General features: G+C 67.4%; 83 protein-coding genes, 1 tRNA gene, 1 pseudogene and 1 riboswitch. Of the genes and pseudogenes, 50 read left to right on the top strand and 35 right to left on the bottom strand.

Features of this window, described 5'->3' with window-relative positions; all coding sequences use genetic code 11:
• Positions 1-112: 112 nt before the first annotated feature.
• The 8 genes from fliL to fliR all read right to left on the bottom strand — a co-directional run bounded on the left by fliL (position 113) and on the right by fliR (position 8686).
• Positions 113-898, bottom strand: coding sequence for a flagellar basal body-associated protein FliL (fliL, locus tag K6142_RS15210; RefSeq protein WP_190245327.1), 786 nt, complete (start codon positions 896-898; stop codon positions 113-115).
• Positions 899-1140: 242 nt separating this feature from the next.
• Complete coding sequence (locus tag K6142_RS15205) at positions 1141-1521, bottom strand: chemotaxis response regulator CheY (protein WP_012613126.1); 381 nt, start codon at positions 1519-1521, stop codon at positions 1141-1143.
• 30 nt (positions 1522-1551) lie between these two features.
• Entirely contained in the window at positions 1552-2349 is a 798-nt protein-coding gene (locus tag K6142_RS15200; protein ID WP_190245326.1) for a FliA/WhiG family RNA polymerase sigma factor, read from the bottom strand.
• Positions 2303-3118, bottom strand: a complete 816-nt coding sequence (locus tag K6142_RS15195) for a MinD/ParA family protein (protein WP_190245325.1) — start codon at positions 3116-3118, stop codon at positions 2303-2305. The genes K6142_RS15200 and K6142_RS15195 overlap by 47 nt, the downstream gene beginning before the upstream one ends.
• A 104-nt stretch (positions 3119-3222) precedes the next feature.
• A complete protein-coding gene (locus tag K6142_RS15190) occupies positions 3223-4503 on the bottom strand; it encodes a flagellar biosynthesis protein FlhF (protein ID WP_190245324.1) in 1281 nt (426 codons plus the stop codon).
• Between the two features lie 69 nt (positions 4504-4572).
• Positions 4573-6684: a flagellar biosynthesis protein FlhA gene (flhA, locus tag K6142_RS15185; protein ID WP_190245323.1), complete on the bottom strand. Its 2112-nt coding sequence runs from the start codon at positions 6682-6684 to the stop codon at positions 4573-4575.
• 56 nt (positions 6685-6740) lie between these two features.
• On the bottom strand, positions 6741-7811 hold the full coding sequence (gene flhB, locus K6142_RS15180; RefSeq protein ID WP_190245322.1) for a flagellar biosynthesis protein FlhB: 1071 nt from the start codon (positions 7809-7811) through the stop codon (positions 6741-6743).
• A gap of 80 nt (positions 7812-7891) precedes the next feature.
• Positions 7892-8686, bottom strand: a complete 795-nt coding sequence (gene fliR, locus K6142_RS15175; protein ID WP_190245321.1) for a flagellar biosynthetic protein FliR — start codon at positions 8684-8686, stop codon at positions 7892-7894.
• Positions 8687-8982: 296 nt separating this feature from the next.
• Here fliR and K6142_RS15170 point away from each other — a divergent pair, with 296 nt between their 5' ends.
• From K6142_RS15170 to K6142_RS15145, 6 genes are all read left to right on the top strand, one after another.
• Positions 8983-11064, top strand: a complete 2082-nt coding sequence (locus K6142_RS15170) for a SulP family inorganic anion transporter (protein ID WP_223290395.1) — start codon at positions 8983-8985, stop codon at positions 11062-11064.
• Positions 11061-12215: a hypothetical protein gene (locus tag K6142_RS15165; protein WP_190245319.1), complete on the top strand. Its 1155-nt coding sequence runs from the start codon at positions 11061-11063 to the stop codon at positions 12213-12215. Before K6142_RS15170 ends, K6142_RS15165 begins: the two co-directional genes overlap by 4 nt.
• 401 nt (positions 12216-12616) lie before the next feature.
• Positions 12617-13672, top strand: coding sequence for a tRNA dihydrouridine synthase (locus K6142_RS15160; protein ID WP_190245318.1), 1056 nt, complete (start codon positions 12617-12619; stop codon positions 13670-13672).
• The gene (gene ispH, locus K6142_RS15155; protein WP_190245317.1) at positions 13669-14514 is read left to right on the top strand and encodes a 4-hydroxy-3-methylbut-2-enyl diphosphate reductase; all 846 of its coding nucleotides are present in this window, start codon (positions 13669-13671) and stop codon (positions 14512-14514) included. The genes K6142_RS15160 and ispH overlap by 4 nt, the downstream gene beginning before the upstream one ends.
• A gap of 139 nt (positions 14515-14653) precedes the next feature.
• Positions 14654-15604 (top strand): chemotaxis protein, encoded by a 951-nt coding sequence (locus tag K6142_RS15150; RefSeq protein ID WP_190245316.1) that lies wholly within the window; start codon positions 14654-14656, stop codon positions 15602-15604.
• Between the two features lie 410 nt (positions 15605-16014).
• Positions 16015-17838: a PLP-dependent aminotransferase family protein gene (locus K6142_RS15145; protein WP_190245315.1), complete on the top strand. Its 1824-nt coding sequence runs from the start codon at positions 16015-16017 to the stop codon at positions 17836-17838.
• 136 nt (positions 17839-17974) lie between these two features.
• Here K6142_RS15145 and K6142_RS15140 read toward each other — a convergent pair whose 3' ends face one another.
• The 3 genes from K6142_RS15140 to K6142_RS15130 all read right to left on the bottom strand — a co-directional run bounded on the left by K6142_RS15140 (position 17975) and on the right by K6142_RS15130 (position 21763).
• Positions 17975-18343, bottom strand: coding sequence for a pyridoxamine 5'-phosphate oxidase family protein (locus tag K6142_RS15140; RefSeq protein ID WP_190245314.1), 369 nt, complete (start codon positions 18341-18343; stop codon positions 17975-17977).
• Positions 18344-18610: 267 nt separating this feature from the next.
• Positions 18611-19792, bottom strand: coding sequence for an RluA family pseudouridine synthase (locus tag K6142_RS15135; RefSeq protein WP_190245313.1), 1182 nt, complete (start codon positions 19790-19792; stop codon positions 18611-18613).
• A 306-nt stretch (positions 19793-20098) separates the two neighbouring features.
• The gene (locus K6142_RS15130) at positions 20099-21763 is read right to left on the bottom strand and encodes an FG-GAP repeat domain-containing protein (protein WP_190245312.1); all 1665 of its coding nucleotides are present in this window, start codon (positions 21761-21763) and stop codon (positions 20099-20101) included.
• A gap of 522 nt (positions 21764-22285) precedes the next feature.
• Between K6142_RS15130 and K6142_RS15125 the strand changes: the two genes are divergently transcribed.
• The gene (locus K6142_RS15125) at positions 22286-23629 is read left to right on the top strand and encodes an RsmB/NOP family class I SAM-dependent RNA methyltransferase (RefSeq protein ID WP_190246077.1); all 1344 of its coding nucleotides are present in this window, start codon (positions 22286-22288) and stop codon (positions 23627-23629) included.
• 202 nt (positions 23630-23831) lie between these two features.
• Here the strand turns inward: K6142_RS15125 and K6142_RS15120 are convergent, their stop codons facing one another.
• A complete protein-coding gene (locus tag K6142_RS15120; protein ID WP_223380926.1) occupies positions 23832-24830 on the bottom strand; it encodes a 3'(2'),5'-bisphosphate nucleotidase CysQ in 999 nt (332 codons plus the stop codon).
• A gap of 159 nt (positions 24831-24989) precedes the next feature.
• Between K6142_RS15120 and K6142_RS15115 the strand changes: the two genes are divergently transcribed.
• Entirely contained in the window at positions 24990-25691 is a 702-nt protein-coding gene (locus K6142_RS15115; RefSeq protein ID WP_223380925.1) for a C40 family peptidase, read from the top strand.
• Between the two features lie 289 nt (positions 25692-25980).
• Here K6142_RS15115 and K6142_RS15110 read toward each other — a convergent pair whose 3' ends face one another.
• Positions 25981-26268, bottom strand: coding sequence for an HU family DNA-binding protein (locus K6142_RS15110; RefSeq protein WP_012613145.1), 288 nt, complete (start codon positions 26266-26268; stop codon positions 25981-25983).
• Positions 26269-26533: 265 nt separating this feature from the next.
• Between K6142_RS15110 and K6142_RS15105 the strand changes: the two genes are divergently transcribed.
• The 13 genes and pseudogenes from K6142_RS15105 to K6142_RS15045 all read left to right on the top strand — a co-directional run bounded on the left by K6142_RS15105 (position 26534) and on the right by K6142_RS15045 (position 46785).
• Positions 26534-27253: a MerR family transcriptional regulator gene (locus K6142_RS15105; RefSeq protein ID WP_190245860.1), complete on the top strand. Its 720-nt coding sequence runs from the start codon at positions 26534-26536 to the stop codon at positions 27251-27253.
• A 571-nt stretch (positions 27254-27824) separates the two neighbouring features.
• Complete coding sequence (locus K6142_RS15100) at positions 27825-30137, top strand: vitamin B12-dependent ribonucleotide reductase (RefSeq protein ID WP_223290460.1); 2313 nt, start codon at positions 27825-27827, stop codon at positions 30135-30137.
• 335 nt (positions 30138-30472) lie between these two features.
• Positions 30473-31162, top strand: a pseudogene (gene ftsE / locus K6142_RS15095) (cell division ATP-binding protein FtsE); the annotation flags it as partial.
• Between the two features lie 152 nt (positions 31163-31314).
• Positions 31315-32217 (top strand): cell division protein FtsX, encoded by a 903-nt coding sequence (locus K6142_RS15090; RefSeq protein ID WP_012613149.1) that lies wholly within the window; start codon positions 31315-31317, stop codon positions 32215-32217.
• 359 nt (positions 32218-32576) lie between these two features.
• Positions 32577-34244 (top strand): dihydroxy-acid dehydratase, encoded by a 1668-nt coding sequence (gene ilvD, locus K6142_RS15085; protein WP_223380924.1) that lies wholly within the window; start codon positions 32577-32579, stop codon positions 34242-34244.
• Between the two features lie 387 nt (positions 34245-34631).
• A riboswitch (cobalamin riboswitch) is annotated at positions 34632-34859 on the top strand.
• 114 nt (positions 34860-34973) lie between these two features.
• Positions 34974-37316: a 5-methyltetrahydropteroyltriglutamate--homocysteine S-methyltransferase gene (gene metE, locus K6142_RS15080; RefSeq protein WP_223380923.1), complete on the top strand. Its 2343-nt coding sequence runs from the start codon at positions 34974-34976 to the stop codon at positions 37314-37316.
• Between the two features lie 324 nt (positions 37317-37640).
• The gene (locus K6142_RS15075) at positions 37641-38447 is read left to right on the top strand and encodes a class I SAM-dependent methyltransferase (protein ID WP_190244976.1); all 807 of its coding nucleotides are present in this window, start codon (positions 37641-37643) and stop codon (positions 38445-38447) included.
• Between the two features lie 309 nt (positions 38448-38756).
• Positions 38757-40037, top strand: coding sequence for a histidine--tRNA ligase (gene hisS / locus K6142_RS15070; protein ID WP_190244977.1), 1281 nt, complete (start codon positions 38757-38759; stop codon positions 40035-40037).
• Between the two features lie 211 nt (positions 40038-40248).
• Positions 40249-42093, top strand: coding sequence for an aspartate--tRNA ligase (gene aspS, locus K6142_RS15065; RefSeq protein WP_190244978.1), 1845 nt, complete (start codon positions 40249-40251; stop codon positions 42091-42093).
• Between the two features lie 150 nt (positions 42094-42243).
• Entirely contained in the window at positions 42244-42798 is a 555-nt protein-coding gene (gene def / locus K6142_RS15060) for a peptide deformylase (RefSeq protein WP_190244979.1), read from the top strand.
• Positions 42799-42835: 37 nt separating this feature from the next.
• On the top strand, positions 42836-43909 hold the full coding sequence (fmt, locus tag K6142_RS15055) for a methionyl-tRNA formyltransferase (protein ID WP_411722712.1): 1074 nt from the start codon (positions 42836-42838) through the stop codon (positions 43907-43909).
• A gap of 216 nt (positions 43910-44125) precedes the next feature.
• Positions 44126-45214 (top strand): DUF116 domain-containing protein, encoded by a 1089-nt coding sequence (locus K6142_RS15050; protein WP_190244980.1) that lies wholly within the window; start codon positions 44126-44128, stop codon positions 45212-45214.
• Complete coding sequence (locus K6142_RS15045; protein WP_190244981.1) at positions 45211-46785, top strand: transcription antitermination factor NusB; 1575 nt, start codon at positions 45211-45213, stop codon at positions 46783-46785. The genes K6142_RS15050 and K6142_RS15045 overlap by 4 nt, the downstream gene beginning before the upstream one ends.
• A gap of 106 nt (positions 46786-46891) precedes the next feature.
• Here the strand turns inward: K6142_RS15045 and K6142_RS15040 are convergent, their stop codons facing one another.
• From K6142_RS15040 to K6142_RS15030, 3 genes are all read right to left on the bottom strand, one after another.
• Positions 46892-47296 (bottom strand): DnaJ family domain-containing protein, encoded by a 405-nt coding sequence (locus K6142_RS15040; RefSeq protein ID WP_190244982.1) that lies wholly within the window; start codon positions 47294-47296, stop codon positions 46892-46894.
• A gap of 342 nt (positions 47297-47638) precedes the next feature.
• On the bottom strand, positions 47639-48664 hold the full coding sequence (locus tag K6142_RS15035; protein WP_190244983.1) for a bifunctional heptose 7-phosphate kinase/heptose 1-phosphate adenyltransferase: 1026 nt from the start codon (positions 48662-48664) through the stop codon (positions 47639-47641).
• 61 nt (positions 48665-48725) lie between these two features.
• Complete coding sequence (locus K6142_RS15030) at positions 48726-49658, bottom strand: ParB/RepB/Spo0J family partition protein (RefSeq protein ID WP_190244984.1); 933 nt, start codon at positions 49656-49658, stop codon at positions 48726-48728.
• 91 nt (positions 49659-49749) lie between these two features.
• Between K6142_RS15030 and K6142_RS15025 the strand changes: the two genes are divergently transcribed.
• The gene (locus tag K6142_RS15025; protein WP_012613162.1) at positions 49750-50160 is read left to right on the top strand and encodes a hypothetical protein; all 411 of its coding nucleotides are present in this window, start codon (positions 49750-49752) and stop codon (positions 50158-50160) included.
• 43 nt (positions 50161-50203) lie between these two features.
• Here the strand turns inward: K6142_RS15025 and K6142_RS15020 are convergent, their stop codons facing one another.
• Positions 50204-50992 (bottom strand): ParA family protein, encoded by a 789-nt coding sequence (locus K6142_RS15020; protein WP_012613163.1) that lies wholly within the window; start codon positions 50990-50992, stop codon positions 50204-50206.
• A 206-nt stretch (positions 50993-51198) separates the two neighbouring features.
• Here K6142_RS15020 and K6142_RS15015 point away from each other — a divergent pair, with 206 nt between their 5' ends.
• Complete coding sequence (locus K6142_RS15015) at positions 51199-51492, top strand: hypothetical protein (protein ID WP_190244985.1); 294 nt, start codon at positions 51199-51201, stop codon at positions 51490-51492.
• Between the two features lie 140 nt (positions 51493-51632).
• On the opposite strand, the gene K6142_RS15010 is transcribed toward K6142_RS15015, so the two are convergent.
• The 5 genes from K6142_RS15010 to K6142_RS14990 form a co-directional block, all read right to left on the bottom strand.
• On the bottom strand, positions 51633-52640 hold the full coding sequence (locus K6142_RS15010; RefSeq protein WP_190244986.1) for an NAD-dependent epimerase: 1008 nt from the start codon (positions 52638-52640) through the stop codon (positions 51633-51635).
• Positions 52641-53049: 409 nt separating this feature from the next.
• Entirely contained in the window at positions 53050-53799 is a 750-nt protein-coding gene (locus tag K6142_RS15005; RefSeq protein ID WP_190244987.1) for a slipin family protein, read from the bottom strand.
• Positions 53800-54356: 557 nt separating this feature from the next.
• Positions 54357-55433 (bottom strand): hypothetical protein, encoded by a 1077-nt coding sequence (locus tag K6142_RS15000; protein ID WP_190244988.1) that lies wholly within the window; start codon positions 55431-55433, stop codon positions 54357-54359.
• Positions 55415-56662 (bottom strand): bifunctional phosphopantothenoylcysteine decarboxylase/phosphopantothenate--cysteine ligase CoaBC, encoded by a 1248-nt coding sequence (gene coaBC, locus K6142_RS14995; protein WP_190244989.1) that lies wholly within the window; start codon positions 56660-56662, stop codon positions 55415-55417. The genes K6142_RS15000 and coaBC overlap by 19 nt, the downstream gene beginning before the upstream one ends.
• 242 nt (positions 56663-56904) lie before the next feature.
• Complete coding sequence (locus K6142_RS14990; protein ID WP_190244990.1) at positions 56905-57465, bottom strand: hypothetical protein; 561 nt, start codon at positions 57463-57465, stop codon at positions 56905-56907.
• A gap of 251 nt (positions 57466-57716) precedes the next feature.
• On the opposite strand from K6142_RS14990, the gene queA reads away from it, so the two are divergent.
• From queA to K6142_RS14950, 8 genes are all read left to right on the top strand, one after another.
• Positions 57717-58928, top strand: a complete 1212-nt coding sequence (gene queA / locus K6142_RS14985) for a tRNA preQ1(34) S-adenosylmethionine ribosyltransferase-isomerase QueA (RefSeq protein ID WP_411722711.1) — start codon at positions 57717-57719, stop codon at positions 58926-58928.
• Between the two features lie 362 nt (positions 58929-59290).
• Positions 59291-59530 carry a 4Fe-4S binding protein gene (locus K6142_RS14980; protein WP_007525344.1) on the top strand — a complete coding sequence of 80 codons (240 nt, stop codon included), beginning with the start codon at positions 59291-59293 and terminating at the stop codon, positions 59528-59530.
• A gap of 4 nt (positions 59531-59534) precedes the next feature.
• Positions 59535-60620 carry a 3-methyl-2-oxobutanoate dehydrogenase subunit VorB gene (locus K6142_RS14975; protein WP_012613170.1) on the top strand — a complete coding sequence of 362 codons (1086 nt, stop codon included), beginning with the start codon at positions 59535-59537 and terminating at the stop codon, positions 60618-60620.
• Complete coding sequence (locus K6142_RS14970) at positions 60620-61411, top strand: thiamine pyrophosphate-dependent enzyme (protein ID WP_190244991.1); 792 nt, start codon at positions 60620-60622, stop codon at positions 61409-61411. The genes K6142_RS14975 and K6142_RS14970 overlap by 1 nt, the downstream gene beginning before the upstream one ends.
• The gene (locus tag K6142_RS14965; RefSeq protein WP_190244992.1) at positions 61411-61953 is read left to right on the top strand and encodes a 2-oxoacid:acceptor oxidoreductase family protein; all 543 of its coding nucleotides are present in this window, start codon (positions 61411-61413) and stop codon (positions 61951-61953) included. Before K6142_RS14970 ends, K6142_RS14965 begins: the two co-directional genes overlap by 1 nt.
• A gap of 384 nt (positions 61954-62337) precedes the next feature.
• On the top strand, positions 62338-62628 hold the full coding sequence (locus tag K6142_RS14960; RefSeq protein WP_012613174.1) for a hypothetical protein: 291 nt from the start codon (positions 62338-62340) through the stop codon (positions 62626-62628).
• Positions 62629-63005: 377 nt separating this feature from the next.
• Entirely contained in the window at positions 63006-63413 is a 408-nt protein-coding gene (locus K6142_RS14955) for a DMT family transporter (RefSeq protein ID WP_190244993.1), read from the top strand.
• Complete coding sequence (locus K6142_RS14950; protein WP_190244994.1) at positions 63410-63739, top strand: SMR family transporter; 330 nt, start codon at positions 63410-63412, stop codon at positions 63737-63739. The genes K6142_RS14955 and K6142_RS14950 overlap by 4 nt, the downstream gene beginning before the upstream one ends.
• A gap of 269 nt (positions 63740-64008) precedes the next feature.
• On the opposite strand, the gene K6142_RS14945 is transcribed toward K6142_RS14950, so the two are convergent.
• The 3 genes from K6142_RS14945 to K6142_RS14935 form a co-directional block, all read right to left on the bottom strand.
• Positions 64009-64722, bottom strand: coding sequence for an ABC transporter ATP-binding protein (locus K6142_RS14945; protein WP_190244995.1), 714 nt, complete (start codon positions 64720-64722; stop codon positions 64009-64011).
• A gap of 267 nt (positions 64723-64989) precedes the next feature.
• A complete protein-coding gene (locus K6142_RS14940) occupies positions 64990-66183 on the bottom strand; it encodes an ABC transporter permease (protein ID WP_190244996.1) in 1194 nt (397 codons plus the stop codon).
• 74 nt (positions 66184-66257) lie between these two features.
• Entirely contained in the window at positions 66258-66722 is a 465-nt protein-coding gene (locus K6142_RS14935) for a DUF2318 domain-containing protein (protein ID WP_190244997.1), read from the bottom strand.
• A gap of 198 nt (positions 66723-66920) precedes the next feature.
• Here K6142_RS14935 and ybaK point away from each other — a divergent pair, with 198 nt between their 5' ends.
• On the top strand, positions 66921-67385 hold the full coding sequence (gene ybaK / locus K6142_RS14930) for a Cys-tRNA(Pro) deacylase (RefSeq protein ID WP_190244998.1): 465 nt from the start codon (positions 66921-66923) through the stop codon (positions 67383-67385).
• Positions 67386-67781: 396 nt separating this feature from the next.
• On the opposite strand, the gene K6142_RS14925 is transcribed toward ybaK, so the two are convergent.
• From K6142_RS14925 to K6142_RS14915, 3 genes are all read right to left on the bottom strand, one after another.
• Positions 67782-70319 carry a heavy metal translocating P-type ATPase gene (locus tag K6142_RS14925; RefSeq protein ID WP_190244999.1) on the bottom strand — a complete coding sequence of 846 codons (2538 nt, stop codon included), beginning with the start codon at positions 70317-70319 and terminating at the stop codon, positions 67782-67784.
• 531 nt (positions 70320-70850) lie between these two features.
• On the bottom strand, positions 70851-72161 hold the full coding sequence (locus tag K6142_RS14920; RefSeq protein WP_190245000.1) for a hypothetical protein: 1311 nt from the start codon (positions 72159-72161) through the stop codon (positions 70851-70853).
• Positions 72162-72621: 460 nt separating this feature from the next.
• Positions 72622-73584, bottom strand: coding sequence for a M48 family metallopeptidase (locus K6142_RS14915; protein WP_190244084.1), 963 nt, complete (start codon positions 73582-73584; stop codon positions 72622-72624).
• Positions 73585-73767: 183 nt separating this feature from the next.
• Between K6142_RS14915 and topA the strand changes: the two genes are divergently transcribed.
• The 3 genes from topA (at position 73768) to K6142_RS14900 (ending at position 79065) form a co-directional block, all read left to right on the top strand.
• Complete coding sequence (topA, locus tag K6142_RS14910; RefSeq protein ID WP_190244085.1) at positions 73768-76044, top strand: type I DNA topoisomerase; 2277 nt, start codon at positions 73768-73770, stop codon at positions 76042-76044.
• Positions 76045-76663: 619 nt separating this feature from the next.
• Entirely contained in the window at positions 76664-78214 is a 1551-nt protein-coding gene (locus tag K6142_RS14905) for a pesticin C-terminus-like muramidase (protein WP_190244086.1), read from the top strand.
• A gap of 74 nt (positions 78215-78288) precedes the next feature.
• Positions 78289-79065, top strand: coding sequence for a hypothetical protein (locus K6142_RS14900; RefSeq protein WP_190244087.1), 777 nt, complete (start codon positions 78289-78291; stop codon positions 79063-79065).
• A 227-nt stretch (positions 79066-79292) separates the two neighbouring features.
• On the opposite strand, the gene K6142_RS14895 is transcribed toward K6142_RS14900, so the two are convergent.
• Positions 79293-80504 (bottom strand): hypothetical protein, encoded by a 1212-nt coding sequence (locus tag K6142_RS14895; RefSeq protein ID WP_190244088.1) that lies wholly within the window; start codon positions 80502-80504, stop codon positions 79293-79295.
• Between the two features lie 195 nt (positions 80505-80699).
• Positions 80700-81800: a glycosyltransferase gene (locus tag K6142_RS14890; protein ID WP_190244089.1), complete on the bottom strand. Its 1101-nt coding sequence runs from the start codon at positions 81798-81800 to the stop codon at positions 80700-80702.
• Between the two features lie 688 nt (positions 81801-82488).
• On the opposite strand from K6142_RS14890, the gene K6142_RS14885 reads away from it, so the two are divergent.
• The gene (locus K6142_RS14885; RefSeq protein WP_190244090.1) at positions 82489-84111 is read left to right on the top strand and encodes a class II fumarate hydratase; all 1623 of its coding nucleotides are present in this window, start codon (positions 82489-82491) and stop codon (positions 84109-84111) included.
• A 571-nt stretch (positions 84112-84682) separates the two neighbouring features.
• Positions 84683-85234, top strand: a complete 552-nt coding sequence (locus tag K6142_RS14880; protein ID WP_190244091.1) for an acetate uptake transporter — start codon at positions 84683-84685, stop codon at positions 85232-85234.
• Between the two features lie 1387 nt (positions 85235-86621).
• Here the strand turns inward: K6142_RS14880 and K6142_RS14875 are convergent.
• Positions 86622-88430, bottom strand: a complete 1809-nt coding sequence (locus K6142_RS14875; protein WP_190244092.1) for an FAD-dependent oxidoreductase — start codon at positions 88428-88430, stop codon at positions 86622-86624.
• A gap of 344 nt (positions 88431-88774) precedes the next feature.
• On the opposite strand from K6142_RS14875, the gene K6142_RS14870 reads away from it, so the two are divergent.
• Together K6142_RS14870 and K6142_RS14865 are read left to right on the top strand one after the other, a co-directional pair.
• Positions 88775-89281 (top strand): peptidylprolyl isomerase, encoded by a 507-nt coding sequence (locus K6142_RS14870; RefSeq protein WP_190244093.1) that lies wholly within the window; start codon positions 88775-88777, stop codon positions 89279-89281.
• Between the two features lie 380 nt (positions 89282-89661).
• Positions 89662-91479: an SDR family oxidoreductase gene (locus K6142_RS14865; protein ID WP_190244094.1), complete on the top strand. Its 1818-nt coding sequence runs from the start codon at positions 89662-89664 to the stop codon at positions 91477-91479.
• A gap of 552 nt (positions 91480-92031) precedes the next feature.
• Here the strand turns inward: K6142_RS14865 and K6142_RS14860 are convergent.
• Complete coding sequence (locus tag K6142_RS14860; protein WP_190244095.1) at positions 92032-93357, bottom strand: M23 family metallopeptidase; 1326 nt, start codon at positions 93355-93357, stop codon at positions 92032-92034.
• 1122 nt (positions 93358-94479) lie between these two features.
• Here K6142_RS14860 and K6142_RS14855 point away from each other — a divergent pair.
• The 5 genes from K6142_RS14855 (at position 94480) to K6142_RS14835 (ending at position 103582) form a co-directional block, all read left to right on the top strand.
• The gene (locus K6142_RS14855; protein ID WP_190244096.1) at positions 94480-95814 is read left to right on the top strand and encodes a DnaA ATPase domain-containing protein; all 1335 of its coding nucleotides are present in this window, start codon (positions 94480-94482) and stop codon (positions 95812-95814) included.
• Between the two features lie 139 nt (positions 95815-95953).
• Positions 95954-97120 (top strand): DNA polymerase III subunit beta, encoded by a 1167-nt coding sequence (gene dnaN, locus K6142_RS14850; RefSeq protein WP_190244097.1) that lies wholly within the window; start codon positions 95954-95956, stop codon positions 97118-97120.
• 417 nt (positions 97121-97537) lie between these two features.
• Positions 97538-99934, top strand: a complete 2397-nt coding sequence (gyrB, locus tag K6142_RS14845) for a DNA topoisomerase (ATP-hydrolyzing) subunit B (protein ID WP_190244098.1) — start codon at positions 97538-97540, stop codon at positions 99932-99934.
• Between the two features lie 181 nt (positions 99935-100115).
• The gene (gene gyrA, locus K6142_RS14840) at positions 100116-102554 is read left to right on the top strand and encodes a DNA gyrase subunit A (RefSeq protein ID WP_190244099.1); all 2439 of its coding nucleotides are present in this window, start codon (positions 100116-100118) and stop codon (positions 102552-102554) included.
• 326 nt (positions 102555-102880) lie between these two features.
• Entirely contained in the window at positions 102881-103582 is a 702-nt protein-coding gene (locus tag K6142_RS14835) for a tetratricopeptide repeat protein (protein ID WP_223290258.1), read from the top strand.
• A gap of 244 nt (positions 103583-103826) precedes the next feature.
• Here the strand turns inward: K6142_RS14835 and K6142_RS14830 are convergent, their stop codons facing one another.
• Both K6142_RS14830 and asnS read right to left on the bottom strand, forming a co-directional pair.
• Positions 103827-104288, bottom strand: a complete 462-nt coding sequence (locus tag K6142_RS14830) for a universal stress protein (RefSeq protein WP_190244101.1) — start codon at positions 104286-104288, stop codon at positions 103827-103829.
• A gap of 252 nt (positions 104289-104540) precedes the next feature.
• Positions 104541-105935 carry an asparagine--tRNA ligase gene (asnS, locus tag K6142_RS14825; RefSeq protein WP_190244117.1) on the bottom strand — a complete coding sequence of 465 codons (1395 nt, stop codon included), beginning with the start codon at positions 105933-105935 and terminating at the stop codon, positions 104541-104543.
• An 808-nt stretch (positions 105936-106743) separates the two neighbouring features.
• On the opposite strand from asnS, the gene K6142_RS14820 reads away from it, so the two are divergent.
• Together K6142_RS14820 and K6142_RS14815 are read left to right on the top strand one after the other, a co-directional pair.
• Positions 106744-106917 (top strand): MarR family transcriptional regulator, encoded by a 174-nt coding sequence (locus tag K6142_RS14820; protein ID WP_007525427.1) that lies wholly within the window; start codon positions 106744-106746, stop codon positions 106915-106917.
• A 586-nt stretch (positions 106918-107503) separates the two neighbouring features.
• A tRNA-Ala gene (locus K6142_RS14815) sits at positions 107504-107579 on the top strand.
• Positions 107580-107721: 142 nt separating this feature from the next.
• On the opposite strand, the gene ngr is transcribed toward K6142_RS14815, so the two are convergent.
• Positions 107722-108330 (bottom strand): nigerythrin, encoded by a 609-nt coding sequence (ngr, locus tag K6142_RS14810; RefSeq protein WP_190244102.1) that lies wholly within the window; start codon positions 108328-108330, stop codon positions 107722-107724.
• Positions 108331-108653: 323 nt separating this feature from the next.
• On the opposite strand from ngr, the gene K6142_RS14805 reads away from it, so the two are divergent.
• From K6142_RS14805 to K6142_RS14790, 4 genes are all read left to right on the top strand, one after another.
• Positions 108654-109808: a lysozyme inhibitor LprI family protein gene (locus K6142_RS14805; RefSeq protein ID WP_223290259.1), complete on the top strand. Its 1155-nt coding sequence runs from the start codon at positions 108654-108656 to the stop codon at positions 109806-109808.
• 496 nt (positions 109809-110304) lie between these two features.
• Entirely contained in the window at positions 110305-113058 is a 2754-nt protein-coding gene (locus tag K6142_RS14800; RefSeq protein WP_190244103.1) for an MGH1-like glycoside hydrolase domain-containing protein, read from the top strand.
• 487 nt (positions 113059-113545) lie between these two features.
• Positions 113546-114985, top strand: coding sequence for a putative sulfate exporter family transporter (locus K6142_RS14795; RefSeq protein WP_012613206.1), 1440 nt, complete (start codon positions 113546-113548; stop codon positions 114983-114985).
• 96 nt (positions 114986-115081) lie between these two features.
• Positions 115082-115255 carry a hypothetical protein gene (locus K6142_RS14790; protein ID WP_012613207.1) on the top strand — a complete coding sequence of 58 codons (174 nt, stop codon included), beginning with the start codon at positions 115082-115084 and terminating at the stop codon, positions 115253-115255.
• The last annotated feature ends 88 nt before the right edge of the window (positions 115256-115343 follow it).

The following is a 115343-nucleotide window of genomic DNA, read 5'->3' as shown; positions in this document are numbered from 1 at the left end:
GGCGGGGGCGGCGGGCTCTGGCGCGTCCGGTCGGCAGACCGGTGATGTCCGCCGAATTGGCGGGGGGCCGGTATGGCCGGGCGGGCGCGCCGGGGGGTGCCTTGCGGCGCCCTTATTTGACCAGGTAATTCTCTATCAGCAAATCCTCCAGCTTACCGATGCTGAGGTATTCGTTCATGATGGCCAGGATGTCCTTTTTCAGCGTTTCCGCATTGGCCGCATCGGTGAGGTAGGTCAGGGACTTGTTCTTCAGATAGTAGTACACGGCGTCGCGGATGACCACCTTCTTGGCCTGTGCCTCGAAAACCAGCTTCTGGTTTTCCGTGGGTGCCGAGAATTTGACGACCAGGAAGCGGATGGCGCCCTTGGCGTCCTTCTGCTCCACCCAGAACGGTTCCCAGCTCAGGATGGTCTGGGCGGGCCTGGCTGGCTCCGCCGGGGACGGCGCGGCCTGCTGGGGCACCACGATCTTCTGGACGGCGGCCTCGGGCGGCGGTGGCGGCGCCTCTTTCTTGCGCAGCAGGAACCACGCGGCGCCGCCGCCCACCAGCAGCACCAGCACGGCCACCACGATGATCAGCAGCTTCTTGTTGGCCAGCAGCCCGGAAAGGTCGAGGCTGAATTTCTTCTTCTTGGGGGCGTCGCCATCGGGCGACAGCGCAAGGGACTGGGCGGCGGGGGGCGGCGGGGGGGGCGCCTTCTCCTCTTCCGGCAGCAGGAAGGGGGCGTCCTCGAGGTCCAGTTCGACCTTGTCTTCCACCGGGGGCCCCAGCGCATCGACATCCAGTTGCCCGGCGTCCAGCTCCGCCTTGCCCGCCTCGTCGGACAACAGACCAGTCGCCCCCGGGGCATCGGGGGTATCGGGAACGGCGGCGGTGACGATGGGCATGAGCAGCATGGTCTGGTCCTTCGCACGGGCCGCGCCGGGGCGGCGGGGTAACGGGCGTCCGGATCAGACCCGACCGGGGAACACCGGCATGGGAAGACGCCGTGTCGGCTGCCACCGAAGGCTCCGGGAGGTTCCGGAGCGGATGGCCAGCCGGTGGGAAGGGGGGCGGCATGCGGCGCGGTGGCGGCCCTGCACGGCAAACGGGCGCAAGCCCGCCCCATGGCGGCCCCGCGCCCGCAGGAAGTGACGGTCTACGGGAAGATCTTGTCGATCTTCTGCTTCATGGTCTCTGCGGTGAAGGGCTTGACGATGTAGTTGGACACCCTGGCCTGCACCGCTTCGATGACGTTTTCCTGCTGGGCTTCGGCGGTCACCATCAGGAAGGGCATGTCGGCGAATTCCTCGCTGGCGCGCACCTTGCGCAGCAGTTCGATGCCGGTCATCTGGGGCATGTTCCAGTCGGAGATCACGAACTCGATGCGGTCCTTGTTCAGGATCTCCCACGCGGTGGTGCCGTCGTCGGCCTCGACCACGTTGGTGAAGCCCAACTGGCGCAGGATGTTCTTGATGATGCGACGCATGGTGGAAAAGTCGTCCACCACGAGGACACGCATATTGGTGTCGTAGGGCATTTGCGTACTCCTGGCCAACGGACGCCGCAATCAGACGGTGCCGTGTTCTCCGTAGTGGTTCCTGAATTCCTTGCGCAGCCTGTTGAGCGCCTGGGAGTGCAGTTGCGAGACGCGCCCCTCGGTGATGCCCATGACCTCGGCTGTTTCGCGCATGTTCAGCTCGTCGCTATAATACAATGACAATACCAGCTTCTCTCGGGGTGTCAATTCGTCTATCAGCCCCGCCACCCGCTCTATGAGCTCCTGCGTTGCCGTGGTCTGGAACGGTTCACCCTCTCCCTGCACGCCCGCATCGGGGGCCAGCGAGTCCTGTATGGCGTCGAGCGAGAGACACAACTGGTTCTGCAACGCCTCCAGCCCCAGCCGTACATCCTTCTGGTCCAGTCCCGTGGCGTCCTGCAATTCCGCCTCGGTGGGGTGGCGTCCCTTTTCATGCTCGATGCGTTGGATTGCCTCGTCCAGTTGCCGCACCCGTTGCCGCAGGCTGCGCGGAAACCAGTCCAGCCGTCGCAACTCGTCCAGCATGGCGCCCCGGATGCGGCTTTCGGCATACGTCTCGAAGCGGATGCCAAGCTGCGGACGGAACTTGCCCAGCGCCTCCATGAGGCCCAGGGTGCCCGCGCTGATCAGTTCGTTCAGCTCCACGTTGCGGGGCAGCTTGGCCTTCAGGCGCAAGGCCAGAAACCGCACCTTGGGCGCGTAGTGCCGGACTATCCGTTCCTGGTCGCCGCGCGGGAAGTCGCCCCAGGCGACGGCTCCCGATTCCAGCGCGTCCCAGGGGTTAGTGCCGGAAGAGGAGCTTTTTCCAGAAGAACTTGATGTTTCCATCGAGGCTCGCCGCCACGTCCCACGTTTGTACCGTCCGGGCCACCTCGCGCACCGCCGCGCAGGCCGGACTGTCCGGCGCCATGACGCAGAAGGGTCGCTGGTTCACCACTGCCTTGCGCACCGCCGGGTCGCGCGGGACAAAGCCCGCCAGGTCCAGCGACACGCCGGAAAGAAAATGGTCGCAGGCCTTGTACAGCCGGGTGAACATGTCGCGCGCGGTCTGCGCGTCGGGCACCATGTTCACCAGCACCTTGAAATGCTCCACCCCGTGGTTGAGCTTCATCACCTTGATCAGGGCGTAGGCGTCGGTGAGCGACGTGGGCTCGGGGGTGAGCACCACCAGCCGCTCCTGAACCGCCAGGTTGAAATACAGCACGTTGTCGTTGATGCCCGCGCCGGTGTCCACGATAAGGTAGTCCACCGCGCCTTCCAGCGCGTCCATGGCCTCCAGCAGTTCCAGCTTCTGGCCGGTGGAAAGCGACAGCATTTCGCTCATGCCGGACGAGGCGGGCAGGATGCGGAAGCCGTAGGGCGTTTCGCAGAGTATCTCGGAAAGGTCGACGCCTTCGTGGAACAGGTGGAACAGGTTCAGTTGCGGGGTCATGCCCAGCACCACATCCACGTTGGCAAGGCCGAGGTCCGCGTCCAGCAGGACCACGCGCTTGCCTTCCTGCGCAAGGCAGCAGGCCAGGTTGGCGGCGATGTTGGTCTTGCCGACGCCACCCTTGCCGGAGGTGACGGAGAATACCAGGGGAAGATCGGGGCTCATTCGATGCAAGCTCCAGTGGGTGCGTGCGGTGCCGGGCGCGCCTGGCGCGGTCGCCCGTGGATGCCGTGTGCCGCCGGGTATGCCGTCGGCACCGGGACCATGGTTCAGGGCCTTGCGCCGACAGAGGACCGGATGTCCGCCGAAATTCCGTCAGGCCGGATTCCTTCCGACCGGAGACCGCCGGGCCTGATGCCCGTCTGGCCGACAGCCTGGCCGCCGGTCTGGACCCCGGTTTGGGCTCCGGTTTGGGCCGCCACCCTGGCCGCGGGCCGGGGCTCGGCCTGCGTCGGAGCCTCGCCGGGCAGTTGCCGCTTGAACAGCAGGCGCCACAACGCCGCATCGCTTGCGGCAACCAGCGAATTGCGCATGCCGGGGCCGTAGGAAAGGGCCGACACGGGCAGACCGCACGCCGCCGCCACGTTCACCAATGCCCCGAAGGTACAGGCTTCGTCCAGCTTCGTCCAGACAAGGCTGCCCGTCCCCTCGAAGGCGTAGCGCGCCAGCAGCGCGGTCATCTGGGCCGGGCCGTGGTGCGGCGGCAGCACCAGGTGCACGGCAACGCCGTTGCCCGCTCCCGCGCCCGACAGGCCCAGGATCGCCAGTTGGCGGGCCAGGCTGCCGTCGCGCGCAACGCCGGGCAGGTCCACCAGAATGCGGCCCGCATCCGGGCATTCGCGCAGGATGGCCGCGAATTCGGCGGCGGTGGAGGCCTCGCGGTACACAAGGCTGGAAAGTTCGGCGTAGTGCTTCAGCAACAGGCGGCCATGGCCGCGCCCGCAATCGGCGTTGACCAGCACGATCTTCAGATCCGGCTTTTCACGGCGCAGGGTCAGCGCCATGCGCAGCATGGCCGTGGTCTTGCCCGCGCCGAACGGCCCGGCGAACACGTGGGCACGTTGCGGCCATGCCGCAAGGCCCCAGCCGCGCACGGGCACGATGTCGGCCAGGGCTTCCAGCACCGAGGCGCCGGAATCCGCCGCCAGCCTGCGATGCAGGGTCATGGCCACGCCGTCGTCCACGCCTTCGCGCGTCAGGTATTCCAGGGCCACGCGCTGGCGGGGGGTAAGGTCTTCCATGCGCAGGGCGGGTTTCATCAGCGCGAACAGGTGCTCCTTCATCTGGCTCCATTCGCGGTGCCATTCCTCCCAGCCGGGGGGGACGGGACCGCCAGGGCCGCCAGACGCGCCAGTCGTGCCAATTGCGCCGGACGCGGAGGCCACGCCGGGCGCCGCCGCATGCTCGATGCCCACGCTCATCTCGTGCCACGTGCGGCCCCCCTCGCGGCATTCGCGCGAGGACAGGATCACCGCGTCCGGGCCGAGTTCGGCCTTGATCTTCGCCAGCACCGCCGTCGCGTTCCGGCCTGTGTACGTCTTGATCTGCATCAGAGCATTTCGACCTTGAAGTTGTAACCGTTGCAGAAAAATGCTCTCGGTGCTGACGGCACCGCCCACCTAGTCAAAGGCCACGCTGCCCACTGCCTGCAACCGGATGTCCGAAGGAATCTCGGCCTGCGAAATGACGGGAACGTTGGGAAGAAAGCGCATCAGCAGCTGGGCCAGATGAGGCCGGGCCACGGGCGAGGCCAGGATGACCGGCTGCCCGTCGGTGTTCACGGCGCGCTCCACCGCGTTGTTCACCCGCTGGATGAGCCGCTGGGCAATGCCGGGGTTGAGCGCCAGGTAGTTGCCGCCGTCGGTCTGGCGGATGGCTTCCTGCACGGTCTTTTCCACGGCCTGGTCCAGTGTGACGATGGGCAGGCCGCCCTCGCTGTCCATGTACTGCTTGACGATGGCGCGGGCCAGGCGTTCGCGCACGTATTCGGTCAGGGTGTCGGCGTTCTTCACCGCCGGGCCGTAGTCGGCCAGGGTTTCCGCGATGGTCAGCAGATCGCGGATGGAAACGTTTTCGCGCACCAGGTTCTGCAGCACCTTCTGCACCGTGCCCAGGGGCAGGATGCCGGGCACCAGCTCTTCCACGGCCTTGGGGGCGTGCTTGGCCAGGTTGTCCAGCAGGCCCTGCACTTCCTGGCGGCCCAGGAAGTCGCCCAGATGGCGCTTGAACACCTCGGTGAGGTGGGTGGCGATGACCGTGGACGGGTCGACCACGGTGTAGCCCGCCAGCATGGCTTCTTCCTTCTGCGATTCGGGTATCCACAGCGCGGGCAGGTTGAAGGCCGGTTCGCGCGTTTCGATGCCCCGGATGCGGTGCTTGGCGTTGCCCGGGTCCATGGCCAGGTAGTGGTCCACCAGGATTTCCGCCGAGGCCACCTGATTGCCCTTTACCAGCACGCAGTACTGGCCGGGCTTCAGTTGCAGGTTGTCGCGCAGGTGCAGCGAGGGCACCACCACGCCCATGTCCAGGGCGAACTGGCGGCGGATGGAGCGGATGCGCGACAGCAGGTTGCCGTTCTGGTCCTCGTCCACCAGGGGAATCAGGCCGTAGCCCACTTCCAGCTCCAGGGTGTCGAGGGGCAGCAGGGACTGCACTTCTTCCGGCGTATCCAGCGAATCGCCCTTCTTCTTGCCCTTGGCGCCCTTGCCTCCCTTGGCTTCGGCGGCGGCCTCCGCGTCCTGCTTTTCGCTCACCAGGCGCGACACGCCGTACAGGCCCGCGCCAAAGGTAAGGAAGGGCAGCGTGGGCAGGCCGGGCACCAGGGCGAACAGCACCAGCACGCCGGACACCAGCTTGAGCGCGCGCGAGTTGTACGACAGCTGGCCCACGAATTCCTCGCCCATCTTCGCTTCCGCTGCCGCGCGCGACACGATGAGGCCCGCCGCCGTGGAGACGATGATGGAGGGAATGGTGGCCACCAGGCCGTCGCCGATGGTCAGCAGGGTGTAGGTGGTCAGCGCGTCGCGCCACTCCATGTCCTTCTGGAACACGCCAAGCAGGATGCCGCCCACCACGTTGATGATGGTGATGAACATGCCCGCGTTCACGTCCCCCTGCACGAACTTGCCCGCACCGTCCATGGCGCCGTAGAAGTCGGCTTCCTTGCGGATGTTGGTGCGGCGTGCGGTGGCTTCTTCCTCGTCGATGAGCCCGGCGTTCAGGTCGGCCTCGATGGCCATCTGCTTGCCGGGCATGGCGTCCAGGGTGAAGCGCGCGGCCACTTCGGCGATGCGCGTGGTGCCCGCGGTGATGACGATCTTGTTCAGGATGAACAGGATCATGAAGATGACCGCGCCGATGACGTAGTTGCCGCCCACCACGAATTCGCCGAAGGCCTGGATGACCTGGCCCGCCGCGTCGGTGCCTTCGTCGCCGTGCAGCAGGATGAGGCGGGTGGAGGCCACGTTGAGCGCGAGGCGCAGCAGGGTGGTGACCAGCAGCAGGGAAGGGAAGATGGAAAATTCCAGCGGCGAAAGCATGAACATGGAGGTGACCAGGATCACCAGCGAAAGCGAGATGCTGAGCGAGAGCAGCATGTCCAGGAAGAACGTGGGCAGCGGCACCAGCATCACGAACAGGATCGTGACGACACCGCCCGCCAGCAGCAGGTCGCCCTGCTTGGCGAAGCGCTGGTAGTCGATCTTGGGGGCGTATCCTGGTTTGGCAGCCATGTTCTTGACACCTTCCGGAGTTATCCGGGTTTCGCTTCAGGTTCGCTGCGCGGGGGCTACGATGCGCGCCCCGCCTTGAATTTCCACAGGCTGGCCAGCACGGTGGCCACGGCCTGGAACAGTTCGGCGGGAATCATGTCGCCGACTTCCACCGCTTTATACAAAGCCTGTGCCAGCGGCTTGTTCTCGCGGATGGGCACGCCGTGCTCGCGGGCCACTTCCTTGATCTTCTGGGCCAGGTTGTCCGCGCCCTTGGCCAGCACGATGGGCGCCGGGGCCTCGGTGGCGTCGTAGCGCAGGGCGATGGCGAAGTGGGTGGGGTTGGTGATGACCACGTCGGCCTTGGGCACGTCCTGCAACATGCGCTTGGCCATCATCTGCATCATCTTGCGGCGCTGCTGGGCGCGCACCACCGGGTCGCCCTCGGCCTGCTTGCGCTCGTCCTTGGTTTCGTCCTTGGTCATCTTCAGGTTTTCCTCATAGCTCCAGCGGGTATACCAGAAGTCCGCAATGGCTATGATGAACATGGGCACCAGGGCGTAGCGCACCATGTCCCATCCCGTTTTCAGCATGTACGCGCTGACCCCCTGGGCATCGGCGTAGTACAGGGGCAGAAAGTTGTGCATCTCGCGCCGGATGATGAGGTACGGCGCAACACCGATGAACAGGGCCTGCAACAGGCTCTTGCCCAGACGCATGAACGTTTCGGGAGAAACGAACATGCGCTTCAGCGCCGCAAGAATGTTGAAGCGCGACCAGTTGAACTTGAAGACCTCGGTGGTCCACAGCTTGCCCACCTGCAACCGCAGCACCAGCCACGCCGTGAACCCGATGAACAGCATGATGGGCAGCAGCATGGCCGCCAGTTCTCCGGCCAGCCACATGAGCAGCTTGATGATGTTCTGCTGGTTGGGGACGAACCCGAAGGCGTTGCCCAGGAAATGCCGGAACAGGGTCTGCATGTCCTTGGCCAGGAAGTCGATGTAGGACAAAAGGCCCACCGAGCCCGCCAGAATGGTCAGGGCCTTGGTGAGCTCTTGCGATTTCGGTACGTTGCCCTTGTTTCGGGCCTTGTTGCGACGTTTTGGCGTCGCTTTTTCGGTCTTGCTCGGATCGCGCTGCGCCATGGCAGCCCTCCGTCAGGGTTCCGTCCGCGCCCTTCCCTGCGTGCGGGGGTGGCGCGGCGCCCGGTCAACGGTTCAGAGGCTCAGCGGTTCAGCAGGGGGCTGGCGGCCTGCAACAGGTGCATCATCATGGGGTCCATGCCCACGATGAATTCGCGGATCTTGTCGGCCATGATGGTGAACAGCATGCCGATGAAGAAGAAGCCCACGGCGATCTTGAGCGGAAAGCCGATCATCAGCAGGTTCATCTGCGGGGCGGCGCGGGCCATGAGCGCCAGCGCCAGCTCCACCAGAAACAGCGAAACCAGCACCGGCGCGGCGATCTTGACGGCCAGCACGAACATGGAGCCGGACAGGGCCAGGACTTCCTTCACCAGCATGGGTGTAAGCAGCAGGCCCCCGGCGGGCACCAGTTCGAAGGTGCGCACGAAGGCCCGCAGCATGTACAGGTGCCCGTCCAGCACCAGAAAGCTGAGCATGGCCACCATGTACAGGAAATGCGAGGTGATGCTGACGTTGGCCCCCGTCAGCGGGTCGGCCAGGGTAATCATGGTGAAGCCCATCTGGGTGGCCAGCAGCTGGCCGCCGGTCTGGATGCCCGCGAACAGGAAATGCACGGTCATGCCCAGCATCAGGCCCATGATCAGCTCGCCCGCCAGCAGCACGATGAGCGAAAAGGGGTGCGTGGGCATCTGCCCGCCCGGCAGGGACACGTGCGGCCACAGCGCCAGGGTGAACACCAGGCACAACGCCGCCTTGACCTGCGTGGGCGCCGCCTCGCCCCCGAAGAAGGGCAGCAGGAACAGCACCAGGCTCACCCGCATGAAGGTGAGCAGGAAGCTGAGCATGGAGGCGACGTCGAAGGCGAAGATATCCATGCGCGCGGCACAGCAAGATGCGGGCCATGCAGCCGGGCCTGACGGGCAGCCGCCTTGGGCCGCAAGGCCCCGGCGGTTGCGGAAGGGGCTGGCGGGCAACGCGGCGATGCCCACGGCACGGGCACGGGAAGGTCCGGAAGCGGGCCATGGCCAAAAATCCGTCGCGGCGGGCCCGCCGCGCCACGCCCCGTTTCCGGCAACCGTGCTGGACACACGGACCCTTCGAAGGCATCCTGTGGGCATGCTCGGCACCCCCATGCGTTCCGGCGGGGTGCCCCAAGCCCTACGGTGAGACCATGCCCGACACACCAACGCCAGAGACATCAGCTACTTCCCGCTCCACCGGCAACTCCGCAGGTGCGGGCGATTCCGGCTCCCCTGTCCCGCCAGGCCGGTCCGGCCCGCCCGCCCAACCCGGCGGCGCGGCCTGCCCGGTGCCCCCGCGCGGCCTTGGCGACAAGCTGCTGTGCGCCGCCCTGCCCTTCGTGGAAAGCCTGCGCGGCTATTCCATGCAGGCGCTGCGGGCCGACGTGCTGGCCGCGCTGACCGTGGCCGTGGTGGCCCTGCCGCAGTCCATGGCCTATGCGGTCATTGCCGGGGTGCATCCCAAATACGGGCTGTACGCGGCCATCGTGCCGGTGATCGTGGCCGCGCTGTGGGGGGCATCGCGCTACCTCGTCGCGGGCCCCACCAACGCCATCGCCATGCTGCTCTTCGCCACCATGGCCGAAACCGTGGTCAACGGCGTGCCCCTGTCCGCCCTGCCGGAAGAGACGCGCATGGCCTACGTGTTCGGCGTGGCCATCCTGGCCGGGCTGTTGCAGGTGCTCATGGGCCTCGCCCGGCTGGGCGAACTGGTGCACTTCATCTCCCATTCGGTGATGGTGGGCTTTACCGCCGGGGCCGCCGTGCTCATTGCCGTGGGGCAACTCAAGAACCTGCTGGGCGTCAGCATCGGCAACGCACCCACGTTCGTGGAACTGGTGCTGTCCACCCTGCGCCACCTGCCCCAGACCAACCCGTGGGCGCTGGGCACGGGGCTGTTCGCCATGGCCGTGGCGTTGGGCATCGCGCGGGTGCACCGCCGCCTGCCCGCCGCGTTCCTGGCCGTGGCCGCATCGGGCGTGGCCGCGTGGGCGCTGGACCTTGGCGCGCACGGGGTGAAGGTGGTGGGGGCCATCCCCGCCGGGTTGCCGCCCTTTTCGCTGCCGCCCGCGCCCGACGCGCAGGTGATGCGCGACCTGTTCATGCCCGCCCTGGCCATTGCCCTGCTGGGCGTGGTGGAGGCGCTGTCCATCGCCAAGACCCTGGCGGGCGCGCGGGGCGAGCAGGTGGACGGCAGCCGCGAATTCGTGGCCCAGGGGCTGGCCAACATTGCCGCCGGGTTCTTTTCGGGCATTCCGGGCAGCGGCTCGTTCACCCGCAGCGCCGTCAATTTCGTGGCCGGGGCGCGCACCCGCTTCGCCGGGGCGCTTTCCGGGGTGATCACCCTGCTGGCGGTGCTGTTGCTGGCCCCGCTGGCCGCGTACATCCCCATTGCCGCGCTGGCGGGCATCCTGATGATCATCGCCTGGGGCATGGTCGACAAGCACGGCATTGCCCTGGCGCTGAAGGCCACCCGCGCCGACCGCACGGTGCTGCTGGCCACCTTTGCCGCCACCCTGTTGCTGGACCTGGAAAAGGCCGTGTTCGTGGGGGTGCTGCTTTCGCTGGTGCTGTTCCTGCGCAAGGTGTCGCACCCGCTGGTGACCCGCATGGACACCTGCGACAGCCCGGAATTGCAGGGCCTGCCCGCCGGGCCGTGCTGCCCCAACCTGGCCGTGTACTCCATTGAAGGCACGCTGTTCTTCGGTGCCGTGGACGAGTTGGAGCAGCGGCTGTACGAATACGAGGATTTCGGCCACCGCGCGGTGATCCTGCACCTGCGCCAGGTGCACTGGGTGGACGCCACCGGGGTGCACGCCTTCCAGCAGTTCCTGCGCAAGTGCCAGCGGCGCGGGGTGGCCCTGGTGCTGAGCGGGGTGAAGCCCGCCGTGCGCGCGGTGTTCGAGCGGTCCGGCCTTGTGCCGCAACTGGGCGCGGACAACATGGCGGAAACCCTGACCGATGCGCTGGCCCTGTGCTACCGCCGCTACCTCAAGGGGGCGGTGTGTGACGCCTGCAAGCAGTCCAACGAAGGGCGCTGCCGCCGCGAGCATCACGCCGGGGACAGTGGCAACGCCGATGCGGCGCGCGACCCGGACAACGGCGCGAAGGGCGCCACGGTTCCCGCCACCCTGCCGGATGCCCGCACGAACGCCCATGCGAGTCCGGGCCGTCCCGGCGGGGATGCCCGGACCAGTGAAGATGCCCGGACCAGTGGAGATGCCCGGAAATGAGCGAGCGCATCCGCCACGCTTCCGGCACTGCATCCACGGGACTGTCCGGCGGCCCGGGCGACCGTCAGGGAACCGGGCACGACCCGGAACGCGCGGCGCGCTTCCGACGGGCCCATCGGCCCGGCGACACGGTGCGCGGCACGTTCCTGCGCCCGGCGGCGCAGTCGGCGGCCTTTGCCGGGCCGGGAGCCAGCGCTGGCGGATTGGGCTGGGCCGACATCGAGGGGCAGACCCTGCTGGCCTCCATGCCCGCCTTTCCCCAGCCCGGCACGGAATTGCTGTTCCGGGTGGAGCGCACGGAGCCGGACATCGTGCTGCGCCTGCTGGCGGAAGGCGACGGCGCTGCCGTTGTGCCCCCCTCCCCCGCCCGGCTGGCGGCGGATTACGCCGCCGCGCGCGACCGGCTGGACGCCCGGCTGAGCAGCCGGAGGACCGGGGCGCCGTTCGCGGGATGGGGAGCCGAGACCGTGACGGACCCTGCGGTCGAACATCCCGGCACCGGGGAGCAGACCGCTCCCCGTCCCCCCTTCACCGCCGCCACCGCCGCCACCGCCGCCGCGCGCCATGCGGCCTTTGCGGCGCACATTGCCGACGACGCGGAAACCGCCGCGCTGTTCCTGGCCTGCCAGCGTGCCCGACTGGCCCTGCTGCCCGTGCTGCGCGCGGCGCATCCCGGCGTGATGCTGCTGCATCTGCCGTGGCTGTGCCCCACGGCCCGTGCCCTGGATTGCGCGATACTGCCGCCGCCACCGGAGGCCACGGGCGGCGGGCTGACCCGCATCCTGCTGGGCGGGGTGATCGGCCCGGCCTGTTCCCTCGACCCGCCGGACAACCCCATCGGCAGCGCCCCGTCCCTTGGCCCGTCCCTTGGCCCGTCCCTTGGCCCGTCCCTTGACGCTCCGGGGCGCTTCCTGCTGCACGGGCTGCTGCGGCCCGCCACGCCGCAGGCCCCGGCCCGTCTGGCCTTCCGGGTCATGGCGGAACATCCGGAAAATCTCGATGCGCTGCTGGAACCGCTGGTGACCGGGATGCACGCCGCCGACGCCCTGGAGACGGCCCTGCTGTCCACCGGCCCCCTGCCCCCCGGGCCGTCCGATCCGCTGGGGTTGCTGCTGGCCGCGCTGCACGGCGGGGCTGGCCTGTTGGCCTGACTCCGGGTACCGGCAACGTCCTTCCGGGAAGGCTCCGCCTCCCCGGCCCCCTCCGGCAAAGGGGCCGCGCCCCTTTGCAAACCCTTTCAGGGGGGAGCGCCGTATTCCGGAATGTGCCCGCCGTGGCCATTAATTTTCCGTCATTTCCGTGGGGTGCGGGGGGCGTTGCCCCCGACTCGGGGTGATGGCAAACCCGCCCCGGCGGGTTTTGCAAAGGCACGCTCACTCCGGCGCCATACGGCGGCAGTGAATGCCGCCAGCGCCTTCGTGCCGGGCTGCCGACAAACTGCGTTTACCAACAGCCTCGGACAGGGGGCGTTGCCCCCCGTCCGTCGACAGCGTACAAAACCCCTTCCCTATTCCCGGCTTTCCACGCCGCCCACTCCAACCCGTCACCCCGCATGACCGACACCGCATCCCCCGCCCCCCACCTTTTCCTGCCCCCGCCCCTGCGGGCCGACGCCCCGTGGCTGGCCCCCCTGGCCGGGTATTCCGACCTGCCCTTTCGCCTGCTGTGCCGCGAGCACGGCGCGGCGGCCTGCTGCACCGAAATGGTCAGCGCCAAGGGGCTGCTGTACCACAGCCCGGGCACCCGCGACCTGCTGGCCTCCACGCCTGAAGATGCACCGCTTGTCCTGCAACTTTTCGGGGCCGACGCGGGCATCATGCGCACGGTCATGCCGGGGCTGCTGGAGCAGGGCTTTCGCTGGTTCGACCTGAACATGGGATGTTCGGTGCCCAAGGTGGTCAAGACGGGTTGCGGCTCGGCCATGTCGCGCGACATGGACAACGCCCTGTCCGTGGCCCGCGCCATGGTGGAGGTGGCCGGTGAAGGCCGGGTGGGCTTCAAGATGCGGCTGGGCTGGCAGGCGGGCGAGGAAACCTGGCGCGAAATGGCCCTGCGGTTGCAAGACGCGGGCGCGGGGTGGATCACCCTGCACCCCCGCTTCGCGCGGCAGGGCTTTGGCGGCGAGGCGCGCTGGAGCGCCCTGCGCGAGCTTGCGGCCACGCTGACCATCCCGGTCATCGCCAGCGGCGACCTGTTCACGGCGGCGGACGCGGTGCGCTGCGTGCGCGAGACGGGCGTGGCCACGGTGATGTTCGCGCGGGGGGCCATGAACAACCCCGCCATCTTCGACGAATACCGGGTGCTGCTGGCCGGTGGCCAGCCCCCGCCGCCCGACGCTGACCGGCTGAAGGCGCTCATCCGCCGCCATCTTGAACTGGCCCTGGCCCACTCCGGCGAACGCACCGCCCTGCTCAAGATGCGCACCTTCGTGCCGCGCTACGTGCGCCACATTCCCGGCGTGCGGGCGCTGCGCAACCGGCTGGCCTCGTGCCTGGACCGCGACCTGCTGGAAGAACTGCTGGAAACCCACCTGACCCCGCAGGCGTTCGCGGAAGACGGCGCCGCCGACCAAGCCACCACCAACCCCGATGGAGAGGCCCGGCCATGAAAATCATTCGCGCCCGCACGGCGGGCTTCTGCATGGGGGTCAGCCTGGCCCTGCGCAAGCTGGACCGGGAAGTGACCGAAAACAACGCGCCCATCGCCACCCTGGGCCCCATCATCCACAACCCGCAGGTGATGGCCCACTACGAGGAGCGCGGGGTGCGCTGCCTGCGCGACACCGCCCAGGTGGTCCCCGGCCAGCGGGTGGTCATCCGCGCCCACGGCATTCCCGTGGCCGAGGAAACGGCCCTGAAGGCCACCGGCGCCTCGGTGGTGGACGCCACCTGTCCCAAGGTCAAGCGCGCCCAGCTGGGCATTGCCGAGGAACGGGGCCGGGGCGGCACCCTGCTGCTGTTCGGAGAGGCCGACCACCCGGAGGTGCGCGGCCTGCTCTCCTACGCCGGTGAAGGGGCCATGGTCTTCGGCTCGCTGGACGAACTGAAGGGACTGCCGCTGCGCGACGACGTGGCCTACTTCCTGGCCGCGCAGACCACCCAGGACCGCGAGGGCTTCGAAGACGTGGTGGCCTGGCTGCGGCAGCGCCTGGGCCACGACATCCCCGTGCTGCAAACCATCTGCGACGCCACCCGCAGGCGCCAGCAGGAGGCCGTGGACATTGCCCGGCGGGTGCAGGCCATGGTGGTGGTGGGCGGCTTCGACAGCGGCAACACCCGGCGGCTGGCCGACGTGGCCCGCGCGCAGGGGGTGTTCACCGTGCACGTGGAGACCGTGGACCAGCTTCCCGTGGACGAGTTGCGAAAAAAATCAGTCATCGGGCTAACGGCGGGGGCATCCACGCCGAAAAGTCTTATTGACGCCGTGCAGCGGTTTCTGGAATCCTTGTAATTCTGTTCCAAGGCGTTTCCGCCCGCCGAAACCGGCACGCCGCTTGCCGGCGGACCTGGTCGGGGCGGCGGCGAAAGCCCGCTGCGGAACCCAGCGCCCCGCACGTACCGAAAGACGCGACGCACCAACGGAGGGGACCATGTCCCAGACCAACATCCTGCTCGAAGCCGGGACCAACGAACTCGAGATCGTGGAATTCCACCTCGAGGAAAGCGCCACCGACCCCGCAACGCCCAATTATCGGGGCTACTACGGGGTCAACGTGGCCAAGGTTCTGGAAATCATCCGCATGCCCAAGGTCACGGGACTGCCCGAAGTGCAGCACCCCTCGGTGCTGGGGGCGTTCAACCTGCGTTCGCACATCATCCCGCTGGTGGACCTCAGCCAGTGGCTGGGCAAGCAGCGCGCCGAAAGCGAACCGCCCAAGGTCATCGTCACCGAATTCAACAACGTGACCACGGCGTTCATGGTCTCCGGCGTCAACCGCATCCACCGCATCAGCTGGGAGGAAGTGGAGCCGCCGAACAGATACGTGGCGGCGCTGTCCAACAACTCCATCACCGGCGTGGTCAAGCTGGAGGGGCGGATCATCTTCATCCTGGACCTGGAGAAGATCGTGGCCGACCTGAACCCCCAACTGGGCCTGCGCCTGGACGAGGCCGTGGACTGGTCGGCCAACACCCGCTACCGCGCCCTCATCGCCGACGACTCGGGCCTGATCCGCGAAATGCTGAAGGACCTGATGCAGAAGGCCAACTTCGAGGTGGAGGCCGTGAACAACGGTCGCGAGGCCTGGGAGCGGCTGGTGGAACTGAAGCACAAGGCCGAGCAGGAGGCCCGCCCGGTCACCGACTACGTGCAGGTGCTGGTTTCCGACATCGAGATGCCCAGCATGGACGGCCACAACCTGTGCAAGCAGGTCAAGGAAGACCCGGCCCTGAAGAAGCTGCCGGTGGTGCTGTTCTCGTCGCTGATCACCGACAAGCTGCGCCACAAGGGCGACTCGGTGGGGGCCGACGACCAGATTTCCAAGCCCGAGGTCACGGCGCTGGCCAAGCGGTGTCTGGCGCTCATCGAAGCGGCCAAGTAGCCGGCGGGATACTGAATTGTACGACACCCCGGGGGGCGGTGCGCCATGCGGCGTGCCGCCCCTCTTCGTTGGACGCTGTTCGCCGGACGCCGTTGGCTGTACACTGGCCCCGGTGACCCCGATGCCCCGCTGGCCCCGGATCGACCGAGGGGCAAGGATCAACCTTCGGGCAGACACCGGGCGGGCCGAAACTGGCCGGGCCTGCCTGAGTCGGGCCGAGTCAGGCCGGAATCAGCGGTTCAGGCCGGATATCATTGGATCGGGCCGAATCTCGACGAGACAGGCCGTGTCTCGCCGGGACAGGCCGGAACCGGCGCGCGTTGGCCAGAACTGGCCGGAGCTGACCGGAACCGGCGCGAACAGCCACACCCACCAACAGCGTCCACCTCTTGCCGGGAAACGAGCACACCATGTTCATCCTGAACCACGAGGACAGCGCCCCGCTGTACGTGCAGTTGTACACCCAGATCAGGGACCGCGTGCTGACGGGCGAACTGCCCGCAGGAACCCGTCTGCCTTCCGTCCGGCACCTGGCCGACGAGCTTGGCGTCAGCCGCAACACGGTGGATACCGCCTACCTGGAGCTGATCGCCGAAGGGTTTCTGCTCACCCGGCCCAGAAGCGGCTTTTTCGTGGCGCCCGTGGAGCGGCACCAGGCATTCCGCGCGGGCATGCCGCCCGCGCCCGCCGCTGCCGGCGCTGGCCCCCGCCACCACCCGACCACATCTGACGCCCTTGGCGGGTCCGGCACCGCTGGCGTCCCTGGCACACCTGACGTCACAGGCACACCTGACGTCACTGGCGCCGCGCACGACAGGTCACACCACAGGGAGCATGGTAGGGCGCAGGGTGGGGCGCACGGCGGGGTGCATGACGGAGTGCATGGGGCGGCAGCGCCCGCCCCGTACCGGTTCGACTTTCACCCCGCCCGGCTGGACCCGGCGAGCTTTCCCCTGCCCCTGTGGCGCGCCTATACTCTGGAATGCCTGCGCGAAGCCCCCCGCGAGCTTGCCGAATACAACCACCCGCAAGGCGATCCGGAACTGCGCCGGGCCATCGGCGACTATCTGCAACGCTCGCGCGGGGTGGTCTGCACCCCGGACCGCGTGGTCGTCTGCGCCGGGTTGCAGCACAGTCTGGAAATCGTGGCGGACATCATGATGGACGCCTCGCCGAACGCCGGTGTGGGCGCGGTATCGGGCGCGGTGGCGGGCGCCAATCCCGCAAGGCCGCTGGTGGTCGGGGTGGAGAACCCCGGCTATCCCCTGCCGCGTGCCGTGTTCCGCAACCGGGGCATTGCGGTGGTTCCCGTGCCCGTGGGGCCGGAGGGCATGGACGTGGACGCCCTTGCGCAAAGCCGCTGCACGCTGGCCTACGTCACGCCGTCGCACCAGTTTCCCCTGGGGCACGTGATGCCGGTGCGCAACAGGCTGCGGCTCATCCAATGGGCCAATGCGGGCGGCAACGTCATCATCGAGGACGACTACGACAGCGAACTGCGCTACGCGGGCACGCCGGTGCCCTGCATGCAGGGGCTGCACCCAGGGGACGCGGGCAGGCAGGCCGGACCTGACAATCCAGCCGGATCAGACAAGCCGGACAGGCCAGCCGGGCCAGCCGGGCCAGCCAGTTCTGACGGGCTGGACGGGGCCGTGGTCTACACGGGCACCTTTTCCAAGATCCTCTCCCCGGCCCTGCGCATGAGCTACATGGTGCTGCCGCCCGCGCTGCTTCAGGTCTACCGGCAACGCCACCGCCACCACCACGCCATGGTCCCCCTGCTGGAGCAGCGGGTGCTGGCCCGGTTCATGGCGCGCGGGCACTGGGACCGCCACGTGCGGCGCATGCGCACGGTATACCGGCAGCGCCACGACGCCATGCTGCGCGCCATCGACACCCACTTCGGCGGGCGGGCCACCGTGATCGGACAGGGGGCGGGGCTGCACGTGGTGGTCCGGCTGCACGGCACGGATGCCGACGAGCGGGAACTGGCCCTGCTGGCCGGGCGCGCGGGCATCCGCCTGCTGCCCTTCTCCGAAACCCGGCTGGCGGACAGCCCCGAAGCCTTCCGGGGTGGCCCACCTGCCAGTCCTCCTGCCAGCGCTCCCCACGGGTACGGAAGCACGTCCCATGACGGCCCCCTGCTGCTGCTCGGCTTCGGCGGCATGCCCCCCGACGAACTGGAACAGGGCGTGGCGCAACTGCACCGCGCCTGCTTTCCCCGCGCCCGATGAAACGGCACGGGGCCGGGCGATGTACGCCCGGCCCCACCGGAATAATCATCTGTCCGGGCTCGCCGCCTGACCGGGGCAAGCGCCTCGTGCAGGCCGCCAATCAGTCCAGTCGGCCCTTCAGGCAGACGCGGCCCGCCTACAGGGTCTGCTCCGCCGACGCCACGGTGATCACCAGGGCCGCGCGGGCCCACTTGAACCGGGCGATGGCCTCGAACTCCGGCCCATCGGTGCGGAACGCCGCAGAACCACGGATCAGGAAGCCCGTGCCCGGCCCGTTGCGGCCCGCGACCTTGCGACTGCCCAGAGTCATCAGCACCCGTTCGTCGCGGGCAACGTTGGCCTCGGTCTTGTGCATGCCCCCCACGGGCACCACGATGCGGTTGCCGTCCAGCACCTTGAGGTAGCTGTTCCAGGTGTTGACGAGATGCGGTCCGTCCTCGCCCTGGGTGGCGATGGCCACGACCCCTTCGTTCTTCAGCACTTCGAAAAATGTATCCGGCAGCATTTTGCCATCCTCCGTACGGTGTGTGCGTCACGCGGCGCGGCCCGGCCAACCCGGCGAAAGACTCCGGCTGGCGGGGCCAGCCGGGTCTGCCAGACGGGCGTATCGGGCGTGCCTGTCAGGCGGATTTGCCTGGCGGGTTTGCCAGTCAATCCGACTGTCATGCCTACCCTTGTACGGGAAAACGAAAGACGGAACAGGTGCAGTTTCCGAAAATCCGGCGGGGGCAGATGCCCGGCACCCAATGGCACCGGATTCGGCCTGTGCGGGTCAGGGCAGATCGCCCTCGCCCACCTGCCAGCGGCCCGTCCAGTCCGGCAGGGCCGTGAAGCGTTCGCCGTCGGGCAGGGTCAGGCGTACGGCGTGCAGCAGCATGCCCTGGCCACAGGCGGGCCCACCGTACTTGCGGTCACCCATGATGGGGTGCCCCCGCTCCGCAAGCTGCACCCGGATCTGGTGGGTGCGTCCGGTGTGCAACCGCACCAGCAGCAGAGACGCCCCATCGCCGCGCCGCAGGGGGGTGACGGTGCAGGCGGCGTGGCGGCCAGCGTCAGCACCGGCGGCGGCATGGGCCGCGTCCGTACCAAACGCCACGCGAACCGCGTCAGTAGCAGAGGCCGCGCGAGGCACGGAACCGTCCCCGCCCACCCGGCGCACCTTCTGGCGGCCCGGAGCGCCCTGCTTCTCCAGCCGGTCATGCAGGGTCAGCGCGCCCTCGTGGGGCCAGCGCCCCGCCACCCAGGCCAGGTATTCCTTCACCAGCCCTTCGCGCGCCGCAAAGGCGTCGGACAGCGCCCGCAGCCGGGCATAACTGGTGGCCACCAGCAGCAGGCCCGAGGTGTCGCGGTCCAGCCGGTGAGCGGGCGTGGGCAGAAAGTCCGCCCCGGCGTACTGCGCCGCAAGCCGGGCGGTAACGCAATCGTCGTGGCCGGTGCCCGGCTGCACCGCCAGCCCGGCGGGCTTCAGCAGCACCAGCAGCCCTTCGGCGCGGCCCGCCACGGGCAAGGGTGATGCCTGAAATTCCGGGCGCGCGCCGCATGCCCGTGGACCTGGTGCCGCCGCGCTTCCCGCCGCTCCCGTACCACAGGCCGCGCCCTCACCCGGTTCGGGGTCAAGGGGACACGGTCCCCTTGCGGGGCGCGGGGCGGAGCCCCGCTCTTTGCCTCCGCCCGCATTCGCCGACGCATCCCGCGCCGCTTCCTGCCCTGCATCCGGCGCACTTCTCCCGACAACCGGGTCCCCCTCTCCGCCCGCCAGGGCAAAAGGAGGCACCCGCACCACGTCGCCCTCGGCCACGCGGTCGAAGGGCTTGCAGCGCCCCCCGTTGATGCGCACCTGCCCGGTGCGCACCCAGCGCTGGATGGCCGACTGCGGCGCGCCGCAGCGCCGTTGCAGGTACTGCACCAGCTTCTGCCCGGCCTCTGCGGCGGTGACCACGAGCGGTTCTGCCATGACGTGGGGTCCGTGCGTTGAGGGTTGCGTGAAGGGATGGCCCGTGCGCGCCAAAGGGATCGGCCACCGCGAGGCCGCGGGGGCATGCCAGCCCCTGCGGGCCCTGTCTGTACACTATGTGGCCGCGTTGCAGGCGCACCGTGCGGAACGCTCAGTCGCCGGGCAGGGCGTCCTTCGGTACGAGAACGCCCGGCGGGTGCGTGGGCATCCCGCCGGGCGTGGTCATCGGGCGAACTGGGGGCGAACCGGAGACGAACCGGGGCAAGGGGCCGCTTCCCTCTGGGGGAAGGCTGGCCCGGTGACCGGCTACTGCTGTTCGTTCTCGGTCTTGTCCGGCGCCGTGTTGGGGTCGGCCTTGGACAGGTCGAGGGGGTAGGCCAGCAGCATGGTCTTGCGGCTTTCCAGTCCCAGGGCGCCAGGGTGGGTGTTCACGCACAGCACGATGTCGGTCACGCCGTCGTTGTTGAAGTCGCCCACGGTGAAGTCGGCCACGGAGCCCTTGATGCGGCGGGTCTTCCATTGCAGGTTCAGGCCCACGCCGTCCCAGTACAGGGCGTGGATTTCACCCTGCGGGAAGAAGCGGTAACGCTCGAAGAACTGCGCGGCGGTGGAGATGGGCCGGTTGACCAGCAGCTCCCAGTTGTCGTCGCGGTCCAGGTTCACGGCGTACATGCGCAGCGGCACGAAGTAGATGTTCTTCAGCTGCACGCGGTCCTTGCCAAGACCCGGCATGGAGGGTTCCTCGGGAATGCCCTTGGACGAACCGGAGTAGTTCTCGTCGGTTTCGGACAGGCGGGCGCCGCGGTCGGTATGCACGCGCAGCCGCTCGTTTTCGGTAAGGACCACGCACTTGTCGCCTTCACCCTTGCTGCCGGGCAGGTAGGTGAAGTTGAACACGTTGGTGGCTTCCGGCAGGTCCAGGCGCTTGCCCGTGACCAGCTGGTCGCCGGACTTCAGCATTTCGTACACGCCGGGCTTGAACAGGCGGGGGTTGTCGCCGCGCTGGCCGATGAGCGTGGGAATGTAGTCCGGGGGCAGCTTTTCCACGTTCAGGTAGAAGCGCACCCGGCGCATAACTTCGGTGAACTGGCCGCCCTTCCAGTTGAGGATGAACGCTTCCGGTTCGCCATCGTTGTTGTAAGCGCTGACGACGATTTCCTTCACGCCGTCGCGGTTCCAGTCGATGGTGCGGATGTTCAGGCATTCCACCAGGCCCGGCGAACGGTATTCGCCCATGGGCACCAGACGGCCGTTGTCCCAGCGGTAGGCGTAGACGGCGTGGTCGTCCAGCATGAGGACTTCGTTCTTGCCGTCGCCGTCAAGGTCGTCCACCACCATGCCGACGGCCGAATAGTTCAGCGCCTGGCTGCGGATGCGGCTGTCGCCCTCCGGCGAGCCCGCGTAGCGGAACTGCGGGTTCAGATAGACCTGCTGGGGCTGCGTTTCGTTGTGCACCAGCTCGGGGTTCATCTGGTTGACCGCCTTGGGCGCGGCGTTGGCGGGGCCACCTTCGCCGGGGCGCTTGAACACCTCGGCGTTGATGGAATCGGCCACGCCCTTCAAGGCGGGGATGAGCCCGGCCACCTTGGCGTTGGCCGACTTGGGCCATTCCTTGCCGTCACGGTCGCGCACGCGCACGTCCAGACTGCAATCCTCCCCCACCACGGTCACGCTGCCCCACACGGCATAGTCCGCACCCAGCGAGGCCTGGGCGGCCCTGGCCTGGGTTTCGGTTTCCGGCGGGTTGACCTTGGCGGAGGCTTCCTTGGAAACGGGATGGAAGTTGTCCTTCCAGTACAGACGCGAAGTGAGCATCTCGGGGATGGCCCGTTCGAGATACTTGTAGCCAGCGGGGCCGTTGACCTTGAACGGCAGCACGGCGAAGCTCTTGGGGGCCGGTGCGGCCATGGCGGTGGCGGCGGAAAGCAGCAGGGCAAGCACGAGCGCCGCCGAGCGCATGAGCAGTTGCATCAGGTTCTCCTTGGTTCAAGGGCGCATCCCCGCGCGCATCCCGGAAGGGGAAGGGGGATTGCCTTGGCGCTGAACGCTCTCATAATATCTCTTGATGGCCGAAGCAACCATAAGGTAGGAGCGGCGCTGTGCCGTCCGCCTCCGGTCGCATCCGCGCATCCGGCGGGGGAAGGGGCGAAAGGCGAGATGCCGCGCCCAAGGCGGAGACGCCGGTGCCAGCCGGACCGCGCCTCACGGGCTCCGCCAGGCCGCGCCGGACCACGCCGGACCAGGCCGGACCGTATCGGTCCGTATCGGACCGCGTCGAACCGGGCCGGGCTCCGCAGGCCCGCGGGCGGCGCGGCATCCACCGTCCGGGCACCGCGCCGGTATCGTCGCGGGCACACCGGCCCGCACGCGTCGGCACGGCACGGTGCCCGCCACAATGCCCCGCTTCTGTTGCCCCCGTGTGTCCGGCTCGTTTCCCCAAGTATCACGGCGTGCCGACGCGCAGCCATCATCAATCACATTTCCCCCTACGCCATGACCGCACCCGCCGCCCGCTCCTTCCGCATCGTGTGCCCGCCCGCGCAGGTGCCCCTGGTAGAGGACCTGCTCCGCGCCCAGGGCTACGGCTTCGACCCGGAGCCGTTCTCCCCGTGGTGCCGCCGCCTCACCGAAGAGCCGCGCCCCCTTGGCGGCAGCCTGGCAGCCTTCTTCGGGCTGATCTACATCCAGGACCGCTCGTCCATGCTGCCCCCGCTGGCGCTGGCCCCGGAAACCGGAGCCGCCGTGCTGGACATGTGCGCAAGCCCCGGCAGCAAGACCGGGTTCCTGGCCCAGCTGGTGGGTCCGCACGGGCTGGTGGTGGGCAACGAACCCAACCACACCCGCCTGGCCACCCTGCGCCAGAACCTGTTCACGCTGAACCTGCTCAACGCGGCCACCTGCTCGCACCCCGGCGAAGCGCTGCCCCTGCCCGACGGTTCGTGGATGCGCATCCAGCTGGATCCGCCGTGCTCCGGCTGGGGCACGGTGGAACGCAACCCCTCGGTGCTCAAGCTGTGGCAGGGTGACAAGGTCAAGCCGCTCATCGGCATCCAGCGGCTGCTGCTGGCCGAGGCCGCGCGGCTGCTGGCCCCCGGCGGGCGGGTGGTGTTTTCCACCTGCACCACCAACGTGCACGAGAACGAGGCCCAGGTGCTGTACGCCCGCGACGAGCTGGGGCTGGAACTCGTGCCGCTGGCCCCGCCGCCGGGCTTCGTGTTTGCCGAGCCGGAACTGCCCGGCTGCGAGGGCTCCCTGCGGGTGGACCCGGAACGCTCGGGCGCGCAGGGCTTCTTCATCGCCTGCCTGCGCAAGCCCGGCCCCAAGGGGACGGACGACGACGCGGGCCCCCTGGCCCTGTGCCCGCCCCTGTCAGACGCCGATCGGGTGCGCGCCGACGCCCAGCCCGCCACGGTCTGGCCCGACACCGGACTGGACCCGGCCCTGCTGCCCGACGGCGTGGTGGCGCCCTTTGGCGACACCGCCTACTTCCTGCCCCGGCCCGCGCTGGAACGGCTGCCCGCCGCATTGCGGTGGCGCGGCTACCCGCTGGGCAAGTGGGGCAAGGACGGCATCCGCCCCTCGCCCCGGCTGCGCGCCCTGATGCCGTACCCCCCACATCCCGCAGACCCCACCGGGCAGGGCAGGCAGGACGGGTCAGGCGCAGGGGACGACGTCGCCCTGCTGCACATGGACGACCCGGCGGACATCGCCGGGGTGCTCACCGGACGCAGCATCGACGCCCCCCGCAACGCCACCGCCGCCCTGCTGTACTGGCGCGGCCTGCCCCTGGCCCGGCTGCGCGTGAAGGGCGGGCGGGCCCTGTGGGCCGAGCGCTAGGCCGTCCTGCTTCCGGAACAGCCCAGAACGGCGCACGCGAAAAAGGGCGCACCACGCGCCCCGTTCAGCTCCCTGTTCCGCGTCCTGTTCAGCCCCTGCGTTTCCCACGCACCCCGGCCCATTCCGCAACATCAAACCGCAATGCCGCACGCGGCGCACCCCTGTGCGTCCTGCCCTTCACCGCAGGCGGCCATGGCTCATGTCATGTGTTTGGGGCGCAGGCGGCGGGGCCCACGGCCAGGATGCATTCGTTGCGCAGGTCGGGCTTGTTGTAGGCCAGCGGCGTGCCGTCCAGCAGGGTGACCATGCCACCCGCCCCTTCCAGCAGCGCCTGTCCCGGCGCGGTATCCCATTCCCAGGTGGGGTGCATGCACGGAAAGACGTGCGCCGCCCCCTCCGCCACCAGGCAGAATTTCAGCGGCCCGCCCGCCTGCATGCGCCGGTGCGGAAACAGCCCGGCGCGCAGCCTGTCCTGCGCCGCCGTGTCGGGCGGCATGGGCACGGGCGCGGGCGCGCCGGGACGCCCCGGAAACGCCGCCGAACAGATATCCGCATGGGCGGCCAGAAAGGCGTCCAGCCGGGGGGTGCGGCGCACCCGCCCCTGCATCACCGTGGCCCGTTGCGGAAACGTGCGCGCCGCGTGCACCGGTTCCGGCGGGGCGTCGTGCTCCAGTCGCCACGCGCCGCAGCCACGCCCGCCGAACCAGGTCACCCCCAGCGCGGGAAAGTGCAGGATGCCCACCGTGGGGGAGCCGTGTTCCACCAGGGCCAGGCACACCGCAAAATCCCCTTCGCCGTTCAGAAAGCCGCGCGTGCCGTCCAGCGGGTCCACCAGCAGAAAGCGCGGCCAGCCCGCGCGCTCCGCGTGCGGGGGAATGCGCCCTTCCTCGGACAGCACGGGCAGGTCCGGCCGCAGACGGGCCAGCCCGTGGGCCAACACGGCCTGCGAGGCCTCGTCCGCCTCTGTGACCGGAGAATCGTCGGCCTTGCGGCGGATGCGCGGCGCGGCGCCGCCGCACCAGTGCAGGATGGCCCGGCCCGCCTCCATCACCAGGGGCAGCAGGTCGCGCAGGGGAAAGGACGCGGCGGAGGGCCGAGCGACGGAGGTTGCGGCGGGAGACCCGTCAGCCTGGTCTGCGGGATCGACCATGCCCGCAAGATCGGCCAAGGCGGGGGGATCGGCGCAGCGGCCCCAAGACACGGAAGGCGCATCCGGCGACGCACCCGGCGCCCCGCGTTCCGCGGCACGGCCCCGTGCGTCCGCGCCGTTGCGGCATTCCTTGCGTCCATCCCGCTTCCCGTCGGCCATCACCCCTCCGCATGCATGGGCATTTTCAGGATTTCATGCTACAGGGCGGCCATGCGCCCCGCACACTCCGCCGACATGAACCGGCGCGCGCACCCTGCCAGCATTGCCACCGCCGCTCCGCACCCCGCCGGAATGCGCGGCGCGCCGCATTGCGCCCGTCCGCACGGCCACGGCCCCGCCGGTCGACTGGCGGACAGCCGGGCCTTCGCCCGCGCCACCGCACGCCGGACCGCGCTGGCCGTCCTGCTGCTGTCCGTTGTGGCACTTGCGGGCTGCGCGGGCAAGCAGCAGATCGCCATCCCCCAGGAAACACCGCAACAGGTCCGTCAGCAGGCCCCTGCCGCGCCGTCGCAGGCCTTGGTGCGCACCGCTCGCTCCGCCCTGGGAGTGCCCTATCGCAACGGCGGACGCACCCCGACGGAGGGGTTCGACTGTTCGGGCTTCGTGTGGTGGACGTTCTATCAACACGGGGTGAACCTGCCGCGCACCACGGAAGAACAGGCCGCCTGCGGCAGCCCGGTGCCCCCCGGCCACGAACTGCGCCCCGCCGACATCATCGTGTTCCGCACCGGGTCCGGCCCGCTGGGCCTGCACACGGCCATCTACACCGGGGGCGGGCAGTTCGTGCATAGCCCGAAGCCCGGCGGCACGGTGCGCGAGGAAAGCCTGACCGTACACTACTGGCAGCGCGCCTTCATTGCCGCGCGGCGCATCCTGCGCCCGGCGGACCAGCCTGCCGCCAGCCAGCCCTGAATCCGGCCGCGCCATCCCGGTTCGCTCGTCTTGGCCCGCTCGTCTTGGCCCGTCCCTACCCTCCTACCCGCCCGGACCGCTGAACGCGGCTCGGTCCCCCCGGCCCGCCCCCCCGTCTCCGCTGATGAGCCCGATCCCGACGCATCGTGCGCCCCGCGCTTGCGCAGCCACCGCCGCCCATCGGAACATCACGCATCGGCGCAGCCCCCCTCCCGCGCCGCACGCCCGCCCAAAAAGAAAACGGCCGCACCCCGAAGGATGCGGCCGTTCGCGTCCGGACGCGTGAATGCTACTTGTTCAGGCCATCCACAAGGGTCTTGGCGGCCATGAACTTCACGGCCTTGCGGGCCGGAATGGAAATGCTCTGACCGGTCTGGGGGTTCCGGCCCGTGCGGGCGGCCCGCTCGGTGACCGAGAACGCGCCCACGCCGGGCAGACGCACGCCTGCGCCGTTGGCAACGCCATCGGCGAGCACGCTGCAGAACGCGTCATACGCCTTTTCGGCGCTCACCTTGGTCACGAACACATCGGGCAGCGCCTCTTTGAGGGCGGCAACAAATTCAGCCTTGGTCAACATCAGGATGTCCTCCTTGCGCTATGCGGATTTCCCCCCGTAACCAAACCACGGTCAGCATGTCCCACCCTATGCAGTGACCTTGTTTTCTTGTCAATCGTTTCACGCCCCGCAAACCAAGGATACACGCGGTTTTCCTCCACTGCCCCCCGGTCTGTTGCGCTTGGTTCGCATTGCGTATAGGAGAAATGATGCACACGGCCCCAGAGCAACAGGCATTGCGCCCCCACAGGGCCGCGCATCCGCCACAACGCCACGGGAGCACACCATGCCAAGCCCCCCGCCGCGCGATTCCGCACAGTCCGCGCCGCCCTCTGACGACGGCCTGCTGACCATCGCAGACATCGCCCGCCGCCTTGCCCTGCCGGAATCCACCGCGCGCTACTACTGCAAGCGTTTTGCGGCATTCATGCCCACCGTGGGCGATGGGCGCCGCCGCCGCTACCGCGCGGAGACCCTGGCCATCATCGAAGCCATCATCGAGGCCATGCACACCGCCCGCACCGCCAGCGCGGTGGAGGCAATCCTGGCCCGGCGCTTTCCCCGCAATGCCGCCACCCAGCCTGCCCCGTCCCGCGGCAGCACTGCGGACGGTTCTTCCGCAACAACAGCCACCGCAAGCGCGGCATCGCACCCGGTACGGCCGGTTCCCGTGGCGGACGCCTCCCCCTCTGTTCCGCCAGTGCCCATGGGCGGCGTGGAACCAGGGCATGCGCTGTACGCGCTCATCGAGCACCAGACCCGCGCCCTGGACACCATTGCCGCAGCCCTGTCCACCCTGGCGGCCCGGCAGTCGGCCATCGACCTTCTGGCCGACCTGGCCCGCACCGCCGAAGGCGAGGTGGGCTCCATCCGCAAGGATGTGGAAACCCTGCGCCTGTTGCTTGATTCCTCCGAAAAGATTCACCAGCAGGACCTGGACCAGTTGCGCGACTGGCTGGGCCGGGTCATTGCCGACCGGCGGCAACGGGTGCGCGACCAGGCATAGTCGGCCAATCGCCCAGCCACGCAGCCTCACCGTCGCACAGCCACGCAGCCGTACTGCCGCACAAGCGCTCGGCACGCGGGCACGCGGCCCCTGCGCCCCGGGCACTGCCTCCTCCTTGCCCCGTCGCACGCGGCGCAGGCGCGCCCAGCATGCCGTGCCGCCGACAGCTCCGTTGCGCACAGGCGCCACGCATCCGCCATGCCCTCCGCACAAGGCCCGCCCACGCGCAGCCCCACAGCCCACCCGCCCTGCTCCCCGGCCTGACAGCGTCTACCGCTTCTGCGGCCATGCCCCCTTCGTTTTCCCCACCCGCCGATTGGCGGCATCTTTTTTTCCGCCCGTGATTACGGACCATTAAGCCGTATTACGAAATCGCATCGAAATGTATTTCGATGCGTGCGGCCTGTACCCGCGCCACGTTGGCGTTTTCACCGACTGACTGTGGAAAAAATCTAGAGTCTGGATTTTCTCGCCGGGCCGGGTTACACCACGGATTGGTCACAATTGTGCTCACTAAAAAAATAGCCTTGCATTGCAACACATTATAAAAATACCACCGGAAAACAGCCACATGACAGCGCCAGCTAACCAGCCCCTGCCCACCCCGCCCGCCATGCCCGAAACCCTGCCCGACGTGGCCCTGAACCCCAACGCCAAGGTCGTGCTGGCCAAGCGGTACTATCGCAAGGGCCCCGACGGACAGCCCTACGAGGACGCCCGCGCGCTGTTCTGGCGCATTGCCGGAGCCATTGCCGCCGAAGAAGGCAAGTACAAGAAGTCTCCCTACAAGACGGACGCGCTGGCCCGCGAGTTCTACGACCTGATGACCGGCTGGAAGTTCCTGCCCAACTCGCCCACCCTGATGAACGCAGGCACCGACCTTGGCCAGCTTTCCGCCTGCTTCGTGCTGCCCGTGGGCGACTCCATCGAGGAAATCTTCGATGCCGTGAAGCACGCCGCCATGATCCACAAATCCGGCGGCGGCACGGGCTTTTCCTTCTCGCGCCTGCGGCCCAAGGAGGCGCGCGTGGGCTCCACCGGCGGGGTGGCCTCCGGCCCGGTGTCCTTCCTGCGCATCTTCAACACCGCCACCGAACAGATCAAGCAGGGCGGCACCCGGCGCGGGGCCAACATGGGCATCCTGCGCATCGACCACCCGGACATCATCGAGTTCATCCGCGCCAAAGAGCGCGACGGCGAATTCAACAACTTCAACCTGTCAGTGGGGCTGACCGAGGCCTTCATGAAGGCCGTGGAGGCCGACGAGGAATACGACCTGGTCGCTCCGCACACCGGGCAGGTGCGCGAACGCCTGAAGGCCCGCAAGGTCTTCGAGATGCTGGTGCAGAAGGCCTGGGAAAGCGGTGATCCGGGCATCGTGTTCCTGGACCGCATCAACCGCGACAACCCCACCCCGAAGCAGGGCGAGATCGAATCCACCAACCCCTGCGGCGAACAGCCGCTGCTGCCCTACGAGGCCTGCAACCTGGGGTCCATCAACCTTTCCGCGTTCTTCGTGCCCGGCACGGCCACCGCTCGCGAAGGCGGCCTGCCCCATCCCTCGCCGGAAAAGGCCATCGACTGGGCGGACCTGAAGCGGGTCATCCACCTGGGCGTGCGCTTTCTGGACAACGTCATCGACGCCTCGCGCTTTCCGCTGGAGCGCATTACCGAAACCGTGCACCGCAACCGCAAGATCGGCCTCGGCGTCATGGGCTGGGCCGACCTGCTCTACCAGCTGGGCATTCCCTACGACAGCCAGGAGGCCATCGGCCTTGGCGAACGGATGATGCAGTTCGTGCAGGACGAGGGCCGCGCCGCCTCCAAGGTGCTGGCCAAGGAGCGCGGGCCCTTCCCGGCCTTTGCGGAATCGACCTTTGCCGAACGCGACATGGGCCCCTACCGCAACGCCACGGTGACCACCATCGCGCCCACCGGCACCCTGTCCATCATCGCCGGGTGCTCGTCGGGCATCGAGCCGCTGTTCGCGCTGTGCTTCTCGCGCAACGTCATGGACGGCGAGCGGCTGGTGGAGGTGAACCCCCATTTCGAGGCGGCCCTGCGCGACACCGGCAGCCACAGCAAGAAGCTGATGGAGGCCGTGGCCGAAAAGGGTTCCATCCAGGCCATGGACCACCTGCCCGAAGACCTGCGCCGGGTGTACGTGACCGCCATGGACATCGCCCCGGTGTGGCACCTGCGCATGCAGGCCGCCTTCCAGAAATACACCGACAACGCCGTGTCCAAGACCGTGAACCTGCCCAACTCGGCCAGCATCGACGACATCCGGGCCATCTACTGGATGGCCTACGAGCAGGGCTGCAAGGGCGTCACCGTGTACCGCGACGGCTGCAAGGCCGTGCAGGTGCTGTGCACCGGCGAGGGCGAAAAGAAGGACGAGGGCAAGGACGACGGCGACCACAAGAGCGCCGTGCGCCAGCGCCCGGACATCGTCTACGGCTTCACCCAGAAGGTGCCCACGGGCCTGGGGGCCATGTACCTGACCGTCAACGAAGCCAACGGCAAGCCCTTCGAGGTGTTCGCCACCATCGGCAAGTCGGGCCGGTCCATCACCGCCAAGGCCGAGGCCATCGGTCGCCTGGTGTCGCTGGCCCTGCGCTCCGGCGTGGAAGTGCGCGACATCGTCCAGCAGCTCAAGGGCATTGGCGGCGAACACCCGGTGTTCCAGAAGAAGGGCCTCTTGCTGTCCATCCCCGACGCCATCTCGTGGGTGCTGGAAAACCGCTACCTGAAGGGCGAACTGCCCCCCCACGGCCCGGTGAACGAACTGGACAAGCAGCGCTGCCCCGATTGCGGCGAAGACCTGGTGTTCCAGGAAGGCTGCTACATCTGCCCCGGCTGCGGCTTCACCAAGTGCGGGTAGGGTAAGACTGTCGGAAAATCCCGTTTTCGCGGGGGAGGGACCCTTTTGAAAAAGGGTCTCCTCCCCCGCACCCCCACCCCCCAAAACTTTTCATTTGATACGCCACCATCCGCCCGAAATCCTCGCAGATGGAACCATCGACCGGATAATAAGACTGTACGGGACGATTTGATGACGCCCCTACCTTTCCTCTATACGAAATGTTTAGGGGGGAGGGGTTCGGGGAGGGAGACCCTTTTCAAAGGGTCCCCTCCCCGATTCACTTTTCCCATGCAATCTCCCCTTGCCCCTTGCCCCTTGCAAAGTCGCGCGGGCTTTGCTTTGATGCGGTCAGCATGCTCAAGGTCAGCCACCTGTCCCATTCGTTCGGCACCCACTGGGCGCTGAAGAACGTGTCCTTTTCGCTGGAAAAGGGCGAATTCCTGTTTCTTTCCGGCCCTTCCGGCGCGGGCAAGACCACGTTGCTGCGCCTGTTGCACGGGGCCTTGCCGGTGCAGCGCGGCGCGGCTTCCGTCGCGGGCTTCGACCTGACGCGCCTTTCCGGGCGCACCGTGCCGCTGTTGCGGCGGCAGGTGAGCGTGGTGTTTCAGGATTTCAAGATCCTGCCGGAGCGCAGCGTGTACGCCAACGTGGCCCTGCCGCTGGAAGTGCGCGGCCTTGCGCCGCAGCACATCGGGCGGCGGGTGCGCGCCGTGGTGCGCGCGCTGGGGCTGGAAAACCGGCTGGACACGCCCGGCGGCGAACTTTCCGGCGGCGAGCAGCAGCGGGTGGCCGTGGCCCGGTCCATCGTGGTCAACCCGCAGGTGCTGCTGGCCGACGAACCCACCGGCAACCTGGACCCGGAACTGTCGCTGCGGCTCATGGACATCTTCATGCAGTTCCACGCCTACGGCACCACCGTGGTGCTGGCCACGCACAGCCCGGAACTGATCCGCCGCCATTCGGACGCGCGCCTGCTGCGGCTGGAGGACGGCATGATCACCCACGCCAACTGGCCGGGGGGCGAGGTGTTCCGCTGCGCCGACGGCGGCCTGCATCTGGGTGACGGCAGCGGAAACGGCATGGACCCCTGCGGGCTCGACGCACCGGGCATTCCCGGCAATCCGGGTGACGACGGGGGCAGCGCTTCCCCCGACTCCAACGATTCCGGCAATCCCGACGGCAGGCTGTCACTCTGATGCGCACATTCTTCCGCCTGCTGGCCCGCGGCGTGGCCGACCTGTTCCTGCACCCGTGGGCGCAACTGCTGTCCATGGCGGCGGTGACGCTGGTGGTCTTCCTGTCCGGCCTGCTGCTGATGGCCCTGGCCACGGTGGACGCCGAGCTCAGCGCCTCGCGCGGGGAAACGGTGTACCAGGTGTACTGGCGCCCCGGCACGGACATGGCCCACGTGCGCGGCCAGTGGGAAGAGCTGGGCCACATGCCGTGGCTGGCCAGCCTGGAAACCTACAGCCCGGACGAGGCCCTGACCGCGCTGGCCCGCCGCATGGGCGAAACGACCGGGCAGGCCGCCGGGCTGCCCGTGCCGGACATGGGCTTTCTGTCCGGCAAAAGCCCCCTGCCGCCCACGGCCCTGCTGACCTTTGCCCCGCGCGAGGCCGACCCCGAAAAGTGGGCCGCCGACACCCAGGCCTTTCTCAAGGCCATGCCCGGCGTGGAGCGGGTGGCCGCATCGCCCCTGCGCGACGAACTGGGCAAGGCGTGGCGCTCGGCCAGCCGCTTCGTGATCTGGCCCACCGTGGGCTTCCTGGGCGTGGTGCTGGCGCTGGTGGTGGGCAACACCGTGCGGCTCACCCTGTCCACCCGGCGGGAGGAAATCGAGATCCTGCAACTGGTGGGCGCGCGCAACTGGTACATCCGGCTGCCCCTGATGGTGGCGGGCGCGCTGCAAGGCCTGCTGGGCGGCGGCCTTGCCTGCCTGCTGCTGCTTGCCGTGCACTGGCGCTTCCGCACCGCGCTCAACGTGCCGCCCCTGCTGCTGGAACTGCGCCTGCCCCCGCCGGAACAGGCCGCCCTGCTGCTGGCCGTGCCCGTGCTCATGGGCATTCTGGGCAGCTGGATTGCCGTCCGCAGCCGCTAGGGGTACGTATTCGCCGTGGGGGTTCGAGAAAAAGGAAGGACTCTGCTCCTACCCCGTCCTTCCTTTCCTTCAAGCCCCCCGTTTTCTCCTCCCCCGGACTTTTCTTCGGAGCAACACAGCCGTGCGAACACCCTTCGCACGCTGTAGCGGCAGCCCACACCACACCGCACCGCGCCCCCCCGAATGAAAAGTTTTGAAAGAGGGTGAGGGGGTGCGGGGGAGAGGGGGAAAACTTTTACGTCAGCCGTTCGGTGAGCGCTTGCGCGAACCTTACGGATGACGATCGCAGAGCGAAAAGTTTTCCCCCTCTCCCCCGCGTAACCACCTGCCCAACGACGCATACAATGAGGACGCAGACAATGCGCAGCAAGAAGATGACCCATGGATTGGAGAAGGCCCCGCACCGTTCGCTGCTGCATGCCCTGGGGCTGACGCGCGAGGAGATCGAGCGCCCCCTGGTGGGCGTGGTGAACGCGGCCAACGAGGTGGTGCCCGGCCACGTGCATTTGCACACCATTGCCGAGGCGGTGAAGGCCGGGGTGCGCGCGGCGGGCGGCACGCCCATGGAGTTTCCGGCCATCGCGGTCTGTGACGGCTTGGCCATGAACCACGAGGGCATGCATTTTTCGCTGCCGTCCCGCGAGATCATTGCCGATTCCATCGAAATCATGGCCACGGCGCACCCGTTCGACGCACTGGTGTTCATCCCCAACTGTGACAAGTCGGTGCCCGGCATGCTGATGGCCATGCTGCGGATGGACATTCCGTCCATCATGGTCAGCGGCGGCCCCATGCTGGCGGGCGGCACCCTGGCGGGCCGCACCGACCTGATCAGCGTGTTCGAGGCCGTGGGCCGCGTGCAGCGCGGCGACATGACCATGGCCGAACTGGACGAGATGACCGAAACGGCCTGCCCGGGCTGCGGTTCGTGCGCGGGCATGTTCACGGCCAACACCATGAACTGCATGGCCGAAACCATGGGCCTTGCCCTGCCCGGCAACGGCACCATCCCGGCGGTGACGGCGGCGCGCGTGCGCCTGGCCAAGCACGCGGGCATGAAGGTGATGGAACTGCTGGAAAAGAACATCACCCCGCGCTCCATCGTCACCCCGCGCGCCGTGGCCAACGCCGTGGCCGTGGACATGGCGCTCGGCGGCTCCACCAACACCGTGCTGCACCTGCCCGCCGTGTTCGGCGAGGCCGGGCTGGACCTGACGCTGGACATCTTCGACGAGGTCAGCCGCAAGACCCCCAACCTGTGCAAGCTCTCACCAGCCGGGCACCACCACATCCAGGACCTGCACGCCGCAGGGGGCATTCCGGCGGTGATGGCGGAACTGACCAGGAAGGGGCTGGTGGACACCTCGGTCATGACCGTCACCGGCAAGACCCTGGCCGAAAACCTGGCCGAGCTGAACGCGCGCGTGCTCAATCCGGACGTAATACGTTCTGTAGACGTTCCGTATTCGGCGCAGGGTGGCATCGCCATCCTGAAGGGTTCGCTGGCCCCGCAGGGCGCGGTGGTCAAGCAGTCCGCCGTGGCACCGGAAATGATGGTGCGCGAGGCCGTGGCCCGCGTCTTCGATTCCGAGGGCGAGGCGCATGCCGCCATCATGGGCGGCAAGATCAACAAGGGCGACGCCATCATCATTCGCTACGAAGGCCCGCGCGGCGGCCCCGGCATGCGCGAGATGCTGTCGCCCACCGCCGCCATCGCGGGCATGGGCCTGGGCGCGGACGTGGCCCTGATCACCGATGGCCGCTTCAGCGGCGGCACGCGCGGCGCGGCCATCGGCCACGTTTCGCCGGAAGCCGCCGATGGCGGCAACATCGGGCTGGTCAGGGAAGGCGACCACATCCTCATCGACATTCCGGCCCGCAGGCTGGACCTGCTGGTGGACGAGGCGGAACTGGCCGCCCGGCGCGAGACCTTCGTGCCGCTGGAAAAGCCGGTCACCTCGCCCCTGCTGCGCCGCTATGCCCGTCAGGTGACCAGCGCGGCCACCGGGGCCATGTACCGCAAGTAGCCTGCCGTAGCAGCCTGAATGCTTGCGGGGGAGGGACCCTTTTGAAAAAGGGTCTCCTCCCCCGCCCCCCCCCACCCCCCAAAACTTTTATTTGTATTCCCTCGCATTACGAAGCCCCCTCAATGGGGTTCCAAAGCGTGGTAGCGAACCTTCAAAAACGAACTCTTCCAGTCGTCTGTTAATTCGTCCTCGCCCCACACGGCTTTCATTGACGGCCCGTCGCACCACCCGGTGCGGCGGGCCGTTCTGCGTGGCGGCAGTGGGTGGGCTTTCGGCAAAATGCCCGCTCCCGCGCTTGACACTCAATCACTATATCAGTATTTGCTGATTTAGTGATGTTATCATCCCCGAGCAACGCAGACCGCTGCATGCTCGGACGTGGAAGGGAAACGGAAACCGGTGCGAATCCGGTACAGGCGCGCTGCCGTGTTCGGGCATGCCGCCCGCATCCACCGCCACCGCATCCGGCGCTCCCCTGCCCGCACGGGCAACGGGCTGCCGGACGCGGCACACGGGAAGGATGCGGGCCACGGCTTCGGACCACGCGAGGCCCCTCGCAAGGGTATTCGCGTGGCCACGAAGCCTCTCACCCACCGCCCGTCAGTCGGAAGACGTCCCCTCCGCACCGCCCAAGGCCGCGCGAACCGGACCCCGGCATGCGCCCGCCCGTTGCACGGGCGCGCGCTCGCGAATCGCTCTCACCTGTCTTCACGCATTCCGGAGGTGGCAATGCGTACCCACACCCTTGGTTTTCCGCGCATCGGCGGCAACCGTGAACTGAAAAAGGCCGTCGAGGACTACTGGAAAGGCGCCGCCACGCGGCAGCAACTGGAGGACGCCGCGCGCGCCATCCGCCTGCGCAACTGGACCCTCCAGCGCGAGGCGGGCATCGACGTGGTGCCCGTGGGCGACTTCGCCCTGTACGACCACATCCTGGACGCCGCCCTGCTGCTGGGCGTCATCCCCCCGCGCTTCCGCAACGGCGATGCTCCGCGCGACATAGACCTGATGTTCCGCATGGCGCGCGGCCAGGGCGGCGACCAGCCCGTGGCCCCGCTGGAAATGACCAAGTGGTTCGACACCAACTACCACTACCTGGTCCCGGAACTGGACGCGGCCACCACCTTCGCGCCTGACGCCGCCCCCCTGCTGGCCCGGATCGACGAGGCGCTGGCGGCGGGTTTCACCCCCAAGGCGGTGCTGCCCGGCCCCATGACCTTCCTGTGGCTGTCCAAACGCGTGGATGGCGGCACCCGCTGGTCGCTGCTGCCCGCCCTGCTCGACGCCTACGGCGCGCTGCTGCGCGACGTGGCCGCCCGCTGCCCGCTGATCCAGCTGGACGAGCCCATTCTTTCGCTGGACCTCGCCGACGACATCCGCTCGCGCTTCGTGCCCGCCTACGCCCGGCTGCGCGTGGCCGTACCGGACGCCACCCTGCTGCTGGCCAGCTACTTCGCCCCGGTGGGCGACAACCTGGCAACGGCACTGTCCCTCCCTGTGGACGTGCTGCATCTGGACCTGGTGCGCGGCCCGGAAGACCTGGCCCCGGCGCTGGACATCCTGACCCGCGCTGCCGCACGGCAGCCCGCCGATACCGGCCTGCCACAATCCGTGTCGCAATCCGGCATTGCGCTTTCCCTTGGCGTCATCAATGGCCGCAACGTGTGGCGCGTGGACGCGGACAAGGCCGCCGCGCCGGTGCGCGCCGCCGTGGCCGCCCTTGGCCCGGACCGGGTGTGGGTGGCCCCCTCCTGCTCGCTGCTGCACAGCCCCGTGGACCTCGACGCGGAAACCGGGCTGGACCCGGAAGTGGCGCAGTGGCTGGCCTTTGCCAGACAGAAGTGCGCAGAGGTGCGCCTGGTGGCCGACATGTGCGACCTGAATGGCCGCGCCGACGCGCCGGAAACCGCCGCCGCCCTGGCCCGCAACCGGGCCGCGCTGGCCGCGCGCGCCGCAAGCCCGGTCATCCACGACCCCGCCGTTGCGGTCCGCGCAGGCACCGTCACCCCGGAAATGGGCTGGCGCGCCACGCCCTACACCGCCCGCATCGCTGCCCAGCGCGCCGCGTTGCGCCTGCCCGTGCTGCCCACCACCACCATCGGCTCGTTCCCCCAGACCGCCGACATCCGCGCCCAGCGCCGCAAGCTGCGCACCGGCCAGATCACCGAGGCCCAGTACGACACCGCCATGCGCGAGGCCATCGCCACCGCCATCCGCGAGCAGGAGGCCCTTGGGCTGGACGTGCTGGTGCACGGCGAGCCGGAGCGCAACGACATGGTGGAGTACTTTGGCGAGCAGTTACGCGGGTTCTGCATCACCGCCAACGGCTGGGTGCAGAGCTACGGCACCCGCTGCGTCAAGCCGCCCCTGCTCTACGGCGACGTCTCGCGCCCCGGCCCCATGACCGTGCGCTGGATCACCCATGCCCAGGCGCTGACCCAAAAGCCGGTCAAAGGCATGCTCACCGGCCCGGTCACCATCGCCTGCTGGAGTTTTGTCCGTGATGACGTGCCCCGGCCCGTGGTCTTCCGCCAGCTTGCCCTGGCCATCCGCGACGAGGTGGCCGACCTTGAGGCCGCGGGCATCGGCGTCATCCAGATCGACGAGCCCGCCCTGCGCGAGGGCCTGCCCCTGCGCCGCGCCGCCCATGCCGCCTACCTCGACGCCGCCGTGGGCGCGTTCCGCCTGGCCTCGTCCGGCGTGCGGGACGCCACCCAGATTCATACCCACATGTGCTACTGCGACTTCCACGACATCATCGACCACGTGGCCGCCCTGGACGCCGACGTCATCAGCCTGGAAGCCAGCCGCAGCCGCATGGAGCTGCTGGAGGTCTTCGCCACCCACGCCTACCCCAACGAGGTCGGCCCCGGCGTGTACGACATCCACAGCCCGCGCGTGCCCTCCATCGACGAAATGGAAACCCTGCTCCGCGCCGCCACCCGCGTCCTGCCCCTGGACCGCCTGTGGGCCAACCCCGACTGCGGCCTGAAAACCCGCGACTGGCCCGAAACCCGCGCCAGCCTCGCCCACCTCGTGGCAGCTGCCGCACGGGTGCGCGAAGGGGTGTAGCCAGAAGAAGGACTTGAAAGAATGACCGGGGAGGGGACCCTTTAAAAAGGGTCCCCTCCCCGGACCCCTCCCCCCTAAACTTTTTAGTTAGGGTAGGCTCCGCAATGCGTAACCGCAGTATCCCAAGCCCTTCCCCTGCGATGCCCCCCAATTGAAACGTTTTGTGGGAAGGGGTGGGTTTCCCCGCCCCCGGTTTCTCCTTCCTTTCCCCCATGATCCACCTCCCCATCTTCCCCCACGTCCCTCCGCCCCACACCCTTTTCGCGCGGGTGGTCTTGGCGTATGCTGCGCGCAAACCGGATGCCGGAAGCAATGGGGAGGCGCATGAATCAGCGGTGGGATGCGGACACGGTGCGGGGCTACATGCAGTGGCTGGAGACGCCCCGGGGGGCGTTTGCGGTGCGGCACGAGCAGCGGCTGCTGCACCACATGGTGTCTGGCTGGCCACGGCGCGGGCACACCCTGCTGGAGGTGGGCTGCGGTCCGGGGGTATTTCTGGAATCGTTCTGGGGCGCGGGGTTCGACGTCACGGGGCTGGACAGCAGCGAGGCCATGCTGGAGGCCGCGCGCGAGCGCATGCACTGCCGGGCGGACTTTCACCTTGGCGTGGCCGACCACCTGCCCTTTGATGACGACGCCTTTGACTACGTGGCCCTGCTGACCTGCCTGGAATTCGTGCCCGACCCGGCGGCGGCGCTGGCGGAAGCGTTCCGGGTGGCTTCACGCGGGGTGCTGGTGGCCTTCCTGAACCGTATTTCGCCCTACTACCCCACCCACGGGGTGCCCATGCCGGGGCTGCGCGGTTCCTTGCTGCGGCAGGCGCGCTGGTTCAGCGTGCCCTCCATGTACGGGCTGGTGCGCGGCACGGGGGTGTCCTGCTCCGTCACCATGCGCTCGGTGCTGCACGGCCCGGCCTGCACCTGGCGAGAATCGCGGCTGTTCGAGATGCTGAACGGCTGGATCAGCCTTTCGCCGTTCGGGGCGTACGTGGCCATGCGCATGGACTTTGGCCGCCGCATGCCGGTCACCCCGCTGATGCTGCGCACGGGCAAGGCCGCCGTGTCGCGCATGGCGCCCGGACGTCAGGCCGCCACGGACGGCTTTTCCTGCCGCAGAAAGCACGAGGAGTAGCCGGACTGCCCGCATCGGGCCCATATCCGGACCAAACTTGCGCCAAGCATGGGCCATAAAGGGTCCAATCCGAGTCAATCCGCTCCATTCCAGGCCATTCCCGGCCCATGCCGCGCCGCCTTCTGCCCGCCCGGGCCGTTCAGGCCTGCCCTAGTGCCTCGGCCTGCCGGGGCCATTCCGCGCGCGTGATATTCGACGATTTTGACAATACCCGCCCATTGGACTATCCATGGCTGTTTCCGCACCGGCGGGGCGCGGCGTGCCGTGCGCATGCCCCCTGCCGCGCAAGCCTGCATCCGGAAGCGAGCCATGAGCACCAACAATTCCGACAAGACCGCACAAAAGGTTACGAGCGACAAGGTGAGCACCATCAAGGGGTTCGCCGACATGTTCAGCCCCGACAGCGACGTGTTCACCTTCATGGAGAACACCGCGCGCGAGGTGTTTGGCCGCTACGGCTACGCCGAACTGCGCACCCCGCTGCTGGAACGCACCGAACTGTTCTGCCGCTCCATCGGCACCGAGACCGACGTGGTGCAGAAGGAAATGTACACCTTCCCCGACCGCAAGGGCCGTTCGCTGACCCTGCGCCCGGAAGCCACGGCGGGCGTCATGCGCGCGTTCATCGATGCGGGCCGCCACGCGCAGGAGCCGGTCTCCAAGCTGTTCACCACCGGCCCCATGTTCCGCTACGAGCGCCCGCAGAAGGGCCGCATGCGCCAGTTCCACCAGATCAACTGCGAATGCCTTGGCCCGCAGGAACCGCAGGCCGACGCCGAACTGGTGCTGATGCTCATGACCTTCCTGCGCGAACTGGGGCTGACCGACCTTTCGTTGCAGGTGAACTCGCTGGGCTGCCGCGAATGCCGCCCGGTGTACCGGGCCGCGCTGCGCGACTTTCTGGATTCCATCGACCGCGAATCGCTGTGCGAGGACTGCCGTCGCCGCATCGACACCAACCCGTTGCGGGTGCTGGACTGCAAGGTGCCCACCTGCCGCGAGCTGACCGCCGAGGCCCCGCGCATCATCGACCACAACTGCCCGGAATGCCGCAGCCACTTCGACACGGTGCTGCGCGTGTTCGACGCCGCGCAGTTGCCCTACGTGCTCACCCCGCGCCTGGTGCGCGGGCTGGACTACTACAACCGCACCACCTTCGAGGTGGTGTCCGGCTCCATCGGCGCGCAGTCGTCGGTGGCGGGCGGCGGGCGGTATGACGGCCTGGTGGCGCAACTGGGCGGCCCCGACGTGCCCGGCGTGGGCTTTGCCTGCGGCATGGAACGCCTGGCCCTGATGATGCCCGCGCTGGAAAAGAAGCGGCCCGATTTCTACATCGCCGTGCTGGACCCGGCTGCGGCGGACGCGGCCATGCTGCTTGCGCAGGAACTGCGCGCGGCGGGCAAGGCGGGCGAGGTGTCCTTTGCCGCGCGCGGCATCAAGGGCCAGATGCGCCAGGCCGGACGCACCGGCGCGCGCTGCACCCTGCTGCTGGGCGGCGACGAGATGGCCAACGGCACCGTGGTCATCAAGGACATGGACAGCGGCGAGCAGCGCAGCGTGCCGCAGGGCGAGGCCGTGGCAGCCGTATAGGGCTGTCCAAATCGGCCTTTCGCCCGGTGGCGTCGTCAAACGGCGCCTGCCAAAGGACGAAACCCTGCTCTGAAAACAGTCCTCGTCGCCACTGCGTCAGCATTCGAAAATTCATAGCCGAAGAACCCCTTGATGCCCGTAACGCGTCAAAGAGGCCACCCGGAATCCTTTCAGCCTTGTCATCCTCGGGTAACATCCAAAGGAACCGTTCATGAGCGATCAGAAACTTGACGTCCAACAGGAACACCAGCAGTACATCGAACCCCTGGGCGACTGGGTGCGCAGCCACGATTGCGCCACCCTTACCGCCGCCGACACCGGGGCCGAAGTCTGCCTGATGGGCTGGGTGCAGTACCGCCGCGACCACGGCGGCCTCATTTTCGTGGACCTGCGCGACCGCCAGGGCCTTACCCAGATCGTGTTCAGCCCTGACGTCAATCCCGCCGCGCATGAGCGCGCGCACATCATCCGCTCTGAATACGTGCTGGCCATTCGCGGCACCGTGCGGCCCCGGCCCGAGGGCATGACCAACCCCGGCATGAAGACCGGCGAGATCGAGGTGTACGTTTCCGAATGGAAGCTGCTGAACACCTCCAGGACGCCCGCCTTCGTCATCGAGGACCGCACCGAGGCCAGCGAGAACCTGCGCCTGCAGTACCGCTACCTCGACCTGCGCCGCCCGCGCATGGCCAACAACTTCATCGTGCGCCACAAGGCCGCGCAGGCCACCCGCCGTTACCTGGACGAGCTGGGCTTTCTCGAGATCGAGACGCCCTACCTCACCAAGTCCACGCCGGAAGGCGCGCGCGACTTCCTGGTGCCCAGCCGCCTGAACCAGGGCCAGTTCTACGCCCTGCCGCAGTCGCCCCAGCTGTTCAAGCAGCTGCTGATGATGTCGGGCATGGAGCGCTACTACCAGATCGTGCGCTGCTTCCGCGACGAGGACATGCGCGCCGACCGCCAGCTGGAGTTCACCCAGATCGATATCGAGATGAGCTTCGTGGACGAGGAACAGGTGATGGCCATGGCCGAAGGCCTGATGGCCCGCGTGTTCCGCGACGCGCTGGACCGCGAGATCGCCACCCCCTTCCCGCGCATGAGCTATGACGACGCCATGGCCCGCTACGGCGTGGACAAGCCGGACACCCGCTTCGGGCTGGAGTTGCAGGACGTCACGCACATCGTGCGCGGCTCCAACTTCAAGCTGTTCGCCACGGCGGAGCTGGTCAAGGCCATGCGCGTGCCCGGCGGCGAAACCATGACCCGCAAGGAGATCGACGAATTCACCGAGTTCGTGAAGATCTACGGCGCGCAGGGCCTGGCCTGGATCAAGATCCGGCCCGACGAATGGCAGTCGCCCATCGCCAAGTTCCTGTCCGACGAGGAACGCGCCGGGCTGAAGGACGCGCTGGGCCTTGAAACGGGCGACATCGTGTTCTTCCAGGCGGGCGCGCCGGGCATGGTCAACGCGGCGCTGGGCAACCTGCGCGTGCGCCTTGGCGAGCACCTGGGCCTCATCGACGAGAACGCCTTCAACTTCCTGTGGGTGACCGACTTCCCGCTGTTCGAATACGACGAGGAAGAGAAGCGCTACGTGGCCTGCCACCATCCGTTCACCTCGCCCAAGGACGGCCACATGGACGTCATGGTCGAGAACCCGGCGGCGGCCCGCGCCCGCGCCTACGACATGGTGCTGAACGGCTACGAACTGGGCGGCGGCTCCATCCGCAACCACACGGCGGAAAAGCAGCGCCGCATGTTCGCGGCACTCGGCTTCTCGCCGGAAGAAGCGGAAGCGCAGTTCGGCTTCCTGACCCAGGCGCTGGAAATGGGCGCCCCGCCGCACGGCGGCATCGCCTTCGGCATGGACCGTCTGGCCATGCTGCTTACCGGCTCGTCGTCCATCCGCGACGTCATCGCCTTCCCCAAGACCCAGAAGGCCACCTGCCTGCTCACCCAGGCGCCGGACAGCGTATCCGCCCGCCAGCTGCGCGACCTGGGCCTGCGCCTGCGCGAAACGGGCAAGGACGGCGCGCCCAACGCTCCGCAGGGCTAGACCCCGCACATTGTCTGCTCCGTACGGGGGAGGAGGGCCGCGCGCCTTCCTCCCCCGTCGCTTCGCCCCCTGTTCTCTGCCCTTTCCTTGCCCGCACGGCGTGCTTACCGTAGGGTGATCGCATCAAACGCCCACATCACAGGACCGCCCATGATCCGAGAAGTGCTGCAATATCCCGATCCGCGCCTTGCCGTCGAATGCGAGGACATCACCGAGATTACCGATGAAATCCGTCAGCTTGCCGCAGACATGGCCGAAACCATGTACCGGCAGGACGGCATTGGCCTTGCCGCGCCCCAGGTGGGCGAGCACTGCCGCCTGATCGTGGTGGACGTGTCCGGCCCGGAAAAGCGCGAGGCGCTGATGACCTTCGTGAACCCCCGGCTGGAGCTGACTGGCGACAAGATCGACTCGGAGGAAGGCTGCCTGTCGGTGCCCGGCGGCTACCGCGCCACGGTCACCCGCAGCGACACGGTGCGCCTGACCGCGCGCGACCTGGACGGCAACGAGGTGTGCATGGACGCGGACGGCCTGCTGGCCGTATGCCTGCAACATGAGGTGGACCACCTGAAGGGCACCCTGTTCATCGACCACATCAGCAGGCTGAAGCGCACCCTGTACGATTCGCGCGTCAAGAAGATGCAGAAGAACGCGCCCCGGCCCATGCCCACGGCAGCAGCCAGAACGCGCACGGGAGCGCGCTAGCATGACCGGGCAGGACGCAGTGCACGGTGATGGCGCCATGCCGGACGGCAACGGTAATACGGACGCCGCACGGGTGGTGACGGAACCCGCCGCGCCGCGCGAACCCCTGCGCGTGGTGTTCATGGGCACGCCCGGCTTTGCCTCGGTAATCATGCGCCACCTGCTGGAATGGGACGGCTGCGAGGTGATCGCCGCGTACACCCAGCCGGACCGCCCCTGCGGGCGCGGCCAGCAGTGCAGGCCGCCCGAAGTGAAACTGCTGGCCATGGAACACGGCGTGCCGGTGTACCAGCCCCTGAATTTCAAGACCGAGGAAGCCGTTGCGGAATTGCGCTCCCTGCGGCCCGACGTGCTGGTGGTGGCCGCCTACGGGCTTATCCTGCCGCAATCGGTGCTGGACATCCCGCGCCTTGGCCCCGTCAACGTGCATGCCTCGCTGCTGCCGCGCCTGCGCGGTGCAGCGCCCATCCAGCGCGCCGTCATGGCCGGTGACGCCGTGACCGGGGTAACCATCATGCGCATGGAAGCCAGCCTGGATACCGGCCCCATGCTGCTGCAAAAGGCCATGGGCATCGGCATCGGCGACACTGCGGGCGACCTGCACGACCAGCTGGCCGAGCTCGGCGGCAGGCTGCTGACCGTGGCGCTGGGCAAGCTGGCCGACGGCACCGCCGTGGCCATTCCGCAGGATCACGACCGGGCCACCTACGCCGCCAAGCTGACCAAGGCCGACGGCCTCATCGACTGGAACCGCACTGCTGTGCAGGTGCACGCGCACATTCGCGGGGTTACCCCGTGGCCCGGCGCGTACTGCACCATTCAACGGCAGAGTCAGGGGCTCCAGAGCGGTACGGTCCAGAAGGAACTGCGCGTGTCCCTGGGCCCCGGTCGCATCGGCCCGTTGCGGTCGGAGGCCCCGGAATACGAGGGCGCCGCTCCCGGCACGATAGTCGGGCTGGTGGACGAGCAACTGGCCATCGCCTGCGCCGACCGGCTGTACCTTGTGGATTCCATCCGCCCGGCGGACCGCAAGCCCATGGATGCCCGCGCCTTTCTGTGCGGCTACCTGAACGCCTGCGAGTGCGACGGCGGCCTTGCCGTGTGCGTGTAGGCGGCTGACGCAGGCGCTGCCACAGGGCCACCACCTTGCAGGTGTGGCCCGACCCGAGTGGCGCACCCCGTCCGCATCCGGCCCTGTACCGGTACGGCCCGACAACGACGTATCACGCCCCGGCCCCAGGTCATCACCGGACCAGCCCCGGAACATCCCCGGCCCCCCCGGGCACCGCGTACCCACCCTTTTCCGCGCCTAGCAAGTACGAAAGCCATGTCCATGCCCATCCGCAAGAACCCGGATTCCCTCCCGCGAGAGGACTACCACGGCGCCCGCAAGCGGCTGTTCATCGGGCTCATCAGCCTGACGTCCGCCGCCCTGTGCCTGGTGCTGCTGGTGGGGTGGATCATCCCGTACATCGGACTGGGCAACATCCATCCGCTGGTGCCGGACATCACCGGGGCCCTGCTGGTGGCGTGCATTGCGCTCATCGTGTGGGCCACGCTGGGGCTTGTGCTGCACATCTACACCGGGCGGCCCTGGTTCGGCTCGCAACGGGTGCGCGGCGTGGCGGTAAAGCTGTTCCTGCCGCTCATGGAGCTGCTGGGGCGGCTGTTCGGCATCTCGCGCGAAGAGGTGCGCCACTCGTTCATCAAGGTCAACAACGAGCTGGTGCGCGGCGAGACGGGCAGCTTTGCCCCGTCGGACGTGCTGATCCTGCTGCCGCACTGCCTGCAGTCCAGCAACTGCGCGGTGCGCCTGACCTACGGCGTGGACCACTGCAAGCGCTGCGGCCAGTGCCCCATAGAGCGGCTGCTGGCCCTGCGCGACCGCTACGGCGTCAAGCTGGCCATAGCCACCGGCGGCACCATCGCCCGGCGTATCGTGGTCAAGGAGCGCCCCCGGCTGATCATTGCCGTGGCCTGCGAACGCGACCTTGCCAGCGGCATCCAGGACACCCACCCTATCCCGGTGTACGGCGTGCTCAACGAGCGGCCCAACGGCCCCTGCCTGGACACGCTGGTCAGCCTGCTCAACGTGGAAAAGGCCCTGCGCCACTTCCTGAACGTGCTGCCGCCCGATGTTGCAGAAAATGTCGCGGAAGATGATGCGACAGATGTTGCGGAAGCTGACACGACTCGCGCGGCACCCGGCTCTCACGGTGCTCCCGCAACTGGCATGCCGGGCTCCGTTGCCGATGCCACCTTCGGGGCCGGCAGCGGACATTCCCCGGGCGTCCGGCATGCCGTGAGCCCCCATGATGCCGGTGTTGCCACAGCCCGCGACCAGCGCCCGCAGGAAGGCACGCCTGCGGCCTCTTCCCCCGCAGAGGCGTCCGCCGCGCCGTCGGAACCGCAATGAGCGCCCGGCGTCCCCAACCCCACGCAAAGGGGGCCCCCCTGCCTCCGGCTCGTGCCGCTGCCCTTGCCGCCTTGGACAAGGTGCTGCGCAAGGGGCAGGAAGTGCAGGCCGCACTGGACGCCGTGCTTGCGGATGCTGCCGCACGCAATGAAGCGAGCGCACGCGCAAACGCAAGCAAGGCATCTGCCAGCAATAGCACCACACACGTCGCAAACGCCTCCTCGACCACACCAGACGGTTCCGCATTGCGGCATGCCGGAATTTCGCGTCAGGACGCAGCCTTGGCCACGGAACTCGTCTACGGGTATCTGCGGTCGGAAATCCGCATTTCGTGGCTCCTGCGCCGCTTCCTGACAGCCCCGGAGAAGTTGCCGCCGGAGGCCTTGCTGACCCTTGGCGTGGCCGCGCACGAAATCGTGCACCTTGACCGCATCCCCGACTACGCGGCGGTGGACTGGGCCGTCACCCACATCCGCCAGCGCTTCGGCCCCGGTCTCGGCAAGCTGGCCAACGCGGTGCTGCGCAACGTGGCCCGGCTGGGCGGCGATGCCCGCAACGCGGAGATGTACCACGCCGACCTGCCGGACCCGCGCGATTTCCTGTCCGTGCACCATGCCGCACCGCGCTGGCTGGTGGACCTGTGGTGCGATGCATACGGCATGGACCGCGCAACAGACCTGCTGGCGTCCAGCGCCCAGGCTCCGGCCCCGGCGGTGCGCGTCAATGCCGCCCGTCCCGGCTGGCAGACGCTGCGTGACCAGTTGATTGCGGATCACGGCGGCACCGCCTGCGGCCATGCCGGGGTGGTCTTTCCCGTCGGCGGATTTCCGGCCGAGGTTGCCGCGCTGGAACGCGCGGGGCTGCTGTCGCGTCAGGGCGCGGCATCGCAGGAAGTGCTGGACGCATTGCGCCCGGATACCTGGGAAGGCCCGGTGTGGGATGCCTGCTGCGGGCGCGGCGGCAAGGCGCTGGCCCTGCTGGAGCGCGGCGTGGACGTGGGCCTGTGCAGCGACCCCAATGCGGGCCGCCTGCGTGGCCTGCGTGCCGATGCCGAACGGCTGGGCCTTGCCGTGCCCGCCATTGTCCGTGCCTCCGCAACGCAACCGCCCTGCGCAACGGACGGCACCTGCCCCGCAGGCGGTCCGGGTGGCCCGGCCCGGCCAGTTCCGCCAGTTCAGCCAGTCACACCAGACACGCCGGTCACAAATGTTGGAACGGCCAGCGCGGGCGCCTTCCGCACCATTCTCATCGATGCGCCCTGTTCCGGACTGGGTACCCTTTCCCGCCGCCCGGACATCAAGCTGCGCCGCTCTCCCGCCGACCTCGACGCGCTTGCCGCGTTGCAAGGCAGGATACTTGATGCCGCCCTGTCCGTGCTGCCCACGGGTGGTCGGCTGGTGTACATCACCTGCACCCTGAACCCCGCCGAGAACGAGGCGCAGGTCGAACGTCTGCTATCCCCGACCGGTGCCGCCAGTGCTGCCCCCGTCATTGTCGAAGCGCAGCACACCACCCCCGCCGACACCCCGGCCCGTGAATTCTTTTTCGGCGTGGTGCTGCGCAAGGGGTAACCGCGCTCGCCTCCCATCGCGACGCAAAGGGGCGCCCGGAGCATACAGCTTCGGGCGCCCCTTTGCGTGCGCGCTCGCCTGGCGGCGACTTTTCGCCTGTCGCCGGTTACGCCTTGTCGTCCTTGCCGTCAGCAGATTGCCCCGCCACACGCATCCGGCTGACCATGCTTCGGTAATACGCTTCGTACTCCTCGAAGTTCAGCGGACGGTTCCGGCTGGCGCCCACCTTGCGCAGCAGCAGGTTCAGCTTCTGCATCTGGCGATACTTCTCGCGCTCGTCCGAACAATTTTCCAGCAAGTCCATCACCGTCTGTATCTCGCGTGCTGTTTCCAGCTGGGGCGGCAGGTAGCCCGCGTTGCGGAGCACCTTGCAGGCCATGCGCAGGTCTTCGGGCACCATGGAGTCGTCCTCCAGGTCCAGCGGGCGTCCGGCACCCGGCAGGTTGTCGAATGCGCCCTCTTCCTGCGCCTCTGCTATGCGCCGCTCGGCAATGAGCGTTATGGCGTTCATGAAACCTCCGGCATGGCGGGTGGGCCTGCGTGGGCGCGCTGCGCCCGCCACAGTGAAAGACAAAAAAACATCCTGCGCGGGGCACCGGCTCTGCACGGTTTTTTCTGCGCATACGCCCCCACCCCGCGTTCGGCAATGCCCTGTGCCTGCCCCGTGCGGCTCGCGCCCTCCCCGCGTTCTGGCGCGCCACCCCACTTAAAGGCGGCTCAGAAACGCCAACAAAACGTATTACGTTTCCATCTGCGTTTACACTTCATGTTTCACGTGAAATCGCACATCGTCACCAAAACAAGCAGGGCTCCCATTCGGGAGCCCTGCAAAACAACGGATCAAGGGCGATGTTCAGGCCCACCGGTCCACGTGCGGCACCGGCAGGGTGGCGATGGCCTCGCGCAGTTCATCCGGCAGCACGGATGCCGCCCCAACCTGCCCCACCACGATGCCCGCAGCGTAGTTGGCCAGCACGCAGCTTTCCAGCAAATCCACCCCGGCTGCAAGGGCCAGGGCAACGGTGGCGATGACCGTATCCCCGGCGCCGGTAACGTCGAACACGCTGCGCGCGGTGGTGGGGATGTGCCACACCTTGTCTGCGGCCTCGAACAGGGCCATGCCTTTGGGACCAAGGGTGGTCAGCAGGTGCTGGCAGTGCAGCTTGTCGAAGATGGCCCGCCCGGCAGCCAGGATTTCGTCGCGGGTGCCCGTGGGCAGGTGCGCGCCTTCGCTGGTTTCCTTGGCATTGGGCGTGGGCATGAACACGTTGCGGTACAGATGGAAATTGGGCGTCTTGGGGTCCACCAGCACGGCGGGGCGCGTGCCGCGCTGCGCCCACAGCATTTCCAGCCCGTCCATGAACTCGCCGGTCACCACGCCCTTGCCGTAGTCGGACACGATGACCACGTTGCAGTCGGCGCTGGCCGCATCCACAAGCCGCAGCAGATCGGCCAGGTGCTGGCCGCCGATGGGGCTGGTTTCCTCGCGGTCTATGCGCAGCATCTGCTGCTGCCGGGCAATGACGCGGGTCTTGAGGGTGGTGGGCCGTCCCGGAATTTCCACGAACGCGGCGTCCACGCCCTCGTCCCGCAGCACGCGGCGCAGCAGCGCGGAACGCGGACCGTTGCCGCACACGCTGACAAGGCGCGGAACACCCCCCAGGGTGCGGATGTTCTTGGCCACGTTGCCCGCGCCGCCCACCAGGTGGCGGTCCTCGGACACGCTGATGACGGGCACGGGCGCTTCGGGAGAAATGCGCTGTGCATCGCCCACCAGGTATTCGTCGATCATCACGTCGCCCACCACGCACACGCGGGCGCCCGCCAGACGGGCCACCAGCGCGCTCAGTGCGGCGCCATCGATGCTGTAGTTGACCATCAATTCATCCTGCAAAGTGTAATACGAAACCTGTGGGCAGGCATAAAACAAGGAACCAGCCTTAACGCTGCTCCAGCCCAAGCCGTGACAGAAGCTGCGCAAGCTGCTCCGGCGATTCGAAATTGAGGGTGATCTTGCCCTTCTCTTCCGTGCCGCTCACCGATACGCGCAGGCTCAGCGCCTCGTGCAGGCGGCCTTGCAGGCTGCGCATGGACGGCGCAACCCGGTGCGGCGGGCGCACGGGGCGGGCCTCTTCCCTTTTGGGCGGAACGGCCAGCGGCTCTGGCAAGGCACCCCGGTCCCGCCAGTGGGCGGCAGCGGCTTCCGCCTCGCGCACGGAAAGCCTGTCGGACAGGATGCGCCGGCGCAAGGTGTCTTGCGGCTCCGGATCGGTGACGGTAAGCAGGGCGCGGGCGTGCCCGGCGGACAACCGCGCTTCGCGCAGGTCTTCACGGGCGGCTTCCGGCAGATGCAGCAGGCGCAGGGTGTTGGCCACTGCGGGGCGGCTCTTGCCCAGCTTCTGGGCCAGATCTTCCTGGCTCAGGCCGAACTGCTCGCGCAGTTCCTGCATGGCCAGCGCTTCTTCCATGGGGTTCAGGTCTTCGCGCTGCAGGTTTTCGATAAGCGCGACGGCCAGTGTTTCCTGATCGGTCAGTTCTCGGATGAGCACGGGCACTTCGCGCAGCCCGGCCATCTGGCTGGCCCGCCAGCGACGCTCGCCCGCCACGATTTCGTAGGCCTGCGACGCGCCTTCGGCCTGCCCTTCCGTGCCCGGAATGGGCCGCACCAGCAAAGGCTGCAATACGCCCTGGCTGCGGATGGAGGCGGCCAGTTCTTCCAGCGCCGCTTCCGTGAACAGCTTGCGGGGCTGGCCGGGGTTGGGGCGCAGCGCGCGCAAGGGCAGCGTGCGGATGTCCGAGGGCTTGGGCTGTTCCTGATAGCCCTTGAACAGGGCATCGAGTCCCCTGCCTAATCCGCGCGAAGGTCCTGCCATCGTGTTCTCCTTGACTTTGGGCCGCATTGACCTGAATCTTTACCTAAATCTGTGGACTGACGAACAAACACCCTTACGGAGTGGCAACCGGATGACCGAACGTGAAGCGCATGTGGTGCACCTGCACGACCGCCATGGCGAACTCTACGGCGTATTGCTGAGCCCGCAGGTATGGGCCGCCGTGCAGGGCAAGGTGGCGCCCCTGCTGGAGCAGGCCCTCGAAAGAATGTACCCCACCGCCAGGCCGGAGCCCATGGACGACTGGCAGACGTTCAAGGACTACTGGGACTTCAAGTATCCTCTGTGCGCGGACGTGCACTGCGATTGCTGCGGCGCCGCCACCGAAGACTGGGAGAAAGACCCCTTTCACCCGTTCCGGCTGCGCAATGCAACCCTGAGCGGGATGCTGGTCTTCGACTGCGTGAAGTGTGGCGCCTCGGTGCGCAAGAAGCACTTCAAGGACCACATCTGCTTCGAATTCACGCCCGCCAGCCCCAAATAGACACGGTTCGCCGCGCACCAGCGCGGCGAACCGCCTTTCAAACCTATCCGCCCTGCCCTTCGCGCCGCTGCGGCCTGCGCAGCACCACTTCCTTGGCCAGCGCCAGGTACGATTCCGCACCCTTGGACTTGATGTCGTAGTGGATGATGGACTTGCCGTGGCTTGGCGCCTCCGAAAGTCGCACATTGCGCGGAATGACCGTTTCGAACAGGTGGTCCGGGAAGCACTTGCGCACCTCGTTCTTCACCTGTCGCGACAGCTTGTTGCGCACGTCGTACATGGTCAGCACCACCCCCAGCAAGGACAGGCCGGGGTTCAGCCGCTTCTTCACCTGCTCGTACGTTTGCAGCAGCTTGACGATGCCTTCCAGCGCGAAAAACTCGCACTGAAGGGGGATCAGCAGTTCGCGTGCGGCGCACAGGGCGTTCAGGGTTATCAGCCCCAGCGACGGCGGGCAGTCGAGGATGATGTAGTCGAACCGGCTGTCCAGCGGCTTCAGCAGGTCGGCCAGGTAATATTCCCGCGCCATCTTGTCGACCAGCTCCAGTTCCAGCGCCACCAGGTCGGTTGTGGAAGGCAGAATGGACAGGTACGGCGTCTGGGTGGGGTAGATGGCCTCTACCACCTCATCGGGCTGAAAGAACACCGAGTAGAGGTTGTGGCGCACCTCCTCCTGGTCGATGCCGAGACCGCTGGTGGAGTTGGCCTGCGGGTCGCAGTCGACCAGCAGCACCTTTTTTTCCATGATGGCGAGAGAAGCGGCGAGGTTGAGGGAAGAGGTGGTCTTGCCCACGCCGCCCTTCTGGTTGGCGACTGCGATGATTCGTGCCACGGCTGCCTATCCTGTTGGGGTAAGAGGCAAAATTCATGTTTCACATGAAACGTGCGTGCGCCGGAGTGGGTAAAACGGCGGCTGAAAGCGCCGCCGGGCTCGCCAAGCACAGGGTTATAGCTAGTTGAGGCACGACACCCTGTCAACACGCAAAACGTTAAAGCAAAGGACGAGCGACACCCCCTCGCAAGCCCCGAAGAGAGAGCATGGCCTTTCATGTCGGCAGGATACAATTCCGGTCATCGCGGCAGGCACCCAACAAGACCGCATGGCTGCGCGTGCCACAAAGAGTGAAGGCAAAACACCTAAGCTCTCGGCTTGCTGGCATCATGGCCGATCAGGGTAACCCGCAACACGGCGGACTGCCCGGCAAGCCGCCCTGCTCCACTGGCGACACCGCAGCGGCAAGAGGACAAGCCCCGAAGCTAAACGGCATTGCGGAACCGGATGGTCACAAGCATCAACAGGAATCAACAGACAGCCATTCCGGCCACATGTGAAGTTTCACATGAAACAACGGGCGCCCTCCTTACGGAAGGCGCCCGGGACGCATGCATGGCAATGCGGCTTGAACAATGAAGAAACGAGAAAGGCTCACCACTCAAGCCGTGGGAAACCGGGCCGTAACGCGCAAGGGGAGCTACATCCTGTAGTAGTCGCGGAACCAGCGCACGAACGCCTCTATGCCCTGCTCCAGCGGCGTGTGCGGCTTGAAGCCGGTATCGCGGATCAGATCGTCCACATCGGCGTAGGTGGCTTCCACGTCGCCCGGCTGCATGGGCATCAGGTTGCGCACGGCCTTGCGACCAAGGCAGTCTTCCAGAATCTCAATGAACCGCCCAAGCTCGACGGCATTGTTGTTGCCGATGTTGTAGATGCGGTACGGGGCCGGACTGGTGGAGGGGTCCGGCGCATCGCCGCGCCATTCCGGGTTGGGTTGCGGGGTGCGCTCGGTCACGCGCACCACCCCTTCCACGATGTCGTCAATATAGGTGAAGTCGCGCCGCATGCGCCCTTCATTGAACACGTTGATGGGTTTGCCTTCCAGAATGGCCCTGGTGAACAGGTACAGCGCCATGTCCGGCCTGCCCCACGGCCCGTACACGGTAAAGAAGCGCAAGCCCGTGGTGGGCAGCCGGTACAGGTGGCTGTAGGTGTGGGCCATCAGCTCGTTGGCCTTTTTGGAAGCGGCGTACAGGCTGATGGGGTGGTCCACGTTGTGGTGCGCGCTGAAGGGCATGGCCGTGTTCAGCCCGTAGACGGAACTGGACGAGGCATACACCAGGTGCCGCACGCCGTTGTGGCGGCAGCCTTCCAGAATGTTGCCAAAGCCCACCAGGTTGGACTGGACGTACGAACGGGGATTCTTGAGCGAATAGCGCACCCCGGCCTGGGCGGCCAGGTTGACCACGTGGGTGAACTTCTGCCCCGCGAACAGGGCGTCCATGCCCGCGTCATCGGCCATGTCCAGTTGGGCAAAGGCGAAGCCGGGGTACGGCTCCAACTGCTTCAGGCGGTCCTTCTTCAGCTGCACGTCATAGTAGTCGTTCAGGCAATCCAGGCCCACCACGGTGTGCCCGGCCTCCAGAAAGCGGCGCGAAAGATGGTAGCCGATGAACCCGGCAGCGCCGGTGACGAGAATATGCATGATGGCGTCCTGTGATGGCTGTTGCACGGGCGGGCGATGCGCCCTGCCCGGTACGGGGTGGCCGCCTGCACGAGGGAGCACCCCGGGCGGCTGCGTGACAACGGGGCGAGAGTAGCGGAAGACGGGCACAAGGGAAAGGCGGCACGGCACGCTGCTTCATCCGCGCACCGAACCGCCTGCCTTGTCTGAAACGTTCTGCCCAGACTCGTGATGGACGGGGATGGTCTTCACGGCACATGGACGCCATGGCCGACATGACCGACATGACAGACATGGGCGCTACAATCTGCCGACCCTGCCCAGTCATGGCCAGCCATGCCATGTCATGCGCATGTCATGCCACGTAAGGGCTTGTCCCGTGCCGCTGTAAGCCGGAACTGTCGCACAGCCCGGCACGGCACCGGATGCCCTATCCCTTGGGCAACTGGCCGCGCAGCAGGTCCAGCGGAATGGGTAGCACCGTGGATTTGCTCTCCGACGCCATCTCACGGATGGTTTGCAGGTAGCGCAATTGCAGGGCCTCCGGGTGCGAGGCGATGATGGACGCCGCCTGGGCCAGCTTGTCCGCCGCCTGGAATTCACCCTCGGCGCTGATGACCTTCGCCCGGCGCTCGCGTTCCGCCTCGGCCTGCTTGGCCATGGCGCGCTGCATTTCCTGCGGCAAGTCGATGTGTTTCAGTTCCACAGACTGCACGGCAATGCCCCACTCCTCGGTCTGGGTGTCCAGCAGCGACTTGATGTCCTGATTGACCTTGTCGCGGTGGGCCAGCAGATCGTCCAGTTCCACGCCGCCGCACACGCTGCGCAGGGTGGTCTGGGCCAGTTGCGAGGTGGCGTACAGATAGTCCTCCACCTCGTTGATGGCCTTCACCGGGTCCACCACGCGAAAGTAGACCACGGCATTGACCTGGATGGAGACGTTGTCGCGGGTGATGACGTCCTGATTGGGCACGTCCATGGTCAGCACGCGCATGCCCACCCGCACCATGCGGTCGATGACCGGTATGACGATGATCAGGCCGGGGCCCTTGGGCTGTATGAGCCGCCCCAGACGGAAGAGCACGGCCCGCTCGTATTCGTTGAGCACCTTCAGCGAGGCCACCAGCACCAGCACGGCCAGGGCTGCTACGGGGGCAAGAATGGGGGCGATGTCGAACATGGAAACCTCCGGCAGGGCCGCAGCACGGGGCGTTGTTCCGGAAACCCGGCGGGGCGGGCGCAAACGGACCTGTACAGTCATCATAACAACGGGACAGGACGAGCGCCACGGATTTGCGCAAACGGGCGGGAGAAAATGCGCCACAAGCGCAGACAGGGATGCATTGGCACGTGAAGCACGCGGGCCTGCGCAACGCCATGAAAGACGCGTGCAATGATCTCTCGCGCCCGGATGGATGCCCAGATGGATGCCCGGATGAACACACGGACGAGCGCCCGGACGAAGGACAGGACGAGCGAAAGGACGAGCGGAAGAATGCGCAACAGGCCGAGCGGACGGCCAAGCAGACAGCCAAGGGTCGGCTGGCGGAAGGAAAACACATGCCCGGGCGCAGGGTCCGGTGCAGGTCGGCGCGCATGATCGGGCACAGGGGCGCACAAACAGCAGAGAACCGGGCCAAAGCCGCAGCGGATACGGAATGGAAAAGAGAAGGGCTGCGGCTACGCAGGGGATGGCAACGGAAGGCAGATGCGCTGCCGCCACGGCCCCAAGGGCGGCTACAGCGTGGCGGGCTTGAGCGCCGTGCGCAGGTACGCGATGACCGCCTCCACCGTGGCTGGTGCGGCGATCAGGTTGTCCATGTCCGGCAGGACGATGAGCAACCTGCCCCGCCACGGTATCTGCTGATACGGGCGGGCGCGCAGATCCGGCGCGAAGGCGCGCAGGGCCTTGGACCCCATGACCACAACCAGGCGGGGCGCAATGCGCTCCACCCCGGCCAGGAACAATCCGGGATCGCACGCGGGTTCCGTGGCCTGTGCAGCGGCATCATTGGCAGGGGAAGACGCGGTTTCGCCGCCCGTTTCCGGCATGGCGACCGGCATGGCGACCGGCATGGCCACGGGCCAGAACGCATTGCTGCCCTTTGGCTGCTGCAACGCACCCAGGATGCGGCGCAAGGTATCGCGCCTGGCGGCGTCGGCGCAGCCGGAAAGATCCAGTCCCAACGCCCAGTATGTCCACAGCACGGGGGCGGGTTGCGGGGTCTTGCCCAGCAGCGCGCGCCACGGGCCCGGCCACTGTTCGGGCGGCAACTGACTGGCGACAGGGCCGCTCGCCACTGGCGGCAAGGCTTCCGCAAGGCCTGCGCCGGGTGCGGGCTGCGCGGCCTGTCTGGTCTGTCCGGTCTGGCTGGAAGTCTGCGCGGGGCTGGCGGGTTGCGCGGGGCGAGGAGGAGGCTGGCGGTAGCCTTGCGCGGGTCCGGCACCACGCCCCATGGCGGCACCACCATCAGAGTACGGACCACGCCCCATGCCCATGGACACGTCGCCATGGGCGTACGGAGAATCCATGGAATCAGAGGGGTCCGGAGGAATGTCGTAGGCGTCCGGATCGAAGGAAGGGTCGCCCTGCATGGACCGGGGCGCATCGCAGGCAGCGGGAAACGCGCGCATGTCCGGGGCATCGGCGGCAGGGTCACCACCATTGGCGGCTTGCGCAACGCCACCGGTGGCGTCCGCAGCGGGCGCATCACCAGCCGCAGCGCCCTGCCCTTCGGGCAGCAGCACGTGCAACAGGCCCGCGCCATGCCACGGGCGCAGGGTTTCCAGCAGGCCTAGCGGCGGGCGAGCCAATCCACGATCCTCCATGCCACGTCGGGCTTGGGCAGCACCGGCCATTCCTCCGGTTCTCCGCCCTTGGCCAGCACGGTGACGCGGTTGGTTGCGGAGCCGAAACCGGCATCCGCGCCGCCCACCAGATTGCCCACGATCATGTCCGCGTTCTTGGCGGCCAGCTTGCGGGCCATGCTTTCCGCAAGGCCGGATGTTTCGGCGGCAAAGCCCACAACGGTCTGCCCGTCGCGCTTGCGCGTGCCCAGGGTGGCCAGAATGTCCGGGTTGGGGGTGAAGGCCACGCTGAAGCCGTCCCGCGCATCGGCCTTCTTGAATTTTTCCGCGCCCAGCGGAACAGGGCTGAAGTCGGCCACGGCGGCGGTGAACACGCCCGCGTCCATGGCATCCCACACCGCGTCGGCGGCGTCGAACATCTGGCGCGCGCCGGTAACGTCGTGCCGGGCGATGCCCATGGGCAGCCACGGCGTGCCGGGGCCGCACACGGCGTGCACCTCTGCCCCACGCAGCCACAGGGCCACGGCCACCGCCGCGCCCATGGTGCCGCTGGAGGGGTTGGTCCAGTAGCGCACGCCGTCCCATTGTTCGCGCGTGGGGCCAAGGGTGACCAGCACGCGCCTGCCCTGCATGTCCTGCGCGGATGCGGCGCGCAGGCCGTGCAGATAGACATCGCGCGGGTCGGCCAGCCTGCCCTGCCCTTCCTCCATGCACGCGGTGCGCCCGCAGCCGGGCTCCACCACCACGTGGCCACGGCGACGCAGCGTGTCCACATTATCCTGCGTGGCGGGGTTGGCCCACATTTTCGGGTTCATGGCCGGGGCAATGACCAGCAGTCCGGGAAAGGCCAACGCCTGCGCCGAGAGCATGTCGTCGGCAAGGCCGTGCGCAAGCCGGGCCATGGTGGAGGCGCTGGCCGGAGCAATAACGAAGGCATGCGCCGACTGCCCGGGCATGAGGTGCCCGAACACGTCGTCGTCAGGTGACGCGGCGGAATCACCGCCGGGCTGCCCGCCTGCGAACATGGTGGTGAACACCGGCGATGCCCCCAGCGCCGCAAAGGTCAGCGGGGCAATGAACCGCCGGGCGGCATCGGTAAGGGTGACGCCCACGTCCATGCCCGCATCGCGCCACATGCGCACAAAGTCGGGAGCCTTGTAGGCCGCGATGGAACCGCAGACCCCAAGGTGGAGCCTGCGGCCTGTGAAGCGGGTAAAGGCGAGATGCGCGTCCATGGTCCCTCTGGCACGCAGCAGCGTGCGGCTGGGCGTATCCGGTTACTGGCAGGCGGGATGCAGGCAGGGCCGCGCGACAGGCGGCGCGGGCCTGCGCCATGCGTCGGCAAACCGACGCCGAAACGCCCGCGACGACGAGCGCCGTGCTGCCACGGCGGCACCTGTTGCGGTCATGCCGCTGCAACGTCTGGCAGCGTCAGGCAGCGGCACGTCGGTGCACTGGACAGCCGCCGTCGGACGGACTACTGCGAAAGGCCCTGTTCCTTCACGCCGCCGCCGGAAGGAGCCGGCGCATTGGGCGCCACCGAGAAGTTGCCGGTGGGGTACGATCCTTCCGACGCGGTGTTCGCGCCAGCGGAAACGCCCGCACCTTCAGGCAGGCGCTGGGCCACCCACACTTCCAGCGTGGAGTAGGCCTGGCCATCGGTAATGCCCAGGATGGCGTTGCGGTCGGCCTTTTCGAACAGCAGCACACTGCGCTGGCCACGGAACACCGAGCGCAGCGCCCAGCCCTGGCGGGTCATGTTGTGGATCATGGCGTTGACCAGCGACTGCCGGTCGATGCGCCCCTCGAACACCTGGGTGCCGGTCTTGGAGCCGTCGGAATTCTGCGACACCGCCGTGTACTTGGTCTGCTCGGTCATGTCGCTGGGAATGGGCACGTCGCGAAACTCGCCATAGTACACCTCGTTCACGTTGGCGGGCGGGGAGGGTTCGAACGGGTTGCTGATGGACGTGGAAGAGCAGCCCTGCACGGTGAACAGGGTGGCGGTAAGGGCGGCGGCTATGACGAGCTTGCGCATGGGGTTCTCCTGTGCTTGATGATGCGGACGGCCATGTTCTTTCGGCGGCATCCGCTACCGGTCGGCAGTGCCCGGCGGTATTTCGGTGCGGCCCGTGGACGGGCCATGCGGGGGGCTGCGCCCACCGCGAAGACTGCGCCGACACTAGCGGATGTCGTGCCGGACTGCAAACGGCATGCACCACGCGGGGCAGGCCCCGCGAGGAATATATGCGTATGGATGAGACGATGGGCAACACCGGACACGAACAGATGCACGACACCACGGGCACCGGCGCCGACGCGAACGGCATACCCGAAGACGACCGGCTGGAATCGTACCGCTTCCACCTGCCGGAAGACCAGATAGCCCAGCACCCCGCCCCGGAACGGGGCGGTTCGCGCCTGCTGGTGCTGGACCGCCGGGCCATGGAAAAAGGGGGCGCGGCTGCGCTGACCCACGCCCGCTTCGCGGACCTGTGCGACCACCTGCCGGAAGGCTGCCTGCTGGTGGCCAACAATTCCAAGGTGCTGCCCGCCCGGCTGCTGGGCCTGCGCCCCACGGGCGGCAAGGTGGAGTTCCTGCTGCTGACGCCCCTGCCCCTGCTGGAGGACCTGGCCGGGGGCGACGCCGGGGCCGGCAGCGGACACGCCAGCACGGGCGACGGCCTGCGCGATGAAGGCGCAGGCTGGCGCAGCGTGCCCGCCGAAGGGCTGCTGCGCGCTTCCAAAAAGATACGCCCCGGCGACGTCATGGACTTCGGCCCGCACCTGCGGGTGGAGGTGATCCAGCCCGGCGACTTCGGGCGCAGCGCGGTGCGCCTGCACTGGATGGGCGACCTGCGCCAGCTGTTCCTGCAACAGGGGCACCTGCCCCTGCCCCCGTACATCCGTCGTGAAACGGGCGTATCGTCGACAGACGCGCAGGAAGACCGCGACCGCTACCAGACCGTGTACGCCGACGACAGCCGCCTCGGCTCCGTGGCCGCCCCCACCGCCGGGCTGCACTTTACCGACGACCTGCGCGCCCGCCTGGCCGCCACGGACCGGAAGTGGGCCGAAGTGACCCTGTACGTGGGCTACGGCACCTTCAGCCCGGTGCGCTGCGCGGACATCCGCCAGCATGCCATGCACCGCGAATACATCGAGGTGGGCGAGGCCACCGCCGCCGCCATCCGCGCGGCCAAGGCGGAAGGCAGGCCGGTGGTCACCGTGGGCACCACGTCCACCCGCACCCTGGAAGGCACGGTGCGCGCCTGCGGCGAAGTGCGCGCCTTCACCGGCTGGACGGACATCTTCATCAAGCCGGGCTACCGGTTCACGGTGGCGGACCACATCATCACCAATTTCCATCTGCCGGAATCGTCGCTGCTGATGCTGGTTTCCGCCTTTGCCGGGCGCAGGCGGGTGCTGTCCGCCTATGCAGAGGCGGTGGCGCGCGGGTACCGCTTCTTCTCGTACGGCGATGCCATGCTGCTGTTGTGACGGGCAGTTGCGCGCAACAACACCCCGAAAGTGCGGTACGTCTGCCCAGTTCGACAGGCACCGCACCATGCTTTGAAAAGCGGCGGAACTTGTCCTATAGGTAGAAGCCGCCGCGCGGTGCGGCCACGCCTGCCGGAAACAGCGGGCACGACCACGCGCACCACGGCGTGCACCACGGCGCGCACGACGGCGCGCACGACGGCGAGCACGAAGGCTGCCGCATGGTACACCCCATCGGGCAGACACCGCCGCCACCGGCATGCCGCTCCGGCGGCAGATAGCGCAGCGGCGCGCACCCGGCCACCGCCGGGCGCGCAGCACATCCACCAGCCTTTCGAACCTCCATCCCAAAGGACGGTTTCATGTCACGGGTCGTATTTCTGGACGAGCGCTGCAAGGGGTGCCTGCTGTGCACCACGGTGTGCCCCAAGGGCATCATCGTGCAGTCCTCGCGCTTCAACAGGCAGGGCTACAAGGTCGCCGAGGTTCCGGCGGATGCCATGAAGGACTGTACCGGTTGCGCCTCGTGCGCGCTGATCTGTCCGGACGTCGCCATCCGCGTCATCAAGTCGCGCAAGGCCAAGAAGGCCGGGAAGGAGTAGCCCCATGCCGAACAACACAACCGACACGGGCACGCCGGAACGCATCTTCATCAAGGGTAACGAGGCCATCGCCCACGGCGCGCTGGCCGCGGGGTGCCGCTGCTACTTCGGCTACCCCATCACCCCGCAGAACGACATTCCGGAAATGATGTCCTACGCCCTGCCCGACGCGGGCGGCGAATTCGTGCAGGCGGAAAGCGAGGTGGCCTCGGCCAACATGCTGCTGGGCGCCGCCGCCGCGGGCATCCGCGCGCTGACCTCGTCGTCCAGCCCCGGCATCTCGCTGATGCAGGAAGCCATTTCGTACATGGCGGGCAGCGAACTGCCCGGCGTCATCGTGAACATGAACCGTGGCGGGCCGGGCCTTGGCGACATCGGCCCCTCGCAGGGCGACTACTTCCAGTCGGTGAAGGGCGGCGGCCACGGCGACTACAAGCTGTTTGTGCTGGCCCCGGCCACCTGCCAGGAATGCTACGACATGATGGTGCAGGCCTTCGATCTGGCCTTCAAGTACCGCAACCCGGTCATGGTGCTGGGCGACGCCATCGTAGGCCAGATGAAGGAACCGGTCACCCCGTGGAAGCCCGCCGCCGTGCCCGCCACCGAAGCTGCCGACTGGCGGCTGGAAGGCGCCAAGGGCCGCAAGCCGCGCCTGCTGAAGTCGCTGTTCCTCGAAGACGGCGCGCTGGCCGGGCAGAACCGCCACCTTCAGGCCAAGTACGCCGCCATGCAGGCCGAGGCCAAGGCCGAAAGCTTCCTGACCGACGACGCGGAACTCATCGTGGTGGCCTACGGCTCCATCGGGCGCATCGCAAAGTCCGCCATCCGCAAGTTGCGCGCCCAGGGCCACAAGGTGGGCCTGGTGCGGCCGCAGACCCTGTTCCCCTTCCCCGGCCCGCTGCTGCGCGGCCTGGCGGAACAGGGAAAGCGCTTCCTGACCATCGAGCACAACTGCGGCCAGATGGTGGAAGACGTGCGGCTTTCCATTCGCGGCATCGTGGATTCGGCCTTCTACGGGCACATGCCGGGCGAAATGCCCGGCTCTGACGATTTCCTCGCGCCCATTCTGGACGCCATGGGGGGCAAGTGATGCAGGCTGACGAAAGACTGGCGCTCGCCGACGACGAGCAGATGGCCTTCGAGGTTCCCGACGTGCTGGTGGACCGCGCCACCCACTACTGCCCCGGCTGCCACCACGGCATCGCCCACCGCCTGGTGGCCGAAGTGCTGGAGGAAATGGGCGTGGTGGACGACACCATCTGCGTGGCCTCCATCGGCTGTTCGGTGTTCATCTACAACTATCTGGCCGTGGATTCGGTAGAGGCACCGCACGGGCGCGCCCCTGCCGTGGCCACCGGCGTAAAGCGCGGGCGCATGGACAAGATCGTGTTCACCTATCAGGGTGACGGCGACCTGGCGTCCATCGGGCTGGCCGAGGTGATGCACGCCGCCAACCGTGGCGAGCGCATCACCATCGTGTTCGTGAACAACACCGTGTACGGCATGACCGGCGGCCAGATGGCCCCCACCACCCTCATCGGGCAGAAGACCACCACCTGCCCCGGTGGCCGCTGCCGCGACCGCGAGGGCATGCCCATCCGCATGGCAGAGATCATCGCGGGCCTTGGCGGGGTGGCCTATTCCGCCCGCGCCTCGCTGGACAGCGTCAAGAACATCCGCGCCGCCAAGAAGGCCGTGCGCAAGGCCTTCGACGTGCAGCAGCAGGGCCTGGGCTTCGGCTTCGTGGAGCTGCTGTCCGGCTGCCCCACCAACTGGCGCATGGACGCGGTGAAGGCCAATACCCGCATCCGCGAAGAGATGATCCCCTACTTTCCGCTGGGGGTGTACAAGGACGTGACCGAAGGCGAGGGGGTGTGCTGATGGCGCTCTATCAGGACGTGATCATGGCCGGTTTCGGCGGCCAGGGCGTGATGCTGATCGGCAACCTGCTGGCCTACGCGGGCATGAACGCCGGGCTGAACGTGACGTACATTCCCGTGTACGGGCCGGAAATGCGCGGTGGCACCGCCAACTGCACGGTGGTGGTGTCGGACGAGGACATCGGTTCGCCCATCATCCAGCGGCCCAGGAGCCTCATCGTCATGAACCAGCCCTCGCTGGACAAGTTCCAGCCCCGGCTGGAAGACGGCGGGGTGCTGGTGCTGAACACCTCGCTGGTGGACGCATCGCAGGCCGAAGCGCGCATGCGCACCGTGTGCGTGCCCGCCAACGACATCGCCGACAAGCTTGGCAACACCAAGATGGCCAACATGGTGGCGCTGGGCGCCTACGTGCGGGCCACCGGCGTGGTGGACCTGGACGTGGTGAAGAAGAGCCTTGTCAGCGTCATTTCCGCCCACTACAGCCATCTCATCCCGAAAAACGCGGATGCGTTGCAGGCGGGCTTCGATCACGCAGGCTAACCTGCCGCAACGGCAGGAAAACACCTGCCGGTAGCGGTAAACCGCATCGCGCTGCCCAGCCCCGCCCGCAACCGGAGCGCAACGGCAACGCGGATCGGGAAACGCGCAAAACCCCATGTGTCGCAAGACCTGCGGGGTAACAGGACGAAAAATGACCGCCCGCCGCGAGCATACGCGGCGGGCGGTTTTGTTTCCGGGCGGGTGGAACCAGCCTCTACCCAATGATTTCATGGGGATCACGCCGAAGCATCCCGTCATTTCTCCGCCCTGCCCTTGCCGTGCCCCGCGCCAATGCCTACCTGTACGGGTGAAGGCGCGGCACGGGGCCGCGCGAATGCCGGATGTTCCGGCCCCCTTGAACCTCCAGCCACGGGAGTGCAGACCATGCCCAACACCAGGGAAGAGTACATCCGCACCCTTCGCGACAAGCTCGAACTGTGGAAGGCCCAGCTCGAGAAGCTGGAAGTGCAGGCAGCGCTGGCCAAGGCGGAAGCCCGCGTGGAATACCACGAGCAGATCACCGACCTGCGCCGCAAGCGCGAAGAGGCCAAGCGCAAGCTGGACGAATTGCAGCATGCGGGCGAGCATGCCTGGAAGGACATGAAGGCAGGCCTGGAACTGGCCTGGGACGCCGTGGAGGCGGCCTTCGCCTCTGCAAGGGCCCGCTTCAAGTAGTCGCAGTCCTCTCCGTGCACACCCCGGCTGGCCGCCCGCCCCCAAGGACGCGGGGCGGGCGGGCCGAAGGGCAGGACGAGCATTTCCCGGCGCGGGCGGCGGTATTCCGTCACCCGCGCCGCTGCTTGCCCCCATTGCATGATCGTGGCATGCTGAACGCATCATGACCAAGATACTTCTCTGCATCCCCACCTGCACGCCATGTACCGTTTCTTCTCGCGAACGGTTCTGGCGCAGCGCGCTTTAGCCCTTCCCTTCATGCCGCGCCTAAACAACCGGCAGACGGCATCCTTCCTGTTTTCGCAGTAACATTTCAGGCCCACAACGTCGGCGGCCCGTGCACTTCGCAGAAGTCGCCGGCCGCCAGGAGCTTTTGCGTGTCCAACATCATACCCTGGTTGTTCCTGTCCTGTTCCATCGTGCTGGAGGTAGCGGGCACGGTGATCATGAAGGCCTCGCAGGCCGCGTGGCCCGTGCCCGGCATGGCCGCCATGTACCTGCTGCTGGGCCTTTCCTACTGGTGCCTGGCCCGCGCCGTGACCCGCGTGCCGGTGGGCGTGGCCTACGCCGTATGGGAAGGGGCCGGGCTGGCGCTCATAACGCTTGCGGGCTCCCTGATGGGCGAGCGGCTCACGCCGTCCCGCATGGCTGCGCTGGCGGCCATATTCTGCGGCGTCCTGATGGTGCACCACGGCACGCGGCACGATGCACCAAAGCCCGCGCGAGACGGCGTGACGGATCCCTCGGGCCGCCCCGCGCAGGCCGACAGAGAGGTGACGCCATGAGCCTGTCCGCACTTCCCTTCCTGCTGGCCGTGATGCTGGCCGCCGCCCTGGACGTGGGGGCCAACCTGCTTCTGGCCCGCTCGCACGGGTTCACCCGGCGCGGCCCGGCGCTGGGGGCGCTGGCGCTGGTGGGTCTGGCATTCACCTGCCTGGCCTACGCCACGCGGGGCATGGACCTGTCCGTTGCCTACGCCATGTGGGGCGGTTTCGGCATCCTGGGCACCTCGCTGGGCGGCTGGGCCATGCTGGGCCAGCGGCTCACCGCCGTCGCGTGGCTGGGCATGGCCCTGCTGGTCGCTGGCATCACCGCGCTGCATCTGGCCTGAACGGTTTCGCGCCGGGGTCCCACCCGGCCCGAAATCGTGCGCGATGCGCCCGCCAGTCCGGCGACGGAAACCGCATGACCTTGCGCTGCGGTTGATGTCACGGGGGCAACGCAACGGCGGGTGCAACAACACGAAGGGGGGCGGAAACGCCCCCCTTCGCATGCGCGGCGCGGTAAAAACCGCAAGACCGCCACAACCATCCGTTGTTGGCGGCCGCGCCGTCGCAGCCCGCCAGTTCGGGCCATCAGGCCAGCTCGCCAGTCAGGCCGTCAGGCCAGCCCGTCCACCATCAGGCCGTCACGCATGATGAGGGTGCGGTGGGCGCGGCGGGCATAGTCCGGGTTGTGGGTGACCATCACCGTGGTCAGGCCGTCGCGGCCAAGTTCGGCCAGCAGTTCCATGATGGCCTCGCCCGTGGCGGTATCCAGGCTGCCGGTGGGTTCGTCGGCAAACAGCACGCGGGCGTCGCGCACCAGTGCGCGGGCAATGGCCACGCGCTGCTGCTCCCCGCCGGAAAGGGCGCCCGGCAGTGAACCCGCCTTGCCGGAAAGCCCCACCCGGTCCAGCACGCTGCGGCCCTTTTCGGCCATGGCGGCGGGCACCGGCGCAAGACCGTTCATGAACGGCAGCAGTACGTTTTCCAGCGCGGTCAGGTAGGGCATCAGGTGGTGGGCCTGAAAGATCACGGCAAAGTCGCTGTGGCGCAGGCGGTTGCGCCGGGCCTCGGACACGCGGGTGATGTCCTGCCCGTCGAACAGCACCGTACCCGTATCGGGCAGGGTCAGCGAGGCCAGCACGTTGAGCAGCGTGGACTTGCCCGAGCCGGAACGGCCCGCCACGGCCACGAATTCGCCGGGGGACACGCGCAGCGAAACGCCGCGCAGCACAGGCGCGGGCGCGCCGCCGTCGGTGGCCGGGTAGCTTTTGCAAAGGTCGCGCGCCTCGATGATGGCCGGGGCGCTGCCGGTATGGTCTGTGGTCATGTGGTGCCTTTCTTCAACAAACAGAACTATGCAGGGAAGGAAATGGGGGAGGGTGCTCTTCGCGGTCACACTCTGTCGCCGCTATGAGGATTTTTGTCCTCTGCCAAGGAAGAATGGCTTTTTTATGGAGGGAGCATGCCCCAGCCGTTGGTGAGCGCGCAGCGCGAATCTTACGGATGGGGACCGCAGCGCGCTTTTGTGGTATTCGACCGGAATAAAAACCATTCTGACGAAGGCAGAGGGCAAAAAGACCATAGCGGCAACCGGCTACAGGGAAACCAGCGCGGCGGCAGGCTCCACGCGCGACGCCTTCCACGCCGGGAAGGCCGCCGCCAGCACGGACACGGCGGCGATGCCGCCCGTCGTCAGGGCCAGGGCGCCAAGACTGAACGGGGGCGGGGCCACGTCGGCCATATGCAGCAGCGCCAGCACCTTCAGGGCCAGGCCGTGCCCGGCCAGATACCCCGCAAGCCCGGCAGCCACGCCCACCAGCAACGCCTCGGACGCGAACACGGTGAACACGCCGGAGCGCGAAAAGCCCACCGACCGCAGGATGCCGATCTCGCGCCGCCGCTCGTTGACGGCGGACAGCATGGACATGACCACCATGGCGCAGGCCGTCAGCAGGATGACCAGGCTGACCACCAGCGCCAGCTGCTGGGCGAAGTGCACGGAGTACATGCGCTGCTCCACCACGTGGCGCAGGGCCTTGATGTCCTGCCCCGGCAGCGCGGCGCGCAGTTGGGCGACTATGTCATCAATGGGACAGCCCGCGCACAGGGCCGCCACTTCCACGAAGCTGGCCTTGTCCGGCAGGTTGAAGGCCCGCTGCACGAAGCCGATGTCCGCCAGCAGCACGTTGTCGTCGTCGCTGCCGGTGGACCCGATGACCCCGGTGACGGTCACCGCGTGGCCGTTGACGTCCACCACGCTGCCCGGCGCAAGGCCCAGCCGCGCGGCCACGGCGTGGCCCGCCAACACTCCTTCCGGAGTCTTGGGGGTGGCGCCGTCGATGGCCCAGTAGCCCTTCAGCGAAAGTTCCTCCGGCCAGTCAACGCCAACAACCGCGACCGGCAACGGCGCCACGGGCGTGGCCGCCCCTGCGGGCGAGCCGATGCGGGCCATGGTCACCAGCTTGGGGGCCACGCCTGCGATGTTGGCGCTGAATTCGATGGACCGGATGCGCCGGACCGTCTCGGCATGGGCAAGATGCCCCTCGTCCAGCAACAGGTCACCCAGGGGCAGGCCGCCGTAGCTGACGGTCAGCGTCTCTCGCGCGGGGGAAACCATGATGTTGGCGCCAAAACTGGTCAGCTTGCGCTCCAGGCTTTCGCCCACCACGGCGGACACCTCGCGCAGGGCCACGATGGAGGCCACACCGAGGGTGAAGATGCAGAACAGCGAGAGGGTGCGCAGCCACTTCTTGCGGGCGCAGCGCAACGGAATGGTCAGGATGTTCATGGTGTGCTCGCGGGCGGGGTCGGTTTCTCACGCTCCGGCGCTGCCCTCGAAGGGGCAGCAGCCAGCGGAGAGCATTACTTTCTGGCGGTGGCGAAGTACTTGGCCCCGGCCTTCAATTCCGCCACGCGCAGCAGCAGGTCGCCGCCGTCCATGGTGCGTTCCAGCGGGTGCGGGTTGCAGCCGCCGCGCACCTCGTTGATGCGCGCGGTATTGAAGACCATGCCGCAGTTCTCGCACACCATGTTGGCCCCTTCCTGACGGTAGCCCTTGCCCTCGCGCCAGCACACGTCGCATGCGTCCAGCGCGGCGCGGGGGGTGCCGTCCGGCCCCTTCACCACAAAGAAGCGGATTTCGGTGCCGCCATCCTTGATGGCGTAGAACTTCGCCGTGGGGGTGATGTCGGCGGCCTTGATGCGGATGGTCTCGCCTTGCGGCTGCACGGTTTCGTACTTGCCGCCGAACCCGAAAAAGGCGTGGGCGGCGGTGGAAAGGGCCAGCACCATGAGGGTGGCCGGAAGGATCAGACGGAAAAGCTTCATACACTGCTCCTGAAAAAAAGGGACGTACGGCTTCACATAGGCATGCCCGCCAAGGCGAGCAACCGCTGACCGGGGGAAAGCCGCCGAAGGGGCGGGTCGTTGCACGGCGCGCGCAACGGAGGTATGGCGCGGTGTCGGCATTCGGCGTCGCCGTCGGCACGCGCCAGCCTTCGACAGCATCCGCAGGGAGGACCCCCCATGACCCCGGCCATCGACCGCGCCAAGAAGGCCAGAATCGCCTACACCATTCACGAATACACCCACGACCCGGCGGCGGAATCCTATGGCCGCGAGGCGGCGGACAAGCTGGGCGTGGACCCGGCCCGGGTGTTCAAGACCCTGGTGGTGGCCGCAGGCGACGGGCTGGTGGTGGCCGTGGTGCCCGTGCTGCACCAGCTGGACCTGAAGCAGCTGGCCCGCGTGGTGGGCGCCAAGAAGGCCGCCATGGCCGACGTGGCCGTGGCCGAGCGCGTGACCGGCTACGTGGTGGGCGGGGTAAGCCCGCTGGGCCAGAAGAAGCGCCTGCCCACGGTCATCGACGCTTCTGCGCAGGAATACCCCACCATCTACGTCAGCGCGGGCCGCCGGGGCGTGGAGATAGAACTCTCCCCGTCCGATCTGGCAGCCCTTACCGGGGCCGCCTTCGCCGACGTGGCGGCCTGAGCCGCCCTTCCCGCCACCCAAATCAAAACCACCCGCATAGCGGGTGGTCAGGTTATTGACAAAGCCTGTTTTTGTACGCCTCCGGCGGCCAAGGACGGCAGCCGTTGGGCGAGCTTGCGAGCCTTACGGATGGCGATCGCAGAGCGGCTGCCGCCCCTTGGAACCCCGTATTTTCGTAATGCACAGAAAGCACAAATAAAAGTTTTGGGAGGAGCTTTAGCCGTTATGCGAGTCTTCAAGCATTACGGATAAAGACAGCAGAGCGGGGGTCCGGGGGAGGAGACCCTTTTGCGACAGCCGTTAGATGAGCGTGAAACGCGAATCTTACGGATGGCGACCGCAGCGCGCAAAAGGGTCCCTCCCCCGGAAGATTTTGGGGTTGTCGGCAGCCCCCCCCTACGCCTTGGGGCGCAGCAGGCGCAGGCCGTTCATGATCACCAGGAACGAGCCGCCGATGTCGGCCACGATGGCCATCCACAGGCTGGCCACCTGAAACACGGCAAGCCCCAGAAACAGCGCCTTAAGCCCCAGGGCAAAGCCGATGTTCTGCCGGATGACGCCCAGCGTGCGGCGCGAATGGCGCACCAGCCACGGCAGCTTGCCGAGGTCGTCGGACATCAGGGTGATGTCGGCGGTTTCGATGGCCGCGTCGCTGCCGATACCGCCCATGGCGATGCCAAGGTGCGCGGTGGCCAGCGCGGGCGCGTCGTTGACGCCGTCGCCCACCATGGCCACCCGTTCGCCTTCGGCCACCAGCGCGGCCACGGCGGCGGTCTTGTCGGCGGGCAGAAGGTCGGCCCGGATGTCGGTCACGCCGCAGGCGGCGGCCACGCGGGCGGCGGTGGCGGCGTTGTCGCCGGTCAGCATGACCATCCGGTGCAGCCCGGCGGCGCGCAGATCGTCCAGCACGGCGCGGGCGTCGGGGCGCAGGTCGTCTTCCAGTTCCATGACGGCGGCAAGGCCCGCATCGTTCCACAGCAGCACGGAAGACCCGGCGTCGGCGTCGTCCGTGCCGATGCTCTCCGCGCCGCCGGACGGCCCGTGCGACGGCCCGTCCTGTGCGAAGAAGCGGCGGTTGCCGATGCGCCAGCGCGCGCCGTCCACCACGCCCTCGGCCCCCAGACCGGGCAGGGTGCGATGCTCGCTGGCCGTGGCGCCATCATCCAGCCCGGCCCCCGGCACCTGCCGGGCATGCTGCACGATGGCGCGGGCCAGGGGGTGGCTGCTGGGCCCTTCCAGCGCGGCGGCAATGCGCAATGCGGATGCCGCGTCCCGCACCTGCGGGTGGCCGTCCACGGGCAGCACGCGGGCCACGCGGGGGCGGCCCAGGGTCAGGGTGCCGGTCTTGTCGAAGGCCACGGCGGTGAGGCTGGCGGGCAGTTCGAGAAACGAGCCGCCCTTGACCAGCACGCCGTTGCGGGCCGCGCTGGTCAGCCCGGCCACGATGGACACGGGCGTGGAAATGACCAGCGCGCACGGGCAGGCGATGACCAGCACCACCAGCGCCTCGTACACCCAGGCCGACCATGCCCCGCCGAAGAACAGCGGCGGCACCACGGCCACCAGCGCGGCCACGGCCAGCATGGCCGGGGTGTACACGGCGGCGAAGCGGTCCACCCACTGCACGGCGCGGGCGCGGCGCGACTGGGCCGCCTCCACCATGTGCAGGATGCGCGCGAGGGTGGTGTCCGACGCGGCGCGGGTGGTCAGCACCTCCAGCACGCCGCCGCCGTTGATGGTGCCCGCGTAGACCGGCTCGCCCGCCCGCTTGGGCACGGGCATGGATTCGCCGGTGATGGGCGACTGGTCGATGTCCGAGCTGCCCGCCGCCACCGTGCCGTCCAGGGGCACGCGGTCACCCGCGCGGATGAGAATGCGCGAACCCACGGGCACGTTTTCCACGGCGGTCTCCACGGGGGTGCCGGGAAGACCACCCCCAACATCACCCGGAAGCGACAGCAGCAAGGCCCGCGAGGGCGAAATGTCCAGTAGCGCGGCAATGGCCGAGCGCGCCCGGTCCACGCTCCACGATTCCAGCTGGTTGGCCACGGCGAACAGGAACGCCACAGAGGCGCCCTCGAAGAACTGGCCGATGGCCGCCGCGCCGATGACCGCCGTGACCATCAGCAGGTTCATGTCGGGGCGCAGGCTGCGCACGGCATGCACCGCGCGCGGCAACACCCGCCAGGCGCCCGCCATCGCCGCCGCCAGCCACAGGACCAGCGTGGCCGCATGGGGCACGCCCGATTCCGCGAACACTTCCAGCAGGGAACCGGTGCGCGCCCATTCCACGCCAATGCCCGCCACAAGGGCCACGCCGCTCAGGATGCACAGCAGCAGCGAGGACTGGCGTTGCCACAACGCGGTCAGGCCGGTCGGCAACAGGGACAGCAGGCCGGAAGGCGCGTCGCCGGGGACGGGAACATCGCACGCGCCGCCGCAGCACGAGCACCCGGCCAGGGCCGGAATCTGCGCGGGACGGGGGGCCATGGCATGCGCATGCGCGGAGGCAGACGCAGGGGCATGAACAGGGGCATGAGCGGAACCGCAGCAGCCGTCATGACCATGGCCGCCATGGTCATGCCCTGCCTGGCCAACGGGGCCTGCCTGATGGGCCGGATGGGCCGGATGGGCCGGATGGGCCGGATGGGGCTGGCAACATCCGTCCGTGCAGGCGTGGCTGGCCGACGGCAGCGGGCCCAGCACCACGCCGGGCCTGCCTGCCGCTTCGGGCGCGGCGCGCATGCCGGTGCGGGCCACGGCGGCCACCACGTCGTCGGGGCGCAGGTCCAGTCCGTCCATGTCCACGCGCATGCGGCGGGACAGCACGTCGAATTCCAGCCGGTCGGGGTTGCCCACCAGCGGGGTCAGCGCGTGCCGCAGGACGGTCACTTCGTTGGCGCAGTCCATTTCCTCGATGCGAAAGGCGGTCATGGGCGTATCTCCGTAGGAAAATGGCGGGGCGCGTTTGCGTGTCGGCCAGCCATCGATTCTGTCTGCACATATGAACACGTGTTCATATGTGCAGAGTATGCGGGAGACGCCACGGTGTCAACCGCCCGGCGCGACAGGGCAGGAAAAACCGCGCCGCCGGGTGTCGAGCGGATGAAAGAACACCGAAAATCCGGCCTGTTCCCCATGCAGACAGGCCGACGAAATGTTGCAAACCGTGAAGGAAAAACCGCCCCGAACGGGCGCACGCGGAACAGATCGGGCGCGCCAAAAGACCGACACCCGGACTGGTGCCGGGAATCGGCGGATGGCGCGCAACGATGCGGACTGTATGCTTTTTGGGGGGGGACGAGGGCGTGGCGGGTGGCACCGGACCGGCGAAACGGCCCGGGCGAAGAGCACGGGCAACCCTGCCCGACCGGCCAGCGCGACCCACTGGCCGCAGGCCGTCTGCGGACGGTCTGTCAGACAATCCGGCAGACAGTCCGGCTGGCAGTGCCGGAACCTGCCGCGCTAGGCGCGGTTCTTGCCGTCGGTCATGGCCAGTGCCAGCTTCATCTCGCGGTCCAGGCGGTTCTGCACGGCGGCCTGCACCCGTTCGGACGAGGACCCGAACTGGCCGGAACGCACGGCATACACCTCGCGGATGAGCTGCTTTTCGAAGTTGCGGCCCGCCCTGGCGGTGCCCGCCTGCACGGTGGCATCGCCCTGCCCGCCTTCCTGCGCCGCCGACTGATGCTCGGCCATGTTGTCCAGCGCACGGGCGAAGATGCGGGTGGCCCCCGCAGGGCCGTGCTGTACGGCGGTGCTCCACAGCACCTCGCGCAGCGCGGGCGACAGCGTGCCCTTGTTCAGCCCGGCGGCGCGGCTCACGGCCTGCAGGGCCGGGGCGTAATGGCTTTCATGGATGAACCGCTCTTGCAGGGCCTCGAACCGGTCGGGCTGCTCGTCGGCTATTTCACGCCACACGCGCGGCATTTCGCCGGTCTTGCCGCCGGTGTTGGAGGGTCCGGCGGCCTCCAGCCGCGAGGCGATGTCCGGCGCGGCCTGCCGGGCAAAATCAAGGAAGCGGTCCATGGTCCCGGCCCGCGACGAAATCTGGTACTTGCCGTACGAGGTGCCCCCGTGCCGGTCGTAGCCGATGGCGGCAATGCCGTCCTCGCCCGACTCGAACTGCGCGGACAGCCCGCCGAGGTCGCCAGCCGTTGCGCCTGCCGCGTCACGCCGCCCGGACTTGTCCGTTTTGTCGGTTCGCTCCCGCCGCGCGGCCTTGCCAGCGCCGCCCTGGGCACCACCACGCCCCGGCCCGCCAGCCACGGCATTCGCGGGCGCTCCGCCACCCATGCCGCCCATGCCACCCATGCCGCCCATGCCGGAGGTCGCCATGTCCAGATTGCCGGAAAGGGCCATCAGATTGCGCGAGGTCATGGCCCCGCGCAGCGAATCCAGCCCGCCCGTGCCGCCTTCCATGACTTTGGCCAGGGTGGCCAGCGCGCGGGAATTGACGATGTCCATGGCCGCGCGCGAGGCGCGGTCGTCGGCGGCCAGGGCGTTTTCGGTCTGGCCGCCCGCAGCCGTCAGGCCGGGCAAGGACGCCAGTTGCGGCGAGGACGCGGCCCCGCCGCCAATGCCGCCCGCAAGCACTCCCCCCAGGGGCGATGCGCCCGCCCCCGCGCCCTTGGCCAGCAATGCGGCAAAACGCGGGTCTGCGGCGCCGCGCTGGCCCGCCCTTGGGGCGGCACCGGCACGCCGGGTACCTTCGGCGGACCGCCCTTCGACCAGCGTCTGAAGGGCGTCCATGGAGATGTTCTTTCCGTAGGCCATGCGCAATCCTCCTGCCGCCGGGGGAACGGAGTGGCGGCGAGAAAGGCAAAGCAAGGGGAATGCCAGCATGGTCACTCTGCCTTGCATGACGGCAGGTTGCGGGCGCGCGGCGGGCGTCCCGCAGCGCCGGGCGGGCGGCGGGGGCGAGGGCTGCGTCAAGCCGCCGACGGCTGCCCGGAAGCCGCGCGGCGCAGGGCTCGCCGGTTGGGGCAGGCCGTGCGGCGGAAGCGGGCTGGCGTGGCCGGAATGATGCGCCGGAATACTGCCCACAGTGAAGGGTGGCCGGGCGTGGTCGGCGTGATCGGCGTGATCGGGGGTGGGCACAGGTGTGGTCGGGCGGCGGATCGCCGGGCCATGGCATCCACTCCGTGCGCACGGCATGCGAAAGGCCCCGCGCACATGCGCGGGGCCTCTGAAAATGAACACTGTCGGGAAGGACGACGAGAAAGGCGGGGCCCGGCTACTTTCCGGCAGGGGCCGTATCACCGGCACCGGCGGAACCGGCGGCACCGGCACCCTTGCCGCCCGCATTGCCCCCGGCGCTTCCCCCGGAACTGCCGCCGGAACCGCCGTCGTCGCGCGGGCGGTAGTAGCGCATGGCCTCGGGCAGCATGGCCCGCAGCGCGTCGATACGCTTGGCCTCGGTGGGGTGGGTGGACATGAAGTCCGACTTGCCCTTGCCGCCCGCCTGTTTGAGCATCTTCTGCCAGAATTCGATGGCCGCGTGCGGGTCGTACCCGGCCTTGGCCATGAGCAGCAGTCCGATGTGGTCGGCCTCGTATTCCATTTCGCGGCTGTTGGGCAGCATGACGGCCATGTTCATGGCCCCGGCGTAGCCGTCGCCCACGGCCTGGGCCGCCTGCGACGAGCCGCTGGCCGCGGCCACGCCCACCATGGCGGCCAGTTGGCCCACCTGCACCATGCGCGCCCGGCTCATCTTCTCGTTGCTGTGCCGGGCCAGGGCGTGGGCCACCTCGTGCCCCACCACGGCGGCAAGCTCGGCGTCGGTATCGGCAAGGTTCAGCAGGCCGGTGTACACGGCCACCTTGCCGCCGGGCAGGCAGAAGGCGTTGACCGCGTCCTTTTCTATGGTGTGGAATTCCCAGCGGTACTGGGGGCGTTCGGCCACGGCGGCAATGCGTCGGCCCACCCGCTCCACGCGGGCGGATTCCGGCGTGCCGGTGACCTCCCTCTCCTTCTTCAGCACCTGCTGCATGGCGGCCAGGCCCATCTTGGTCTCATCCGCCTCGGAGTACATGATCAGCTGGCTGCGCCCGGTATAGGGGGCCTTGGCGCACCCGGCCAGGCCCAGCAGCAGCACGCACAGCGCAAGGGCCGCCATGCGGATGACGCCGCGCGCGGCGCCGTGCGGGTTCCGGGCCGCATCCCTGTTCATATCGCTGGTATTGACGAACGATTGCATGTGGTTCCACCCCGTGAACCCGCTGTCCGCCGCTGCGGGGCGAACCCGCGCGGCTTGACGGAATCGTCGATTGCCGTATTTTCCCCTACCTGACGGGGCCGAACGCGGCCCCCTGCGGCAGGGCTTCCGGCTCCCTGCCGGAAACGCGCCCCCAATAGCGTATTTTCCCGGAAAGGAACAGTCATGGGCAAGGACCTTATCATCGTCGAATCCCCCGCCAAGGTGAAGACCATCAAGAAATTCCTTGGCGGCAATTACGCCGTGCATGCCAGCGTGGGCCACGTGCGCGACCTGCCCACCAGCGAACTGGGCGTCGACGAGGCCAACGGCTTTGCCCCCCGCTACCAGGTCATCGACGGCAAGCAGAAGGTGGTTTCCGCCCTCAAGGAAGCCGCCGCCAAGGCCGACAACGTGTACCTGGCGCCCGACCCCGACCGCGAGGGCGAGGCCATTGCCTGGCACGTGGCGGAACTGATCCGCGACAAGAACACCAACATCCAGCGCATCCAGTTCAACGAAATCACCGCCCGCGCGGTAAAGGAAGCGCTGGAAAACCCGCGCGAACTGAACCGCAACCTGTTCGACGCCCAGCAGGCCCGCCGCGTGCTGGACCGTCTGGTGGGCTACAAGCTTTCCCCCCTGCTGTGGAAGAAGGTGAAGCGCGGCATTTCCGCCGGGCGCGTGCAGTCCGTGGCCCTGCGTCTGATAGTGGACCGCGAGACCGAGCGTCGCGCCTTCAACCCGGAAGAATACTGGCTGTTCCGCGCGCGCCTGGCCGGGGCCACCCCGCCTCCCTTCCGGGCCGACCTGCACAAGCTGCACGGCAAGAAGCCCGCCATCGGCAGCGCGGCGGACGCCGCCGCCGTGGAAGCCTCCATGCAGGGCCAGCCCTTCGTGATTACCGGCATCGACGAAAAGGAACGCCAGCGCCAGCCGCAGCCCCCGTTCATCACCTCCACGCTGCAACAGTCGGCCAGCCAGCGGCTGGGGTATTCGGCCAAGCGCACCATGAACATCGCCCAGCGCCTGTACGAAGGCGTGGAACTGGGCGAGGCGGGCACCGTGGCCCTGATCACCTACATGCGTACCGACTCCGTGCGCATTGCGGACGAGGCCCGCGACGCCGCGCGCGAGTTCATCGCCGCCACCTGGGGGGGCGACCACCTGCCCGCCAAGGCCCGCCAGTTCAAGACCAAGGGCGGCGCGCAGGACGCGCACGAAGCCATCCGGCCCGTTGACGTGAGCGTTACGCCGGATTCGGTGCGCCACCTGCTGCCGCCGGACCAGTTCCAGCTGTACCGGCTGGTGTGGCAGCGCTTCGTCGCCTCGCAGATGGCGGCGGCGCGCTTTCACGACACCACGGTGACCATTGCCTGCGGCCCCGTCGAATGGCGCGCCAAGGGCGAACGGCTGCTGTTCCCCGGCTTTCTGGCCGCGTCGCCCCAAAAGGAGGCGCAGGACGGCGAGGAAGTGGCCGAAGGCGACCTGCCCAAGCTTTCCGTGGGCGAGGAACTGACCGCCCTTTCCGTGGAAAAGGAACAGAAGTTCACCCAGCCCCCGGCCCGCTACACCGAAGCTTCCTTGGTGCGCGAACTGGAAGAGCGCGGCATAGGCCGCCCGTCCACCTACGCGGCCATCATTTCCACCCTGCTCGACCGCGACTACGCCCGGCTGGAGGAAAAGCACTTCGCCCCCACCGACCTTGGCGCGGTGGTGTGCGACCTGCTGGCCGGACACTTCACCACCCTGATGGACGTGGACTTCACCGCGCAGATGGAAGGTTCGCTGGACAAGGTGGCCGAAGGCGAGCTGGACTGGGTGAAGCTGCTGGAAGACTTCACCGGCGGGTTCAACCCGGTGCTGGAACGCGCCGCCCAGGCCATGGACACCGTGAAGGGCGGCCTGCCCAGCGGCATAGACTGCGAACTGTGCGGCAAGCCCATGGTCATCAAGTTCGGCAAGGCGGGCACCTTCCTGGCCTGCTCCGGCTACCCGGCCTGCCGCAACACCAAGAACTTCACCCGCGACGAAAAGGGCAACATCCAGGTCGAGCAGAAACTGCGCGAGGAACCGGAAAAGGTGGGCACCTGTCCGCAATGCGGCGGTGACCTGGTGCTGAAGAAGGCCCGCACCGGCAGCCGGTTCATCGCCTGCACCAAATACCCGGACTGCACCTATACCGCGCCCTTCTCCACCGGCATCCCCTGCCCCCGCGAAGGCTGCGAGGGCGTGCTGGTGGAAAAGAGCTCCAAGCGCGGCAAGATATTCTATTCGTGCAGCGCCTACCCCAAGTGCGACTATGCCCTGTGGGACTGGCCCGTGCCCGGCCCCTGCCCGGACTGCAATTCGCCCCTGCTGGTGATCAAGAACACCCGCGCCCGGGGCCGCCACATCGCCTGCCCGGAAAAGACCTGCAAGTACTCCCGCGACCTGGACGAGGACGGCGGCGGCGAGGAATAGCCCGCGGGACGATTGCGGGACGAAGCAGGAAGACGCCTTGAGGAAGACGGGGCGCTGCCCCGCACCCCGCAGCTCTGCTGTCCCCATCCGCAGGACTCGCGCGTTGCGCACGGTGATCGTACGGCTCGCAAGCTCGCCAACGGGCACGCTTTGCGCCCTTCGGGTCGATTTGCGCGCTCGCCCAACGGCTGGAGCAAGGGGGCCGCGCCCCCTTGACCCCTTTATGGGGCAACCATCTGAACTACTGTCATTCCAATCCCCCGCCATATTCCGTGGCGGGGGATTTTGCGTTGGCGCGCAGGACAAACGCGGCCAACGGGCAACACAACAGACGGACGCACGAGCCTTTGGCTACTGCCTGTCATGCACGATCATGCGCTGTCTTACGCTACCGTCATGCACTGTCATGCCCAATCCTTCGCCCACGCCATGGCCACGCCCCCTTCGGACGGCCTTCCCACCCCCTTCCCGCCCTCTTGCGGGCCGCGCCACGGAAAAACCGTACGCTAGCCTGCCGGTGCACTGGCGCGCGCCGCCGCCCGGATTGGCCGGGTGTACCCAGCCGAACACCCGGCCGGAGCGGACGAGCCGCGTTGACACCCACTAGAGAGGAATGCATATGTGGAACAACTGGTTGCAAGGCAACGGCGAATCCTACGACGACAAGCGGCGCGGCCTGTACCGGCAGGTTCGGGACACCTCGCGCCAGGCCATGGGCGCCACCACCATGCAGGAGTGGTATCGGCTGTTCGATGGCGGGCTGCGCTCCATCCGGGGCTTCGAGCACAAAGGCAGCAAGCTGCCGGACAACGAATCCGACACGCTGCGGCAGGGCTTTCTGCGCGACATGTTCGAGGAGGCCCGGCCCGACCGCTTTGACGATTTCTGGCGCTTTCCCCGGCAGCAAGGCGACAGCGGGCTGGAACTGGACGCCAGGCGGCTCGGCATGTCCGTATACGGCAAGCCGCTGGGGCCGTCGCTGGATGGGCGCAACACCCGCCCCGTGCCCCTGGAGGGTCTCGACGGCAGGTACGAAGGCATCGCGGGGCACGAACCGGACATGCCCGGTCAGCCCAATCAGCCCAGTCAGCCCGGTGCGCCGGGTCGGGAGGGCGAACCGAAGCCGTTCGATCTGGACAAGGAGGAAGGGCGCGAGCTTATGGTCAAGCGCCGGAAGCCTGACCAGCAGCCCGTACCGAACCCCGTCAAGCTGCTGTCCGCCGACGGCAGGGCGCGCGATGCGTCCGGCTTTGCGCCTGCGGGGGCAGATGGCGGAGCCTCCGGCGGTGCGGGGCCTGCGGAACAACCGGGCAGCCGGACCACCCGCCCCGGCACGGGCAACGCGCAGGAAGGTCCGCTGCAACGCGCCGCGCGCACCTTTCTGGAAGGAGCAGGCCCCGGCCCGCTCACGGAGCCGAAGGTGCCGGAACAACCCCGGCCCGCCGAGCCGGCTCCCGCGCCCACGGGTGGCGGCAAGGGGGCCGCGCCCGATGCGGCAACGCCCGGCAAGGGCGGCAACGGCGTTCTAGCCGTCCCCGACAAGCCGGAAGACATCAACCGGATCACGGCGGACACGCTGCAAAAGCTGGAAGGCAACGTCCTGTACGCCTACATCCCCATGAAGGACGGCAAGCCCATGGACAACAGCAGCGCCACAATCGGGGCGGGCATCGACACGGGGCAGTGGAGCGCGGAGGGGTTGCGCGGAATCGGAGTGGATGAAGAAGTTATCAACGAGCTTTCCCCGCTGCTTGGAAAAAACGCCACGCAGGCAAAACAGGAAATGGAAAGTCTCAAAGGAAAGGGCAAGGGTGTCAAGCTCACCGCAGAACAGGCCAGCCACCTCAACGAGAAGATGACCATCCATTTCAAGGAAACGGCACAACAGCAGTATAACACCGCTCCACATAACACCGACGCCCAGGGCAAGACCATCCGCAAGTTCGAAGAACTGCCCAAGGAAATGCAGGCTACCATCACCTCGGTGCTCTACCAGCACGGCAGCACGGAGAAATTCCCCAAATTCTGGGATCATTCCACCAAGGGCGACTGGGACGGGGCCATCAAGGAATTGCGCAACTTCAGTTCCAACCCGGACTACAAGTACCACCCACGCCGCAACACGGAGGCCGACCTCATGCAACAGGGCCTGGACAGGCTGCGCCAATGACGCCCGCCACAACTCTCGTGCATAGCATACTCCGGGGGGCCGCACGGCCCCCCCGTCCTCGCCGCACGCGGCCCATGCTGCTGGCGCTCGCCCTGTGGCTGGCCTGCCTTGGAGCATGGTTTCCGGTGCATGCCGAACCGCTGCCCGCCATGCAGCGGCTGCCCGTTGTGGCTCCGGAACCGCATATTTTCAAAGGATTCGTGCAGGAAAATCTGCAATGGCTGCAACGCCCCGGCATCGTCGATGCGCAAGGGCGTTACCCAATGGCCGACGCAATACCTGCCGGGGAGTACGCACCGCAATCCTTTGCGCGCGAACTGTTCGAACGCGCCGATATCACTGCCTTTCCGTCCGCATTTCTGCCCGTGTCGACGGGCAAGACCAGCTTTGCCGCCCTGGGCACTCGTTACGAAGCTGAAGAACCCCACACGCTACTCATCAGAGACAAACCACTAGGCCAAGCACAGGTCAGTATGACCATCCCCCTCATGGCATCACTGGACTGGGACGGCAATGGAACACGCGACTGGCTCTTCGGGTGTCGCATCCTGCTGTACAAACAAAACGTGGATCTGGGTTCCTTCCTGCTGGTGCTCAACCCGCAACCCTCAGGGCCGCTTGATGTCCGGCTTCTGCGCGTCACCTACTGGCCATCCAACGATACGTCAAAATACATCAACTATTTCGGCACCGCCGCGCGGGACTACCTGTTCACCATCATGCGGGACAAACTGCCCGCCATCTATTCCGGCTGGACGCCGCCCGCGCGGGCCGAAGACCTGCCCTGGCGCGATGCCCCCGGCATGGAGGGCGTGGGCTACGTCGAGCACGTGGACGAGGGCAAAAAATGACGCACCCCGCAACGAAACGGGGCGGCAGGCTTTGCGCCGCCGCCCCACATGGCAAATAGCTCCGGAACCGAGCGAAGAAATCAACGTCCGGCAAGACAACCCGCGTGGCAGACGCCAACCCGGACGCCGTGCACATGCGGCCCACACCTCCGGTCGCCCTGCCTGGCTGCCCTTCTGTCCCCTTCCGCCTGACCGTGCCTGAACACCGCCATTCGGCTCAACGCCTTCTATTCACCCTTGATGACGATGGCCTCACCCGTGGCCAGTACCACCGAGCGCACCGTGGAGTGTCCGGTCAGCCGCTCCGCGTTCAGCAGCGGGACATCCTTCGGCTCCGCCTCGTCCAGGTCGATGACCCACGATTCGGCAAACGCCTCGCCGGGCCTAATCTGCATGCCGCGCACCAGCTTCAGGTTGCGCAGCACCCGCCCCGCCTCGTCCCGCACCGCACAGTCCACCACCACACGGCCCAGGGTCTGCGTGCTCTGGTTGGCCCCGGTCACCTGTATCACCAGCGTCTTGAAGTTGCGCCCCCCGGACAGGGTGTCTATGCCCACCAGGGTGCGGTCCAGGCGCACCAGCCCGGCCAGCCGTTCGGCTATGCGGGCGTTTTCCTCCGCAGCCACCGCGCGTTCGCGGGCGCGGATGCGTTCCAGCGCGGCGGCGTGGGCGGCCAGCTGGCTGTCCGGGTCCACCAGGCCGGTCACCTTCCAGCCGTCCTTGCCGTCGATCAGTTCCACCCGCAGGTCGAAGGTGGTTTCCAGCGCCTCGTTCTTCACGGGCACCGACACCACGGCCCTGTCGCCGTTGCGCTCGGCAACAACCGGGACGAACGCCCCCACCTGCTCGCGGAAGTCGGGTGGCAGCAGGTCCTCGCGCTTGCGCTCGCCCGCCGCGCCCACGGGCAGGGCCAGCAGCGCCTGGCGCAGCACCTCGCGCAACTGCGCCGTCTCGCGGGCGTCCGGGGTTGCCGCGCCCTGCACGCCGGATGCCTTCAGTTCCACCGCCATCAATTGGTCCACCACCCTGGCCATGTCCACGCGGCGCTCGAAGGCCGCCGCATCGCCATTACGGAAGGCCAGCACCAGTTGCTCCACGGCGGTTTCGGGGCTGTTGGCCTTGACCCACCACCAGCCGCCGCCAGCGGCGCCGCCCAGCACCACCAGCCCGGCCAGCACGCACAGCACGATGCGCAGGGTGCGTCTGGACAGCCCCTTCTTCTTGCCCGGCGCAGCCCCTGCGCCGCCAGCGGCAGGCGATGCGGGCGCACCTGCCGACACGGCAGACTTTGACCCGGCAGCCTTGCCAGACGCTGCGCCAGACGCTGCGCCAGACGCAGCAGAAGACGCACCGTCCAGCGATTCCGGTGCGGCGACGAGCAGATCACCCCCGGCGGACTTCTTGCGGGAAAGGAAGGGCAACTTGAACGAGAATCCCATGGATGTCTCCGATTGCGGAATTGCGGGATTACGGAAAGTGGGGACAAGGGCTGCGGGGCAGGCAGGAACCAATCACGCCGGTGTTCCGACGCCAGCCACCGTCAGGCCGCATGGCCCGCATTGGGGCAACCGGCAGGACGGGCAGGACCGGCAGAACCGGCAGAACCGGCAGGACGGGCAGGCACAGCGGAGGAATCAGCCCAGCACGTCACCCAGGCCGTGGCACACCGCCGCCAGTTCATCGTTGCCCACGGCAAAGGACAGCGCGGCGGCAAGATCGAAGGGGGGCGCGGCGGCAAGGTCGGTGGGCAGCGGGGCATGCCCCAGTTCCGCCAGGTCGGCGCACAGGGCAGCGCACAGTTGAGGCCAGGGCTTCAGGAAGGCCGCCGCCGCATGGCGCAACGCGGCGCGCGCGCCCTCGCCCCCAGCCTGGGCTGGGGTTTGCCCCGCAATCCGGGCCGCATGGGCCACGGTGTCGAGCAGGGCGTGCAGGGCGTACAGCAGGTCGAAATAGAGCAGACGCGGGTCTGCCGCGCGCGAGCGCAGCATGCGTTCGCGCATGGAGTACAGCACCACGTTCAGCACCTCGTCCAGCGGGCGGCCCTCGTCCAGCGCGGCCTTCATGTGGTGCCCCTGCCAGCGCCAGCCCCGGCTCACCATCTGCAACCGCCCGATGCGCCGCACCTCGAAAGCCTCGACGCCGTCCACGGCCCACAGCAGATAGCCGTTGTCGCGCAGGCGGCGCGAAAGGTAGGCGTCCTGGCCGTAGCGTTCCTGGTAGCCGGAAAAGCCGCCCACCGCCTCGAAGGCCTCGCGCCGGGCCAGCCAGGCTCCGCCAGGCAGGAACGGAACGGAACCGGCGGCCCCACGGTTGAGGGTATAGGTAAGCTCCAGGTAACGCGAGAGCAGGTCGTCGCCGGTGCGGGGGCGGATGGCCGTGCCCGCCATGCCCACGCCGGGCCGGGCCGCTGCGGGCAGGCACACCGCCAGCCAGTGCGCGGGAAAGCGGATGTCCGCATCCACCGAAAGGATGAACCGGGTGGTGGCGCGGGCCGCACCCAGCGCGCGGGCGTGGGTGTTGCCCCGGTTTTCCGGCACGCGCACCACCTCTATGGCGGGCAGGCGCTGGGTCACCTCTTCCGGCAAGTCCGGCGCGAAGGGCTGCGCCGAGCCGTCGTCGATGACCACGATGGCCGAAGGCATGGCCGTCCATCCGGTGACGGACGACAGCAGACCCCGGACCAGTTCGTGGTCGTCGTAGGTGTAGGTGACCAGGGTGACGGAAACCGTGCGCATGGATGCCTCGTTCCGGAATATCCGCATGGCCGGGTGGCGTGGGCAGGTCGCAGTTGGCGCCAGTCGACGCCAGTCGGCATCGCTGACGACAGGCCCGGCGTCTGCGCCGGGCCGGGCAACCGTGCCGGGAGGCGGGGCCCCCGGCGTGCGCCCGAACGCATGTGCGCGCCCGGCTGCGGTACGGTGCAACTGTATGTATTGAAGCAAATGCGGTCATTTCCGCAAGGGGAAACCGCGCGGATGGGGGAAAATACGCACTCCGGCGGGTGCGGCGCACGCAGGGGGGCGGGGAGTCTGCCGGAGTCGCAACCGCAATGCGCATGCGCGGGCAGGGTTGAGGGTGGGGCAAGCCCGCCAGGCCCGCCGGAGCGCCCCGGTCCGCCGCACCCGCAGGAGTGGCAGCCCCGCCGGATTGGTGGTCCCGCCGGATCGGTAGTCCCGCCGGATCGGCAGATGCGCGAAGCCTTTCCGCCGCCGGGTTCGCACTGGCCGGTCTGCTGCACGCGGCGCAGCTGGCGCATTGGGCGGGTCACGCGGATCAGGCGTGTCACGCGGATCAGGCGAATCGGGGACGCATCGGCCTCATTTTCCCACCGGCTGGACAGGGCCGCGCGGGCGGCGCTAGGATGGAAGATACGGGGTATCGCATCCGCCGCCGCCCCGCACCCGCGACATCCTCGGAGGCCCCATGCCCCAAACGCCAGACCAGCCCCATCTGCCCCGCACGCCGCACCAGGCGGACATGCCCCATCAGGCGAACGGGCCGCACCGGCCCGGACAGCCCACCGCCGCCCAGCCCGAGGCCCGGCCCGGTCACCGGCTGGAGCGGGACAGCATGGGCCTTGTGGAGGTGGAGCAAGGGCGCCTGTGGGGCGCGCAGACCCAGCGTTCGCTGGACAATTTCCGCATCGGGGCTGACCGCATGCCCCTGGCCGTGGTGCATGCGCTGGCGCGCATCAAGAAGGCCGCCGCACTGGTCAACCGCGACCTTGGCCTGCTGCCCTCTCCTCCGCCCCCGCCCGGACAGTCCCAGCCCAATCAGCCGGGCCTGCCGCATATGGCCGAGGCCATCGCCCGCGCCGCCGACGAGGTGCTGGCAGGCATGCACGACGACCACTTTCCGCTCTCCGTCTGGCAGACCGGCAGCGGCACCCAGACCAACATGAACGTCAACGAGGTGCTGGCCAACCGGGCCACGCAACTGCTGGCGGAGGCCGCGCACGCCGCCGCGCCCGGTGGCCATCCCCCCGTTCAGCCCCCAATCCATCCCCCCATTCATCCCCCCATTCATCCCAATGACCACGTGAACCGCTGCCAGTCGTCCAACGACGCCTTTCCGGCGGCCATGCACCTTGCCGCCGCGCTGGCCCTGCGCGACGATCTGCTGCCCGGCGTGCGCCACCTGCGCGATGCGTTGCGGGCCAAGGCCGCCGCATGCGCGGACATCGTGAAGATAGGCCGCACCCACCTGCAGGACGCCGTGCCCCTGACCCTGGGCGACGAGATGTCCGGCTGGGCCGCCCAACTGGACGCCTGTCTGGAAGGGCTGGACGCGGCCATGCCCCATCTGTGCCGCCTGGCCCTGGGCGGCACCGCCGTGGGCACCGGGCTGAACGCGCATCCCGCCTTTGCCCCGCGCGCCATCGCCCTGCTGGCCGACATGACCGGGCTGCCGCTGGTGCCCGCGCCCAACCCCTTTGCCGCGCTGGCCGCCCACGACGGGCTGGTGCTGACCAGCGGCGCCCTGCGCGCGCTGGCCACGGCCCTGCTGAAGATAGCCAACGACGTGCGCTGGCTGGCGTCCGGCCCGCGCTGCGGCATCGGTGAACTGCGCCTGCCCGAGAACGAGCCCGGCTCGTCCATCATGCCCGGCAAGGTCAACCCCACCCAGTGCGAGGCCCTGACCATGGTGGCCGTGCAGGTCATGGGGCTGGACGTGGCCGTGGGCATGGCCGGGTCGCAGGGAAATTTCGAGCTGAACGTTTTCAAGCCGCTGATAATCCACAACGTGCTCACGTCCATGCGCCTGCTGGCCGACGGGTGCCGCTCGTTCGCGGACCATGCCGTGGCGGGCATGCAGCCCGACCGGGCGGGCATTGCCGCCCACGTGGGCCGCTCGCTGATGCTGGTCACCGCCCTTGCGCCCGTTGTCGGCTACGACCGGGCGGCGCAGGCGGCGCACCGTGCCCATGCGCGGGACATCACCCTGCGCGAGGCCTGCCTGGAAATGCAGTTGCTGGACGGCGCAGCATTCGACGCGGCGGTGGACCCGCTGCGCATGGCCAGACCGCACGAGGGGCACGAAGGATAGCACCGGAAGACAGACGGGCAGCCAGAGACGCGGCGGAGGACAGCGGGCGAACGGATGGCAAGGGACCGCCCGCGTGAAGGGACGTGCCGGCCATGCCGCACCGCCGGTACCGCCCTGCGCCACAGGCCGCCACGGTGCGTCCGGGCGAGGCCGCCCCGCACGCCATGCCGCACCCCGACCCGTGAAAGCGCACACTCCTGTGCATCTTGCGTGCTTGTCCGCATCCGGGCATAAGCGCGCCATAGCCCCTCGCAGGGTCCGGCCCGGCAGCCGGACCACGCGGCCCCTCGGGATGCGGACCGCCAACCCGCCACCACAGGCCGCGCCACGCCACATCGCATCGTCGTTCCACCGGTACAGGTTCGCCGCCCGCACCGCCGCGCCCATCCCGTGCACGTCCGGAGCACATCCGGAGCATCGTTGGGCCAGGCGGGCATCCATCGCGTCGGCGTTCCGTCATGGCCCGCGCCCGCATGCCGCTCCGAGCCCTCGGAACCCGGCAGCCCGCGCGCCGCGCCAGTTGCCCGGCAACGCCGATGCACCCACCCCATCCGCAGCAACGAGGAAGACAATGGAGACCAAACTGGCCAACCCGGCCCCGCTCGGGCTCATGGGCTTCGGGATGACCACCATCCTGCTGAACATCCACAACGCGGGCTTCTTTCCCATCAGCTCGATGATCCTCGCCATGGGCATCTTCTACGGCGGCATCGCGCAGGTCATCGCGGGCATCATGGAGTTCAGGAAGGGCAACACCTTCGGCACCACCGCCTTCACCTCGTACGGCCTGTTCTGGCTGACGCTGGTGGCGCTGATCGTCATGCCCAAGCTGGGCTGGGCCGAACCCACCCCGCACGCCTACATGGGCTTCTACCTGGCCATGTGGGGGCTGTTCACCTTCTTCATGTTCCTGGGCACCCTGAAGGGCAAGACCACGCTGAAGTTCATCTTCCTGTCGCTGACCGTGCTGTTCGCCCTGCTGGCCATCCGCGATTTTACCGGCAGCGAGCTCATCGGCACCATCGCCGGGTGGGAAGGCATCGTGTGCGGTGCCAGCGCGTGTTACCTGGCCATGGCCGAGGTGCTGCACGAGCAGTATGGACGGGTGGTGCTGCCGTACTAGGTGGGGTGGGGGAAGGGGCTGTGCCCTGTTGGAATGGTTTCTACGAAGACACGCCAGCCCTGTTGATTGCCCTTGATCTCGTTATGCCTCTGGCGGGGAGTGGAAGGGGGCGTGCGCGGTTGCACCCGGCTTCTACGAAGACATTCTCGAGCGATTGCTACCCCCCAATTTCGCTATGCCTCCGGCGGGCAGGGGGCCGTGTAACGACGGCCCCCTGCACCCCCGCGTTCCGGTGGCTCCGCCCCCTGGACCCCCAGGCTTTCATGCGCGGCGTCCCATCGACGGCAGCTTCCCTCCGGCGCAAAGCGCCTCCGGGTGATCTGCCGCCGGTGACGCCAATGCGCACCAATCTCCCATTGCCTCCGTGGCACATGAGTGCCTTTACCCACCCGTATCTTGCACCGCATTCTCTGCCGGGCAGCTTCCCTCGGCCAAAGCGCCTTCGGGCGATCTGTCCGGCGGAATGCGATGTGCGCCAATCTCTCGCTGCCTCCATCCCACTTGGGAATTCTTACCTTGGCCCCCGTTGCGACGCATGTGCCACCGTCAAAGCCCGGCGGCACACGCTTCTTCGCACGTCACTATTTCCTTGAATATCCGGAACCCTACGCGGCTCGCCTCGTTGGGGATGCGCAGAAAAGCCTATCCGTCTGGCTGGATATGCATGGTATCCAGCCACGCTGCCGCTCGTTTCATCGCGACAGGAACGACCTGCGCACGGCGATACGCGACCGCAGCCGAAGAACACCGCCGATGCCTTGCGAGGCGGAAGCTTCGGCGTTGCGGATGCGCGCCGCAGGCAACGTGGCGATTGAGACATCCAAGCCGCATTCGAAGGAAACGTGGGGTGCGAAGAAGCGTGTGCCGCCGGGCTTTGACGGTGGCACATGCGTCGCAACGAGGGCGGGGGCAAGGCACCCGAGTGGTGGAGCTGCGGGAGCATTGCGCACATACGCATTCCCGCCGCCAGATCGCCCGAAGGCGCTCAGCCCCGCAGGGAAGCTGGCGGCGGAAGGAATGCGGTGCAGGATGCGCGCAGGTTAAGGCACCCATGTGCCATAGAGGCTACGGGAGATTCGTGCGTATTGGCGTCACCGGCGGCAGATCACCCGGAGGCGCTTTGCGCCGGAGGGAAGCTGCCGCCAAAGGGACGCCGCGCAGGAAAACCTGGGGGGACCAGGGGGGCAGCGCCCCCCGGAGCGCGGGGATGCAAGGGGCCATCGCTTAGCGGCAGCCGTTAGGCGAGCGCAACGCGCGAGTCTTACGGATGGCGACCGCAAAGCGCAGGCCCCTTGCCCGCCGGAGGCATAACGAGATCGCGCGTGGTCAAAAGGGTACGACTGTCTACGTAGAAGCCGTATCAAAAAGGGCACACGCCCTTACCCCTTCAATCCCCCTTCTTCTTCCAGTACGGATTCTGGGTATCCTCGAACGCGGCCAGCGCCGCCGTGGCCCCGCTGCCCACGGCGGTGACGATCTGGCGCACGCCGCCGGTCACGTCGCCCGCCGCGTAGATGCGCGGGATGTTGGTGCGCATGTGCCGGTCCACCTTGATGGAGCCGTCCTTTTCCAGCACCACGCCAAGCTCCGCCGCCTGTTCGGAATTGGGGATGTGCCCGATGGCCACGAACACCCCGTCGAAGGGAAGTTCGCTGACTGCATCGGTCTTCACGTTGCGCACGCGGATGCCGCGCACCACGCCGGTATCCGGCTCTGCCGGGGCCGTTCCGGGGGCCGCATCCTTGCCGTCCCCGCCGTCGCCCTCGCGCACGGGGGCCACGGTGTCGCCCAGTATCTCTTCCACCACGGTATCCCAGATCACGGCGATGCCTTCACGCTCCAGCGAATCCTGCAGGGCCTTCTCGGCCCGGAAGCTGTCGCGCCGGTGGATGATGGTCACGTCCGCGCCCAGGTTCTTCAGGTGCAGCGCATCGGTCAGCGCGGAATTGCCCCCGCCGATCATGGCCACCCGCTTGCCCCGGTACATGAACCCGTCGCACGAGGCGCAGTACGACACGCCCCGCCCGTAAAAGCGGCCCTCGCCCGGCGCGTCCAGCTTGCGCCACTGCGCCCCGGTGGCGAACACCAGCGCCTTGCACAGGTAAACCGCGCGGTTGGTGTACACCTCGATGAACTTGCCGATCTTCACCTCGTGCACCGTTTCGCCCTCGCGCACGGTGGCGTACTGGCGGGCGTGTGCGGAAAGCACCTCCACCAGCTTCAGCCCGGCAATGTCGGTGAAGCCGGGGTAGTTTTCCACCACCGGGGTCACGGTCACCTGGCCGCCCACCACGGACTTGTCCAGCACCACGGTCTTCATGCCGCTGCGCTCTCCGTAGATGGCGGCGGAAAGACCCGCCGGGCCCGCGCCCAGCACCACCATGTCGGTTTCCACCACGTCCAGCCCCTCGGGGTCCATGCCGTGGGCGCCGTGGGCATGGTCATGCCCTTCGTGGCCGGGTTCCATGCCGTGCTCGCGCATCAGATCGTCCGCGCTCTTCAGGGTGACCAGTTCCAGCACGAAGCGTTCTTCCGGCATCAGGCCGATGGCCTTGTGCGCGTCGTCGTACTGGGTGTGCGGCACCGAGCCCACGCCGTACTTCTTGGACAGGTCGGGGAATTCGTCGGAATTGACGCATTCCGCCTCCACCAGGCCGGGGCGCTCGATGGCGCATTTGGCCGCGTGCATGAACTGGCCGGGGCAGTACGGGCACCCCGGAGAGGAAAACACGCGGGGTTTGCGCGGTTCCTTCAGCTCCGACAGGATGCGTCGCGAGGTTTCCGTAAGGCCCGACTGGCGCAGCGACACCAGAAAGATGGATTCCACCAGCGCCCGGCCTTCCTCGCCCAGCGGGGCTCCGGTGAAGCGGATGCGGTAATCCAGCGCCGGGTCCGCCTCGCCGGTGCCCACGAACAGGGTGGGCGACAGGGTAACGTCGCGCCGCTTGGCTTCCTCGGAATCCAGCGCGTGGTGGTGCATGGAAATCTTGTCGACGAGCAGCGAAATGTCTTCGGCAAAGCGGCGGGTGTAGCCGTTGAAGGCGTTCTTTTCGTCGCCGTCGGTGAACACGTCGAGCACCACGGGGTTCGGCAGCTTGGCGAACAGCTGGGTCAGCTGCTTGCGCCCGTCCTCGGGGATGAACCAGTCGCGGTCGGCGGCATCCTTGCCGCGAGAGTTGGATACGCTGAGCTTCATGGTGTGGCTCCTTGGGTGCTGCGTTTGATGCTGCGTTGGGGTGCGCGGGGCCCGGCAGGCTTCCGACTGGCATCCGGGGCGCATCCGGAGCGCATCCGGAGCGCATCGGGGATTGATCCGGGATTAATCCGAGATTGACCTGGGGCGCACGCTGCATGCCGGATGCTGCCGGTACCATAGCATGGTGTAGCCATGCGGAACAACACAGGCAAGCGGCAAGAAGACGCGCGGGCGGTTCTTTTCGACCGTCCGCCGCGCCCGACGGCGCCGGAAAGTGCCCGGCCCTTGCGTTTCGCGCGGGTTGACGGCAAAGAGGGGGCTACATTCCCCGTCAGGAGACACCCATGAGCAATCCCGTCATTCTGCTGGAAACCTCTTCCGGCGATATCCTCATCGAGCTTGATGCCGAAAAGGCCCCCGCCACCGTGGCCAACTTTTTGAGCTACGTGGATTCGGGCTTCTACAAGAACACCATCTTCCACCGGGTCATCAAGGACTTCATGATCCAGGGCGGCGGCCTTTCCGTGCGCATGGAAGAAAAGCCCACCAACGCCCCGGTGCGCAACGAGGCCAACAACGGCCTCAAGAACCTGCGCGGCACCATCGCCATGGCCCGCACGGCGGACCCGCACAGCGCGGCGGCCCAGTTCTTCATCAACACCGTGGACAACGCGGACCTCGACCACAGCGAAGAAACCGCAGAAGGCTGGGGCTACTGCGTGTTCGGCCAGGTCATCGAGGGCATGGACACCGTGGACAAGATCCAGAAGCTGAAGATCAAGCCCCAGGGCATCCACACCGACGCCCCGGCGGACATGGTGGTCATCACCGGCGTGAGCCGCTTCGAATAGCCGCGCCACGCCCGCATGGGCGCACCCCACGCACCGCAGGGAGGGAATGCCGCACGGCGTTCCCTCCCTTTTTCATTGCGGCAGGGCACGGGGAAACAGGGACACGACCGGCGGGACGAGGCAAGGTTGGCGGCAGCGGCAACGCGCCAGACGCCACAGACCCGCCCGACCCGCCTGACGTGCCGGGCGCTACAGGTTCGCCGGGTGCGGGCCGGGCGCGGGCCGGGCAATACGGGCAAACCGGGTGCGACAGGTGCACCAGACGGGCCCGGCGCGGCTTTGACAGTCCTGCCCGGCTGCGGCACCATGCGGGCAGACTGGGAAAACTCCGCCCGCCCACCAGCCGCCCACCAGCCGCCCATCAGCCGCAAGGATGCCCCATGCCCGCAAGCACCGCACCCCCGCAGGGTACGTCCACTCCCGATTCATTGGCCGACACCGCCCCAGCCGCCTCGGCCATGCCAGCCACCCCGGCCATGCAAGCCACACCGGGCCAATCCCGGGTGCCGGAGCATGCCGATGCCGCCCGTTCCGGCGCAGTGCCCGAACCCCACGCATCCCCCAAACGCGGCACCGTGCTCATTACCGGGGCCACGGGCTACGTGGGCGGCCGCCTGGCCCCCCTGCTGCTGGAACGCGGCTGGAACGTCCGCGCGCTGGCGCGCAACCCGGCCAAGCTGGCCGGACGCCCGTGGGCGGCACACCCCGGCTGCACCATCGTGCGCGGCGACATTCTGGACGAGCCGTCCCTGCGCGAGGCCCTGCGCGGATGCGACGCGGTGTTCTACCTGGTGCATTCCATGAACCCCGCCGTGGCCGCCTTTGCCGATGCCGACCGCAAGGCCGCCTGCTGCATGGTGCGCGCCCTGCAAGCCCTGCGCGGCACGCAGCACCCCCTGCCCAGGGTCATCTACCTGAGCGGGCTGCTGCCCCCGGAAACAGACACCCAAGGTCACGGGGCCAGCCGGGTGTCCGAGCACCTGCGCTCGCGTGCCGAAGTGGGCGAGATACTGGCCCTGGCCGACGCGCCGCTCACCGTGCTGCGCGCGGCGCAAATCATCGGCTCCGGCAGCGCCTCGTTCGAAATCATCCGCTATCTGGTGGACCGCCTGCCGGTCATGATCACCCCCCGCTGGGTCCACATGCAGTGTCAGCCCATCGCCATCAGCAACGTGCTGGAATACCTGGCGGGCTGCCTGGACCACCCCGAAACGGCGGGGCAGGCCTACGACATAGGCGGGCCGGACGTGCTGAGCTACCGGGAACTGTTCGACATCTACGCCCGCGAGGCGGGACTGCGCCGACGGCTGATCATCCCCGTGCCGCTGCTGACGCCGGAACTCTCCGCCCACTGGCTGCATCTGGTCACCCCGGTGCCGGTGGCGCTGGCGCGGCCACTCATCCACGGCCTGCGCCAGCGCGTGGTGTGCAGTGAAACGCGCATCCGCGACGTCATCCCGCAGAATCTGCTGCCCTGCGCCGAGGCCGTCCGCCTCGCCCTGGACCGGCTGCGCACCCACGCCGTGCCCACCCGCTGGACCGACGCGGGCGGCCCCGCCGTGCCGGAATGGGTGGCCTGCGGAGACGCAGACTACGCGGGCGGGCACCTGCTGGGCGATGGCTGGGGGGTGCGGCTGGCGGCCACGCCGGAAGCCGTGTGGAAGCCCGTGGAACGCATCGGCGGCGATACCGGCTGGTATCAGGACGACGCCCTGTGGCGGCTGCGCGGCCTGCTGGATACCCTGGTCGGGGGGCCGGGGCTGCGGCGCGGCAGGCGCGACCCGGAAACCCTGCGCACGGGCGATGCCCTGGACTTCTGGCGGGTGCTGGACGTGCAGCCCGGCAAGCGCCTGCTGCTGCTGGCCGAAATGAAGGTGCCGGGCGATGCCCTGCTGGAATTCGTGGTGCGCCCGGTTCCGGATGCGGAACACGGCGGCGATGCCGTGGCAACGACCACGGATGCCGCAGCCACGGAGTTGTGGATGCAGTCCTGGTTCCTGCCGCGCGGCCTGGCCGGGCTGGCCTACTGGTATGCCCTGCTTCCGGTGCACGGGCGCATCTTTCGGGGCATGCTGGCGGCCATCGCCACGGCCACGGGCGCGCCGGTGCTGAGGCCCCCCTTCCGCCTGCCCGCGCAGCGCAACCTTGCCTGCGCCCTGCCCGGGGTACCCGCCGCCGGTTCCTCCTCGCCATCCTGACGACCTTCCCGTTCCCCTCCACAAAGCCGTTGGTCCGCAAGGCCACGGATGTCAGCGGGTAGCAGGGCTGCCTGCCGCCTCCTGCCACGCAGTCTCGGGCATGCAGAACGCCGCCTGATGTTCCCAAAAAATGTTCGACATTCCGGCATGGTGACATGCTTGCGCACATGTACTGTCACCATCGGGCCTGACAGGAACCAGTCCCCGCGCCCATGGCCCATGCCATCGAAAATGGCGATTTCCGGCGTTCGCGTTCACAATTTATCCCGTCTTTACAGCATGTTTCACGCGAAACGCACATCGGGAACAGCATCTGGAACCAAGGAGGGGCACAGTCGCTCAAAAGCGACACGCACCGATAACTTTCCAAAATAAGCAGCACACCGCCCCGCCTCGCACCCGCAATCACCCGCGCCCAGAGCCATCACCGGCTGATCTGTCCGGCACCCGCCATCGGAGGCTTGCCGATGACTTTCCCATGCCCGGCACGCAAAAGCGCGCCGCCCCCCGCAGGGAACGGCGCGCCGTGTGCGTATATCTGTGCAGCAAAATCTAGATGTTGGGCAGCTTCTGCACATCCAGCGTGGCAAGGTCGCCCTCACCGTCCAGATACGGGCGGATGGCGTCCATCTGGCGGCGGAAGTCGGGCAGCAGCTTGCGGGCCACGGGTTCGGAGCGGGGGCTGATGTTCTTGGTGGGGTTGATGAACTTGCCGTCCTTCTTCAGGCGGAAGTCCAGGTGCGGCCCGGTGGCCCAGCCCGTGGCCCCCACGTAGCCGATGACGTCGCCCTGCTTCACCGTGGCGCCCTTGCGCACGCCGCGCGCAAAGCCGGAAAGGTGGCCGTAGTAGCTTTCGTACCCGTTGGAGTGGCGCAGGATGATCAGGTTGCCGTAGCCGTTGCCCCACCCGGCGGAGGATACCACCCCGTTGCCCACGGCCTTGACCGGAGTACCGGTGGGCGCGGCGTAGTCCACGCCCTGGTGGGGCCGCACGTCGCTGAAGATGGGGTGCTTGCGGGTCATGGTGTACCCGCTGGAAATGCGGGTGAACGACAGCGGGGCCTTCAGGAACGAGCGCCGCATGGAAGCGCCTTCCGGGTTGTAGTACTGCGGAATGCCCAGGTCGTCATGGAACAGGTAGGCGCGGTGGGTCTGGTCCTGGTTGGTGAAGATGGCGGCCAGCACCCTACCGTAGCCCTTGAATTCCCCGTCGCGGAAGCGCTTTTCCACCAGCACGGTGAAGCTGTCGCCCTCGCGGATGTCGCGGATGAAGTCCACCTCCCAGCCGAAGATGTCAGCCAGGCGGATGGCAAGGGTGGGCGATTCGCCCGCGTCGGCCACGGACTGGAACAGGTTGGATTCGATGGTGCCTTCCACCCGCACCACGTCCACGTCGTACTGGATGGGTTCCACCCGGGCGGCAAAGGAATCGTTGGTCTTGCTGACGATGAGCTTCTGCGAGTTGTCAATCTCGTATTCAAAGCGCTCTATGCCCCCCACGCTGGCGTTGGCCACCACGGTGTAGGGCTGCCCGGCCCGCAGCCTGGCGAGGGAATAGACCTTTTCGCAGGCCGCGACCATGGTGTGCACGTCCACAGAGGACAGCCACTCCTGCAGGATCTTGCCCGCCGTGTCGCCGGTGGACACCACCCCCTGCACCACTTCGGGCTGGCCTTCTCCCTGCCCGTCCGCACCGCCTTCTGCCCGCAGTTCGGGGGGCAGTTGCCCGGCGGGCGCGGTGGCGTTGCAGTCCGCAGCCGTGGTGTCGGCGGCCGTTTCTGCGGATTGCTCACCGCGCCGCATCACGAACGGCGCCGCGGCCAGCAGCAGGATGATCAGCAGGACGATTCCGGAACGCTTAGCGAAAGGCAACTGCATGAAACCTCGTGCATTGGGGCAGACCCGAAACCAACCGGGGCGGCTGCAACGTGCCGACATGGTGTCGGCCCTGGCGCACGGAAGATGGCGGTACGGTCTGCGCTTTGGTGATGGGGCGGCCCCGCGCCGCGCAGGCCCTGTCAGGTCCGGTCCGGGGAGCGAAAAGGACCGGGAAGGCATGCGCGCTCGGGCTGGCCGGATCGGGCCTGCTCCGGCCTCGGCCTGTCTTGACCTGACTTGGCCTGACTGGGCGGCAGCCCGGGGTTTGGCCATGGCGGCCACGGGGAGCGTCCAAGGGGCTGCCTTGCCGCGCTGTGGACGACAAGTGCAATGGGGGCGCATCCCCGACGGGCGGGCGGGTCCAACCGAAAAGAACGGCCCAACCCTAGCCGCGCCGTGGGGAATTGTCCAGACGACCGACGGATTCTGCACATCGTTGCACAAACGGCCCCTGCGGCGCGAAACCGGACCGGTCCGGACCAAGATGCGGAACAAGGCGCTCCGGGCCCCTGCGGGCGCCGTGGCGCGATAAAACCGGCCTGCCCGCATCACAGGCCCATCATGCCGGACGCGTCAGCGCGAACATGTCACCGCGAACACGTCGGGGCGAACACGTCGGGCCGGCACGTCCCCCCCCCCGCAGTCATCGCCCCCTTATCCGCCTGCCTGCCCGTCCGTACGGGCCTTGCCTGCCCCGCACCCGGCATCCGCGCGCGAAAGCGCACGACACCATTTCGGGCCCGCCAACGGTGCCGCCCACCCCACTCGACGCAAAGAGCGCGCGCGGCGGGCCGCTCTGCCCTTTTGCCGCCGCTCCACGTCCGGACCTACGCCCGGCCTTGTTCCGGTTCGATGAATATGATAATGATGCGCACTTGGGCCACGGCAATTCGCCGTCTTCCTCCCTGCCTGTCCGCACGACGCTCCGGCCCCCTCGGGGAACCCCTGCGACGGCGCGGACAGGGCAGCGTCCGCCAGAGAATGCCAGGCAGACAATGCCCGGTAGGCAACGTTCACGGACCGGGAGATGACGACCGCGCCGTCACCCGCTTCTTGGGCCCGCGTTCCCCGCACCCGCAATGCCCGGCAAGGCCGGGTTCACACAGGACCAATCCACCGCCCGTGCTGAAAAAAGCCCTGCGCCAACACCTTCAGCAGACCTGCCAGGAGCAGGATCTGCGCCAGTGGTACGACCCGCTGGCCATCACCCTGAGCACCAACGACAAGCGGCTGGAGGTCCAGTTTCCGCATTCGTTCTTTGCCCAGTGGTTTTCGGCCACGGCGCAGGTGACCTTTGAATCGCGGCTGCGCGAATTTCTGGGCGACGGCTACGTGCTGCGCTACTCCTCGGGCAACGGCGGCTCGCCCCAGGCGGCACCGGCCCCCAAGACGGCCCGCCAGCTGGACTACCCCTTTGGCGCGCGGTTCACCTTCGACACCTTTCTCAGCAACCGCAAGAACCAGTTTCCCGTGGCCTCGGCCAAGGAAGTGGCCCGCGACGGCCGCGACCCGCACGACAGGGTGTACAACCCCTTCGTGGTCTGCGGCGGCAACGGCAACGGCAAGACGCACCTTCTTCGCGCCATCGCCAACGAACTGAGCCGGTCGCGCGATGAAAACGCCATATTCTGCGGCCCGGTGGACGAACTGGGCACCCGCTTCGAAGGCCTTTCGGCCACCGGGGCCGGTGCTGCGCAGGAACGCCAGCAGGCCCGCAGCCGCCTGTGCGCCCACGAGGTGCTGGTGGTGGACGACCTGCAACGCCTGCGCGACCAGCCCTTTCTGCAGGACGAGCTGACCTTTGCCTTCGACCACTTTCACGACCACGGCAAGCAGATGGTCTTTGCCTGTTCCGGCAAGCTGGCCGACCTGGACTTCCTGTCGCCCAAGCTGCGCTCGCGCCTGGAATGGGGGCTGATCGTCGAACTGCGCGAACCCGACCTTGACGTGCGGCTGAAGTTCATCCAGCACCAAAGCCGTTCGCGCAACATCCAGCTTTCCAAGGAACACGCCCTCACCCTGGCCCAGCGGTTCCGCGAATTCCGCCACCTGCAAGGCATCCTGGTCAAGGTTGGCGCCTACCGCCAGTTGGTCAACCGCGACATCCAGGACCGCGAGCTGGAGCAGATCCTGCGGCACACCGACAGCGGCAAGGGCAACAGCCTGACCCCGGAGGCGGTCATCGCCGCCACGGCGGAACAGTTCGGCATCCCGGCGCGGGACATCGTGGGCGACAAGCGCCAGCAGCACATCGTGCAGGCCCGCCAGGTGGCCATGTTCCTGTGCCGCGAACTGCTGGGCAGTTCCTTTCCGGCCCTGGGCCGGGTATTCGGCGGCAAGGACCACTCCACGGCCATGTACGCGGTACGAAAAATCAAGCAATTACAGCAGAGTGACAAAGATATGCAACTTTTGGTGACCGACCTCAAAAGAAAGTGCCTAACTCGGGCCGAATAAGCGCCCACCCCCTTTCGGCTGTTCCTTCGGTTCCCACGCGGTGCATTGTGATGTTCGCGGAAATTCCAATTCATTTCCACATGTTAAAACAGTTGCGCACCTGGACACAGGCCCTGCTACTACAACAGGAGATCCAGATATGTTTCTGAGAATCCAGAAGGAAGATGTCATCGAAGGCCTGCAGAAGGCCGCCAGCATCATCCCCGCCAAGACGGGCGCGGCCTACCTGCGTTCCATCTGGCTGAAGGCCGAGAACGGTTCGCTCAGCGTGCTGGCCACCGACTCGAACATCGAGTTCCGGGGCGCCTACGCCGCAGAGATCGAACAGCCCGGCCTGGCGGGCGTGCAGGGCCGCGCCTTCGTGGACCTGCTCCGCAAGCTGCCCGGCGGCCAGATCACCCTCAAGCTGGATGGCGAAAGCGGCAACCTGCTCATCGAACAGGGCCGCCGCAAGTACAAGCTGCCGGTCAACGACTCGGTGTGGTTCCAGAACTTCTCGGAATTCCCCGCCGACGGCTCGGTGATGTGGTCCGGCGACTACCTGCAGGAACTCATCGACCGCATCGCCTTCTGCATCAGCGACGAGGACGCGGTGGAAGCCATCGCCTGCCTGTCCCTGAAGCCCGGCGCGCAGAACGCCATCGAGGCCTGCGGCCTGAACGGCCACCAGTTCGCCATGCTGCGCTTCACCCATGACGAGCTCATGGCCATGCTGCCGCCCGAAGGCATCCTGATCCAGAAGAAGTACCTGGGCGAACTGAAGAAGTGGCTGGGCACCGACGAGGTGGAACTGAACATCTCCGAAAAGCGCCTGCACTTCCGCACCGGCGACGGCAAGGAAACCTTCAGCCTGCCGCTGTCGTACTACCAGTACCCCGACTACATGAACTTCCTGGCCAAGCTGTCCGCCGATTCCGTGTCCCGGCTGGAACTGCCCCGCAAGGACGCCATGGACGCCCTGGATCGCCTGCTGATCTTCAATACCGACTCCAACCGCTGCACCTACTTCGATCTGGACGGCAACGGCGGCGCCGGTGAAGTGATGCTGTCCGCCCAGGGCCAGGACGTGGGCTCGGCCACCGAAACCCTGGAAGCCACCTACAGCGGCGATATCAAGAAGATCGCCTTCCCCACCCGCAACCTGATCGAAATCATGGGCCACTACCGCTCCGAACGGCTGGGCCTGACCCTGACCGGCAGCGAAGGCCCCTGCGGGCTTACCGGCAGCGACGACAGCGAATACACCGTGATCATCATGCCCATGAAGATCGTGGAAGAGACCTACTACAGCGAAGAGGAAGTGTAGGGGTTGTATCCAAATTGTCCTTTCGCCCGTTGGCTGCGTCAAACTTCGCCTGCCGTAGCTTTGCTGTCCTTATCCGTAAGGTTCGCAAGCTCACCTAACGGCTAAGGCTCGGTCGAATACGATAAGAGTATACTCCCTCATGGCAGGCTTGTTTTCCTTGCCAACGAACGAAAATCCTAATTTGGAAACAACCCCTGGCGCGCAGTGCCGCTATGGTATCTTCGTTGGCCGTCGGGGTGAGATTGCCTGGATGCGTCCGGCGGGCCTCGCATCCCCCTTTACTGGGGAGGTTTTGGTTTCACGGATTCCTTTGTGCGGGGTGCAGGGGCGGCAGCCCCTGCCCGCCGGAGGCGTAAAAAAAGCCTCAACCCCAAGCCTTGAACGTTGAAAATCCACAAGTTGGAGACGATCCCAAAGATGACCACTCCCACGGGACAGACCTATACCGCAGACAGCATCACGATCCTCGAGGGTCTGGCTGCCGTCCGCAAGCGCCCTGCCATGTACATCGGCTCCACCGATGCGCGGGGCCTGCATCACCTTGTGTACGAGGTGGTGGACAACTCCATCGACGAGGCCATGGCGGGCTACTGCTCGCGCATCGTGGTCAAGCTGCACCTCGACAACAGCGTCACGGTCAGCGACAACGGCCGCGGCATCCCGGTCGACCTGCACCCCAAGGAGGGCAAGCCCGCGGTCGAGGTCGTCATGACCAAGCTGCATGCGGGCGGCAAGTTCGACAACGACGCCTACAAGGTGTCGGGCGGGCTGCACGGCGTGGGCGTGAGCTGCGTGAACGCCCTTTCCGAGTGGCTGGAAGTGACCGTGCGCCGCGACGGCAAGCGCCACCGCATGCGCTTTGCGCGCGGCGCGGTGCAGGGCTCGCTGGAGCTGCTGGGTGAATCGGCCAACCACGGCACCACGGTGCATTTCAAGCCGGACGAGGAGATCTTCGAGACGCTGCAGTTCTCGTACGAGACGCTGCGCAAGCGCTTCGAGGAGCTGGCCTACCTGAACAAGGGGCTGGAAATAGAGTTCATCGACGAGCGCAGCGCGGAAACCCACGTGTTCCGCGCCGACGGCGGCATCCGCCAGTTCGTCAGGGATCTGAACTCCGGCGAAAGCGGCATCCACCCCATCATCGACGGGGAAGGCATGACCGACGGCGTCACCGTGGACTTCGCGTTGCAGTACAACGCGGGGTACAAGGAAAACGTGCTCACCTTCGCCAACAACATCCGCACCAAGGAAGGCGGCACCCACCTGGCCGGGTTCAAGACGGCGCTCACCCGCGCCATCAACGGCTACATCAAGAGCCAGCCCGACCTGGTCAAGAAGATGAAGGGCACCGTGCTGTCCGGCGACGACGTGCGCGAGGGCCTGACCTCGGTGGTTTCCGTCAAGCTGCCGCAGCCCCAGTTCGAGGGCCAGACCAAGACCAAGCTGGGCAACAGCGAGATCGCGGGGCTGGTGGCCGGCATCGTGTACGACAAGCTGAACGTGCACTTCGGCGAAAACCCCAAGGACGCGCGCCTGATCATCGACAAGGCCGTGGACGCCGCCCGCGCCCGCGACGCCGCCCGCCGCGCAAAGGAACTGGTGCGCCGCAAGGGCGCCCTGTCCGACAACTCGCTGCCCGGCAAGCTGGCCGACTGCCAGTCCAAGGACCCGGCGGAATCGGAACTGTTCATCGTGGAAGGTGACTCCGCAGGCGGTTCGGCCAAGCAGGGCCGCGACCCCTCCACCCAGGCCATCCTGCCGCTGCGCGGCAAGATCCTGAACACCGAGCGCACCCGCTTCGACAAGATGCTGGCCAACAAGGAAGTGAAGGCCCTCATCACCGCCATGGGCGCGGGCATCGGCGAGGACGACACCGACTACGACAAGCTGCGCTACCACAAGGTCGTCATCATGACCGACGCCGACGTGGACGGCGCGCACATCCGCACCCTGCTGCTGACCTTTTTCTTCCGGCAGTACCAGGAGCTCATCGACCGGGGCCACCTGTACATCGCGCAGCCGCCCCTGTACCGGGTGCACAGCAGCCGCTTCGAAAAGTTCATCAAGGACGATCCGGAGCTGAACGCCTTCCTGCTGGAACGCATCAGCAACGACATCACCATCCGCACCGAATCGGGCTGCGCCTTCACCGGGCCGGACATCGTCTCGCTCATGAAGGCCATTGAGCTGGTGTCCGCCAAGGTGCGCGACGTTGAAAACATCGGCATCGCCCGTGAACTGTTCCTGGCCTTCATCGAATACGAAACCCGCATCGAACCCCAGTGGTTCACCGAAGAAGATCCCAACGGCCTGCGCCAGTGGCTGGACGACCGGGGCTACTCCGTGTCCGCCGAGCACGAGGATACCGACGAGGACAGCCGTACCTTCGTGGTCTTCGAAGACGCCAACGGCCACCGCACCCGCGTGGGCGCAGAGTTCTTCCACTCCAAGATGTACCGCCAGGCCTGGGACGCCCTTGCCGACATCCGCACCCGCTGCGGCAGCCTGCGCTGCACCGTGGACCGCAAGGGCGAAACCAGCGACGCCGAAGACATCTTCGACCTGTTCCGCCTGGTGCTGGACGAAGCCCGCAAGGGCATCAATATCCAGCGCTACAAGGGCCTGGGCGAAATGAACCCGGAACAGCTGTGGGTGACCACCATGAACCCGGAAAACCGCACCCTGCTCCGCGTCACCGTGGACGACGCCGAAGAAGCCAGCGAAGCCTTCGAACAACTCATGGGCGATCGGGTGGAACCCCGCCGCGAGTTCATTGAACGCAATGCCCTGTCCGTGCAGGATTTGGATATCTAGCGGTAGTCGCCTGTTGGGAAAGCGGGGCGCTGCCCCGCACCCCGCAAGGGGGCCGCGCCCCCTTGACCCCTTATGGGGGTGCAGGGGGCAAGCCCCCTGCCCGCCGGAGGCGTAAAAAATATCTGTTCTCCAAAGGGTGCACCCATGAGGGACACCCTCCGTTGAGAAGCGAGGCAAACCAGTGTCGCAACAGGTCAGCATAGAAAAAGAGCTCAGGAAGTCGTACCTCGAGTACTCCCTGAGCGTTATCATCGGCCGCGCCATCCCGGATGCGCGCGACGGCCTGAAACCGGTGCACCGTCGCATCATGTTCGCCCAGCACGAGCTGGGCAACGGCTACACCCGCCCGCCCAAGAAGTCGGCGCGCGTGGTCGGTGACGTCATCGGTAAGTACCACCCGCACGGCGATTCCGCCGTGTACGACGCCCTGGTCCGCATGGCGCAGGACTTTTCCATGCGCGATCCCCTGGTGGACGGGCAGGGCAACTTCGGCTCCATCGACGGCGACGCCGCGGCGGCCATGCGATACACCGAAGTGCGCATGTCCCGCCTGGCGGGCGAATTCCTTGCCGACATCGACAAGGAGACGGTGGACTTCCGGCCCAACTACGACAACACCCTGCTCGAACCTTCGGTGCTGCCCACCAAGGTGCCGAACCTGCTGCTGAACGGTTCGTCGGGCATCGCGGTGGGCATGGCCACCAACATTCCGCCCCACAACCTGGGCGAGCTGTGCGGCGCGCTGCTGCACATCGTGGACGAGCCTGGCTGCACCGTGGAAGACCTGATGGACCATGTGAAGGGTCCGGACTTCCCCACGGCGGGCTTCGTCTACGCCGGGCAGGGCCTGTACGACGCCTACACCACCGGGCGCGGCACCGTGAAGGTGCGCGGCAAGGTGGAGATAGAAGAGCGCAAGAAGGGCCTGCAGGCCATTGTCATCAGGGAAATTCCCTTCGCGCTCAACAAGTCGAGCCTGGTGGAGAAGATCGCGGCGCTGGTCAACGAACGCAAGATCGACGGCGTGGCGGACCTGCGCGACGAATCGGACCGCAAGGGCATCCGCGTGGTCATCGACCTCAAGCGCGGCACCATCCCCGACATCGTGGTCAATGCGCTGTACAAGTACACGCCGCTGGAAAGCTCGTTCGGCATCAACATGCTGGCCGTGGTGGGCAACCGCCCGCAGCTGCTGAACCTGAAGCAGGCGCTGGAAATCTTCCTCGAGCACCGGCGCGAGGTTATCATCCGCCGCACCCGGTACGACCTGCGCAAGGCAGAGGCGCGCGCCCACATCCTGGAAGGCCTGCGCATCGCCCTCGACAACATCGACGAGGTCGTCGCCCTGATCCGCGCGTCCAAGACGCCGCAGGACGCCAAGGACGCGTTGATGGGCCGCTTCACCCTGTCCGAGGCCCAGGCCCAGGCCATTCTGGACATGCGCCTGCAGCGCCTGACCAACCTCGAACACGAAAAGTTGATCGAGGAATACAACGAGCTGCTCAAGAAGATCGAATTCTTCCGCTCGGTGCTGGAAAACCCCGAAGTGCTGCGTTCGGTCATCCGCGAGGAAATAGGCGAACTGCGCGACACCTTCGCCACCAAGCGCCGCACCGAAGTGCTGGAAGAAGAACTGGACGGCATCGACATCGAGGACCTCATCCCCGACGAGGACGTGGTCATCACCCTGTCGCGCCGCGGCTACATCAAGCGCACCACGCTGGACAACTACCAGCAGCAGCGCCGCGGCGGAAAGGGCATCGCCGGGGTGCACACCTCGGAAGACGACTTCGTGCAGGACTTCCTGACCACCACCAACCACCAGTACCTGCTGCTGTTCACCAACCACGGCCGCATGCACCAGATCAAGGTGCACCGCGTGCCCGAAGGCAGCCGCACGGCCAAGGGCGTGCACATCGCCAACCTGGTCCAGCTGGACAAGGACGAACTGGTCACCAACGTGCTTACCGTGCGCGAGTTCGCCGAGGACCGGTACTTCCTGTTCGTGACCCGGCGCGGCATGGTCAAGCGCTCCAGCGCCTCGCTGTACGCCAAGTGCCGCAAGACCGGCCTCATCGCCGTGGGCCTGCGCCCCGAGGATGAGCTGATCATGGTGCGCGAGGTGGACGAGCACTGCCACATCGTGCTCACCACCGGCGACGGCATGGCCATCCGCTTCCAGTGCGAGGACGTCCGGCCCATGGGCCGCAGCGCCACCGGGGTCAAGGGCATTGCCCTGCGCGGCAAGGACCGCGTGGTGGCCTGCGTCATCCTGGCCGCAGAGGACGAAAGCACCGAGATCATGTCCGTGTCCGCCAACGGCTTCGGCAAGCGCACCAAGGCCGACCTGTACCGCGTGCAGTCGCGCGGCGGCGTGGGGGTCAAGAACTTCAAGGTCACCCCCAAGACCGGCGACGTCATCGGCGCCATGCCCGTGCGCGACGATGACGCCCTCGTCCTGCTCACCTCCACCAACAAGATCCTGCGCATGGGCCTCACCGACGTGCGCAGCGTGGGCCGCGCCACCCAGGGCGTGCGCCTGGTGCGCCTGGACGAAGGCGCCCTCGTGGTCGGCTTTGACCGCATCGACGAACGCGAAGTGGTGGACGGCGAAGAGTAGAAGAAGGAAAGATGAACCGGGGGAGAGGAAGGAAACTTTTTCAAAAGTTTCCTTCCTCTCCCCCGTACCCCCTCTCCATCCTTCAAAACTTTTCAAATGGTACGAAATGGTAAGAGCGACGGGATTACGGGAAGTCGATGGGCAAGGCTAACCGCAGGGAATATTCTGTCATAACCGCACCCACCCAAATGAAAAGTTTGGGAGAGGGAGAGGCACGGAGAGGGAGAACCTTTTTCAAAAGGTTCTCCCTCTCCGTGCTTTTGTCTTTAATTTTGGTACTTACAGTTGTTTTAGCTGGTTGCGAGAAGGCGGCACCGCCGGACGACATGGCGGATGCGCGCAAGGCGGCGGGCGAGCGGCGCTATGGCGAGGCGGAGAAGCTGCTGGAGCGGTACCTGCGTTTGAACCCGGAGGGTGAGGAGCGTTGGGAGGCGTGGCAGCGGCTGGTGCAGATCACTCAGGACGTGCGGGGTGATGAGAAGGCAGCCATGGAGTTGCTGGAGGCTATGTACCTCGAGTTCGGCATGGACGGTGACAAGGCCCGCGAGGTGCTGGTGCGGCTGGGCGGCCTGCTGGAGACGGCGCGGCGTTGGGACCGGGCGGCGGACGTGTGGCGCAAGCTGATGGAGGTGCCGGACCTGCCGGGCGACGAGAATGCCCGGGCGCACCGGCGGCTGGCGCGCATTCATGCCTCGCGGCGCGAGTTCGGCATTGCGGAGGACGTGCTGCAGCAGTGCCTGCAACTGAAGGCCGTGGAGGCCCGGCGCGCCGAATGCCTGTACGACCTGGCCGACGTGCAGATGGCCATGGAGCATTTTGCGCGCGGGGCGGACCTGGCGCGGCAGATACTGGCCATGCCGGGCGCGGACAAGGAGTTGAAGGCGCTGGCCGGGTTCCTGCTGGGCGATGCGCTGGAGCAGCAGGGCAGGAACGCGGAGGCGCTGGGGGTGTTCGAATCGGTGCGCGAGACGTACCCCAATGAAATGGTGGTGGATACGCGCATCCGCCAGTTGCGCAAGGGGCGCTAGGCGCAGAAGGAAGGGCACATGGGTGCCGCCACGCGGCGCGACCGCCGCTCCCCACAGGGGGGAGCGGCGGTCGCGTCGTTTCAGGGGCCGGAAAAGAGATGTGGGCCAACGGGTGGTGCAGACCGAATGCCAAGGGCTGTCTGACCGGGGTGCGCACCATGCCCGCAAGGCGCGCAAGCATGGCTGAAGGGCGCGCTTGGCGTCCTTCGGGCAGGAAACCATGGGCGAAGGGGCAATCTGGCCTCTAGGCTGCCACCATCACCGTGCAGGGCGCCGCCCGCACCACGTGTTCAGCGGTGCGTCCCACGTCCGGTTCATCGTCTGTGCCGGTGCCGTGGCGTCCCATGACGATGAGGTCGCAGTGCTCGCGCTGGGCCATGCCCAGAATGGTTTCCGCCGCCGGGCCTTCCACGGTGTGTTCCATGTACCGGACCTGATGGTCCTGAAGGATGTCGCGCGCGGGCCCCACCCGTTCGTGGGGGGAGGGCGGCGCGTAGCCGAAAGACTGCGGCATGCCGCCGGTTGCGTCTGCTGTACGGGTGCCGCCGGTGGAAAAGGGCAGGGACAGCGAGGGATGCGGGTCGGCGCAGTGCAGAAGGATGACCTCCGCTCCGGTGAGGTTGGCTATGAGTGCGGCATGGCGAGCCGCACGGTAGGAACCCTGGGTTCCATCAATGGCCAGCAGAATGCGCGATGGCTTGGTCATGTATTCTCCCTGTCCGCCCCTTGTTCCCTGCTGGGAATCCGGCTGTGTGACGGCGCGCGGCAACGCAGTGCGCACAGGGCCGACCGGACGGACTTGCCTTCACCATACCCCCTCGGTGGGGACTGGGCAATGGGGGTAACGAAAAAATGGTGCTATTGCTGGCTTTGCGGGTGGTGAGGATGGCGCGGAAAAGGAAAACGCGGCGCGGGGTTGCCCCGGCGCCGCGCATGCGTGAGATTTTTGTGACGAAGTTTAGAATTCGAGATTGCCCGGTGTCCGGGGAAACGGCACCACGTCGCGGATATTGGCGATGCCGGTCAGCAGCATCAGCAGCCGTTCGAAACCCAGGCCGAAGCCCGCGTGCGGCACGGAGCCGAAGCGCCGCAGGTCCAGGTACCACCAGTAGTCGTCGGGGTTCTGGCCTATTTCGCGGATGCGCGCTTCCAGCACGTCCAGCCGCTCCTCGCGCTGGCTGCCGCCGATCAGTTCGCCGATGCGCGGCACCAGCACATCCATGGCGGCCACGGTTTCGTTGTCGTCGTTCAGGCGCATGTAGAACGCCTTGATGGATTTCGGGTAGTTGTAGACGATGACCGGTTTGCCGAAATGTTCTTCGGCCAGGTAGCGTTCGTGCTCGGTCTGCAGGTCCAGCCCGAAGGACACGGGGTAGTCGAACTTCTTGCCGCAGGTCTTCAGCAGTTCGATGGCCTCGCGGTAGGATACCCGCGCAAAGGGCTGGTCGGCGATGGTGCGCAGACGTTCGATCAGCCCGCTGTCCACGAAGCGGTCGAACAGTTCAATGTCGGCGGCGCAGCGCTCCAGCACGCGGGTGACCACCGTGCGGGTCATGGCCTCGGCCAGTTCCATGTCGTCGTTCAGGTCCGCGAAGGCGAATTCAGGTTCGATCATCCAGAATTCGGCGGCGTGGCGGGCGGTGTTGGAGTTCTCGGCGCGGAAGGTGGGCCCGAAGGTGTAGACCTTGCCCAGCCCCATGGCCAGAGCCTCGGCCTCCAGCTGGCCGGACACGGTGAGGTTGCATTCCTTGCCGAAGAAGTCTGCCTCGAAGTGGTTGCCCGAGGGCGGAACCGGGGCGCTTGATGCGCCGGATGCGGGCAGGGTGGTGACGCGGAACATCTCGCCCGCGCCCTCGCAGTCCGAACCCGTCAGAATGGGCGTGTGCACGTGGAAGAAGCCGCGCTGGCGGAAGAATTCGTGGATGGCGTAGGCGGCCTCGGAGCGGATGCGGAACGCCGCACCGAACTTGTTGGTGCGCGCGCGCAGGTGGGCGATGGTGCGCAAAAATTCGTCGGAATGGCGCTTCTTCTGCAACGGATAGGCTTCCGCGTCGGCACCGCCCAGCAGGGTCAGGGCGGCGGCGCGCACTTCCCACTTCTGGCCCTTTCCGGGCGATTCCACCAGTTCGCCACGCACGTCCACGGCGGCGCCGGTGTTCACGTCCTTGATCACGGCATAGTCGGGCAGGGCCTCGTCCACGATGCACTGGATGTTGGCAAGGCACGAGCCGTCGTTGATTTCGAGAAACGAGAAGCCCTTGGCATCGCGCCGGGTGCGCACCCAGCCGCAGATGCGGATGTGCGCCACGGGGGCCTGGGCGGTAAGGGCATCGGCCACGGGGGTGCGGGCCATGGAGCTGGCGGAAGCGGTCATGCGGCGTCTCCTTGTGGTCTGTGTGGCGGCCCGGCGTGTGGTGCGGCGGGCGGTGTATGCGCAACGCGCGGGGGGCGCGGGGTAACGCGCGGCGGGCGCGGCGCATGTGGAAAGGGTGTACGGCGCAATGGTGGGGCGGTCAACGGGGGGTGAGTGCGGGAGATGGGGAAGGGAAAAGAGGAAAAGACGGTGTGCATTGTTGGGCAGGGTTTCTACGAAGACAGTTCTGCCCCGCTGATTACGCTCGATTTCGTTATGCCTCCGGCGGGCAAGGGGCCATTGAGCGATGGCCCCTTGCATCCCCGCGCTCCAGGGGGGCTTCGCCTCCCCTGGACCCCCGGCGTATCCTGCACCGCATTCCCTGCCGTGCAGCTTCCCTCGGCCAAAGCTCCTTCGGGTGATCTGCCCGGCGGAATGCGCATGTGCGCGGTGCTCCCGGTGGCGTGGCGGAGGGAAGGTGCCTTTACCCTGCCGCCCGTTGCGACGCATGTGCCGCCGTCAAGGCCCGGCCTCACACGCTTCTACGCACGAAGCGTTGTCGTTGGGCAGTGCGGCAAGGATCCAGGGGCGAACGAGATTTTGGGAAAGGCATCCCAAAGAGCAGAGGAACGGGCACCGGGGCTTGCACGCGAGGCAATGGCTTGGAACGCGCGGCGTGCGCGTGCTAGGATGGCGGCAAGGTTTGCGGCGGCAGAAAAGTGGAGTGGTACGGCGTGAAATGGTTGACGAGTGGCGGCCCTTTCGTTATCAGGAATTATTACTGATTAAATCACAAAGGAGCACACCAATGGAAGATCAGGTTCTCAAAGCCATGAAGGAAGCGGGCAAGCCCGTGCGTCCCGGCGACATCGCCAAGGCCCTTGCCGTGGATTCCAAGGACGTTTCCAAGGCCATCGACGCCCTGAAGAAGGCCGGCAAGATTCATTCGCCCAAGCGCTGCTTCTACGAGCCGGTGGCGTAACGCCCAGGGGAGGGCACCATGAACGGATGGTAATCGCACCGAGACGATGCGGCAGCCCGGACAGCGTCCGGGCCATCTGACCCACCCGTTTCAAAACCCCCGTCGAGTCCGCAAGGACAGGCGGGGGTTTTTCCTTGCGTCCGGGCCTGGTGCCGGAGGGATGGGCACGTGCCACGTCCGCTGACGTGGCGGGAGGTGCGGCAGGGAGGGCACGGAATCTTCTGGGGGGTCCTCCGGCCCGGTGAACGCACCAAACCGGTGAACGTGCCAAACCGGTGAACACACCAAACCGGCGGATGCATCAAACCTGCGGCTGCCCGTTGACCTGTAGACCCTTGAATCCGGGATAGGTTGACCCTTTGACCCCCTGGCCCTGTGGCCCGTTGAGCCGCTGCTCCCCCTTGCCTCGCGTCCCGAGAGGCTAGGGCAGCAGGCCCGTGTCACCGGGGAATGCGCGTGCTGCGCGGTGCGCAGCAACCAGAATGCGCTCCGCCGCGCGATTTTCCACCCTGATTGTTGACAAACCCGGTGCGCTGGGGCAATGTCTGCTCCGCGCCCGGCCAAGCCGGTGCGTCCCAACACGCCTGGGGCTGTAGCTCAGTTGGGAGAGCGCTTGAATGGCATTCAAGAGGTCAGGAGTTCAATTCTCCTCAGCTCCACCAGAAAGGATAAGGGTTCCACATCACTGTGGAACCCTTTTTCCATTCCGGGCCCCGCGTCCTTTCCTTGCCGCACCTGCCGTGGGCGGATTTACCTACGGCGATGGCGCGGCCCGCGTGCCCCATCAACTGTTCCGGCCTTCGCTCAGTACGCCGTAAAGGTGTTCTTGGGGCGGAAACAGATGGGACACTTCTCGAAGTCCTCGCCCTTGTGGATGTACCCGCAGATGGGACACAGGTGGAACTTGTCGTCGTCCGGCGCATCAAGGTCGTTGTAGGCGGCCAGGTAGCGTTCGGCGTGGACGGATTCGGCCAGCTTCGCCCGCGTGAACACGTGGACGGCCTTGTTCTGCCCTTCTTCCTGCGCCTTCCTGATGAAGGCCGGGTACATGTCCGACGTTTCGTAAATTTCGCCGTTGGCCCCGGAAATAAGGTTCAGGTCGCACGCCTTGGCGGCGGGCGCGGCCACCGTGGGCTTGACGTAGCCGGGTTCCATTTCGGCCACCAGGGCATATTCCAGATCGATGTGGATCAGCTCGGCAGCCGCCGTGGCCTCGAACAGGCGGGCGATCTGCGTGTAGCCCTGCTCGCGGGCGGCCTGGGCAAAGGCCGTGTACTTGGCGTGCGCCCCGGTTTCGCCCGCAATGGCGGCCTTGAGGTTGTCGAGGGTGCTGCCCACGGCGGTCTTGCTGTCCGCCACTGTATTGAAGTTGGTTGCGTTCTTGACGGTTGGTATCTGCGCGCGAACTTTCATGGATGCATGCTCCTTTCCGTTTGCTGGCGAGTGGCTGTACCCAGCCGGGAAGGTGCAGTGAATCTGCACAACCCCGAACCAATACCGATCATGACAATTTCTGCTCCCAATCGTAGTATGCGTCAAGTTGGGGGCCCAGCCTGCGTGCACGGCCATGGCCGCGCCCCCGCCCGGGACGCATGGGGGCGGCCAGTCGCACCTGATCCGCCCAGTCGTACGTGGTCGCACCATGTGCCGGGGGAGCAGGGCGTGGGGTTCCGGCCACGCTTTCGGGCCGGAACGGTTGATGACTGTCGGGCCAACCGGCGCATGATGGAGTGAGCATGCCGTTCAGGCAATGGATGACCGCTTGGATGACCGCATGGATGGTGGCCTGCCAGCTGGCCTTCTCGGCTGGTGCGGCGCTGGCCGCCGGTGGGCAGCGGGCGGACGGGGTCGCGCCTGCCACGCCCGTCACCCCATGCTCGCCGGAATGGGTGGCGTTGATTGACGGCAGTATCCCCACCAGTGACGGACAGGGCCACGGGCCGGACCTCGGTTCCGACGAATGGAAGTCCGTGGTGGAATTCCGGCTGGGTTTGCGTGGTCGCGCGGATGTCCCCGAGCGGGACGATCCGGCGTGGTGCGTTCTGATCGACAGGCTGGTGCGCGGCGCGCCCGCCGCGCCCGCCACACCGCGCGGGGGCAATGCCGCGCCCACGGAGGGGCCCTCGTTCCCGTGCACGGAAGTGCGGCCCGGCAGCGCCGAAGCCATGGTCTGCGCCGATGCGGAACTGGCCGGGCTGGACCGTGCCCTGGCCGATGTCTACGCCGCCGCCCAGGACAGGTCCGCCAACGAGCACCCTCCGTTTCTCAGGGCCGAACAGCGCGGCTGGGTCAAGGGGCGCGACGAATGCTGGAAAAGCGCGGACCGCCGGGCCTGCGTGCGTGACGCATACGTGTTGCGCATCGCGGAATTGCAGGCCCGCTACCGGCTGGTGGCGCAGGATGGTCCGCACCGGTACGTGTGCGGCGCCAGCCCCGCCGACGAGGTGGTGGTCACCTGTTTCGCCACCACCCCGCCCACCCTCGTGGCCGAGCGCGGCGACCGGGTCTCGCTGATGTACCGGCAGGACGACGGCCCGGCACCGGCGGATCGTGCCCAAGCTGCCGCGTCCGCCACCTACCGGGGCCGCAACGAATGGCTGCGCCTGACAGCCGGTGCGGGGGATTCCGGCGGGTTGTGCCTGTCCGGCCTGTCCGGTTTATCTGGCCTGTCCGGTCTGTCCTGTCTGTCTGGGGTGTCTGGCGTATCGGGCGCGTCCGGCGTATCCGGCGTATCCGGCGCGTCTGGCGCGTCTGGCGAGCATGGGGCAACGGGGGCAACGGGGGGAACCGAAGGAACCGGAGTGCCGGGCAACGTTGCCGCCCACGGCGGCGAAGCCGTGCTGGTGTGGGGATATCAGGCGCCGGAATTGCGCTGCCGCCCGGCGGACTGAACGCACCGGTCAGCTGTCCTTCACGGGTCTGCCCGCAGGTGCCCTGTCCCGGCAGGGCGCGGCACCCCGCGTCAGGGCTTCTTCAGCGTGCGCGCGGCAATTGTTGCGAATTAACATCTGATATTTCAGTATAAAACATGCGGATAGGGCGTGCTGCGCACCCGAAGCAACGCACGCCGCATGGCCTGCCGCGCTGAACCGGAACCTGTGGGCGGCCTTCACGCCGGTCGCCGCTGCTTCCGCCGGTCACCCACCCGTCTGTGTAGGTATCGCCTGCCGAAATAATGGCGATTTGCAGCCAGCGGCGTAGTCTGAAAGGTACTCCGGTCCGTTCGGCGCATGGCGACGCCGTCCCCCTCGTCCCCGGCTTCCTTCTCCTTCCGTTCCCTTCCTCTCCCGCGCGTCTTCCCCGCACGTTTCCCCGCCGCCGCCGGGCTTCATGGGCTGGTCGTATCCGCCCCGCAGACCCGCAACCCGTCACGCAAGGGGAATAGGCATGGCACGTACCAGTGAAACGGCGGAACACGTCCGCCTGAATTCCTGCGGCCAGGGCACGGAAGAGCGCACCACCAACCACCACCCGTGGAAGAAATGGGGTCCCTATCTCAGCGAGCGGCAATGGGGCACCGTGCGCGAAGACTACAGCGACGACGGCGACGCCTGGAACCACTTCAGCCACGACCAGGCCCGCTCGCGGGCCTACCGCTGGGGCGAGGACGGGCTTGGCGGCATCAGCAACGACCGGCAGGTGCTGTGCCTGGCCCTGGCCCTGTGGAACGGGCGCGACCCCATCCTGAAGGAGCGGCTGTTCGGCCTTACCAACAGCGAGGGCAACCACGGCGAGGACGTGAAGGAATACTACTTCTACCTCGACAGCACTCCCACCCATTCGTACATGAAATACCTGTACAAATACCCGCAGGCGGCCTTTCCGTACGACGATCTGGTGCGCACCAACGCCGGGCGCACCAGGCACGATCCGGAGTACGAGCTTCTGGACACCGGCTGCTTCGCGGACGACCGCTACTTCGACGTGTTCGTGGAATACGCCAAGGCAGCCCCCGACGACATGCTGGTGCGCATCACCGCGCACAACCGGGGGCCGGACCCAGCCCCCCTGCACGTGCTGCCCACCCTGTGGTTCCGCAATACCTGGTCGTGGCCGGACGGCGGCAGCAGGCCGGAACTGCGCGGTGAAGCGAAGGGTGGGCACGCGGTGATAACCGCCCGCCACACCGACCCGCTGTTCCTGGAAAGTCTGCCCCACTGCACCCTGCGCTGCGAAGGCGCGCCGGAACTGCTGTTCACCGAAAACGACACCAACACCTGGCGTCTGTACGGCACCCCCAACGAGCGGCCCTGGGTCAAGGACGGCATCAATGCCCGCGTGGTGTCGGGCGCGCCGGACACGGTGAACCCGGACCTGGAGGGCACCAAGGCCTCGGCGTGGTACCGCCTGCATGTTCCGGCCGGGGGCAGCGCCACCATTCGCTTGCGGCTCTCCGCTGACGGCGCGGCCCTTCCGGCGGACCCCTTCGGTTCGGACCACGACGAGGTTTTCGCCGCGCGCAGACGCGAGGCGGACGAGTTCTACCGCGCCGTCACCCCACCCTCGGCGGACGAAGACCGGGCCCTGGTGCTGCGCCAGGCGCTGGCGGGCATGCTGTGGTCCAAGCAGTACTACTATTTCGATGCGGACAAGTGGCTGGAAGAGCACCACGCGCACCCCCTGCTGGGCCAGCAGCGCCAGCAGCGCAACCGCGAATGGTTTCACATGGTCAACGACCACATCATCTCCATGCCCGACAAGTGGGAATACCCGTGGTACGCGGCGTGGGACCTGGCCTTCCACGCGGTGGCCCTGTCCACGGCCGACCCGGAATTCGCCAAGGAGCAGCTGGACCTGATGCTGCGCGAAATCTACATGCACCCCAGCGGCCAGTTGCCCGCCTACGAATGGAACTTCAGCGACGTGAACCCCCCGGTGCACGCCTGGGCCACCCTGTTCCTGTACCTTACGGAAAAGGTCCTGCACGGGCGGCAGGACGTGGAATTCCTGAAGCGCGCCTTCACCCGGCTGGCCCTCAACTTTACCTGGTGGGTCAACCGCAAGGACCGCGACGGCAACAACATCTTCGAGGGGGGCTTTCTGGGGCTGGACAACATCGGCGTGTTCGACCGCAGCGCGCCGCTGCCCACGGGTGGTCATCTGGAACAGGCCGACGGTACGGCGTGGATGGCCTTCTTCTGCCAGAACATGATGGAGATCGCCGCGGAACTCACCGTGCACGACCCGGTGTACGAAGACTTCTGCGTCAAGTTCGCGGAGCATTTCCTGTGGATCGCCATGGCCATCAACCGGCCGGGCGACGGCGGCCTGTGGGACGAGGAGGATGGCTTCTACTACGACCTGCTGCGCCTGCCTGACGGCACCTCGCAGCGGCTCAAGGTGCGCTCGCTGGTGGGCCTGCTGCCGCTGTGCGCCGTCACCGTGGTGGAAGAAGAGCAGCGCGCCCGCATGCCCAGAGCCACGGCGGCCCTGCTTGCCCGCCTGGCCCGCATGCCGGAACTGCTGGGCTACATCCACGCCACCGGCCCCGGCCACCTGGGCTGCGCCAACCGGGGCATCATCGCCCTGGTCAACGAGGAACGGCTGCGGCGCATCCTGACCCGCGTGCTGGACGAGAACGAGTTCCTTGGCCCCTACGGCATCCGCGCCCTGTCGCGCCATCATCTGGACCATCCCTACGTGCTTCGCGCGGGCGGGCAGGAATACCGGGTGGGCTACCTGCCCGCTGAATCGGACAGCGGCATGTTCGGCGGCAACTCCAACTGGCGCGGTCCGGTGTGGATGCCGGTGAACGGGCTGATCGTGCGGGCCCTTCTGTCGTACTACGCGTATTATGGCGACAACTTCCGCATCGAATGCCCCACCGGTTCGGGCGTGCTGATGAACCTGTACGAGGTGGCGGAGGAACTGACGGAGCGGCTGACGCGCATCTTCCTGCGTGGGCCGGACGGCGCGCGGCCGGTGTTCGGCGGGGAGCAGAAGTTTCGTTCCGACCCCCACTGGCGCGACTGCGTACTGTTCTACGAATACTTCCACGGCGACAACGGCGCGGGCATCGGCGCCAGCCACCAGACAGGGTGGACCGGCCTGGTGGCCAAGCTTATCGAGCTGTTCGGCCTGTTCGAGCCACAGGCCCTGCTGAAGGGGGGCAAGCAGAAAGGGTTCAGGGCCGGGACGTGACCGGCTTGCCGGCATGGCCCCGGCGTCGGGTCCGGACAGGGGAAGAGGGGACAGGCCATACCTGGGCCGGACTTGGGCCAGGTCTGAGTCGGACCTGAGCCAGACTTGGGCCAGACATGGGCCGGACCCGAGCCGGAGCGGGGCCGGGCCGGAGACGGACAGGACGGAGTATTTGCAGACGACCGGGGCCGGGCAGCGCGCCATGCGTTGCCCGGCCCCGCCTTTTCGTGCCTTTTCCGCAAGGCGCGGTGCCTTTTCGAGTTGGCGGTCATGCAGGCGGGGTTGTCTGGCTGCGCCCTGTGAATTCAACATGTTGTCAATCAAATACGCATGGTCCCGATCTTGCTCATGCCGTGAGTACTCAGGCCGCGCATGGCGCGCGGCCCGCTGCGGGGGCGGGCTCCCCCGCACCGGAAACACGCCGGCGGCCCTGCCACATGCCGGTCGCCGGATGGACACCGTACCCACACTGCGCAAGGAGATTCACATGGCACAAAAGCGCTGGCTGACCGAGGACAAGCTGGCCCTGATCATGGGGCTGTTCCTCTTCCTGCTGGGCACGCTCAACTTCGCCGGGGTGGACGCCCTGGGCTGGAGCGTGAAGACCAACGTATGGGTGAGCGCGGACCAGATTTTCAGTTCCGCCACCGGTACCTTCAAAAGCATGCCGGGCTATGTCTGCCTGCTGCTGACCTATCTCTTCGTCACGGTGTTCCTGTCCGTGGGGGTCAGGTTCCTGGGCGGCGACGTGCCGAAGTTCGTCAAGTCGTTCACCGTGGTCTTCTTCGTCAGCGCGGGCTGCTACGCCGCCGGGCACTACGCGGTCATCGCCGCCACCCCCAACCAGGTGGCCAAGCTGGGCATTCCGTGGGCCATGGGCCTGACCGGCGAGGCGGGCTTCATCATCGCGCTGGTGCTGGGCATCGTCATCGGCAACTTCACCCCCGGCCTTGCCGCCGAACTGAAGGAAGCCCTGCGCCCGGAAATGTACATCAAGATCGCCATCGTCATCCTGGGCGCGGAACTGGGCGTGAAGGCCGTGGACGCCCTTGGCCTTGCCTCTTCGGTCATTTTCCGAGGGCTGTGCGCCATCGTCGAAGCCTACCTGATCTACTGGGCGCTCGTGTACTACGTGGCCAGAAAGCACTTCAAGTTCAGCCGTGAATGGTCGGCCCCGCTGGCTTCGGGCATCTCCATCTGCGGCGTGTCCGCGGCCATCGCCACCGGCGGCGCCACCCGCGCCCGCCCCGTGGTGCCCATCATGGTGTCGTCGCTGGTGGTCGTGTTCACCTGCATCGAAATGCTCATCCTGCCCTTCGTGGCGCAGTGGGGCCTTTCGTCCGAACCCATGGTGGCCGGTGCCTGGATGGGCCTTGCCGTCAAGAGCGACGGCGGCGCCATCGCTTCCGGCGCCATCACCGACGCCCTGATCCGCGCCAAGCTGCTTGCCGACACCGGCGTGCAGTACCAGGAAGGCTGGATCACCATGGCCGCCACCACCATCAAGATCTTCATCGACGTGTTCATCGGCATCTGGTCGTTCATCCTGGCCATGGTGTGGAGCGCGTTCATCGACCGCAAGCCGGGCGAACGCATGAAGTTCAGCGAAGTGCTCGACCGTTTCCCCCGCTTCGTGCTGGGCTACGTCATCACCTTCCTGGTCATGCTGGCCCTGTGCGCCAGCGGGCCGGAACTGCTGAAGTTCGGCAAGGCCACCATCGCGGGCACCAACACCTTCCGCGGCCTGTTCTTCCTGATGACCTTCTTCACCATCGGCCTCGTGTCCAACTTCAAGAAGCTGTGGGCGGAAGGCATCGGCCGTCTGGCCGCCGTGTACGTGGTGTGCCTGTTCGGGTTCATCATCTGGATCGGCCTGTTCATCTCGTGGCTGTTCTTCCATGGCGTGATGCCGCCTGTCGTTTCCTAACGGCAGACCCCGGACACCCCAGGCAAGACAGCCTGAACGAACGATTCCGAACCGTTGGGCCGCACCCCGCGCGGCATACGCACAAGGAGCTTGACCATGCAGCTTGAAGAAAACAAGATCGCCGAAGAAATCCAGAAGATGGAATACGAGCCGCTTCTGCCCGTGGAAAAGAAGCTCATCGCCTGGAGTCTGGCCATCGGGGTCGTGTCCCTGGTGGTGCTCTACTGGGTGAGCGCCGTCTTCTTCCCCGCCGCCCACGGCGCAGCCTAACCGCCATCCCCCCCTCCCGCCGCGTCCCGCGTCCGCCTGCCCGCCAGTCCGGCAATCAGGCAGGTGGACCGGAGCGCGGCGGGGGCAT

Origin of the sequence: Nitratidesulfovibrio sp. SRB-5 (assembly GCF_019931275.1) — a bacterium.
In the GTDB taxonomy this organism is placed as follows: domain Bacteria; phylum Desulfobacterota; class Desulfovibrionia; order Desulfovibrionales; family Desulfovibrionaceae; genus Cupidesulfovibrio.
The sequence above is the reverse complement of the archived record's forward strand: the minus strand, read 5'-3'. Positions and strand labels throughout refer to the sequence as shown.

Coding starts and splice junctions, on each gene's coding strand:
- fliL (WP_190245327.1), bottom strand. CDS start 898: ATGCTGCTCATGCCCATCGTCACCGCCGCCGTTCCCGATACCCCCGAT.
- K6142_RS15205 (WP_012613126.1), bottom strand. CDS start 1,521: ATGCCCTACGACACCAATATGCGTGTCCTCGTGGTGGACGACTTTTCC.
- K6142_RS15200 (WP_190245326.1), bottom strand. CDS start 2,349: ATGGAAACATCAAGTTCTTCTGGAAAAAGCTCCTCTTCCGGCACTAAC.
- K6142_RS15195 (WP_190245325.1), bottom strand. CDS start 3,118: ATGAGCCCCGATCTTCCCCTGGTATTCTCCGTCACCTCCGGCAAGGGT.
- K6142_RS15190 (WP_190245324.1), bottom strand. CDS start 4,503: ATGCAGATCAAGACGTACACAGGCCGGAACGCGACGGCGGTGCTGGCG.
- flhA (WP_190245323.1), bottom strand. CDS start 6,684: ATGGCTGCCAAACCAGGATACGCCCCCAAGATCGACTACCAGCGCTTC.
- flhB (WP_190245322.1), bottom strand. CDS start 7,811: ATGGCGCAGCGCGATCCGAGCAAGACCGAAAAAGCGACGCCAAAACGT.
- fliR (WP_190245321.1), bottom strand. CDS start 8,686: ATGGATATCTTCGCCTTCGACGTCGCCTCCATGCTCAGCTTCCTGCTC.
- K6142_RS15170 (WP_223290395.1), top strand. CDS start 8,983: ATGCCCGACACACCAACGCCAGAGACATCAGCTACTTCCCGCTCCACC.
- K6142_RS15165 (WP_190245319.1), top strand. CDS start 11,061: ATGAGCGAGCGCATCCGCCACGCTTCCGGCACTGCATCCACGGGACTG.
- K6142_RS15160 (WP_190245318.1), top strand. CDS start 12,617: ATGACCGACACCGCATCCCCCGCCCCCCACCTTTTCCTGCCCCCGCCC.
- ispH (WP_190245317.1), top strand. CDS start 13,669: ATGAAAATCATTCGCGCCCGCACGGCGGGCTTCTGCATGGGGGTCAGC.
- K6142_RS15150 (WP_190245316.1), top strand. CDS start 14,654: ATGTCCCAGACCAACATCCTGCTCGAAGCCGGGACCAACGAACTCGAG.
- K6142_RS15145 (WP_190245315.1), top strand. CDS start 16,015: ATGTTCATCCTGAACCACGAGGACAGCGCCCCGCTGTACGTGCAGTTG.
- K6142_RS15140 (WP_190245314.1), bottom strand. CDS start 18,343: ATGCTGCCGGATACATTTTTCGAAGTGCTGAAGAACGAAGGGGTCGTG.
- K6142_RS15135 (WP_190245313.1), bottom strand. CDS start 19,792: ATGGCAGAACCGCTCGTGGTCACCGCCGCAGAGGCCGGGCAGAAGCTG.
- K6142_RS15130 (WP_190245312.1), bottom strand. CDS start 21,763: ATGCAACTGCTCATGCGCTCGGCGGCGCTCGTGCTTGCCCTGCTGCTT.
- K6142_RS15125 (WP_190246077.1), top strand. CDS start 22,286: ATGACCGCACCCGCCGCCCGCTCCTTCCGCATCGTGTGCCCGCCCGCG.
- K6142_RS15115 (WP_223380925.1), top strand. CDS start 24,990: ATGCGCCCCGCACACTCCGCCGACATGAACCGGCGCGCGCACCCTGCC.
- K6142_RS15110 (WP_012613145.1), bottom strand. CDS start 26,268: ATGTTGACCAAGGCTGAATTTGTTGCCGCCCTCAAAGAGGCGCTGCCC.
- K6142_RS15105 (WP_190245860.1), top strand. CDS start 26,534: ATGCCAAGCCCCCCGCCGCGCGATTCCGCACAGTCCGCGCCGCCCTCT.
- K6142_RS15100 (WP_223290460.1), top strand. CDS start 27,825: ATGACAGCGCCAGCTAACCAGCCCCTGCCCACCCCGCCCGCCATGCCC.
- K6142_RS15090 (WP_012613149.1), top strand. CDS start 31,315: ATGCGCACATTCTTCCGCCTGCTGGCCCGCGGCGTGGCCGACCTGTTC.
- ilvD (WP_223380924.1), top strand. CDS start 32,577: ATGCGCAGCAAGAAGATGACCCATGGATTGGAGAAGGCCCCGCACCGT.
- metE (WP_223380923.1), top strand. CDS start 34,974: ATGCGTACCCACACCCTTGGTTTTCCGCGCATCGGCGGCAACCGTGAA.
- K6142_RS15075 (WP_190244976.1), top strand. CDS start 37,641: ATGAATCAGCGGTGGGATGCGGACACGGTGCGGGGCTACATGCAGTGG.
- hisS (WP_190244977.1), top strand. CDS start 38,757: ATGAGCACCAACAATTCCGACAAGACCGCACAAAAGGTTACGAGCGAC.
- aspS (WP_190244978.1), top strand. CDS start 40,249: ATGAGCGATCAGAAACTTGACGTCCAACAGGAACACCAGCAGTACATC.
- def (WP_190244979.1), top strand. CDS start 42,244: ATGATCCGAGAAGTGCTGCAATATCCCGATCCGCGCCTTGCCGTCGAA.
- fmt (WP_411722712.1), top strand. CDS start 42,836: ATGCCGGACGGCAACGGTAATACGGACGCCGCACGGGTGGTGACGGAA.
- K6142_RS15050 (WP_190244980.1), top strand. CDS start 44,126: ATGTCCATGCCCATCCGCAAGAACCCGGATTCCCTCCCGCGAGAGGAC.
- K6142_RS15045 (WP_190244981.1), top strand. CDS start 45,211: ATGAGCGCCCGGCGTCCCCAACCCCACGCAAAGGGGGCCCCCCTGCCT.
- K6142_RS15040 (WP_190244982.1), bottom strand. CDS start 47,296: ATGAACGCCATAACGCTCATTGCCGAGCGGCGCATAGCAGAGGCGCAG.
- K6142_RS15035 (WP_190244983.1), bottom strand. CDS start 48,664: ATGGTCAACTACAGCATCGATGGCGCCGCACTGAGCGCGCTGGTGGCC.
- K6142_RS15030 (WP_190244984.1), bottom strand. CDS start 49,658: ATGGCAGGACCTTCGCGCGGATTAGGCAGGGGACTCGATGCCCTGTTC.
- K6142_RS15025 (WP_012613162.1), top strand. CDS start 49,750: ATGACCGAACGTGAAGCGCATGTGGTGCACCTGCACGACCGCCATGGC.
- K6142_RS15015 (WP_190244985.1), top strand. CDS start 51,199: ATGGCCTTTCATGTCGGCAGGATACAATTCCGGTCATCGCGGCAGGCA.
- K6142_RS15010 (WP_190244986.1), bottom strand. CDS start 52,640: ATGCATATTCTCGTCACCGGCGCTGCCGGGTTCATCGGCTACCATCTT.
- K6142_RS15005 (WP_190244987.1), bottom strand. CDS start 53,799: ATGTTCGACATCGCCCCCATTCTTGCCCCCGTAGCAGCCCTGGCCGTG.
- coaBC (WP_190244989.1), bottom strand. CDS start 56,662: ATGGACGCGCATCTCGCCTTTACCCGCTTCACAGGCCGCAGGCTCCAC.
- K6142_RS14990 (WP_190244990.1), bottom strand. CDS start 57,465: ATGCGCAAGCTCGTCATAGCCGCCGCCCTTACCGCCACCCTGTTCACC.
- queA (WP_411722711.1), top strand. CDS start 57,717: ATGCACGACACCACGGGCACCGGCGCCGACGCGAACGGCATACCCGAA.
- K6142_RS14980 (WP_007525344.1), top strand. CDS start 59,291: ATGTCACGGGTCGTATTTCTGGACGAGCGCTGCAAGGGGTGCCTGCTG.
- K6142_RS14975 (WP_012613170.1), top strand. CDS start 59,535: ATGCCGAACAACACAACCGACACGGGCACGCCGGAACGCATCTTCATC.
- K6142_RS14970 (WP_190244991.1), top strand. CDS start 60,620: ATGCAGGCTGACGAAAGACTGGCGCTCGCCGACGACGAGCAGATGGCC.
- K6142_RS14965 (WP_190244992.1), top strand. CDS start 61,411: ATGGCGCTCTATCAGGACGTGATCATGGCCGGTTTCGGCGGCCAGGGC.
- K6142_RS14960 (WP_012613174.1), top strand. CDS start 62,338: ATGCCCAACACCAGGGAAGAGTACATCCGCACCCTTCGCGACAAGCTC.
- K6142_RS14950 (WP_190244994.1), top strand. CDS start 63,410: ATGAGCCTGTCCGCACTTCCCTTCCTGCTGGCCGTGATGCTGGCCGCC.
- K6142_RS14945 (WP_190244995.1), bottom strand. CDS start 64,722: ATGACCACAGACCATACCGGCAGCGCCCCGGCCATCATCGAGGCGCGC.
- K6142_RS14940 (WP_190244996.1), bottom strand. CDS start 66,183: ATGAACATCCTGACCATTCCGTTGCGCTGCGCCCGCAAGAAGTGGCTG.
- K6142_RS14935 (WP_190244997.1), bottom strand. CDS start 66,722: ATGAAGCTTTTCCGTCTGATCCTTCCGGCCACCCTCATGGTGCTGGCC.
- ybaK (WP_190244998.1), top strand. CDS start 66,921: ATGACCCCGGCCATCGACCGCGCCAAGAAGGCCAGAATCGCCTACACC.
- K6142_RS14925 (WP_190244999.1), bottom strand. CDS start 70,319: ATGACCGCCTTTCGCATCGAGGAAATGGACTGCGCCAACGAAGTGACC.
- K6142_RS14920 (WP_190245000.1), bottom strand. CDS start 72,161: ATGGCCTACGGAAAGAACATCTCCATGGACGCCCTTCAGACGCTGGTC.
- K6142_RS14915 (WP_190244084.1), bottom strand. CDS start 73,584: ATGCAATCGTTCGTCAATACCAGCGATATGAACAGGGATGCGGCCCGG.
- topA (WP_190244085.1), top strand. CDS start 73,768: ATGGGCAAGGACCTTATCATCGTCGAATCCCCCGCCAAGGTGAAGACC.
- K6142_RS14905 (WP_190244086.1), top strand. CDS start 76,664: ATGTGGAACAACTGGTTGCAAGGCAACGGCGAATCCTACGACGACAAG.
- K6142_RS14900 (WP_190244087.1), top strand. CDS start 78,289: ATGCTGCTGGCGCTCGCCCTGTGGCTGGCCTGCCTTGGAGCATGGTTT.
- K6142_RS14895 (WP_190244088.1), bottom strand. CDS start 80,504: ATGGGATTCTCGTTCAAGTTGCCCTTCCTTTCCCGCAAGAAGTCCGCC.
- K6142_RS14890 (WP_190244089.1), bottom strand. CDS start 81,800: ATGCGCACGGTTTCCGTCACCCTGGTCACCTACACCTACGACGACCAC.
- K6142_RS14885 (WP_190244090.1), top strand. CDS start 82,489: ATGCCCCAAACGCCAGACCAGCCCCATCTGCCCCGCACGCCGCACCAG.
- K6142_RS14880 (WP_190244091.1), top strand. CDS start 84,683: ATGGAGACCAAACTGGCCAACCCGGCCCCGCTCGGGCTCATGGGCTTC.
- K6142_RS14875 (WP_190244092.1), bottom strand. CDS start 88,430: ATGAAGCTCAGCGTATCCAACTCTCGCGGCAAGGATGCCGCCGACCGC.
- K6142_RS14870 (WP_190244093.1), top strand. CDS start 88,775: ATGAGCAATCCCGTCATTCTGCTGGAAACCTCTTCCGGCGATATCCTC.
- K6142_RS14865 (WP_190244094.1), top strand. CDS start 89,662: ATGCCCGCAAGCACCGCACCCCCGCAGGGTACGTCCACTCCCGATTCA.
- K6142_RS14860 (WP_190244095.1), bottom strand. CDS start 93,357: ATGCAGTTGCCTTTCGCTAAGCGTTCCGGAATCGTCCTGCTGATCATC.
- dnaN (WP_190244097.1), top strand. CDS start 95,954: ATGTTTCTGAGAATCCAGAAGGAAGATGTCATCGAAGGCCTGCAGAAG.
- gyrB (WP_190244098.1), top strand. CDS start 97,538: ATGACCACTCCCACGGGACAGACCTATACCGCAGACAGCATCACGATC.
- K6142_RS14835 (WP_223290258.1), top strand. CDS start 102,881: ATGGCGGATGCGCGCAAGGCGGCGGGCGAGCGGCGCTATGGCGAGGCG.
- K6142_RS14830 (WP_190244101.1), bottom strand. CDS start 104,288: ATGACCAAGCCATCGCGCATTCTGCTGGCCATTGATGGAACCCAGGGT.
- asnS (WP_190244117.1), bottom strand. CDS start 105,935: ATGGCCCGCACCCCCGTGGCCGATGCCCTTACCGCCCAGGCCCCCGTG.
- K6142_RS14820 (WP_007525427.1), top strand. CDS start 106,744: ATGGAAGATCAGGTTCTCAAAGCCATGAAGGAAGCGGGCAAGCCCGTG.
- ngr (WP_190244102.1), bottom strand. CDS start 108,330: ATGAAAGTTCGCGCGCAGATACCAACCGTCAAGAACGCAACCAACTTC.
- K6142_RS14805 (WP_223290259.1), top strand. CDS start 108,654: ATGCCGTTCAGGCAATGGATGACCGCTTGGATGACCGCATGGATGGTG.
- K6142_RS14800 (WP_190244103.1), top strand. CDS start 110,305: ATGGCACGTACCAGTGAAACGGCGGAACACGTCCGCCTGAATTCCTGC.
- K6142_RS14795 (WP_012613206.1), top strand. CDS start 113,546: ATGGCACAAAAGCGCTGGCTGACCGAGGACAAGCTGGCCCTGATCATG.
- K6142_RS14790 (WP_012613207.1), top strand. CDS start 115,082: ATGCAGCTTGAAGAAAACAAGATCGCCGAAGAAATCCAGAAGATGGAA.